Source organism: Brevundimonas sp. SH203 (genome assembly GCF_002157625.1).
GTDB lineage: Bacteria > Pseudomonadota > Alphaproteobacteria > Caulobacterales > Caulobacteraceae > Brevundimonas.
In genome coordinates, this window is sequence record NZ_BDMM01000003.1 from 343,560 (window position 1) to 453,801 (window position 110,242).

The 110,242-nt window shown below is 69.0% G+C and carries 117 protein-coding genes, 2 tRNA genes, 1 pseudogene, 1 riboswitch and 1 other annotated feature (2 of these 122 only partly in view); of the genes and pseudogenes, 66 read left to right on the forward strand and 54 right to left on the reverse strand.

Going from position 1 to position 110,242, the window contains the following annotated elements; all coding sequences use genetic code 11:
* Positions 1-665 carry the 5' portion of a TonB-dependent receptor gene (locus SH203_RS08585; protein WP_087120459.1) on the reverse strand. The gene continues 1,978 nt to the left of window position 1, outside the view, so only the first 665 of its 2,643 coding nucleotides appear in the window; the start codon lies at positions 663-665; the stop codon falls past the left edge of the window.
* Between the two features lie 204 nt (positions 666-869).
* Complete coding sequence (gene nhaA, locus SH203_RS08590; RefSeq protein ID WP_087120671.1) at positions 870-2,114, reverse strand: Na+/H+ antiporter NhaA; 1,245 nt, start codon at positions 2,112-2,114, stop codon at positions 870-872.
* A 331-nt stretch (positions 2,115-2,445) separates the two neighbouring features.
* On the opposite strand from nhaA, the gene SH203_RS08595 reads away from it, so the two are divergent.
* From SH203_RS08595 to SH203_RS08685, 19 genes are all read left to right on the forward strand, one after another.
* Positions 2,446-3,903 (forward strand): protein adenylyltransferase SelO family protein, encoded by a 1,458-nt coding sequence (locus SH203_RS08595; RefSeq protein ID WP_087120460.1) that lies wholly within the window; start codon positions 2,446-2,448, stop codon positions 3,901-3,903.
* 123 nt (positions 3,904-4,026) lie between these two features.
* On the forward strand, positions 4,027-4,554 hold the full coding sequence (locus SH203_RS08600; protein ID WP_087120461.1) for a DUF2975 domain-containing protein: 528 nt from the start codon (positions 4,027-4,029) through the stop codon (positions 4,552-4,554).
* Between the two features lie 9 nt (positions 4,555-4,563).
* Positions 4,564-4,782, forward strand: coding sequence for a helix-turn-helix transcriptional regulator (locus SH203_RS08605; protein ID WP_087120462.1), 219 nt, complete (start codon positions 4,564-4,566; stop codon positions 4,780-4,782).
* 99 nt (positions 4,783-4,881) lie between these two features.
* Complete coding sequence (locus SH203_RS08610) at positions 4,882-5,331, forward strand: hypothetical protein (RefSeq protein WP_087120463.1); 450 nt, start codon at positions 4,882-4,884, stop codon at positions 5,329-5,331.
* Positions 5,328-5,525, forward strand: a complete 198-nt coding sequence (locus SH203_RS08615) for a helix-turn-helix transcriptional regulator (protein WP_087120464.1) — start codon at positions 5,328-5,330, stop codon at positions 5,523-5,525. Before SH203_RS08610 ends, SH203_RS08615 begins: the two co-directional genes overlap by 4 nt.
* Positions 5,526-5,579: 54 nt before the next feature.
* Positions 5,580-6,539, forward strand: coding sequence for a TraB/GumN family protein (locus tag SH203_RS08620; protein WP_087120465.1), 960 nt, complete (start codon positions 5,580-5,582; stop codon positions 6,537-6,539).
* 181 nt (positions 6,540-6,720) lie between these two features.
* A complete protein-coding gene (locus SH203_RS08625) occupies positions 6,721-7,137 on the forward strand; it encodes a DoxX family protein (RefSeq protein ID WP_087120672.1) in 417 nt (138 codons plus the stop codon).
* 321 nt (positions 7,138-7,458) lie between these two features.
* A complete protein-coding gene (locus SH203_RS08630; protein WP_087120466.1) occupies positions 7,459-7,938 on the forward strand; it encodes a MerR family DNA-binding transcriptional regulator in 480 nt (159 codons plus the stop codon).
* 3 nt (positions 7,939-7,941) lie between these two features.
* Positions 7,942-9,726, forward strand: a complete 1,785-nt coding sequence (locus SH203_RS08635) for an acyl-CoA dehydrogenase C-terminal domain-containing protein (RefSeq protein ID WP_087120467.1) — start codon at positions 7,942-7,944, stop codon at positions 9,724-9,726.
* Positions 9,727-9,904: 178 nt separating this feature from the next.
* The gene (locus tag SH203_RS08640; protein WP_087120468.1) at positions 9,905-11,068 is read left to right on the forward strand and encodes an acyl-CoA dehydrogenase family protein; all 1,164 of its coding nucleotides are present in this window, start codon (positions 9,905-9,907) and stop codon (positions 11,066-11,068) included.
* Between the two features lie 114 nt (positions 11,069-11,182).
* On the forward strand, positions 11,183-11,515 hold the full coding sequence (locus SH203_RS08645) for a GIY-YIG nuclease family protein (RefSeq protein ID WP_087120469.1): 333 nt from the start codon (positions 11,183-11,185) through the stop codon (positions 11,513-11,515).
* Between the two features lie 80 nt (positions 11,516-11,595).
* Positions 11,596-12,327 carry a 16S rRNA (uracil(1498)-N(3))-methyltransferase gene (locus tag SH203_RS08650; protein ID WP_087120470.1) on the forward strand — a complete coding sequence of 244 codons (732 nt, stop codon included), beginning with the start codon at positions 11,596-11,598 and terminating at the stop codon, positions 12,325-12,327.
* A 68-nt stretch (positions 12,328-12,395) separates the two neighbouring features.
* Complete coding sequence (locus tag SH203_RS08655) at positions 12,396-13,757, forward strand: glutamate--cysteine ligase (protein ID WP_087120471.1); 1,362 nt, start codon at positions 12,396-12,398, stop codon at positions 13,755-13,757.
* A 54-nt stretch (positions 13,758-13,811) separates the two neighbouring features.
* Complete coding sequence (locus tag SH203_RS08660; RefSeq protein WP_087120472.1) at positions 13,812-14,072, forward strand: type II toxin-antitoxin system ParD family antitoxin; 261 nt, start codon at positions 13,812-13,814, stop codon at positions 14,070-14,072.
* Between the two features lies 1 nt (position 14,073).
* Positions 14,074-14,331, forward strand: a complete 258-nt coding sequence (locus tag SH203_RS08665; RefSeq protein ID WP_087120473.1) for a type II toxin-antitoxin system RelE/ParE family toxin — start codon at positions 14,074-14,076, stop codon at positions 14,329-14,331.
* Between the two features lie 59 nt (positions 14,332-14,390).
* The gene (locus SH203_RS08670; protein WP_087120474.1) at positions 14,391-15,140 is read left to right on the forward strand and encodes a DUF72 domain-containing protein; all 750 of its coding nucleotides are present in this window, start codon (positions 14,391-14,393) and stop codon (positions 15,138-15,140) included.
* Between the two features lie 76 nt (positions 15,141-15,216).
* Positions 15,217-16,278, forward strand: a complete 1,062-nt coding sequence (locus SH203_RS08675; protein ID WP_087120475.1) for an NAD(P)-dependent alcohol dehydrogenase — start codon at positions 15,217-15,219, stop codon at positions 16,276-16,278.
* A 128-nt stretch (positions 16,279-16,406) separates the two neighbouring features.
* Positions 16,407-17,132: an acetoacetyl-CoA reductase gene (gene phbB, locus SH203_RS08680; protein WP_087120476.1), complete on the forward strand. Its 726-nt coding sequence runs from the start codon at positions 16,407-16,409 to the stop codon at positions 17,130-17,132.
* Between the two features lie 91 nt (positions 17,133-17,223).
* On the forward strand, positions 17,224-17,949 hold the full coding sequence (locus tag SH203_RS08685) for a DUF4908 domain-containing protein (protein ID WP_234989438.1): 726 nt from the start codon (positions 17,224-17,226) through the stop codon (positions 17,947-17,949).
* A gap of 269 nt (positions 17,950-18,218) precedes the next feature.
* Here the strand turns inward: SH203_RS08685 and gloB are convergent, their stop codons facing one another.
* A complete protein-coding gene (gloB, locus tag SH203_RS08690; RefSeq protein ID WP_087120478.1) occupies positions 18,219-18,941 on the reverse strand; it encodes a hydroxyacylglutathione hydrolase in 723 nt (240 codons plus the stop codon).
* Between the two features lie 46 nt (positions 18,942-18,987).
* Between gloB and SH203_RS08695 the strand changes: the two genes are divergently transcribed.
* From SH203_RS08695 to SH203_RS08715, 5 genes are all read left to right on the forward strand, one after another.
* The gene (locus SH203_RS08695) at positions 18,988-19,752 is read left to right on the forward strand and encodes a class I SAM-dependent methyltransferase (protein ID WP_087120479.1); all 765 of its coding nucleotides are present in this window, start codon (positions 18,988-18,990) and stop codon (positions 19,750-19,752) included.
* Positions 19,753-19,801: 49 nt separating this feature from the next.
* Entirely contained in the window at positions 19,802-20,314 is a 513-nt protein-coding gene (locus SH203_RS08700) for a histidine phosphatase family protein (protein ID WP_087120673.1), read from the forward strand.
* Positions 20,311-20,655: a DUF952 domain-containing protein gene (locus SH203_RS08705; RefSeq protein WP_087120480.1), complete on the forward strand. Its 345-nt coding sequence runs from the start codon at positions 20,311-20,313 to the stop codon at positions 20,653-20,655. Before SH203_RS08700 ends, SH203_RS08705 begins: the two co-directional genes overlap by 4 nt.
* Positions 20,652-21,698, forward strand: coding sequence for a quinone-dependent dihydroorotate dehydrogenase (locus SH203_RS08710; protein WP_087120481.1), 1,047 nt, complete (start codon positions 20,652-20,654; stop codon positions 21,696-21,698). The genes SH203_RS08705 and SH203_RS08710 overlap by 4 nt, the downstream gene beginning before the upstream one ends.
* A 66-nt stretch (positions 21,699-21,764) precedes the next feature.
* A complete protein-coding gene (locus tag SH203_RS08715; RefSeq protein WP_087120674.1) occupies positions 21,765-23,642 on the forward strand; it encodes an ATP-binding protein in 1,878 nt (625 codons plus the stop codon).
* Here SH203_RS08715 and SH203_RS08720 read toward each other — a convergent pair.
* Both SH203_RS08720 and SH203_RS08725 read right to left on the reverse strand, forming a co-directional pair.
* The gene (locus SH203_RS08720; RefSeq protein ID WP_087120482.1) at positions 23,618-24,049 is read right to left on the reverse strand and encodes a very short patch repair endonuclease; all 432 of its coding nucleotides are present in this window, start codon (positions 24,047-24,049) and stop codon (positions 23,618-23,620) included. The two genes, SH203_RS08715 and SH203_RS08720, sit on opposite strands and share 25 nt — an antisense overlap.
* 52 nt (positions 24,050-24,101) lie before the next feature.
* Positions 24,102-24,587, reverse strand: coding sequence for a peroxiredoxin (locus SH203_RS08725; RefSeq protein ID WP_087120483.1), 486 nt, complete (start codon positions 24,585-24,587; stop codon positions 24,102-24,104).
* Between the two features lie 151 nt (positions 24,588-24,738).
* Between SH203_RS08725 and SH203_RS08730 the strand changes: the two genes are divergently transcribed.
* The gene (locus SH203_RS08730) at positions 24,739-25,308 is read left to right on the forward strand and encodes a YqgE/AlgH family protein (protein WP_087120484.1); all 570 of its coding nucleotides are present in this window, start codon (positions 24,739-24,741) and stop codon (positions 25,306-25,308) included.
* 7 nt (positions 25,309-25,315) lie between these two features.
* Here the strand turns inward: SH203_RS08730 and SH203_RS08735 are convergent, their stop codons facing one another.
* Positions 25,316-27,016 carry a bifunctional protein-serine/threonine kinase/phosphatase gene (locus SH203_RS08735; protein ID WP_087120485.1) on the reverse strand — a complete coding sequence of 567 codons (1,701 nt, stop codon included), beginning with the start codon at positions 27,014-27,016 and terminating at the stop codon, positions 25,316-25,318.
* Positions 27,017-27,116: 100 nt separating this feature from the next.
* Between SH203_RS08735 and SH203_RS08740 the strand changes: the two genes are divergently transcribed.
* Positions 27,117-27,695 (forward strand): PH domain-containing protein, encoded by a 579-nt coding sequence (locus SH203_RS08740; RefSeq protein WP_143275703.1) that lies wholly within the window; start codon positions 27,117-27,119, stop codon positions 27,693-27,695.
* A gap of 224 nt (positions 27,696-27,919) precedes the next feature.
* Here SH203_RS08740 and SH203_RS08745 read toward each other — a convergent pair whose 3' ends face one another.
* Genes SH203_RS08745 through SH203_RS08755 form a run of 3 tightly spaced genes read right to left on the reverse strand, consistent with a single transcriptional unit; the run spans position 27,920 to position 29,581 of the window.
* Positions 27,920-28,702: a sulfite exporter TauE/SafE family protein gene (locus SH203_RS08745; protein ID WP_087120487.1), complete on the reverse strand. Its 783-nt coding sequence runs from the start codon at positions 28,700-28,702 to the stop codon at positions 27,920-27,922.
* Between the two features lie 4 nt (positions 28,703-28,706).
* Positions 28,707-29,249 carry a rhodanese family protein gene (locus SH203_RS08750; RefSeq protein ID WP_375600721.1) on the reverse strand — a complete coding sequence of 181 codons (543 nt, stop codon included), beginning with the start codon at positions 29,247-29,249 and terminating at the stop codon, positions 28,707-28,709.
* Positions 29,249-29,581, reverse strand: coding sequence for a helix-turn-helix transcriptional regulator (locus SH203_RS08755; RefSeq protein ID WP_087120676.1), 333 nt, complete (start codon positions 29,579-29,581; stop codon positions 29,249-29,251). The genes SH203_RS08750 and SH203_RS08755 overlap by 1 nt, the downstream gene beginning before the upstream one ends.
* Positions 29,582-29,652: 71 nt before the next feature.
* Here SH203_RS08755 and SH203_RS08760 point away from each other — a divergent pair, with 71 nt between their 5' ends.
* The gene (locus SH203_RS08760; protein WP_087120488.1) at positions 29,653-30,519 is read left to right on the forward strand and encodes an MBL fold metallo-hydrolase; all 867 of its coding nucleotides are present in this window, start codon (positions 29,653-29,655) and stop codon (positions 30,517-30,519) included.
* A 9-nt stretch (positions 30,520-30,528) separates the two neighbouring features.
* Here SH203_RS08760 and SH203_RS08765 read toward each other — a convergent pair whose 3' ends face one another.
* The 3 genes from SH203_RS08765 to SH203_RS08775 are packed head-to-tail and all read right to left on the reverse strand — an operon-like array spanning position 30,529 to position 33,436.
* Positions 30,529-32,196, reverse strand: coding sequence for a bifunctional diguanylate cyclase/phosphodiesterase (locus SH203_RS08765; protein WP_087120489.1), 1,668 nt, complete (start codon positions 32,194-32,196; stop codon positions 30,529-30,531).
* A 31-nt stretch (positions 32,197-32,227) separates the two neighbouring features.
* Entirely contained in the window at positions 32,228-32,806 is a 579-nt protein-coding gene (locus SH203_RS08770; RefSeq protein ID WP_087120490.1) for a GNAT family N-acetyltransferase, read from the reverse strand.
* 36 nt (positions 32,807-32,842) lie between these two features.
* Entirely contained in the window at positions 32,843-33,436 is a 594-nt protein-coding gene (locus tag SH203_RS08775) for a TetR family transcriptional regulator (RefSeq protein WP_087120491.1), read from the reverse strand.
* A gap of 61 nt (positions 33,437-33,497) precedes the next feature.
* Here SH203_RS08775 and SH203_RS08780 point away from each other — a divergent pair, with 61 nt between their 5' ends.
* The 4 genes from SH203_RS08780 (at position 33,498) to SH203_RS08795 (ending at position 38,899) form a co-directional block, all read left to right on the forward strand.
* Positions 33,498-34,334 (forward strand): metal-dependent hydrolase, encoded by an 837-nt coding sequence (locus tag SH203_RS08780; RefSeq protein WP_087120492.1) that lies wholly within the window; start codon positions 33,498-33,500, stop codon positions 34,332-34,334.
* Positions 34,335-34,617: 283 nt separating this feature from the next.
* Complete coding sequence (locus SH203_RS08785) at positions 34,618-36,060, forward strand: DUF1800 family protein (protein WP_087120493.1); 1,443 nt, start codon at positions 34,618-34,620, stop codon at positions 36,058-36,060.
* Positions 36,057-37,235 (forward strand): DUF1501 domain-containing protein, encoded by a 1,179-nt coding sequence (locus tag SH203_RS08790; protein WP_087120494.1) that lies wholly within the window; start codon positions 36,057-36,059, stop codon positions 37,233-37,235. The genes SH203_RS08785 and SH203_RS08790 overlap by 4 nt, the downstream gene beginning before the upstream one ends.
* Positions 37,236-37,296: 61 nt before the next feature.
* Positions 37,297-37,360: a sequence feature (sul1 is cis-regulatory element that is thought to sense ions involved in sulfur or methionine metabolism; They are found in Alphaproteobacteria), on the forward strand.
* A gap of 60 nt (positions 37,361-37,420) precedes the next feature.
* Positions 37,421-38,899, forward strand: coding sequence for a SulP family inorganic anion transporter (locus SH203_RS08795; protein ID WP_234989452.1), 1,479 nt, complete (start codon positions 37,421-37,423; stop codon positions 38,897-38,899).
* 4 nt (positions 38,900-38,903) lie between these two features.
* Here the strand turns inward: SH203_RS08795 and SH203_RS08800 are convergent, their stop codons facing one another.
* Positions 38,904-39,095: a hypothetical protein gene (locus SH203_RS08800; RefSeq protein ID WP_087120495.1), complete on the reverse strand. Its 192-nt coding sequence runs from the start codon at positions 39,093-39,095 to the stop codon at positions 38,904-38,906.
* A 239-nt stretch (positions 39,096-39,334) separates the two neighbouring features.
* Here SH203_RS08800 and SH203_RS08805 point away from each other — a divergent pair, with 239 nt between their 5' ends.
* Complete coding sequence (locus tag SH203_RS08805; protein ID WP_087120496.1) at positions 39,335-39,544, forward strand: cold-shock protein; 210 nt, start codon at positions 39,335-39,337, stop codon at positions 39,542-39,544.
* 206 nt (positions 39,545-39,750) lie between these two features.
* On the opposite strand, the gene SH203_RS08810 is transcribed toward SH203_RS08805, so the two are convergent.
* The 11 genes from SH203_RS08810 to coxB form a co-directional block, all read right to left on the reverse strand.
* Positions 39,751-40,305 carry an NADPH-dependent FMN reductase gene (locus tag SH203_RS08810; RefSeq protein ID WP_087120497.1) on the reverse strand — a complete coding sequence of 185 codons (555 nt, stop codon included), beginning with the start codon at positions 40,303-40,305 and terminating at the stop codon, positions 39,751-39,753.
* A 78-nt stretch (positions 40,306-40,383) separates the two neighbouring features.
* Positions 40,384-41,598, reverse strand: a complete 1,215-nt coding sequence (locus tag SH203_RS08815; protein ID WP_087120498.1) for a pitrilysin family protein — start codon at positions 41,596-41,598, stop codon at positions 40,384-40,386.
* A 50-nt stretch (positions 41,599-41,648) separates the two neighbouring features.
* Positions 41,649-42,350 (reverse strand): SURF1 family protein, encoded by a 702-nt coding sequence (locus SH203_RS08820; RefSeq protein WP_087120499.1) that lies wholly within the window; start codon positions 42,348-42,350, stop codon positions 41,649-41,651.
* Positions 42,347-42,748, reverse strand: coding sequence for a DUF983 domain-containing protein (locus SH203_RS08825; protein WP_087120500.1), 402 nt, complete (start codon positions 42,746-42,748; stop codon positions 42,347-42,349). Before SH203_RS08825 ends, SH203_RS08820 begins: the two co-directional genes overlap by 4 nt.
* The gene (locus SH203_RS08830) at positions 42,745-43,653 is read right to left on the reverse strand and encodes a cytochrome c oxidase subunit 3 (protein WP_087120501.1); all 909 of its coding nucleotides are present in this window, start codon (positions 43,651-43,653) and stop codon (positions 42,745-42,747) included. The genes SH203_RS08825 and SH203_RS08830 overlap by 4 nt, the downstream gene beginning before the upstream one ends.
* A gap of 123 nt (positions 43,654-43,776) precedes the next feature.
* Complete coding sequence (locus tag SH203_RS08835; RefSeq protein ID WP_087120502.1) at positions 43,777-44,196, reverse strand: NUDIX domain-containing protein; 420 nt, start codon at positions 44,194-44,196, stop codon at positions 43,777-43,779.
* 4 nt (positions 44,197-44,200) lie between these two features.
* Complete coding sequence (locus SH203_RS08840) at positions 44,201-44,737, reverse strand: cytochrome c oxidase assembly protein (RefSeq protein ID WP_087120503.1); 537 nt, start codon at positions 44,735-44,737, stop codon at positions 44,201-44,203.
* Positions 44,734-44,904 carry a hypothetical protein gene (locus tag SH203_RS15640; protein WP_200808868.1) on the reverse strand — a complete coding sequence of 57 codons (171 nt, stop codon included), beginning with the start codon at positions 44,902-44,904 and terminating at the stop codon, positions 44,734-44,736. The genes SH203_RS08840 and SH203_RS15640 overlap by 4 nt, the downstream gene beginning before the upstream one ends.
* Positions 44,905-44,907: 3 nt before the next feature.
* Complete coding sequence (gene cyoE, locus SH203_RS08845; protein ID WP_087120504.1) at positions 44,908-45,885, reverse strand: heme o synthase; 978 nt, start codon at positions 45,883-45,885, stop codon at positions 44,908-44,910.
* Positions 45,886-46,062: 177 nt separating this feature from the next.
* Positions 46,063-47,745, reverse strand: coding sequence for a cytochrome c oxidase subunit I (ctaD, locus tag SH203_RS08850; RefSeq protein WP_087120505.1), 1,683 nt, complete (start codon positions 47,743-47,745; stop codon positions 46,063-46,065).
* A 15-nt stretch (positions 47,746-47,760) separates the two neighbouring features.
* Positions 47,761-48,738, reverse strand: a complete 978-nt coding sequence (coxB, locus tag SH203_RS08855) for a cytochrome c oxidase subunit II (protein ID WP_200808886.1) — start codon at positions 48,736-48,738, stop codon at positions 47,761-47,763.
* A gap of 266 nt (positions 48,739-49,004) precedes the next feature.
* Here coxB and SH203_RS08860 point away from each other — a divergent pair, with 266 nt between their 5' ends.
* The 5 genes from SH203_RS08860 (at position 49,005) to SH203_RS08880 (ending at position 52,791) form a co-directional block, all read left to right on the forward strand.
* Entirely contained in the window at positions 49,005-49,349 is a 345-nt protein-coding gene (locus SH203_RS08860) for a PadR family transcriptional regulator (RefSeq protein WP_087120506.1), read from the forward strand.
* The gene (locus SH203_RS08865) at positions 49,346-49,942 is read left to right on the forward strand and encodes a DUF1700 domain-containing protein (protein ID WP_087120507.1); all 597 of its coding nucleotides are present in this window, start codon (positions 49,346-49,348) and stop codon (positions 49,940-49,942) included. Before SH203_RS08860 ends, SH203_RS08865 begins: the two co-directional genes overlap by 4 nt.
* On the forward strand, positions 49,939-50,721 hold the full coding sequence (locus SH203_RS08870) for a GIN domain-containing protein (protein ID WP_087120508.1): 783 nt from the start codon (positions 49,939-49,941) through the stop codon (positions 50,719-50,721). The genes SH203_RS08865 and SH203_RS08870 overlap by 4 nt, the downstream gene beginning before the upstream one ends.
* A 253-nt stretch (positions 50,722-50,974) precedes the next feature.
* Positions 50,975-51,955 (forward strand): 4-hydroxybenzoate octaprenyltransferase, encoded by a 981-nt coding sequence (ubiA, locus tag SH203_RS08875; RefSeq protein ID WP_087120679.1) that lies wholly within the window; start codon positions 50,975-50,977, stop codon positions 51,953-51,955.
* A gap of 11 nt (positions 51,956-51,966) precedes the next feature.
* Positions 51,967-52,791, forward strand: a complete 825-nt coding sequence (locus SH203_RS08880; protein WP_087120509.1) for a DUF3298 domain-containing protein — start codon at positions 51,967-51,969, stop codon at positions 52,789-52,791.
* 135 nt (positions 52,792-52,926) lie between these two features.
* On the opposite strand, the gene SH203_RS08885 is transcribed toward SH203_RS08880, so the two are convergent.
* The 3 genes from SH203_RS08885 to SH203_RS08895 are packed head-to-tail and all read right to left on the reverse strand — an operon-like array spanning position 52,927 to position 54,500.
* Positions 52,927-53,856: an alpha/beta fold hydrolase gene (locus SH203_RS08885; RefSeq protein WP_234989439.1), complete on the reverse strand. Its 930-nt coding sequence runs from the start codon at positions 53,854-53,856 to the stop codon at positions 52,927-52,929.
* 39 nt (positions 53,857-53,895) lie between these two features.
* Complete coding sequence (locus tag SH203_RS08890) at positions 53,896-54,096, reverse strand: helix-turn-helix transcriptional regulator (RefSeq protein WP_087120510.1); 201 nt, start codon at positions 54,094-54,096, stop codon at positions 53,896-53,898.
* Positions 54,093-54,500 (reverse strand): hypothetical protein, encoded by a 408-nt coding sequence (locus SH203_RS08895; RefSeq protein ID WP_087120511.1) that lies wholly within the window; start codon positions 54,498-54,500, stop codon positions 54,093-54,095. The genes SH203_RS08890 and SH203_RS08895 overlap by 4 nt, the downstream gene beginning before the upstream one ends.
* A 125-nt stretch (positions 54,501-54,625) precedes the next feature.
* On the opposite strand from SH203_RS08895, the gene SH203_RS08900 reads away from it, so the two are divergent.
* Positions 54,626-55,570, forward strand: coding sequence for a fatty acid desaturase family protein (locus SH203_RS08900; RefSeq protein ID WP_087120512.1), 945 nt, complete (start codon positions 54,626-54,628; stop codon positions 55,568-55,570).
* Positions 55,567-56,217 (forward strand): methyltransferase, encoded by a 651-nt coding sequence (locus SH203_RS08905; RefSeq protein WP_087120513.1) that lies wholly within the window; start codon positions 55,567-55,569, stop codon positions 56,215-56,217. Before SH203_RS08900 ends, SH203_RS08905 begins: the two co-directional genes overlap by 4 nt.
* Before the next feature lie 158 nt (positions 56,218-56,375).
* On the opposite strand, the gene SH203_RS08910 is transcribed toward SH203_RS08905, so the two are convergent.
* The gene (locus SH203_RS08910) at positions 56,376-56,939 is read right to left on the reverse strand and encodes a type 1 glutamine amidotransferase domain-containing protein (RefSeq protein WP_087120514.1); all 564 of its coding nucleotides are present in this window, start codon (positions 56,937-56,939) and stop codon (positions 56,376-56,378) included.
* A 112-nt stretch (positions 56,940-57,051) separates the two neighbouring features.
* Between SH203_RS08910 and SH203_RS08915 the strand changes: the two genes are divergently transcribed.
* From SH203_RS08915 to pgm, 3 genes are all read left to right on the forward strand, one after another.
* Complete coding sequence (locus SH203_RS08915; RefSeq protein ID WP_234989440.1) at positions 57,052-57,450, forward strand: hypothetical protein; 399 nt, start codon at positions 57,052-57,054, stop codon at positions 57,448-57,450.
* 67 nt (positions 57,451-57,517) lie between these two features.
* Entirely contained in the window at positions 57,518-58,369 is an 852-nt protein-coding gene (locus SH203_RS08920; protein ID WP_087120516.1) for a neutral zinc metallopeptidase, read from the forward strand.
* 40 nt (positions 58,370-58,409) lie between these two features.
* Positions 58,410-60,047: a phosphoglucomutase (alpha-D-glucose-1,6-bisphosphate-dependent) gene (pgm, locus tag SH203_RS08925; protein WP_087120517.1), complete on the forward strand. Its 1,638-nt coding sequence runs from the start codon at positions 58,410-58,412 to the stop codon at positions 60,045-60,047.
* A gap of 9 nt (positions 60,048-60,056) precedes the next feature.
* Here the strand turns inward: pgm and SH203_RS08930 are convergent, their stop codons facing one another.
* A complete protein-coding gene (locus SH203_RS08930) occupies positions 60,057-61,010 on the reverse strand; it encodes a retropepsin-like aspartic protease (RefSeq protein WP_087120518.1) in 954 nt (317 codons plus the stop codon).
* 212 nt (positions 61,011-61,222) lie between these two features.
* On the opposite strand from SH203_RS08930, the gene thrC reads away from it, so the two are divergent.
* The gene (gene thrC / locus SH203_RS08935) at positions 61,223-62,617 is read left to right on the forward strand and encodes a threonine synthase (RefSeq protein WP_087120519.1); all 1,395 of its coding nucleotides are present in this window, start codon (positions 61,223-61,225) and stop codon (positions 62,615-62,617) included.
* A gap of 8 nt (positions 62,618-62,625) precedes the next feature.
* Here thrC and SH203_RS08940 read toward each other — a convergent pair whose 3' ends face one another.
* The 3 genes from SH203_RS08940 to SH203_RS08950 form a co-directional block, all read right to left on the reverse strand.
* The gene (locus SH203_RS08940) at positions 62,626-62,940 is read right to left on the reverse strand and encodes a CsbD family protein (protein WP_087120520.1); all 315 of its coding nucleotides are present in this window, start codon (positions 62,938-62,940) and stop codon (positions 62,626-62,628) included.
* Positions 62,941-63,417: 477 nt separating this feature from the next.
* Positions 63,418-64,383, reverse strand: a complete 966-nt coding sequence (thrB, locus tag SH203_RS08945; RefSeq protein ID WP_087120521.1) for a homoserine kinase — start codon at positions 64,381-64,383, stop codon at positions 63,418-63,420.
* A 4-nt stretch (positions 64,384-64,387) separates the two neighbouring features.
* Positions 64,388-66,136, reverse strand: a complete 1,749-nt coding sequence (locus SH203_RS08950; RefSeq protein WP_087120522.1) for a homoserine dehydrogenase — start codon at positions 66,134-66,136, stop codon at positions 64,388-64,390.
* 335 nt (positions 66,137-66,471) lie between these two features.
* On the opposite strand from SH203_RS08950, the gene SH203_RS15890 reads away from it, so the two are divergent.
* The 6 genes and pseudogenes from SH203_RS15890 to galE all read left to right on the forward strand — a co-directional run.
* Positions 66,472-66,594 (forward strand): hypothetical protein, encoded by a 123-nt coding sequence (locus tag SH203_RS15890; RefSeq protein WP_255376562.1) that lies wholly within the window; start codon positions 66,472-66,474, stop codon positions 66,592-66,594.
* Positions 66,575-66,688: riboswitch (SAM riboswitch) on the forward strand. It overlaps the preceding gene by 20 nt.
* Before the next feature lie 80 nt (positions 66,689-66,768).
* Complete coding sequence (locus SH203_RS08955; RefSeq protein ID WP_087120523.1) at positions 66,769-67,821, forward strand: homoserine O-succinyltransferase; 1,053 nt, start codon at positions 66,769-66,771, stop codon at positions 67,819-67,821.
* Positions 67,818-68,999, forward strand: coding sequence for a cystathionine gamma-synthase (metB, locus tag SH203_RS08960; protein ID WP_087120524.1), 1,182 nt, complete (start codon positions 67,818-67,820; stop codon positions 68,997-68,999). Before SH203_RS08955 ends, metB begins: the two co-directional genes overlap by 4 nt.
* Positions 69,000-69,051: 52 nt before the next feature.
* Positions 69,052-69,126, forward strand: a tRNA-Glu gene (locus SH203_RS08965).
* A gap of 219 nt (positions 69,127-69,345) precedes the next feature.
* Positions 69,346-69,612: a hypothetical protein gene (locus SH203_RS08970; protein ID WP_087120525.1), complete on the forward strand. Its 267-nt coding sequence runs from the start codon at positions 69,346-69,348 to the stop codon at positions 69,610-69,612.
* 78 nt (positions 69,613-69,690) lie between these two features.
* Positions 69,691-70,674 (forward strand): annotated as a pseudogene (gene galE / locus SH203_RS08975) (UDP-glucose 4-epimerase GalE); the annotation flags it as partial.
* Between the two features lie 10 nt (positions 70,675-70,684).
* Here the strand turns inward: galE and SH203_RS15760 are convergent.
* The 4 genes from SH203_RS15760 to SH203_RS08990 form a co-directional block, all read right to left on the reverse strand.
* On the reverse strand, positions 70,685-71,629 hold the full coding sequence (locus tag SH203_RS15760; RefSeq protein ID WP_234989441.1) for a hypothetical protein: 945 nt from the start codon (positions 71,627-71,629) through the stop codon (positions 70,685-70,687).
* 4 nt (positions 71,630-71,633) lie between these two features.
* Positions 71,634-72,794 carry a glutamine-hydrolyzing carbamoyl-phosphate synthase small subunit gene (carA, locus tag SH203_RS08980; RefSeq protein WP_087120526.1) on the reverse strand — a complete coding sequence of 387 codons (1,161 nt, stop codon included), beginning with the start codon at positions 72,792-72,794 and terminating at the stop codon, positions 71,634-71,636.
* Positions 72,795-72,887: 93 nt separating this feature from the next.
* Complete coding sequence (locus SH203_RS08985) at positions 72,888-75,125, reverse strand: glycoside hydrolase family 3 N-terminal domain-containing protein (RefSeq protein WP_087120682.1); 2,238 nt, start codon at positions 75,123-75,125, stop codon at positions 72,888-72,890.
* Positions 75,126-75,358: 233 nt separating this feature from the next.
* Positions 75,359-76,162 (reverse strand): ZIP family metal transporter, encoded by an 804-nt coding sequence (locus tag SH203_RS08990; protein ID WP_234989442.1) that lies wholly within the window; start codon positions 76,160-76,162, stop codon positions 75,359-75,361.
* A 94-nt stretch (positions 76,163-76,256) separates the two neighbouring features.
* Here SH203_RS08990 and proB point away from each other — a divergent pair, with 94 nt between their 5' ends.
* Genes proB through SH203_RS09010 form a run of 4 tightly spaced genes read left to right on the forward strand, consistent with a single transcriptional unit; the run spans position 76,257 to position 79,230 of the window.
* On the forward strand, positions 76,257-77,390 hold the full coding sequence (gene proB / locus SH203_RS08995) for a glutamate 5-kinase (protein ID WP_375600723.1): 1,134 nt from the start codon (positions 76,257-76,259) through the stop codon (positions 77,388-77,390).
* A complete protein-coding gene (locus tag SH203_RS09000; protein ID WP_087120528.1) occupies positions 77,387-78,649 on the forward strand; it encodes a glutamate-5-semialdehyde dehydrogenase in 1,263 nt (420 codons plus the stop codon). Before proB ends, SH203_RS09000 begins: the two co-directional genes overlap by 4 nt.
* A gap of 43 nt (positions 78,650-78,692) precedes the next feature.
* Positions 78,693-78,908: an AbrB/MazE/SpoVT family DNA-binding domain-containing protein gene (locus SH203_RS09005; RefSeq protein WP_087120529.1), complete on the forward strand. Its 216-nt coding sequence runs from the start codon at positions 78,693-78,695 to the stop codon at positions 78,906-78,908.
* Positions 78,895-79,230 (forward strand): type II toxin-antitoxin system PemK/MazF family toxin, encoded by a 336-nt coding sequence (locus tag SH203_RS09010; protein WP_087120530.1) that lies wholly within the window; start codon positions 78,895-78,897, stop codon positions 79,228-79,230. The genes SH203_RS09005 and SH203_RS09010 overlap by 14 nt, the downstream gene beginning before the upstream one ends.
* Positions 79,231-79,285: 55 nt before the next feature.
* Here the strand turns inward: SH203_RS09010 and SH203_RS09015 are convergent, their stop codons facing one another.
* Positions 79,286-81,721, reverse strand: a complete 2,436-nt coding sequence (locus SH203_RS09015; RefSeq protein WP_087120531.1) for a membrane-bound PQQ-dependent dehydrogenase, glucose/quinate/shikimate family — start codon at positions 81,719-81,721, stop codon at positions 79,286-79,288.
* Between the two features lie 227 nt (positions 81,722-81,948).
* On the opposite strand from SH203_RS09015, the gene SH203_RS09020 reads away from it, so the two are divergent.
* From SH203_RS09020 to SH203_RS09040, 5 genes are all read left to right on the forward strand, one after another.
* Positions 81,949-83,376: an NAD(P)-dependent oxidoreductase gene (locus SH203_RS09020; protein ID WP_087120532.1), complete on the forward strand. Its 1,428-nt coding sequence runs from the start codon at positions 81,949-81,951 to the stop codon at positions 83,374-83,376.
* Between the two features lie 162 nt (positions 83,377-83,538).
* Complete coding sequence (gltB, locus tag SH203_RS09025) at positions 83,539-88,050, forward strand: glutamate synthase large subunit (protein WP_087120533.1); 4,512 nt, start codon at positions 83,539-83,541, stop codon at positions 88,048-88,050.
* Positions 88,051-88,084: 34 nt separating this feature from the next.
* Positions 88,085-89,398 carry an ammonium transporter gene (locus SH203_RS09030; protein ID WP_087120535.1) on the forward strand — a complete coding sequence of 438 codons (1,314 nt, stop codon included), beginning with the start codon at positions 88,085-88,087 and terminating at the stop codon, positions 89,396-89,398.
* A gap of 352 nt (positions 89,399-89,750) precedes the next feature.
* Complete coding sequence (locus SH203_RS09035) at positions 89,751-90,185, forward strand: Hsp20 family protein (RefSeq protein WP_087120536.1); 435 nt, start codon at positions 89,751-89,753, stop codon at positions 90,183-90,185.
* Positions 90,186-90,249: 64 nt separating this feature from the next.
* On the forward strand, positions 90,250-90,501 hold the full coding sequence (locus SH203_RS09040; protein ID WP_087120537.1) for a DUF1150 domain-containing protein: 252 nt from the start codon (positions 90,250-90,252) through the stop codon (positions 90,499-90,501).
* A gap of 20 nt (positions 90,502-90,521) precedes the next feature.
* On the opposite strand, the gene SH203_RS09045 is transcribed toward SH203_RS09040, so the two are convergent.
* From SH203_RS09045 to SH203_RS09080, 8 genes are all read right to left on the reverse strand, one after another.
* Positions 90,522-90,986 carry a PTS sugar transporter subunit IIA gene (locus tag SH203_RS09045; RefSeq protein ID WP_087120539.1) on the reverse strand — a complete coding sequence of 155 codons (465 nt, stop codon included), beginning with the start codon at positions 90,984-90,986 and terminating at the stop codon, positions 90,522-90,524.
* 78 nt (positions 90,987-91,064) lie between these two features.
* Positions 91,065-91,766: a ribosome hibernation-promoting factor, HPF/YfiA family gene (gene hpf, locus SH203_RS09050; protein WP_087120684.1), complete on the reverse strand. Its 702-nt coding sequence runs from the start codon at positions 91,764-91,766 to the stop codon at positions 91,065-91,067.
* Positions 91,767-91,841: 75 nt separating this feature from the next.
* Complete coding sequence (rpoN, locus tag SH203_RS09055; RefSeq protein ID WP_087120541.1) at positions 91,842-93,338, reverse strand: RNA polymerase factor sigma-54; 1,497 nt, start codon at positions 93,336-93,338, stop codon at positions 91,842-91,844.
* Positions 93,339-93,583: 245 nt separating this feature from the next.
* On the reverse strand, positions 93,584-94,378 hold the full coding sequence (gene lptB, locus SH203_RS09060; RefSeq protein WP_200808870.1) for an LPS export ABC transporter ATP-binding protein: 795 nt from the start codon (positions 94,376-94,378) through the stop codon (positions 93,584-93,586).
* 26 nt (positions 94,379-94,404) lie between these two features.
* On the reverse strand, positions 94,405-94,908 hold the full coding sequence (locus tag SH203_RS09065; protein WP_200808871.1) for an LptA/OstA family protein: 504 nt from the start codon (positions 94,906-94,908) through the stop codon (positions 94,405-94,407).
* A gap of 5 nt (positions 94,909-94,913) precedes the next feature.
* The gene (gene lptC, locus SH203_RS09070) at positions 94,914-95,573 is read right to left on the reverse strand and encodes an LPS export ABC transporter periplasmic protein LptC (protein WP_087120543.1); all 660 of its coding nucleotides are present in this window, start codon (positions 95,571-95,573) and stop codon (positions 94,914-94,916) included.
* A gap of 7 nt (positions 95,574-95,580) precedes the next feature.
* Positions 95,581-96,195: a ribonuclease D gene (locus tag SH203_RS09075; RefSeq protein ID WP_087120545.1), complete on the reverse strand. Its 615-nt coding sequence runs from the start codon at positions 96,193-96,195 to the stop codon at positions 95,581-95,583.
* Between the two features lie 202 nt (positions 96,196-96,397).
* A tRNA-Leu gene (locus tag SH203_RS09080) sits at positions 96,398-96,484 on the reverse strand.
* 213 nt (positions 96,485-96,697) lie between these two features.
* Between SH203_RS09080 and SH203_RS09085 the strand changes: the two genes are divergently transcribed.
* The 3 genes from SH203_RS09085 to SH203_RS09095 all read left to right on the forward strand — a co-directional run bounded on the left by SH203_RS09085 (position 96,698) and on the right by SH203_RS09095 (position 99,724).
* Entirely contained in the window at positions 96,698-97,540 is an 843-nt protein-coding gene (locus SH203_RS09085; protein ID WP_087120547.1) for a WecB/TagA/CpsF family glycosyltransferase, read from the forward strand.
* A 98-nt stretch (positions 97,541-97,638) separates the two neighbouring features.
* Positions 97,639-98,967 carry an FAD/NAD(P)-binding protein gene (locus tag SH203_RS09090; RefSeq protein WP_087120548.1) on the forward strand — a complete coding sequence of 443 codons (1,329 nt, stop codon included), beginning with the start codon at positions 97,639-97,641 and terminating at the stop codon, positions 98,965-98,967.
* A gap of 226 nt (positions 98,968-99,193) precedes the next feature.
* Entirely contained in the window at positions 99,194-99,724 is a 531-nt protein-coding gene (locus tag SH203_RS09095; RefSeq protein WP_087120549.1) for a polysaccharide biosynthesis/export family protein, read from the forward strand.
* A 13-nt stretch (positions 99,725-99,737) separates the two neighbouring features.
* On the opposite strand, the gene SH203_RS09100 is transcribed toward SH203_RS09095, so the two are convergent.
* The 3 genes from SH203_RS09100 to flgB are packed head-to-tail and all read right to left on the reverse strand — an operon-like array spanning position 99,738 to position 100,903.
* Entirely contained in the window at positions 99,738-100,052 is a 315-nt protein-coding gene (locus SH203_RS09100) for a flagellar hook-basal body complex protein FliE (RefSeq protein WP_087120551.1), read from the reverse strand.
* Positions 100,053-100,063: 11 nt separating this feature from the next.
* Positions 100,064-100,483, reverse strand: a complete 420-nt coding sequence (flgC, locus tag SH203_RS09105) for a flagellar basal body rod protein FlgC (protein WP_234989443.1) — start codon at positions 100,481-100,483, stop codon at positions 100,064-100,066.
* 15 nt (positions 100,484-100,498) lie between these two features.
* Positions 100,499-100,903: a flagellar basal body rod protein FlgB gene (flgB, locus tag SH203_RS09110; RefSeq protein ID WP_087120552.1), complete on the reverse strand. Its 405-nt coding sequence runs from the start codon at positions 100,901-100,903 to the stop codon at positions 100,499-100,501.
* A 142-nt stretch (positions 100,904-101,045) separates the two neighbouring features.
* Between flgB and SH203_RS09115 the strand changes: the two genes are divergently transcribed.
* The 3 genes from SH203_RS09115 to SH203_RS09125 all read left to right on the forward strand — a co-directional run bounded on the left by SH203_RS09115 (position 101,046) and on the right by SH203_RS09125 (position 102,694).
* Positions 101,046-101,321 carry a flagellar biosynthetic protein FliO gene (locus SH203_RS09115; RefSeq protein WP_087120553.1) on the forward strand — a complete coding sequence of 92 codons (276 nt, stop codon included), beginning with the start codon at positions 101,046-101,048 and terminating at the stop codon, positions 101,319-101,321.
* A 179-nt stretch (positions 101,322-101,500) separates the two neighbouring features.
* Complete coding sequence (gene fliP / locus SH203_RS09120) at positions 101,501-102,301, forward strand: flagellar type III secretion system pore protein FliP (RefSeq protein WP_087120687.1); 801 nt, start codon at positions 101,501-101,503, stop codon at positions 102,299-102,301.
* Positions 102,302-102,415: 114 nt separating this feature from the next.
* The gene (locus SH203_RS09125; protein ID WP_087120554.1) at positions 102,416-102,694 is read left to right on the forward strand and encodes an HU family DNA-binding protein; all 279 of its coding nucleotides are present in this window, start codon (positions 102,416-102,418) and stop codon (positions 102,692-102,694) included.
* A 238-nt stretch (positions 102,695-102,932) separates the two neighbouring features.
* Here SH203_RS09125 and SH203_RS09130 read toward each other — a convergent pair whose 3' ends face one another.
* The gene (locus SH203_RS09130) at positions 102,933-105,788 is read right to left on the reverse strand and encodes a hypothetical protein (RefSeq protein ID WP_087120556.1); all 2,856 of its coding nucleotides are present in this window, start codon (positions 105,786-105,788) and stop codon (positions 102,933-102,935) included.
* 123 nt (positions 105,789-105,911) lie between these two features.
* Here SH203_RS09130 and SH203_RS09135 point away from each other — a divergent pair, with 123 nt between their 5' ends.
* Positions 105,912-106,301 (forward strand): DUF983 domain-containing protein, encoded by a 390-nt coding sequence (locus SH203_RS09135; protein ID WP_087120557.1) that lies wholly within the window; start codon positions 105,912-105,914, stop codon positions 106,299-106,301.
* A gap of 255 nt (positions 106,302-106,556) precedes the next feature.
* On the opposite strand, the gene SH203_RS09140 is transcribed toward SH203_RS09135, so the two are convergent.
* The 5 genes from SH203_RS09140 to folP form a co-directional block, all read right to left on the reverse strand.
* A complete protein-coding gene (locus tag SH203_RS09140; protein WP_087120559.1) occupies positions 106,557-107,135 on the reverse strand; it encodes a nucleotidyltransferase family protein in 579 nt (192 codons plus the stop codon).
* A 222-nt stretch (positions 107,136-107,357) separates the two neighbouring features.
* Positions 107,358-108,143, reverse strand: a complete 786-nt coding sequence (thiD, locus tag SH203_RS09145; protein WP_087120561.1) for a bifunctional hydroxymethylpyrimidine kinase/phosphomethylpyrimidine kinase — start codon at positions 108,141-108,143, stop codon at positions 107,358-107,360.
* Between the two features lie 50 nt (positions 108,144-108,193).
* Positions 108,194-108,538 (reverse strand): multidrug efflux SMR transporter, encoded by a 345-nt coding sequence (locus tag SH203_RS09150; RefSeq protein WP_087120562.1) that lies wholly within the window; start codon positions 108,536-108,538, stop codon positions 108,194-108,196.
* A 40-nt stretch (positions 108,539-108,578) separates the two neighbouring features.
* Positions 108,579-108,935, reverse strand: coding sequence for a DMT family protein (locus SH203_RS09155; RefSeq protein ID WP_087120564.1), 357 nt, complete (start codon positions 108,933-108,935; stop codon positions 108,579-108,581).
* 35 nt (positions 108,936-108,970) lie between these two features.
* Entirely contained in the window at positions 108,971-109,825 is an 855-nt protein-coding gene (folP, locus tag SH203_RS09160) for a dihydropteroate synthase (protein ID WP_087120565.1), read from the reverse strand.
* A gap of 201 nt (positions 109,826-110,026) precedes the next feature.
* Between folP and SH203_RS09165 the strand changes: the two genes are divergently transcribed.
* On the forward strand, positions 110,027-110,242 hold the 5' portion of the coding sequence (locus tag SH203_RS09165) for a GreA/GreB family elongation factor (RefSeq protein ID WP_087120688.1). It continues 195 nt past the right edge of the window; only the first 216 of its 411 coding nucleotides appear in the window; the start codon lies at positions 110,027-110,029; its stop codon lies beyond the right edge, outside the window.

Below are 110,242 nucleotides of genomic sequence, written 5' to 3' on the forward strand. Positions count from 1 at the left end.
GGGCCGTCGCCGTTGTTGACGTCGTAGAAGCCGTCACGCTCGCGGTGGGCGACGAACAGGCGGCCGGCGACCTGATCGGTCAGCGGCCCCGTGACCGAGACCGAACCGCCCCAGGCGCCGTAGTTGCCGCCGGTCAGCTCCGCCGAGATCGACGGATCGAACGACGGGCGCTCGGTGATGATGTTGATGACGCCGGCCGAGGTGTTCTTGCCGAACAGGGTGCCCTGCGGTCCCTTCAGAACCTCGATGCGGCTCAGTTCGCCCAGGTCGCCGAAGCCGACCGAGTTGCGCGAGCGATAGACGCCGTCGATCACCACGCCGACCGAGCTTTCCAGACCGGGGTTGTCGCCGACGGTGCCGGCGCCGCGGATGCGGACGGTGGTGGAGGCTTCGGACTGGGTCGAGGTGACGGTCATGCCCGGCGTCAGGATCTGCAGATCCTTGATGTCCTGGACGCCCGCGCCCTGCAGCAGTTCCTGCGACAGGGTCGTGACCACGATCGGCACGTCCTGCAGGCTCTGTTCGCGCTTCTGGGCGGTGACGATGATGTCGTCGACCGAGGCGGGCGCTTCCTGGGCGGCGGCGGCCCCGGCGAAACCGAAGGCGACGGCGCCGATCACGGCGGCGGCGGACACGGTGGTCCTGAGTTGAAGATTGCGGCGCATTGGCGTCCTCCCGGCTGAAGCCGCGACGCCTGGAGCGATCACGGCGTTTCCTGTTCCCATCGACGTCCCCTTCTTGGGGGATCGTTCGTTATCGCTAGGCTAAGCGCGCTTCGCCGCCACCGACAAGCGAGCGTTGTCCGCCGCGACGATTTTTCGCCTCACATCCGCCTTTGTGTGTCGAGGAAGCGACAGAAAACCCTGACGTTAGGTCATGTTTTGCCCGGTTTTCGGCCCCGGAGGCTCCACTCCGGGCTTCAGGACCGCAGGATCGGGCCGCCGCGCACGCCCCGCCAGGCCCAGCACCCCGGCCGCCGCGATCGCCGACAGAATCGAGCCGCCGATGACGCCCAGCTTGACCTCGACCTGTTCGGGGCTGTCGACCGCGCCGGGAAAGGCCAGGACGCCGATGAACAGGCTCATGGTGAAGCCGACGCCGCACAGCAGCGACACCCCATAGACCTGCAGCCAGCCGGCCCCCGACGGCCGCGCTCCGATCTTCAGCGCCGAGGCCAGCCAGGCGGCGCCGAACACGCCGACCTGTTTGCCGAGGAACAGACCCAGGGCGATGGCGACGACCAGAGGCGCGAACGCCTGCTCCAGCGTCAGGCCCGCGAAGGAGACGCCCGCCTTGGCGAAGGCGAACAGCGGCAGGACCAGAAAGGCGGTCCACGGATGCAGGGCGTGGATCGCCGCCTTCAGGGGGCTGTGGCCGCCCTCGACGCGCGGCGGGATCGGCACGATCAGGGCGAAGGCCACGGCCGTCAAGGAGGTGCTGAGGCCCGACCGGATCGTCAGATACCAGACGACAGCGAACCCCAGAATCCAGACGGGCGCGGGGATGCGGACGCGGCGCGCGACGACGGCGCCCGCGATCAGGACCGCCGCGGCCCCCAGCAATGGAAGCCAGTGCGTCCCCTCGCTGAACAGCAGCGCGATCAGGACGATGGCCCCCAGATCGTCGACGATGGCCAGGGTCAGAAGAAAGACCCGCAGCGACGGCGGCAGCCCCCGCCCCACCAGGCCGAACACGGCCAGGGCGAAGGCGATGTCGGTGGCCAGCGGAACGGGCCAGCCGGCGTGGGGCGCGCCGATCAGGCCGGACAGCGCCAGATAGACCGCCGCCGGCCCCGCCATCCCGCCCAGCGCCGCCAGGACCGGCGTCGCCAGCCGCCGGGGATCACTCAGTTCGCCGCGCACGATCTCGTATTTGATTTCCAGCCCCACCCCGAGGAAGAAGACCGCCATCAGCCCTTCCTTGATCCAGTCGGAGATCGTCTCCTCCAGCCGGATCGGGCCGATCTGGATGATGTGAGAGGACTTCAGCCAGCCGAAATAGTCCGCCGCCCAGGGCGAGTTGGCCACGATCAGGGCGGCGACGGCCGCCAGCGCCAGGGCCGCGCCGGATGCGGCCTCGGTCCTGAGGAAATCGAGAGTCAGTCTGCGCGCCACGTCGGCCTCCAAAAGGAAGTTTCGTCGTGACGCCAGGTTATCGACGGGCGTCGGACCGGATTCGCAGCCCATAGGAGCGCGCCGGCCTGGCCGCGCGGGGCGACCTGATGGCTGAGGCCAGAATAGCGAACTCGGCCCGGCCTCGCCACCCTTTCAGGCGTCCTTCCGGGGCGTCCGCAGGACGAACCCGGAACCCAGGAGAGCGTCTGCGGCGCTTGACGCGGCCGGCGTTCGCCTCGTCCCCCTGGGTTCCGGGTTCTTCGCGATGCTCAGCCCCGGAATGACGCGGTAAAGGTTGCACTCCTCCCCTCGGACACGCACCTAGCCGGTCATGCCCGTCTCCCCCGCCTATCGCCCCGAACCGCGCTTCTTCGATCTGGGCGCCGACTACGCCGATGCGGTTCAGGCCGCCGACTTTCCGCAGACGATCCTGCGGTTCCGCAACGACCGCGCCGCCGCCGAGGTGGGGCTGGAGGGACTGAGCGACACCGAATGGGTCGCCGCCTTCGGACGGTTCGAGCCCCTGCCCGGCCAGCCCGGCCCGGTCGCCATGCGCTATCACGGGCATCAGTTCCGCCATTACAATCCCGATCTGGGCGACGGACGCGGCTTTCTGGCGGCGCAGATGCGGGAGACGCCTCGCGCTCAGGCAGCGAGCGACCCCGTCGCGAGCGATAGCGCCCAAGGACGACTGCTCGACCTGGGCACCAAGGGCTCGGGCCGCACCCCCTGGTCGCGCGACGGCGACGGGCGGCTGACGCTGAAGGGCGGGGTGCGCGAGGTGCTGGCGGCGGCCATGCTGGAGGCGCAAGGCGTTCCCACCAGCCGCGCCCTGTCCCTGATCGAAACCGGCGAGGCGCTGGAGCGGGGGGACGAGCCGTCGCCGACGCGCTCCGCCGTCCTGGTGCGGCTGTCGCACAGCCATGTGCGGTTCGGGACGTTCCAGCGCGCCGCCTATCTGAACCGCCCCGACCAGATCGAGACCCTGATCGAACACGTCCGCAGCCTGTATCACCCCGACATCGCGCCCGGCGACGTTCCCGGACTGATGCAGGCGATCACCGCCGCCTCGGCCCGGCTGACCGCGCGCTGGATCGCGGCGGGGTTCGTGCATGGGGTGCTGAACACCGACAATCTGAACGTCACGGGCGAGAGCTTCGACTATGGGCCGTGGCGGTTCCTGCCCGCCTATCAGCCCGGCTTCACCGCCGCCTATTTCGACCACGGCGGCCTCTACGCCTTCGCGCGTCAGCCCGAGGCGGTGTTCTGGAACCTGACCCAGTTGGCCAGCTGTCTCGCCGTGGTGTCGGAGCCCAAGCGGTTGGCCGACGCCCTGAACGGCTTTGGTCCCGCCTATATCCGCGAACTGCGCGCCGCCTTCCTGATGCGGCTGGGCGTCCACAGCCTGGGCGAGGCGGCGGATCAGCGGCTGGTCGATGCGACCCTGGCCCTGCTGCGCGAAGGCGGCGAGGCGATGCGGTGGGAGCCGCTGTTCTTCGACTGGTTCGGCGGCTTCGCCTCCTCGGCCCGCGCCCTGTCGGGGCCGCGCGCCAAACTGTATCAGGGCGAGGCCTTCGACGCCTTCCGCTTCGCCCTGATGGAGCATGAGCCGGATCGGATCGAGCGGCTGGAGCATCCGATGTTCGCCGCCCGCGAGCCGGAGGAGATGCTGATCGACGAAGTCGAGACGATCTGGGCCGCCATCGCCGACGCCGACGACTGGGCGCCCTTCCAAGCCAAGCTGGATCGGTTGGAGGCGGCGCGTCTGGCCTGGGGCTTCACGGCCTGACGCCGAACCTTACGAAAGCTTCATCTCGTTTATCGATAATGTTCTTGCCCGTTTATCGATAAATCCATATCGATAGTCACCAAGGCGGTCGCGGAGGGCGACCCGAATGGAAGGGCTTTCGAGATGAAACTGATCGGCAAATATTCCGTCGCCAGCGCGCTGCGCTGGCTGCTGGGCTTGGTCAATGTGTTCGTGATGATCGGCGCCGTCGCCACCATCCTCGTCTTCCTGTTCACCCTGATCGTGCCCAGCTTCGGCGCAGGCCTGATCGACGGGCTGAAGGGCGCGAGCGCCGATCCGAGCAACACCTTGCAATGGACAGGTCGTCTGACCCTGCTGGGCGCGGCGATGGCCTGCGGCTTCACCTGGTGGATCATCAACCGGCTGCGGCGCATCCTGCTGTCGGTCAATCAGGGCGACGCCTTCGAGTTCGCCAACGTCAAACGCCTGCAGGGCGTCGGGTTCGGCCTGATCGGCATCCAGGCCACCGCCCTGTTGCTGGCCTTCGTCGCGCCCCGGGCCATCGGCCAGTCACCGTCCGACTATGACTTCGACCTGGGGTCCTGGCTGGGCATTCTGGTGGTCTTCATCCTGGCCGAGGTGTTCCGGCAGGGCTCGGCCATGCGCGACGAACAGCTGACCACGGTCTGAGGGCGCGTCATGATCCTGATCCAACTGGACCGTCTGCTGCTGGAACGGCGGATGTCCCTGACCGAACTGTCCGACCGCGTCGGCGTGACCCTGGCCAATCTGTCGATCCTGAAGACCGGCAAGGCTCGCGCCGTCCGCTTCTCCACCCTGGACGCCCTGTGCCGCGAACTGGACTGCCAGCCCGGCGATCTGATCGTCCAGACGGCGGGGCCGCAGCCGGAGGATTGAGCCGAAAGGAAAGCGTCATTGCCTCAATGTAAATGATACTTGACTCCCCATCTTTGCTTGTCGTAAAGCTCCCTTGTCACAACGACAGGGGAGCTTGTCATGAATATCTCTATCGAACCGACCCGCAAGACCGCCGGCGACAGCGCCGCCGTCGTGACCAGCCTTCTGGCGCTGGTCGTCGTGGGCGCGACCGTAAAAGCGCCCATGCCCTTCTGGCCCCAGGGTCTGGGCCAGCCGCCCGCCCTGGGCCAGGTCGTCCTGATCGCCGGCATACTGACGGGGGTGGTCGCCCATTCCGTCTTCTGGTGGCGCGATCTGGACGAGGCCGCACGTCAGGCCCATCGACGCGCCTGGTGGAGGGGCGGAAACCTGGGCATCCTGCTCGGCGCGGCCGCCCTGGCCGTCGCCTTGGCCCTGAACCTGCCGGTCGCGCCGGGGCCGATGGCGGGACGGCAGGAAGGCTGGGCCGTCTTCGGCTTCCTGTGCCTGCTGTTCGGTCAGGCCGCCGGCTATGGCGCGGCCTGGGTCGTCGAAAGACTGCGCGGATGAGCCGAACCTCCAATCGGGTTCGCGCCCTTCGCACCCTGCGGCGCCAGAGCCTGGCCCAGCTGGCCGAGCGCGCGGGGGTCTCGCGTCTGACCCTGCGCGCGGTGGAGGCCGGCCTCTATATGCCCTCGCTGACGCTGGCGGTTCGTCTGGCCCGCGTCCTGAACCATCCGGTCGAAGACCTCTTCGCCGTCTGATCCCCGGCGGCCTGTCGCCGCCCGAAACACCCTCAAACATCAAGGACCAAGACCATGACTCTCCAGATCGCTCTGGGGCGCGCCGCCTCGCGCCTGCAATCCATCGGCTTCGGCCTCGCCGTGGGCCTGGCCGCCAGCGCCGCCTTCCTGGCCGTGGACGCCCACGCCGCCGAAACGCCCGCCGCCCCCGCCCCCATCGCCCGCGCGCCCGGCGACGGCCCGGCCCTGTGGGCCATCCGCGACGCGGACTCGACCGTCTATCTGTACGGCACGGTCCATATGCTGAAGACCGGCGCGGCCTGGGGCTCGGACAAGGTGGACGCCGCCTTCGACAGCGCCTCGGACGTCTGGTTCGAAGTGACCGACCCCGACGACCAGTCCGCGCTCGGCCCCCTGTTCCAGCACTACGCCATGTCGCCGGACAAACCCCTGTCCAGCTGGCTGACCCCGCAGGAGCAGGCGACCCTGGACACGGCGGTTCGCGCCGTGGGCCTGAGCCCGCAGCAGATCGACCCCGCCCGCCCCTGGTTCGCCGCCCTGATGATCGCCACCGGCCCGTTGAAGGCCGCCGGCTTCCTGCCGGAAAACGGGGTCGAGCTGAACCTGCGCGCCCGGGCGCTGGCGGCGGGCAAGCCCATCCACGGGCTGGAGACGCTGGACCAGCAGATCGGCGGCCTGGCGCGGATGAGCGACGAGGGCCAGATCACCTATCTGCGCAACTATCTGGCGACCTATTCCACCGCCGCCGACCAGATGGAGCGCACCGTCAAGGGATGGAGCGCGGGGGATGTCGCGGCGATGGACCGCTTCGCCTTCGAGAACGGGCGCGGCATTTCCGAAGAGGTCCACCAGATTTTCCTGGCCCGGCGCAACGCCGACTGGGCGGACCAGATCGAGACCCTGCTGAAGGGTTCGGGCGTCAGCTTCATCGCCGTCGGCGCCGCCCATCTGGCGGGCGACGACAGCCTGCAACAGCTCTTGGCGGCCAAGGGGATCGTCGCCGTCCGGCAATAGATACAGAGGCGGGGCGGCCGGAACTTCGGGCCGCCCCGTCAGGCTGTAACACAAAGTCATCAACTGATGTCATCAATTGATGTCATCGATGGATGACAAACATCGGAAGCGCCGCTATATCCCCTCCTGCGAACGGCGACATCCTTCCGATTTCGCGGCTGTCACGAACCAGGCCCGCCCGATGACCACGACCACCCTTCCCGCCACCCAGGCCCGCAGCCGCGCCGCCTATCGCAACATCGCCCTGTGGACGCTGCAGGGCTGGATCGCGATGTTCTTCATCGCCGCCGGCTACGCCAAGCTGACCGAGCCGATGACCAATCTGATCAATCTGATGGGCTGGCCCGCCGTCGCGCCCGAGAACATGGTGCGCGGCCTGGGCATGGTCGAGGTGGTGCTGGCGCTGGGCGTGCTGAGCCCGCTGATCTCCTGGCGCGTCGGCCGCCCGCTGCTGCTGACCGCCACCGCCGGCCTGATCGTCATGGAGACGGCCATGCTGGCCATCCACGCCGTCAATCACGACATCGCCCTGGCGGCGGTCAACGCCGTCCTTCTGGCCTTCACGGTTCCGGTGCTGCTGGGTCGCCGCCGGGCCTGACAGGCCGACACGTTCGAGCGCCGGACGTTCTCCCCCCTCCATCCGGCGTTTCGCGCCCGGAACCGTCCCCCCGGTTCCGGGCATTTTCTTTGCCGCCCGTGAGAGCGGGACTTGGGCGAGAGGGTTCGTCACGACGATCACAACGAGTTCACGGCGCGCACGACGAGATCGCACGGGCGTCGTCGTGCGCGTTGTAATGAACGCCTTTCCATAAGGCTCGCTGGCGCGGGCGGAGCCGTTCCCGATGCCCCGCCGAAAAAGCTTACCCTTACGTGCGCGTAAACTCTTCCCTTTACGTGCGGGTAAAGTTATGGTCGGCCCATGGCCACAGCCGACGATCACAGAACCTATTCCATTCGCCAGCTGTGCCGCGAGTTCGGCGCCACGGCCCGCGCGCTTCGTTTCTATGAGGACAAGGGGCTGCTGACCCCCGCGCGCAAGGGCCAGACGCGGGTCTATGACGCCCGCGACCGCGCCCGGCTGAAGCTGATCCTGAGGGGCCGCCGCATCGGCTTCACCCTTCAGGAGATCCAGGACATGATGGATCTCTACGATCAGAAGGACCACAACGTCCACCAGATGGCCGTGGCCTTGGTCCGCCACCGCGCCCAGATCGCGGCGCTGAAACAGCAGCTCGAAGACATCGAAGGCGCCATCGAGACGGCGGAAACCGCCTGCGCCTGGATGGAGTCCAAACTGTCCGAACACCGCCCCGACCTGCTTCCGGGCGCGGAAGACTATGAGCGGCTGTTGAAGTCGCGCCTCAATCACGACCATCACCCCTTCAAAGCAAGAGCGTAATCCATGGCCTACAAGGCGCCTGTCCGCGACTTCACCTTCATCCTGAACGAAGTGCTGGAGATCGACCGCTACACCAACCAGCCGGGCTTCCAGGACGTCTCTTCGGATCTGGTCGACCAGATCCTGGAAGAGGGCGCAAAGTTCGCCGACGAGGTGATCGCCCCGATCAACAATCCGGGCGACAAGGAAGGCTGTCACTGGGCCGAGGGCGGGGTCGTGACCGGACCCAAGGGCTGGAAGGAAGCCTATAAGGCCATGTCGGAAGCCGGCTGGATGGCGCTGGCCGCCGACCCGGCCTATGGCGGTCAGGGGATGCCCAGCGTGGTGGCCTCGGCCTTCGGTCAGATGACGGCGGGCGCCTCGGCCGCGTTTTCGATGTATCCGGGCCTGACGGCGGGCGCCTATGCGGGCATCCACGCCAACGCCTCGGAAGAGCTGAAGCAGAAATACCTGCCCAAGATGGCGACCGGCGAATGGTCGGGCACCATGAACCTGACGGAGCCTCAGTGCGGCACCGACCTGGGCATGGTCCGCACCAAGGCCGTGCCCAACGGCGACGGCTCCTATTCGATCACCGGCCAGAAGATCTGGATCTCGGCGGGCGAACACGACTTCTCGGACAACATCATCCACACGGTGCTGGCGCGCGTCGAGGGCGCGGCGCCGGGCATCAAGGGCCTGTCCCTGTTCGTCGTGCCCAAGTTTTTGGTCAATGAGGACGGGTCGCTGGGCGAGCGCAACAGGCTGGAATGCGCCGGGCTCGAACACAAGATGGGCATCCACGGCAACGCCACCGCCGTCATGCAGTACGACGGCGCCAAGGGCTGGCTGATCGGCGAAGAAGGCCGCGGCATGAACAATATGTTCGTGGTGATGAACGAGGCCCGCCTGGGCACTGGCCTGCAGGGCCTGGCCATCGGCACCGCCGCCTATCAGGCCGCCGTGGAATTCGCCAGGGACCGCCTGCAAGGCCGTTCGCTGACCGGGCCGAAGAACCCGGACGGCCCGGCGGATTCGATCATGGTCCACCCCGACGTGCGCCGGATGCTGCTGGAATCCCGCGCCTTCGTGGAAGGCGGCCAGGCCTTCATCCTGTGGACCGCGCTTCACGCTGATCTGGAGAAGTCCGAGGACGCGGCCGTGGCGACCAAGGCCAAGGATTATATGGGCCTGCTGACGCCGGTGCTGAAGGCCTATCTGACCGACAAGGGCTTCCACGTCGCCTCGCTGGGGATGCAGGTCCACGGCGGCTCGGGCTACACCGAACACTTCCCCGCCTCGCAGTATCTGCGCGATGCGCGGATCACCATGATCTACGAGGGCACCAACGGCATTCAGGCGCTGGACCTGGTGGGCCGCAAACTGCCCGCCAACGGCGGTCGGGCCATCATGACCTGGTTCGGCGAGATCGACGCCTTCGTCGCCGAGAACGGCGGCAACGAGGCCATCAAACCCTTCGTCGACGGCCTGGCCGACGCCAAGGCCAAGCTGCAGGACGGCACCATGTGGCTGATGCAGAACGGCATGGCCAACCCGGACAACGCCGCCGCCGCCTCGACCGATTATCTGAACGTCTTCGGCCTGACGGCGCTGGCCTATATGTGGGCTCAGATGGCCAAGGTGGCGCAGGCCAAGGTCGAGGCCGGTTCGACCGATCCCTATTATGCGACCAAGCTTCAGACCGGCCGCTACTTCGTCGAGCGCATCCTGCCCGACACGGAGGCCCATCTGAAGAAGATGAAGACCGGCGCCGACGTCCTGATGGCCATGCCGGCCGAGGCGTTCTGAGGACGCCGCACGAACATCTCCCTCCCCCTGCGGGGGAGGGTGGTCGAAGCGAAGCGGACACCGGGTGGGGGCGGCCATGCAATCCGCCCTCATCCTGCGACGCTTCGCCTTGCCGCCCCCACCCGGCCGCTGCGCGGCCACCCTCCCCGGACGGGGAGGGAGAAAGCCGGATCACCCGATGAACGTCCTCAACAGCCCCGACCCCGACTTCATGCGTGAAGAAGAGATCACCCTCTTCTCCGACAGCGTCGGCAAGTGGATCGACGAACACGCGCCGCTGGACAAGGTGCAGAAGTGGATCGCGGACTCGTCAGTCCCGCGCCAGCTGTGGAACGACGCGGGCGACGCAGGGCTCTTGGGCCTTTCCTTGCCCGAGGAAGACGGCGGGTTCGGCGGCGACTATCGCCACGAGGTCGTGCTGATGCGCCAGCTGGGCTGGAAGGGCGCGGACCACTTCGGCATCTCGCTGCACAATGCGATCGTCATGCCCTACATCTGGCATTACGGCACCGAGGAGCAGAAGCAGCGCTGGCTGCCGCGCCTGCAGTCGGGCGAACTGGTCGGCGCCATCGCCATGACCGAGCCGGGCGCCGGGTCCGACCTGCAAGGGATCAAGACCAGCGCCATCAAGTCCGGCAACGGCTATGTGGTCAACGGCTCCAAGACCTTCATCACCAACGGCCAGCTGGCCAATCTGATCATCGTGGTGGCCAAGACCGACCCCTCGCAGGGTTCGAAGGGCACGTCGCTGATCGTGGTCGAGACGGACGGGGCGGAAGGCTTCGAGCGCGGCCGCAACCTGCACAAGATCGGCATGGAGGCCAACGACACCTCCGAACTGTTCTTCAACGAGGTCAAGGTTCCCGGCGACAACATCATCGGCGGCGTCGAGGGCCAGGGCTTCGTCCAGCTGATGCAGCAGCTGCCCCAGGAACGGCTGAACATCGCGGTCCAGGGCGTCGCCGCCGCCGAGCGCGGGCTGGAAGCCACTCTCGCCTACGTCAAGGAGCGCAAGGCCTTCGGCAAGTCGATCCTGGACTTCCAGAACACCCAGTTCAAACTGGCCGAGGTCAAGACCAAGCTGACCGTCGCCAAGGTCTTCGTCGACCACTGCATTTCTCTGCACCTGAAGGGTCAGCTCGACGCCGCGACCGCCTCCATGGCCAAATACTGGGTGACGGACATCCAGGGCGAGACCATCGACGAGATGCTCCAGCTGTTCGGCGGCTATGGCTATATGAACGAATACCCCATCGCCCAACTGTACAAGGACGCCCGCGTCCAGCGCATCTACGGCGGCACCAACGAGATCATGAAACTGCTGATTGCGCGGACGCTGTAAACCCCCTTTCCTTGTCATCCCCGACGAAGCGCAGCGAAGATCGGGGACGGGGACACAGCACACCACTTGACCACTCCCGGACAACCCGCAAGGGTTGAGCCGGGAGACGGCGTCATGACGAACTGCTTCTATGTCTATCTGCTCGCCAGTGGCCCGTGCGGCTATCTTTATGTCGGTGTGACGAACGACATCGTGCGACGGGTGGCCGAGCATAAATCGGGACTGATCCCCGGCTACACCGCCGAACGCGGCATCGACCGATTGGTCTGGTACGAAACCCATCAATACATCGACCAGGCGATCCTGCGGGAAAAGCGGATCAAACGCTGGTTGCGAGACTGGAAGTTCGCTCTGGTCGAGAAGGATAATCCGCAGTGGCTCGATCTTTATGGGGCGTTGCAGGCCAGGGCTGAGCCCGGTTCGGCGGGGCCGACCGGGCTGGGATAAGTGACAGCGGCGTTCCGTCCCGGCTCTTCGCTTCGCTACGGCCGGGATGACAAGTGCTGGCGTGCAAGTCATGTAGGGGCATGATCCGCCTTCACGTCACCTCCCCCCTCGCCGCCGCTGCGCCCGTCGCCCCGACGCTGGACCAGTCGCGCTATCTGACGCAGGTGATGCGGTTGAAGGCGGGCGATGACCTGTTGGCGTTCAACGGGCGCGACGGCGAGTGGCGCTGCACCATAGCCGAGGTGCTGAAGAAGGGCGTCATCCTGCGGGCCGAGGAACAGGTGCGGCCCCAGAGCTTCGGCCCTGATCTGGAGCTGATCGTGGCGGTGGTGAAGAAGGCCCGCGTCGAGACCATCGTGGAAAAGGCCGCCGAACTGGGGGCGCGGCGGGTGCGGCTTGTCCTGACCAAACGCACCAACGCCGACCGCATCCGCCTGGACCGGCTGGACGCCATCGCCGAGGAGGCCGCCGAACAGACCGGGCGTCTGGACGTGCCCGCCGTGGACGATCCGATCCGGCTGGACGCCCTGCTGGACGGCTGGGAGGCCGGAAGACGGCTGATGTTCTGCGACGAAACGGGCGGGGCGCCGGCGGTGGCGGCCCTGACGGCGGCCGGCCAAGGCGCCCAGGATCGAAAATGGTCCATCCTGATCGGGCCGGAGGGCGGATTCTCGCCGGAAGAGGGCGAACGGCTGCGATCCCTGCCCTTCACCACCGCCCTCTCGCTGGGCCCGCGCATCCTGCGCGCGGACACCGCCGCCATCGCCGCCATGACCCTGTGGCAGGCGGCGGTCGGCGATTGGGACCGTTAAATACTCCGCGCATCCTCTTGAGGAACGCCGCATTAGCCGCCATCTAGCCGCGACAGCAGGGGTTACAGATGGCCGAGAACGCGCCGCTTTCCAGAGACGCTCTGATCGAGGCCATGTCCAATGGCATCAAGCCCAAGGACCAGTGGCGGATCGGCGCCGAGCACGAGAAGTTCGGCTTCGACAAGAACACCCTGGCGCGCCCCGCCTATGAGGGGCCCGGCGGCATCAAGGCCATGCTGGAAGGGCTGGAGCGGTTCGGCTGGTCCCGCGTCGAGGAGAACGGCGTCCTGATCGGGCTGGAGCGTCGTAACGCGGAGGGCTTCATCGCCTCGGTCAGCCTGGAGCCGGGCGGCCAGCTGGAACTGTCGGGCGCGCCGCTCCTGACCATCCACGACATCTGCAACGAGACCGGCCAGCACCTGATGGAGGTCAAGCAGGTCGCCGACCAGATCGGCGTCGGCTTCCTGGGCGCCGGTTTCGACCCGCTGTGGCGGCGCGAGGACGTGCCGGTCATGCCCAAGGGCCGTTACGACATCATGCGCGCCTATATGCCCAAGGTCGGATCGCTGGGTCTGGACATGATGCTGCGCACCTGCACCATCCAGGCGAACCTCGACTTCGACAGCGAAGCCGACATGGTGATGAAGTTCCGCACCTCCCTGGCGCTGCAACCCATCGCCACCGCCCTGTTCGCCTGTTCGCCCTTCACCGAGGGGCGGCCCAACGGCTTCCTGTCGGCCCGCGCCAACGTCTGGACCGACACCGACGCCGACCGCACGGGGATGCTGGGCTTCGTGTTCGAGGACGGTTTCGGCTTCGAACGCTATGCCGACTATGCGCTGGACACGCCGATGTATTTCGCCAAGCGCGGCGGCCGTTACATCGACGCCTCGGGCCAGTCGTTCCGCGACTTCCAGGCCGGGAAACTGCCCGCCCTGCCCGGCGAATATCCGACGATCAAGGACTGGAACGACCATCTGACCACCCTCTTCCCCGAGGTGCGGCTGAAAGCCTATCTGGAGATGCGCGGCGCCGACGGCGGGCCGTGGAGCCGCATCTGCGCCCTGCCCGCCCTGTGGGCCGGGGTCCTGTACGACGCCCCGTCGTTGGCCGCCGCCTGGGATCTGGTCAAGGACTGGGACATCGCCGACCATGAGCGCCTGCGCCGCGACGTGACCCGCCTGGGCCTGAAGGCCGAGGTCGCGGGGCGCAGCGTGCGCGACATCGCCGTCGACCTGGTCGCCATCGCCAAACAGGGGCTGAAGAACCGCGCCCGATTCTCGGGCGGCATGGTGGACGAGCGCGGCTATCTGTCGGAACTGGAAGACATCGCCGACAGCGGGATCACCCCGGCCGAACGCCTGCTGGACCTGTATCACGGCGCCTGGCAGGGCGATGTGAAGCGCATCTACGCCGACTTCGCCTACTGAACCTTCTTGACAAGGTTTGCCAAAGATCGCCTGATCCCTGCACAGGAGGCGACCATGGCGACGATGAACATTTCCCTGCCCGACCCGATGAAGGCCTGGGTCGAGGAACAGGCGAAATCCGGCCGCTACGCCAACACCTCCGACGTGGTGCGCGACCTGATCCGTCGCGAGCAGATCAAGGCCGAGAAGATCGCCCATATGCAGAGGCTGATCGACGAAGCCTATGCCTCAGGCGTCAGCGATCAAACGCCACGAGAAATTTTCGAAGAGGTTCGCGCCGAGTATCTGACTGAAACGACACGCAAGGCAGGCTGAATTGGCCAAGCTGCGGGTATCCAGAGCCGCGCGCGCCGACATGCGTGGGCTGTTTCGTCAGAGCGTCGAGATGTTTGGATTGCGGCAGGCTGACGCCTACGTCGCCTCTCTTCAAGATACGCTCGATCTCATCGCGACCTACCCCAAATCAAATCGGGAAAGAGACGACACCGCTCCGCCTGTGCGCGTTCATCCTCACAGGGCGCATGTCATTGTCTACGCCCTCAATGATCAAGGTGTTTTGGTTCTCCGCATTTGACATATGCGAGAAGACTGGATGTCTGATCCATTGGGAGACCGTGAAATCGGAGACGAACCATGACCCACCCCATCCATGTCGGCATCGGCGGCTGGACGTTCGAGCCGTGGCGCGGGGTCTTCTATCCCGAGGGTCTGGTTCAGAAACGCGAGCTGGAATATGCGGCGTCGAAACTGACCTCCATCGAGATCAACGGCACCTATTATTCGACCTTCAAGCCCGACAGCTGGAGGAAATGGCGCGACGAGACGCCGGACGGCTTCGTGTTTTCGGTCAAGGCCAGCCGCTACTGCACCAATCGAAAGGTGTTGTCGGACGGCGCCGAAAGCTTCGACAAGTTCCTGTCCCAGGGCCTGACCGAACTGGGCGACAAGCTGGGGCCGATCAACTGGCAGTTCATGGGCACGAAAAAATTCGACGCCGAGGATTTCGAGGGCTTTCTGAAGCTGTTGCCGCCCGAGAAGGACGGGGTGCGGCTGCGTCACGCGCTGGAGGTCAGGAACCCCACCTTCGCCACCGAACAATTCCATGATCTGGCGCGCAAATACGGGGCGGCCATCGTCTATGCGGTGGACGACGAGGAGCCGACCTGGCCCCAGATCGACGAGGCGACCGCCGACTTCTCATATGCCCGCCTGATGTCCAGCCGCGAGGACGAACCGACCGGCATGACCGCGACCGAACTGGACGCCGTGGCGGACCAGGCCCGGACTTGGGCGAAGCGCGGCGAGGTCTTCGCCTATTTCATCTCGGGGGCCAAGGTGCGGAACCCGGCGGCGGCCCAGGCGCTGATCGCCAAGCTGAAATAGGCCGAACCGCCTTGCGACCGTTCGGCCGGGGCCGCATCCAGACCCAGCCGCCCGCCCAACTCTGAAGGACTTCCTCATGCCGATCGCCACACGCGCCTTCGCCGCGACCGCCGCCGACAAGCCGTTGACGCCCTATAGTTTCGAGCGTCGCGATCCGGGCCCGGACGATGTGCTGATCGACATCAAATATTGCGGCGTCTGCCATTCCGACCTGCACGCGGCGCGCAGCGAGACCGGCCGATCCACCTATCCGCTGGTGCCGGGCCACGAGATCGCCGGCGTGGTCAAGGCGGTGGGATCGAACGTCACCCGCTTCAAGGTAGGCGACCGGGTCGGCGTCGGCTGCATGGTCGACAGCTGCCGCGAATGCGCCTCCTGCCAGGAAGGCGTCGAGCAATATTGCGTCCCCGGCTTCACCGGCACCTATGGCGGCAAGGACAGGAAGGGCGGCACGGATCAGACCATCACCCAGGGCGGCTATTCCGACCACATCACGGTGGACCAGCATTTCGTGCTGTCGATCCCCGACAGCCTGCCGCTGGACGCGGCGGCGCCCCTGCTGTGCGCGGGGATCACCACCTATTCGCCGCTGAAGGAATGGGGCGTCGGGCCGGGGTCCAGGGTGGCGGTGATCGGCCTGGGCGGCCTGGGCCATATGGCGGTCAAGCTGGCGACGGCCATGGGCGCCGAGGTCACGGTCCTATCGACGTCCGACCGCAAGAAGGCGGACGCCGAACGGATGGGCGCCCAACACTTCCTGATCAACTCCGACAAGGATGCGATGAAGGCGGCGGCGGAAAAGTTCGACCTGATCATCAACACCGTCTCCGCCACGCACGAGATCGCCAGCCACATCCAGCTTCTGGCCCGCGACGGGACCATGATCATGCTGGGCCTGACGACCGAGGGACTGCCGGTCTTCGCCCTGCCGCTGCTGTGGCGTCGCCGCCGCATCGCCGGCTCTCTGATCGGCGGCATCCGCGAGACGCAGGAGATGCTGGACTTCTGCGCCCGGCACGGCATCGCCTGCGACATCGAGACCATCGCCCCGGACCAGATCAACGAGGCCTATGAGCGGATGGAGAAGTCGGACGTGCGCTATCGCTTCGTCATCGACATGGCCAGTCTGGCGGCCTGACGCATGGAACGCGACGGAAGCGTGAAACTTCCGTCGCGTCAGATTCTCGCCTTGCGCGCACGGCCTCGCGCGTTAATCCTGAGCATCGACAAGGCCGGCCCAACGGCCGGCAAGGGACAGGAGACGACATGGCGCGCGTGGCTTTCGTAACGGGCGGAACCCGGGGCATCGGCAAGGCGATCGTTCAGCGCCTGCACGAGGACGGCTATCAGGTCGCGGCCGGCTATTCCGGCAATGACGAAGCGGCCCAGGCCACGGCCAGGGAGCTGGGCGTCATGGTCGTGAAGGGTAATGTCGGCAGCTTCGACGACTGCGCCCGCGCGGTGAAGGCGGTCGAGGATCAGCTCGGCCCCATCGACATCCTGATCAACAACGCCGGCATCACCCGCGACGGCTTCTTCCACAAGATGAGCCACGACCAATGGTCCGACGTGATCCGCGTCAATATGGACAGCGTGTTCAACATGACGCGCCAGGTCATCAACGGCATGCGCGACCGGGGCCACGGCCGCATCGTCAACATCTCCTCGATCAACGGCCAGAAGGGCCAGATCGGCCAGACCAACTATTCCGCCGCCAAGGCCGGGATGATCGGCTTCACCAAGGCGCTGGCGCTGGAGAATGCGCGCAAGGGCGTCACCGTGAACTGCATCGCGCCCGGCTATATCGACACCGAAATGGTCGGCGCCATGGACCCCAAGGTTCTGGAAGGCATCATCAGCCACATCCCCGTCGGACGTCTGGGCAAGGGCGAGGAGATCGCCGACATGGTGTCCTGGCTGTGCGGCGAGCGTGCCGGATATGTCACAGGCTGCACCCTGTCGCTGAACGGCGGTCAATACCTGGTCGGTTGAGGCGGCCTTCGCCCAAAATCCGCCGCGCGTCCCTTTCATCAAGTCTGTCATGAAGTTGACGGGAACGGTCAGGGCGAAAAAATCGCCGCCCATGACCGCGATGGCGGTCGTCGCCCTCGCGGTCATGGGCGTGAGCCTCGCCGCGCCCGCCGTCCTGCCCGCCGACTGCCACGCCCAGACGCGGCGCTCCGTGCCGCCCACCGCCCGCTATGTCAGCGGAAACGGCCAGGCCTTCATCCTGGACACCTCGGGTTCGCGCGCCCTGATGCGGTTCGAGCGGTCCACCGAGGTCTGGGTTCTGCGCCCCACGCCCGCCCCGCGCGGCGACATCATCTATCGCAACGACAACGGCGATCAGGTGCTGCGCGTGACGCCGGACGGCGGCGTGACCCTGTATACCACCGCCACGCCGCAGGGGTCGCCCGTGTCGCGCGTGGGCGAGGCGCAAGGCTTGGCGAGCGCCACCCTGACCGGCGCCCAGCTGGTCGACTATTTCATGCGCCAGAGCTATCGCGCCAGCACGGCCATGGGCCGGCTGATCGTGATCGACGTGGACATTCAGCCCGGCTCCGAACAGGTCGCGGCCGAAACCGTCTCGGCCGCCAGCGACGCCATCGTGCGCATGGCCCGCGCCTCGAACCTGCGCAGCCAGGTCGAGCGGGTGCGCCGCGTGGTGGTGTCCGACCAGGGCCGACCGGGCGTCACCCTGGTTCAGGGCACGCTGCGCATCGTCATCGACGCCGACGCCGGCATGGCGGGACGTCCCTCGTCCGCGCGAATCGTGCGCGTCGTCGGCGGCGAGGCCCTGAACCGCTAGCCCCCTCCGGGACCATTAGGCGGCTGAGTAGGGCTGGCTGCTTTGCCGACCTCGTTCGAGACAGGGTTCGTCACAGCGATCACAACGAGGTCACGGCGAACACGACGGCGCCTTGCCGGTTCGGAACGTCCTGATGGCCTGCGGCGGCGAAGCCGCGGATCGATCAATGGCCCGAACAGGGCGACGAAAGCCGACGCGCGTTCGGTCCCGTCGTGTTCGCCGTGACCTCGCCGTGCCCGTTGTGACGAACCTTCCAGACCACCTCCGCCTTAGAAGGCGTCCTTCGCCGCCCGACGCGCGGCGAACTGGTCGGCGTCCGTCGCGGTCAGGAAGGGGTTGAACCGCTTCTCCACGCCCATCGTCGTCGGCACGGTCGGTTCGCCCCGCTCGTGCGCCGCGAAGATCGCCTCGGCGTGGGCGGCCGTCTCGGGCCGGTCGTCCAGGCTCAGGGCGAAGCGGGCGTTCGAGGCCGTATATTCATGGGCGCACCAGATCGCCGTCCGGTCGGGCCAGGTCTTCAGGATTTGCAGACTGGCGAACATCTGCTCCGGCGTGCCCTCGAACAGCCGTCCGCAGCCCAGGGCGAACAGGGTGTCGCCGACGAAGGCCAGGTCGTCCGCGACCGAGCGGAACACCACATGGCCCAGCGTATGGCCCGGCGTCGCCGTGACCTCGAACCGCGTCTCGCCTACCTGCACGACATCGCCGTCCGCGACCACGCGATCCAGCGGGGCGACGCGGCGCACCTCCTCCGGCCCCACGATCTCGCAATCCCATTCGGCCTTCAGCCGGGCGTTGCCCTCGGTGTGATCGGGGTGCCAGTGGGTGTTCAGGATCAGGTCCAGCCGGCCCCAGCCCAGTCGCTCCAGCTCTTCCAGGATGCGCGCCGCATCGGGCGTATCGACCGTCGCTACAACGCCGGTCGCCGCATCGCGGATCAGGAAACCGTAGTTGTCGCTGCGGCAGGGAAACAGATGAACGTCCAGGGTCATGCGGCCATCCTAGCAGCCGGGCGGTCGCCGGGCCTATAGTGACCCCATGCGGCGCAGCATCGACGAACTTCGAACCTTCTACGGCGAGCCGACCGGCGCCCTGGCGCGGCGGCTGGTGGCGCGGCGGCTGGACGACGCCTGGGGCGAGGCGGCCGATTGCGACGTGCTGGGCGTCGGCTACGCCACCCCCTGGCTGGACGCCTTCGTCGGCGCGCGGCGGGTGGTCGCGGCCATGCCGGGCGGCCAGGGGGTCGAGCATTGGCCGGCGGTCGGGCGCAACCGCACCCTTCTGGTCGACGACCGCCGCCTGCCCTTCGCCGCCGGATCGTTCGACCGCATCCTGCTGGTCCATGCGCTGGAAGAGGCGGACGACCCCGCCGCCCTGTTGCTGGAGGCGGTGCGGGCGCTGGCGCCGACGGGAAGGATCATCCTGGCGGCGGCGGCGCGCGGCGGCCTGTGGGCGCGGGCGGACAACACCCCCTTCGGCCACGGACGCCCCTTCACCCGTCGCCAGCTGGAGCGGCTGGTGCGCGACGTGGGACTGGAGCCGACGGCCTGGTCCCAGACCCTGTATGTCCCGCCGTGGGGCCCCATGCTGCCGCTGGCCGAAGGGTTCGAACAGGTGGGGCGTCGCGTCTTTCCCGGCGCCGCCGGCCTGATCCTTCTGGAGGCGACGCGCCAGACCTACGCCCGCATCCGCCCCAGCGGCCATGCCCAGCGGATCGCCGCCCCCGTCCTGACGCCCCAGCCGGCCGCCTCGGTGTCGTCGCGGCGAAACCCCGCGCCCGATCGGGGACTGACGGGGAGTTGACCGGCGCGGCGTCTGGTCGGACGACGCAAACCGCCTTATGGCGAAGATCATGCACCGACTGATCCTGATGCGCCACGCCCAGGCCGAAAGCTCCGCCCCGTCGGGCGGCGGGGACGAGGCCCGCCCCCTGTCCGCCGCCGGCCGCGTCGAGGCGACCCTGATGGGCCGCGCCCTGGCCGAACGGGGGCTGAAGCCCGACCTGGCCCTGGTCTCGACCGCCGTGCGGACCCGCCAGACCTGGGAGCAGATTCACGACGCCCTGGGCGACGTCGAGGTGCGCGACGAGGCCAGTCTGTACAACGCCCCCGCCGACGTCATCCGCCGCTTCGTCGAGGCCAGCGAGGACGAGGCCGGCTGCCTGCTGATCCTGGCGCACAATCCGGGCGTCCATGTGCTGGCGGCGGAATATCTGGTCGAAAGCGCCGCCTCGCCGGCGGTGACGGATCGGCTGGCGGGGGGCTTCCCGACCGGGGCCGCCGCCCTGTTCACCGTCGACGCGGCGGGCCGCTGCGCCTACGAGGGCTTTCTGACGCCCCGGTCGCTGGGCGCGCCGTCCCTGTGACCGACATCGCCTACAAGATCGTGGACGCGGCCGAATGGCGCGCGGCCGTCGCCGAGGGCCGCTACGACGGGGCGCCCGTCGATCTCGCCGACGGCTACATCCATATGTCCGCCGAACCGCAACTGGCCGAGACGGCGCGCAAACATTTCGCCGGGCGATCCGACCTGTTGCTGCTGACCGTGGACCTGGACCGTCTGGGCGAGGATCTGATCTGGGAGCCGTCGCGCGGCGGCGATCTGTTCCCCCACCTCTACGCCCCCCTGCCCGTCGCCGCCGTCGTCGCTTCGCGCGCTTTCCGGGTCACGGCCGAGGGCGAGATGGCGTTCGAGGACGCGAAATGAGCCTGACCGATCTCGGCGCCGCCCTGCTGCGACGGCTGGACCCGGAACAGGCGCACCGGCTGGCGATCAGGGGGCTGGCGCTCGCCCCCCTGCCCCGCCCGCCCGCCGACGATCCGATCCTGAGGACCGACCTGGCCGGGCTGGACCTGCCCAATCCGGTCGGCCTGGCCGCTGGTCTGGACAAGAACGGCGAGGCTCTACGCGGCCTGTCGCGGCTGGGCTTCGGCTTCGTCGAATGCGGCTCGGTCACGCCGCGCCCGCAGCCCGGAAACCCGCAGCCGCGCCTGTTCCGCCTCGGCGAAGACCGCGCCGTCATCAACCGGATGGGGTTCAACAACGCCGGGCTGGACGCCTTCGCCGCGCGGCTGGATCGGCGTCCGGCGGGCGTGGTGGTCGGCGCCAATCTGGGGGCCAACAAGGACACAGAGGACAAGGCGGCGGACTATGTGGCGGGTCTGGAACGGCTGGCCGGGCGCGCCTCCTATTTCACCGTCAACATCTCCTCGCCCAATACGCCGGGCCTGCGCGCGCTTCAGGGCCGCGAGCAGCTGGACGACCTTCTGGGCCGCATCGACGCCGCCCGCCCCGCCTCAGGCCCCGCTCGCGTACCCGTCTTCCTGAAGATCGCCCCCGACCTGATCGCCGACGAGATCGGCATGATCGTCGAGGCGTCGCTGGCCCACCGGATCGACGGTCTGATCGTGTCCAACACCACGCTGGAACGGCCCGAGACCCTGCGTTCGCCCCAGGCGCACGAGACCGGCGGCCTGTCCGGCGCCCCCATCCGCCCCTTCGCCGAAAAGGCGCTGCGCGCGGCGGCCGAGGCGGCGAACGGGTGTCTGCCCCTGATCGCGGTCGGCGGGATCGACAGCGGCGCCGAGGCCTATGCCCGCATCCGCCTGGGCGCCTCGGCGGTCCAGCTCTATTCCGCCCTGATCTACGAAGGCCCCGGCCTGGTCGCCCGGATCAAGCGCGACCTGGCCGCCCGCCTGCGCGCCGACGGTTTTTCCACCCTGTCCCAGGCGATCGGCGCCGGCCGTTGACGGAGCGTTAGGCTCAAGCAGGGCATGGTCGCCTCGAAGCGCCTGATGGCGCCAACGGGGAAACGCATGCCGCACACCACGGGCGCCGATACGGTCAGCGGCTGGACCTTCGCGGTTCGGCAACGCCGTGGCGCGATGCCGCAGCGCGTCGCCGTGGGTCTGGCCAGCAGCCTGGCGGCGACGCCCCTGGTCGGCTGGCGCATCGCCCTGGGCTGGTGCATGGCCTATGTCGCCATCCAGCTGTGGGAGGCGTTCGTCTTCTCCCCGCTGAACGCCCCGACGCCGCGCCCGATGTCCAGGGCGCGCAACATCCTCGGCGGGGCGACCATGTTCGCCAACACCGGCCTGTACGGCGCCCTGTCGCTGTTGTTGTGGCTGTATGGCGGCGTGGCGGGCGGCGTGTCGGCGGCGGTGATGCTGCCGGCGGCCATGGTCTATTCGATGGTCAATGCGCCCCGTTCGCTGACCGTCCTGGCCTGCACCACCGCGCCCCAGGCCCTCTATATGGCCGCCTTCCCCTTCCTGCTGATCCGTCTGGGCGCGCCGGTGGGGGCGGCGATCACGGCGGCGGCGGCGGTGACGATCTTCACCATCTACTGCCTGAACGTCTGGCGTAACCTGGCCGAGCGGGTGAAGACCGAACAGAAGGACCGGCTGCTGGCCGAGGCCCACGTCGCGCGGATGAGCCAGGAACTGCGCGAGCAGCGCGCCTTCCTCGCCGCCATCGGCCACGACCTGCGGACCCCCATCGGCGCGATCCTGAGCGGGGCGGCGGACCTGCGCGGCGGCGACGCCGGCATGCGTCAGAACGCCGAACTGATCACCGACGCCGGCCTGATGATGAAGTCCCTGCTGGACGACCTGCTGGACCATTCCCGCATCGAGGCCGGGCGGATGAGCATCGAGGTCAAGGATTTCGACCTGCGCCAGATGCTGGCCCATACGCTGCAGCTGTGGCGCGCCCAGGCCGACGCCAAGGGGCTGAGACTGCGGATCGAGGGCGCCGCCCTGACGCCGCGCATGGTCAAGGGCGACGTCATCCGCATTCGCCAGGTGCTGAACAACCTGTTGTCCAACGCCATGAAGTTCACCGAGACCGGGTCGATCACCCTGCGGGTCCAGGCCTGGCCAGAGGAACCCTCGAACTACGCCCTGACGTTCGAGATCGCCGACACCGGCCCCGGCATGACGCACGATCAGCTGGCGCGCCTGTTCACCCCGTTCGACCAGACGGCCGAGGGCGTCACCGCCCGTTACGGCGGGTCCGGGCTGGGGCTGGCCATCAGCCGCAATCTGGCGGACCTGATGGGCGGACGGCTGACGGTGCGCAGCACGCCGGGCCAGGGCTCGCGCTTCACCGTCTCACTGGTGTTGCCGCGCGGCGAGACGACCGGACAGGCCGTCGAGACGGTCGACGAAAGCCGGCTGGAGATCGCCCGCGCCTTGATCCCGGCCGCACCCCTGCCGGAGCCGCTGCCGGAGCCTCCTCCGGTCATCGAGGCGGCCGAACCCGAAGCGGAGCCCGAACAGGACGACGACGCCGACCGGCCGCTGCGCCTGCTGGTGGTGGACGACCACGACATCAATCGCCGCGCGGTCCAGCTGATCCTTCAGCCGCTGGGGTGCGAGATCACCACCGCCGCCGACGGCCTGATCGCGCTGGAACGCTGCGAGGAGACGGTGTTCGACGTCATCTTCATGGATGTGCGGATGCCCGAGCTGGACGGGCGCGAGACGACCCGTCGCCTGCGGGCCGGCCAGGGTCCGAACGCCCTGACGCCCGTGGTCGCCGTCACCGCCGACACGGCGCCCGAGGACGTCGCCGCCTGCCAGGCGGCCGGCATGGCCTATTTCGTCTCCAAGCCCCTGACGCCTCCGGCCCTGATCGGCGCCCTGCAGCACGTGTTGGAAGAAACGGCTCAGGCCCGCTCCGAGGCCGCCTGACCCGTCACCTCGGCGACCAGAGACGCGGCGAAGTCGGGCCGACGCATCTCGCATTCCCACACCACGACAACGCGCCATCCGTCCGCCAGCAGGGCCTGAACGGCGGCGGCGTCGCGGGCGCGGTTGCGGGCGATCTTGGCGATCCAGTAGTCGGCGTTGCTCTTGGGCCGGCGCGCGCCGCGCGGGCAGTCGTGGCCGTGCCAGAAGCAGCCGTGGACGAACAGGGCGACGCGCCGGCCCTTCATCACCACGTCCGGCCGACCGGGCAGGCCGCCGCCGCCCAGCCGATAGCCGATCCCGGCCGCGCGCAGAACCTTGCGCACGGCCAGTTCCGGCGACGTGTCCCGCCCCTTCACGCGACGCATCACGGCGCTGCGCTTTTCCGGGCTGAACACATCGGTCGTCATCCTTCTTCGGTCCAGACTACCGCTTCGCGACTTGAGCCTGGACCGAAGGCCCTCAAAGCTGCGCCAGCAGATGCTCGGCCGAGGACACCTTGAACTCGCCGCCCTGTTCGATGTTCAGCTGGGTCACGACGCCGTCCTTGACCAGCATGGAATAGCGCTGCGAACGCTCGCCCAGGCCGAAACCCGAACCGTCCAACACAAGGCCCAGGGCCTTGGTCAGGTCGCCGTTGCCGTCGGCCAGCATGACGATGCTGTCGTCCGCGACGCCCTGGCTGTCGGCCCAGGCCTTCATGACGAAGGCGTCGTTGACCGAGATACAGGCCACCGTGTCGACGCCCTTGCCCTGGATGTCCGACAGATGATCCTTGAAGCCCGGCAGGTGGCGGGCCGAGCAGGTCGGGGTGAAGGCGCCGGGCACGGCGAACAGGGCCACGGTCTTGCCGGCGAAGATGTCGGCCGTGTTGACGGGCTTGGGCCCTTCGGCCGTGGCCTGGGCCAGGGTCGCGTCAGGGATGCGATCGCCGATCTGGATGGTCATGGGGGTCTCCGCGGACAGGGAAGGGATGAAGGGGAAAGGCGGGGCGTCGCACGGATATGAAACGCCGCCTGCGACACATAGAGGCCGCCGGCCCAACCGCAAGCGTCCGTGTCTTGCGCCCGCCGCTTTCGCGACGGATGATGACCGGATCATGAGCGAAGCCTCCACCCTGACCGGCCGCCTGCTGGTGGCCATGCCCGGCATCGACGATCCCCGGTTCGAACACGCCGTCATCCTGATCTGCGCCCACGGGCCGGATCATGCGATGGGGCTCAGGCTGGACCGGCCCGCGCCGGGCGTGGATCTGAAGACGGTGCTGGACAAGCTGGACGCCCCCGCCCCGGACCAGTCGATCGGCCGGGTCGTGCTGATGGGCGGGCCGGTGGAGCGCGAGCGCGGCTTCGTCCTGCATACCGACGACTGGATGATCGGCGAGGACAGCCTGCCCTTCGGCGACGGCCTGGCCATGACCGGCACGCGCGAGGCCCTGACGGCCATGACCGACGACGTGGGCGGCCCGCGCCGCTCGGCCCTGCTGCTGGGCTACGCCGGCTGGGGCGAGGGTCAGCTGGAGGAGGAGCTGGCCGACAATGTCTGGCTGACCGCCGAGGCGGACATGGATCTGATCTTCGACGGCGAACACACGTCGAAATGGACGCGCGCCCTGGCCCAGCTGGGCGTGGACGCGGCCATGCTGTCCACCCAGGGCGGCCGGGCCTGACCGAACCCTATCGCGTCGCCATCGAGATCAGGAAGGCCAGCAGCAGGATCAGGCTGACGCCCTGCCAGAACCGCACCGGATCGCGTTCGATCAGCGACAGCTGACGCGGCGGCGGGGCGGCGACGGCGCTGCCCGTCTCCAGCACATGGATCAGCTCCTCGACATCCTGGAACCGCTCGTTCGGATCGACGGCCGTAGCGCGCAATATGGCCGCCTCCAGCCAGGCGGGCATGTCGGGGCGGTGACGGGTCGGGGGCGCCGGGGCGCGGTCGAAACGCGGCGCGTCCGCCGGATCGACCTCGCCCCACGGATAGGTGCGGGTGAACAGGCGATACAGGGTGACGCCCAGCGCGAACTGGTCGGTCAGGGCGTTGCCCGCCTCGCCCGCATACATCTCCGGCGCCTTGAAGCCGGCGGTGCCCGGCGCCTCGGCCTCGGCGAACTCCTCGGCCAGCCTGAGCCGCGCCACGCCCAGATCGACCAGCTTCAGCCCCCCGCCCGGCTCCAGGATCACATTGTCCGGCTTGATGTCGCGGTGCGTCACCCCCGCCCGGTGCAGGGCCGAGACGGCGCGCGCCAGCGGCAGGGCGACGGCGATCCCCTCGGCGATCGGATAGGGCCCCTCCTCGGCCAGATGCGCGTGCAGGGTGCGACCGGCGTGGAAGGGTTGGGCGATGTAGAGGCGGCTCTGGCGGCCCACGTCCAGCGTCAGAACCTTGCCGACATGGGGGCTGTCGATGCGCCGGCCGATGAAGGCTTCGCGCAGAAAGGCGGTGCGGGCGCCGCGTTCGGACACCACGGCGGGCTTGGGGAATTTCAGCACCACCACGCCCGCGTCGCCCAGCGTGTCCCTGGCCAGGAACAGGCGGGTGTAGCGGCCGTCCGCGATCAGCCGTTGCAGCACGAAGCCGTCCACCGTCTCGCCCACGACCGGCGGCGGCGCGATGGCCAGCCCCTCCGCCTCAGCGGTGATCGCCTCCCAGTCCGGCGCGCCGGTGCGGACCACGTCGATGACGATGACGGTGGCGTTGTCGCGCGCGCCCGCCGCCTCGACCTCGGCCAGGATGGCGCGGGCGTCCGCGTCCGGCGATCCCCGACGCGCCAGCAGACCCGCCAGCGCCGCCTCGCCCAGCACCCCATGCACCCCGTCGGTGGTCAGCAGCAGCCGGTCGTGCGGTTCCAGCCGCACCTGGCGCACGTCCAGCTTGACGTCCGCCTCTATGCCCACGGCGCGATACAGGACGTGGCTCATCCCCTGCTGGGCGCGGGTGTGATCCTCGGTCAACCGGGTCAGGGCGCCGTCGCGGAAATGCCAGGCGCGGCTGTCGCCGACATGCAGGGCCACCGCCTCGCGCCCGCGCATGACCAGGGCGGTGAAGGTGGTCGCCGCCCCCTCCATCGCCGGATCGACGCGCCCCTTGGCGTGAAGCCAGCGGTTGAAGCCCCTCAGCGCCTTGATCCCGTTGGCGGCGATGCCGTTCAGCGGATTCTGGTCCAGATAGCCGTCGATGAAGCTGCGCGTCGTCAGCTCGGCCGCCATCCGCCCGGCCTTGGAGCCGGACACCCCGTCGGCGATCACGGCCACCACCCCATGCTCGCGCTGTTCAGCCGTCGTGCCGATGTGGACGCCGCCGAAATCCTGATTGTCGGCCTTCGGACCCTGCGCGGTCGCGAAGCCGGCGGCGATCTCCAGTCGGGCGTCGGTCATGGGCGTACTGTGTGGGATCGCAGCGGCGATGGCTAGGCTGAAGCGCAGCTGTATGGATCGACCATATAGCGCCGCTTTCTGAAGTCGGTTAGGAGCGTTTATGACCTCTAGATACGCGACCGACCGTTTCCGATCCTATCTCGCCTCAGACGAAAATGTTTTGTGGGCGGGGCAGCCGAAACAGGGCCTGACAGTCAGCGGAAAGGACATTTTCCTCATTCCATTCAGCCTGCTTTGGGGCGGCTTTGCGATCCTCTGGAATGCAATGGTGTGGATTATGCCGGGCGGCGATCAAGGGGACCTGTGGTTCTTTCGCCTATTTGGACTGCCATTCCTTATCGTCGGCCTTTACCTGATCGTCGGCCGGTTCATTCACGATGCGATGATCAGAAAAACCCAGTTCTACGCCGTGACGAACCAGCGCGTTCTGATGTTGCTTGATCGCAAACAGCCCAAGCTCACATCCTTGGAAATTCGCCGCTTACCGAAGCTGGAGCTGTCCGAACACAGCGACGGAACAGGCAGCATCGTGTTCGAAGGCAACTGGATGACCTCGGCTATCGCCATGAATGGATTTGGGCTCTGGGCCCCGTCGCTTGGCGGCTCCTCGCAGTTCCAGCAGATCAGCAATCCGAGACAAGTCTACGATCTCATCAGGGCGCAGGATCGTCTCGGCTAGGTTCAATCGACATTCGTGAAGGCAGGTGTCTCGGCTCGTCATCCCGGGGCTGAGCGGAGCGAGGAACCCGGAACCCAGGGGGCCGGTCCCGTTGTTGAACGCATCCAACGCCTGATGCCCGCTCCTGGGTTCCGGGTTCGTCCTTCGGACGCCCCGGAATGACAGTCATGGGCTGAATGTCGATTGAACCTAGATGCCGACGGCGGCCAAGGCATGAAGGCTGATCATAGCGCGAGGATCGCGCGCACCGCCACATAGACGGCGACGATCAGGATCAGCCCGGCGAACAGCCGGCGCCCCATGACGACATTGGCGCCCAGCCGTTTCGACAGTGGCAGACCCATCGCCGTGCCCGCGACCCCGCCCACCGCCATGGCGGCGACCAGGGCGGGATCGACCCAGCCCGACAGGGCGTAGTTGCCGGCCGTCGTCGCGCCGAACGCCGCGACGCTGAGCAGAGAGGCGGCCTGCGCCGTGGCCAGGCTCATCCCCGTCGAGGCCATCAGGCCCGGCACGATCAAAAAGCCGCCGCCGATGCCGAAGAAGCCCGCCGCCGATCCCACCCCCGCCCCCGTCAGGCCGACGCCCGGCGACATGGACCAGTTCAGCCGGGGTTCGGGACGGGCGACCGCCGGTCTGGAGCGCAGCATCGACAGGCCCACGGCCGCCATGGCGACGGCGAAGATCAGCAAAAGCCGATGGCCGTCGATCATCTTGGCCAGGGACGACCCCAGCCAAGCCCCGGCCGCCCCGGTGACGGCGAACAGGATGGCGCAGGGCCAGCGCACCCGCCCGGCCCGGGCGTGGCCGGCCAGAGCCGTCAGGGCGTTCAGCGCCACCCCCGCCGCTGACACGCCGATGGCGATGTGCGGATCGCTGACCCCGACCAGATAGAGCAGCAGCGGCGCCGCCAGCACCGACCCGCCGCCGCCGAACAGCGTCAGCAACAGGCCCACGACGCCGCCGCTGAACACGGCCAGGCCCAAAGGCAGCAGATCGGTCGTCATGGCGTCAGGCGGCCTTCGGCGCGGTTCTGTTCCAGGGCATGACGGCCAGCACGCGCGCCATGCCGCAGAAGCCCGTGGCGCCCGCGACGAACAGGCCCGCCCCGACGAAGGCCGACAGCCCCCAGAAGGCGGGATGGACCAACAGGCCCAGCGCCGCCCCGATCAGGATCAGGCCGCCCGCCGCCATCTGGACCTGCCGCATCAGTTCGATGGGCTTGGACCGATCCGCGCGCACGTCCAGCCCGTGCGCCTTCCACGCCTCCAGCCCGCCTTCGAGAACGAAGGCCTGGCCCGACACGCACGCCGCCAGACGGTCGCGATTGACCTCGGTGCGGTTGCCGGTGCGGCAGGTGAAGATCACCGCGCGCCCGTTCGCCTGGCTCTGGGAGAACCGATCCAGGGACGACAGCGGCGCATGGACGGCGCCGACGACGTGTTCCCGGGCGAACTCGTCGGGTTCGCGAATGTCGATCAGAACCGCCTCGCCCGCCTTCAGGCGGCGCGAAACCTCGGCGGGGGACAGGGGGGTCAGGACGCTCATGGACATCAGGCCTTTTCGGAAGAGGCGGGGGGACAATAGATTTCGGCCAGCACGGCGATGACCTTCAGGACCGCCGGGTCGGCGATGCGGTAGAAGATGGCCGTGCCGTCACGCCGCGTGGCGACCAGCGCCTCGTCGCGCAGCCTGGCCAGATGTTGGGACAGGGCCGACTGCGACAGGCCGACCATCGGCAGAAGCTGGCCCACCGACAGTTCGCCCTCGCCCAGTTGGCACAGGATCATCAGACGCTTCTCGTTGGACAGGGCGCGCAGCAGCGCCGCCGCCTCGCCCGCGCTGGCCTGGAATTGTTCGATGCCGATGGTCTGAAGGTCGATCATGGCGACCATAATATGAGCAGTTGCTAAATAAGCAATACCTAATATGTTGGGCGTCGAAAGGCGTTCTTCCCATGATCCAACACCCCCAGGTTCGCGGCTTCTTCGACCCCGCCACCCACACCGTGACCTATCTGGTCAGCGATCCGGCCAGCGGCAGGGCGGCCATCATCGACCCCGTTCTGGACTACGACGCCGCCAGCGCCCGCACATCGACCCGTTCGATCGAGGCGGTGACGGCGGCGCTGAAGGCGTCGGGCCTGACTCTGGCCCTGGTTCTGGAAACCCACGCCCACGCCGACCACCTGACGGCCGCCGCCCATCTTCGCCACACGACGGGGGCGGGGGTCGGCATCGGGGCGCGCATCACCCAGGTCCAGTCGACCTTCGCCCCCCTTTTCGGCGCGGGCGACGTGCGGAGCGACGGCCGCGTCTTCGATCACCTCTATTCGGATGGCGACCGCTTCGCGCTGGGGGAGCTGACGGTTGAGGTGATCCACACCCCCGGCCACACCCCCGCCTGCGTCAGCTACCGCATCGGCGACGCCGTCTTCACCGGCGACACCCTGTTCATGCCCGACTACGGCACGGCGCGAACGGACTTCCCCGGCGGCGACGCCCGGACCCTGTATCGCTCGATCCAGCGCCTGCTCGCCCTGCCCGACGACACCCGCGTCTTCGTCGGCCACGACTATCTGCCCCAGGGCCGCGCCGACCATCGGTTCGAGACCACCGTGGCGCAACAACGCAACGAGAACATCCACGTGGGCGGCGGCGTATCCGAGGACGACTTCGTCGCCATGCGCGAGGCCCGCGACGCGACCCTGAGCGCACCGCAACTGATCCTGCCCTCGCTTCAGGTCAACATCCGCGCGGGCGACCTGCCCCCGCTCGAAAACGACGGCCGACGCTATCTCCGCCTGCCCCTAAATGCGATCTGATCGCCGCCGTCAGGCCGACCGCTGCTTGATGGGGGCGGAGCCGTCGGCCAGGCTTTCGGCCAGATAGACCTCGGCCTCCTGCGCCGGCAGGGCGGGGGCGTAGCCGAAGCCCTGGCCGTAGTGGCATTGGGCGTCCAGCAGCAGGCGGGCCAGTTCGGCGTTCTCGACCCCCTCGGCGACGACCTCCAGCGACAGGTCGCGGCCCAGGTTGACCACCGACTTGACGATCTTGGCCGAGCCTTCGTCCTTGTTCATCGTCAGCACGAAATAGCGGTCGATCTTCAGCGTATCGAACGGCAGGCGCGCCAGATAGGACAGGGACGAGAAGCCGGTGCCGAAGTCGTCCAGCGCCAGCGACGCGCCCACGTCCTTCAGCGACTGCAGCACCTCGGCGGCGCGCGCGGTGTCGCGCATGATGTCGCCCTCGGTCACTTCCAGCTTCAGCGCGCCCTTGGGCAGGCCGCTTTCCTTGATGACGCGGGCCACGTCCTCGCACAGGTGCGGGCGCTCGATCTCGCCGACCGACAGATTGACGCTGCAGAACAGCTTGCTGGCCTGCGGATGGCGCGCGATCCATTCGGCCAGCTGCCGCGCCGACTGGGTCATCATCAGCAGACCCAGTTCGTTCATCATGCCCAGGTCGGCGGTCAGGCCCAGGAATTCGTCCGGCGGCACCAGGCCCCGACGCGGATGGCGCCAGCGGGCCAGGGCCTCGAACCCCGCCACCGCCCCGGTGTTCAGGTTCACGATGGGCTGGAAGAAGGGCACGATCTCGCCGCGCACGAAGGCGTTTCTCAAATCCGCCTCAAGCGCCAGACGGCTGAGAGAATCGCTTTCCAGCGCCCGGCCATAGGCGGCCGATCCGCCGCGACCGGCGCTCTTGGCCGATTCCACCGCCAGTTCGACGCGGCGCAGCAGTTCGGCGGCGTCCGGCGCGTCCGGCCCGCCCTCCACCATCACCGCCCCGATGGAGACGGTCGGATAGATGTCGAATCCGGCGACGCGCAGCGGCTGCTCCAGCGCGTCGCGGACGCGATAGCTGGTGTGCGAGGCGCTCTTGGGCACGATGATGGCGAACTCGTCCTCGCCGATGCGGGCGGGCGAGGCGTCCTTGGGGAAGGCGGCCGCCAGACGCGATCCCAGGGCCGACAGCACCAGGTCCGTCCGCTCGTGGCCCAGGGCCTCGTTAAGGCGCCGCAGCCGGTCGACGTCGCCGACCACCATCTCGTATTCGCCCGCCTGGGTCAGAACCTCGGTGACGCGCGCCAGGAAGGCCCGGCGGTCCAGCAGCCCCGTCAGCGTGTCGCGATCCGACCCGGCGAACTTGGTCTCCAGCGCCACGACCCCGGCGGCGCGCAGCCCGTCCTCCAGCCAGACGCCGCGCCACAGACAGGTTTCCGATCCGCGCATCCGCAGGCGCACGGCCACCTCGGTCCCCTCCTCCTGGGGCTTCAGCATCCGTTCGGCCAGGCTGCGGTCCTGCGGCAGGGCCAGGGCGACGAAGCCGGCGGCGGTGCATTCCGGCGCCAGCGGCCCCAGGCCCAGGGCGCGGGTGGCGCCGGTGAAGCGCAGTTCGTTCTCGGCCGGCGTCCAGATCCACAGGGCGGTGTCGGCGGCGGCCAACGCCTCGATGGCGGTCGTGGCGTCCCAGGCCAGCGATCGGGATCGTGTCGTCACGCTATCCGCCCTTCCAGACGGCCCGCGACCGTCAACGCTCGTCCTCGACCAGGCCGAACAGAAGATGGTCTGCCCACCCGCCGTTAATTTTCAAATAAGCCCGCGCCCGGCCCTCCTGGCTGAAACCGGATTTCTCCAGCACCCGGCGCGACCCGTGGTTGGTCGGCAGGCAGGCCGCCTCCAGCCGGTGCAGTTTCAGCGTGTCGAACGCATAGCCGACCACCGCCCTGACCGCCGCCGTCGCCACGCCCTGACCGGAATAGGGCTGGCCGATCCAGTAGCCCAGCGTCCCGGTTTCGGCGACGCCGCGCCGCACGTTCGACAGGGTCACGGCGCCGGCCAGCGTCCTGCCCCGGTCGACCAGGACGAAAAAGGGCCAGGCGTGGCCCAGCTCCATCTCGCGCGCATAGATCGACAGCCGCCGACGGAAGGCCGCCTTGGTCAGGTCGTCCTCGGGCCAGGCCGGCTCCCACGGCTGCAGATAGTCGCGCGACCCGTCCCTCAGCGTGGACCAGGCGGCGTAATCGCCCGCGCGCGGCGGGCGCAGGGTCACGCCCTCGCCCCGGATCACGGGACCGCCGACATCGCTCATCCAGTCCAACAAGGCCATCGCGGGGACTATAGCACCAAGATCTTGGCTTGAACCTTACGCTTCGGCCAAAAGCGTCGCCGTCAGTTTCAGCGCCAGATCGCGGCCCAGACCGTCGGGCGCGCCCAGCATCGGCGTCAGTATGTCGCCGATCAGCCCCTCGGCGAAGGCCATATAGGCCGCGGTCATGACCAGCGACCGCGCCCGCTCGGCCGCGCGCGGATCGTCGGGCGCCATCGCCGCCAGCCGGTCGGCCAGATCGCGCACCACCCCGGCGAAGCTTTCGGCCCGCGCCTGTTCGCGCGCCAGCGCCAGCCAGGCCGCCAGCTGCGAGGCCCCGCCCCGGCCGAAGGCGTCGAACACCGCCGTCATCAGCCGCTCCGGCTCCACGTCGTCGCGCGCCTCGCCCAGCCCCGCCTCGATCCGGTCGGCCAGGTCGCGCACCATACGGTCCATCAGCGCGCCCTGAAGCCCGGCGGCCGAGCCGAAATGATGGATCAGATTGGCGTGACCCACCCCCATCCGCTGGCCCACCGCCTTCAGCGTCACCGCCGCCGGCCCCCCGGACAGCAGCAGGTCGCGCGCCGCCTCCAGCGCCTCTTCGCGCGCGACCGCCCCGCGTCGCCGCCTTGCCGGACCATTAGTTGACATAGATGTCAGTTATCTCCATATTCGTCTCGCAATCGAGGGGCCGATCCCAAGGAGCTTCACCATGGCGAAATCCGCCACCCCCGCCGACCTCCAGATCACGCCGCGCGACCTGCATATCGACCGCGAGGCCGCCACGCCACGCTGGTGGTTAAACGGCGACCCTTTCGGCACCGCCGTCATGAACGCGCTCAGCCTGACCTTCCCCGACGGAGAGCGGTTCTTCATCCAGTCGGTCAAGCGGTTCGCCAAGGACGCCCCGCCGCGTCTGGCCGCCGACATCCGCGCCTTCACGGTGCAGGAGGGGGCCCACACGCGCGAACACATGGCCTTCAACGCCATCACCGAACGCGCCGGCTACCAGACCGCCGAGATCGAGGCCTATGTCACCGCACGGCTGGGCATCGCCCGCGCCCGTCCGCCGCTGGCCCAGCTGGCGGCGACCATGGCGCTGGAGCATTTCACCGCCGCCTTCGCCCACCGGCTGCTGGCCGATCCCGACCTCTTGAAGGGATCGCCGCACGATCTGGCCCGCCTGTGGCGCTGGCATTCGATCGAGGAGATCGAACACAAGGGCGTGGCCTATGATGTCTTCCTGCACGCGACCCGCGCGATGTCGCCGCTTCAGCGCTGGCGGCTGCGGCGCTGGGCCATGCTGCTGACCACCCTGCTGTTCACAAAGACGGTGCGCGAGACCAGTCTGATGCTGTTGAAACAGGACGGCATCGTGGGCTGGCGCGCCCGGTTCGGCCTGTTCCGCTGGCTGTGGCTGAAGCCGGGCCTGTATCGGCGGATGATCGGCGACTATTTCGCCTTCTACAAACCCGACTTCCACCCGTGGCAGGTCGATGACCGCGACCTGATCGCCCAGGCCGAGGCGGGCCTGGCCCAACCGGCCTGACCTCACCGGATCGACGCCCCCTGTTCGTCATTCCGGGGCGTCCGCAGGACGAACCCGGAACCCAGGGGGCTCGCATCCGGCGTCGATGCATCAGGCGAACCGCGTGCGGTCCTGGGTTCCGGGTTCTTCACTTCGCTCAACCCCGGAATGACGGCGGGCCGCGTCTCGATTGAACCTGTCCCGCTTGTCGTTCTCGCCTCGTCGCTTTTCCGTCGCCGCGTCGCGACGGAAAGCCGCATCCTCCTGCGTTACAGGCTTCGGGGGATGAACGAGGACACAGGTCATGGCTTCATCACCCATCGACGCCGCCGTCGCCCTGACCCGGCTGGGTCTGGGCGCCCGCCCCGGCGAGATCGCGCGCGTGGCCGCCGATCCGCGCGGCTGGGCCATGGCCCAAATCCGGCGTCAGGGCGCGCCCCGGCCGCCGGGCGATCTGCCCGACACGACCGAACGGCTGGGCCAGTATTTCGACTATCAGTCCGCCGCTCGCGCGCCTGCGCCCGGCGCCGGCGCCGTCGATCCCGCCGCCGAGGCCCGGCGCGAGGCGCGTCAGGCCGCGCGACGCGACATCGTTCAGGACACGGCCCAGGCCTTCCTCTCCCGCGCCCAGCTGGGCGCCGCGACCGAGGACGGGTTCGCCGAGCGCTGGGCCCTGTTCTGGTCGAACGCCCTGACCGTCTCGGCCGCCAAGTTCGACAGCGGCGCCTTCATCGCCCAGTACGAGTGCGATGCCGTCCGCCCCCACGTCTTCGGCCGGTTCGAGGATCTGGTCATGGCCTGCGAACAGCATCCGGCCATGCTGCTCTATCTGGACCAGGCCCGCTCGACCGGCCCCGACAGTCCGGTGGGCGCCCGGCGCAGGGCGGGGCTGAACGAGAACCTGGCCCGCGAGATGATGGAGCTGCACACCGTCGGCGCCGATGCGGGCTACACCCAGGCGGACGTGACCGAACTGGCCCGCGCCCTGACCGGCTGGTCCATTCCCACCGCGCGCGAGGCCGAGAGCGCGGGCGCCGACGCCGCCCGTCCGCGTCGCGCCCGCATGGCCGCCCAGGTTCAGCCCGGTCCCAACGGCTTCGTCTTCCGCGCCAACGTCCACGAACCCGGCGCCCGCACGGTGATGGGCAAGACCTATCCCCCCGGCGGCCTGGATCAGGGGCAGGCGGTGCTGCGCGACCTGGCCCGCCATCCGGCGACCGCCAGACGCCTGTCGCGGCGTCTCGCCGCACACTTCGTCGCCGACAGCCCGCCCGACGCCCTGGTCGCCCGGCTGGAGGCCGCCTGGACCCGTTCGGGCGGCGATCTGGCCCAGGTGGCCCGCGCCCTGATCGCCGCGCCCGAGACCTGGACGCCCCGGCCCGCCAAGATCAAGACGCCCTACGACCTGATCGTCTCGACCCACCGCGCCCTGGGAACCCGGCCCCAGCGCCTGCCGCCCCTGCGTCAGGCCCTGGCCGACATGGGCCAGCCGCTCTACGCCCCGCCCTCGCCCGAGGGGTGGCCCGATACGGCGGCCGACTGGGCCGGCCCCGACGCCCTGGTCAAACGGCTGAACTGGGCCGCTGCCGCCGCCGCGACCGTTCAGGTCTCCGACACCGATGCGGTCGCCGCCGACGCCCTGGGCGCCCGGCTCGGCGAACGCACGCGCCTGGCCGTCGCCCGCGCCGAAAGCCGTCCCGAAGCCCTGACCCTGCTGTTCATGTCGCCGGAGTTTCAACGCCGATGAACGCCCTCTCCCTGAACCGTCGTCACCTGCTGGCCGCCGCGACCGCCGGCATGGGCCTGGCCTTCGCGGGCCGGGTCGCCGCCGGGACGCGCGGCCCCGCCAACAAGCTGGTGGTCGTCATCGCGCGCGGCGCCATGGACGGCCTGTCCGTCACCGTCCCCTATGGCGACGCCAACTATCTTCCCTTGCGGGGCGGTCTGGCCATCGGCGCGCCGGGCGAGGCGAACGGCGCGCTGGCGATGGGCGAGGGCTTCGGCCTGCATCCGACGCTGGCGGGCCTGCACGATCTGTATGGTCAGGGCCAGATGCGGTTCGCCCCGGCGGTGGCCCTGCCCGTTCGCATCCGCTCGCACTTCGAGGCCCAGGACGTGCTGGAGAACGGCGGCGAGGCCCTGCGTCAACAGACCGACGGCTGGCTGAACCGCGCCCTGGCCGCGGCCGGCGGAACCACGGTGAAGGGCCTGTCCATCGGCGCCCAGACGCCCCTGATCCTGCGCGGCGGCGCCCCCGTGTCCAGCTGGGCGCCGGGCGGGCTGGTGCGCGGCGGCGACCGCATCGCCGCCCTGCTTCAGGACCTCTATGTCGACGATTCGCTGCTGGGCCAGAATCTGGCGCGCGGCCTGGCGACCGAGGAGCGGGTCGAGAGGGTCGGCGGCCAGCCGGTGCGTCGCAACGACGTCCAGGCCCTGGGTCAGGCCGTCGCCCGACTGATGAGCGGGCCGGATGGCGCCGACGGGGTCGCCGTCTCGCTGGACGGCTGGGACACCCATGCGGGTCAGAAGGCGCAGCTTCAGAACCGGCTGATCGGGCTGGATCAGCTGGTCATGGGGCTGAAGGCGGGTCTGGGCGACGCCTGGTCGCGCACCGCCCTTGTGGTCGCCACCGAGTTCGGCCGCACCGCCCGCGCCAACGGCACGCAAGGCACCGATCACGGCACCGGCTCGTCCCTGTTGCTGGCGGGCGGGGCGATCAGGCGCGGCGGCCCCATCGGCGACTGGCCGACCCTGGCCGAGAACCGCCTGTTCGAGAACCGCGACCTGGCCCCGACCCTGGACATCCGTTCGGTGTTCAAGGGGCTGTTGCGCGATCACATGGGTCTGGATCGCGCCGCCCTGGACAACCGCGTCTTCCCCGGCAGCGCGGCCGAGGCCCCGGCGATGACCGGCCTGGTCTGACGGCCGGCCGTCCGCCGCCGGCTTGCTTTCCGCGCCCGTCTGACGCATCAGGACGCATCACCTTGGACCCGGCCCTGTTCGCAGGCGACGGGTGGCTATCCCCGCCGCCGATCCGCTGGGAAACCGAACCGCCGCAAGCCGAACAGTCGGGCGCGGTTCATTCCAGATGTAGTCCCCCCATGACCCTGATCGCCTCCGCGCGCCGGCAATGGCTCGCCAATCCGCGCCGCGACCTGCTGGCCGGCACCGTCGTCGCCCTGGCCCTGATCCCCGAGGCCATCGCCTTCTCCCTGATCGCCGGGGTCGATCCGGCGGTGGGCCTGTACGCCAGCGTCGTCATCGCCGTCACCATCGCCTTCGTCGGCGGGCGCCCGGCCATGATCTCGGCCGCGACCGGGGCCATGGCCCTGCTGATGGTCACGCTGGTTCGCGACCACGGCCTCGAATATCTGTTCGCCGCCTCCATCCTGTGCGGGGTGTTCCAGATCGCCATCGGCCTGCTGAAACTGGGCCGCTACATCAAGTTCGTCAGCCGCAGCGTGATGACCGGCTTCGTCAATTCGCTGGCCATCCTGATCTTCCTGGCCCAGATGCCCGAGTTGATCGGCGCGGGCCCGACCACCTACGTCCTGGTCGCGGCGGCCCTGGCCATCATCTATGGGGCGCCGCGCCTGACCCAGGCCGTCCCCTCGCCCCTGATCGCCATCGTGGTCATCAGCGCCGTGGTCATGGTGATGAAGCTGGACGTCCGCACCGTCGGCGACATGGGCCAGATGCCCACGACCCTGCCGATGTTCCACCTGCCGGCAGTGCCCCTGACGTGGGAGACGCTGGTCATCATCGCGCCCATCTCGGCGACCCTGGCCTTCGTCGGTTTGCTGGAAAGCCTGCTGACCGCCAATCTGATCGACGACGTCACCGACACCCCGTCCGACAAGGATCGCGAGACGCGCGGCCAGGGGATCGCCAACATCCTGTCGCCGCTGTTCGGCGGCATGGCGGGCTGCGCCATGATCGGCCAGTCGATGATCAATGTCGGGTCGGGCGCGCGCGGGCGGTTGTCGACCCTGTGGGCCGGTCTGTTCCTGCTGTTCCTGATGCTGGCGCTTCAGGACTGGGTGGCGCGCATTCCGATGGCGGCCCTGGTCGCGGTCATGATCATGGTGTCGGTCGGCACCTTCGACTGGAACTCGGTGCTGAAGCTGCGGACCCTGCCGCTTCAGTCGTCGATCGTCATGATCGCCACCACCGTCACCGTCGTCGCCACCCATGACCTGTCCAAGGGCGTGGTGCTGGGCGTCGTTCTGTCCGCCGTCTTCTTCATGCGGAAACTGGGCAAGACGCTTGTGGTGACCGAAATCGAGACGCCCGAGCCCGGAGCCCTGCGCTACCGCGTGTTCGGCCAGCTGTTCTTCGGCTCGGCCGATCTGTTCGCCGCCAGTTTCGAACACCACGGCCAGCCGACCCATGTCCAGATCGACATGAGCGACGCCCATCTGTGGGATCTGACCGGCGTCGCCGCCGTGGACAAGGTGGTGTTCCGCTATCGCCGCCAGGGCGCCCAGGTTCAGGTCGTCGGCATGAACGAGGCCGCCCGCACCCTGGTCGCGCGGGTGGGGCGGTTCGAGAAGATGCATCTGCCGGCCGAAGCCGGCGCGCATTAGGCGGTCAGGCCGCCTCGGGCTTGGGCATCTTGCAGATGCGGTTCAGGTCCGCGCGGATCGAACTGCCCTGGAAATGCGAGATTTCGGCGCCCGAATATCCCTCGCCGGACAGGGCCTTGACCACGTCCCCCGTGTTCAGACAGTTCTGGGTGCGGGCCAGCTGATAGGCGCGCTCCACGACGTGGGTGCGGTTCATTGGGAATGCCTTTCGTTCGCCGCATCAACGCCTTGCAAGCTAAACCGTTCCATCCGTTGAATTTTGTCGCCCCACGGCCCGCGCTTGCATTTGTCACAAAGACCTGCGCACATAAGCCTCGTCGATCTCTCTGCGTAACGCCCACTCTCTCTGCGAACGCACGAGTCCAGGCCGCTCCCATTCAGACCCGACAGGCCGCAGGGGCGTTCCCTCGGTCAATCTCTAACGGAGGTCTCATCATGGCTACCGGCACTGTCAAATGGTTCAACGCCACCAAGGGCTACGGCTTCATCCAACCCGACGACGGCGGCAAGGACGTCTTCGTCCACATCTCGGCCGTTGAAGCCGCCGGCCTGCGCGGCCTGGACGAAAACCAGAAGGTTTCCTACGAGCTGGAACGCGACAAGCGTTCGGGCAAGGAATCGGCTGGCCAGCTCCAGACCGCCTGAGTTCGGTCCAATCCGATACGGAAACGGCGGCCCCGCAACGGGCCGCCGTTTTCAATTGGGGCGCCGCTCTGCCCGCGACAGCGGAACCCGATCAAGGTCGGTTCATCACAACGGACACGGCGACCCCACCACGAACACGACGGCGCGGTCTCGTCGTGGTCGTCGTGAACTCGCTGTGATCGCTGTGACGAACCCGCCCCCGGCGACTATGCCTTCGTCTTGTCGATCCAGGCGGCGAACGCATCCATGAAGTCCTTGAGGAACTTGCGGGTGTCGTCCTTTGTCAGCTTGCCGTCGTCGTCCAGCAGGTCGGCGACGTTGCCGATATAGGCTTCCGGCTGCTGCATCGTGGGCATCCCCAGGAAGACCAGGGGCTGGCGCAGGTGGTGGTTGGCGCCGAAGGCGGCCAAGGCGCCGGGCGAGACGCTGACGATGGCGGCGGGCTTCTTGGCCCAGATGCTGTGGCCATAGGGGCGCGAGCCGACGTCCAGCGCATTCTTCAGCGCGCCGGGGATGGAGCGGTTGTATTCCGGCGTCACGAACAGCACGGCCTCGGTCGTCGCCACCTCTTCGCGGAACCGCGTCCAGGCGGGCGGCGGCGCGTCGGTCTCCAGATCGGGGTCGTAGAGCGGCAGGTCGCCGATCTCGACCAGCTCCAGCTCAAGCGCCGGCGCGGCCATCGCCTTCAATTCCAGACCGATGGCGCGCGAATAGGAGCCTTTGCGAAGGCTGCCGACGATCAGGGCGACGCGGACGGTCATGGGGGTCTCCGGGCTGGACGGGTTCAAGCGCCAGCATAACCGATGCGTCGGGCCGATGTTCCCTTGAAACCTGCGGGATCAGCCCCCGAACAGCGCCTTGGCGAACGCCTCGCCCGCCGGGGCGGCGGCCTTTGGCCCCAGCACGGCGCTGGCCGCCTGGCCCGAGGCCAGCAGCCGCCCGCCGACCGCCCGCACGTCCTCGGCCGACTGGGCCTCCAGCTGTTCGGTCATCGCCAGGCTGGAGCGGGGGGCGCCGAAAATCAGGGTTTGGGCGGCGTTGCGGCCCGCCCGGCTCATCGGGTTTTCGTCCGACATCCACAGACCGGCCTTCATCACCGCCTTGGCGCGCGCCAGTTCCTTGTCGGTCGGCCCGGTTTCGGCCAGCGCCCGCACCTCGGCCGCCGAAACCTCGGCCAGCTCCCTGGCCCGATCCGCCGCCGCCCCGGCGTAGATGCCCAGGACGCCCGCATCCTCATACGGCTCCTGATAGGCGTCGATGGCGTAGGCCAGCCCACGCTCCTCGCGCGCGCTCTGGAACAGGCGCGACGCCATGCCCCCGCCCAGGATTTCGCCGAACAGCCGCATGGCCGACAGGGCCGGATCGGTCGCCGACAGGGCAGGCAGCTGGAACACCAGATTGGCCTGTTCGATCTTGCGCGTCAGTTTCGCATGGCCGCCGACGAAGACGGCCGGGGCCGGGGCCTCGACCGGGGTCGCCACCGCATCCCCGAACCAGCGCTCGGCCAGGGCCAGCAGTTCGCCCTCCTCCACCGCGCCGGACACGGACACCACCATCCGGTCGGGCGAATACAGCCGCGCGCGCCAGGCCTCGACCGAGGACTTGTCGGCGGGCTTCAGGCTGGCGATGGAGCCCAGGATCGGCCGCCCCATCGGCTGGCCCTCGAAGGCGCGGGTCTGGACCATTTCGAACACATGGTCGTCGGGCGTGTCGAAGGCCTCGGCGATCTCCTGGGCCACCACGTCCTTTTCGCGCACGATCTCGGCCGGATCGAGCGTGGGGCGGAACACCAGATCCGACAGAACCTGCATGGCCAGCGGCAAGGAACCGTCCAGCCCCCGCACCTCGAAACTGGTCCGCTCGTATCCGGTGGAGGCGTTGATCGTGCCGCCCTCGGCCTCGATCCGCTCGACGATCTCGCGCGCGGCCATGTCGCCCGCGCCCTTGAACACCAGATGCTCCAGCAGGTGCGACCAGCCCGAGCGGTCCTCGGCCTCCCAGCGCGCCCCGCCCTTGACGGTGACGACGACGGCCAGGGTCTTCAGGCCGGGCATGGGATCGCAGACGACGCGGACGCCGTTGGACAGGGTGTGAAGGGAAGCGGTCAGGAAAGGACTTTCTTGGTTCGACGACGAAGCAGCGCCACATAGAAGCCGACGAGCGCGATCGCCAGTCCGAACCACGTCAGGGCGTAGCCGAAATGGTTGTTGGAGAAGGCGGCCGGCGGGGCCGAGGGGCGCAGGGCCGGGAACTCGGGATTGGTCGCGCTCAGGGCGAAGACCACCTCGGGCCGCACGGGGCCGGCGACCTTCAGCGCCCGGGCCATGGCCGCCGTGTCGCGGGCGTAGAAGCGAGCGCCGGTCGGCGCGGGGGCCATGCCGCCCGGCTTGGGCGCAGTGCGGAACTCGCCCATCAGCACCAGCGGCAGGGTGGTCTCGATCACGCGCGGCCGCGTCGCCACGCCCTCGCCGACGAAGCCCCGGTCAACCAGCAGGGTGAAGTCCCGACCGGCGGGACGACAGGCCGAGATCAGCCGCACCCCCGCCTCGCCGTCATGGATCGACTGCAACTCCACGAAGGGGGCGGTGGCCAGTCCGGGACAGACGATCAGGGTCTTGCGGAACTCCAGATCGCCTTCAGCCAGCACCTGATCCAGCGGCGCGGCCGGTTTCGCCGCCGCCGCATCCGCCGCCGCGATCAGCCCTTGCTTCCACTTCAGCCGCTCGACCTGCCAGACGCCCAGACCGACCAGCAGGACCACGGCGAGCGCCGTCAGCACGGTCAGCCCCCACGGGAAACGCCTCATCGCTGGTTCCTGTACTGCAACCCGATCATCAGCCCCCGCCCCGGCCGCATCAGCGCCAGCGACAGGCCCGCCACCATCGGCAGCCAGACGATCAGATGCAGCCACATCGGCGGGTGGAATTTGATCTCCACGAAGAGGGCCGAGAACACCACGATGAAGCCGGCGATCTGCATGATGAAGGTCGCCGGGCCGTCGCCGGTCTGGATGGTCGAAAAGTCCAGCCCGCACGCCTCGCACGCCGGCCGAACCTTCAGGAAGCCGTCGAACAGCCGCCCCTGGCCGCACCGCGGACAGCGCCCCCTTACCGCCGCGCGAACCGGGTGATCGCAAACGACGACGGCGCGGGACGATGGCTCGTCCCGCGCCGTTTCGCTGGTTTCAGGGCCGTCCTGGATCAACCGAAGACGACATAGACGAAGGCGAACAGGAACAGCCAGACCACGTCCACGAAGTGCCAGTACCAGGCCGCCGCCTCGAAGCCGAAATGCTTCTGCGGGGTGAAGTCGCCGGCCAGCAGACGGATCAGGCAGACCGTCAGGAAGATGGTCCCGACCAGGACGTGGAAGCCGTGGAAGCCCGTGGCCATGAAGAAGATGGAGCCATACAGGCCCGAGTTCACGGCCTCTTCGTTGAAGAACAGCTTTTCGTGCAGGATGTGGTGGTATTCATAGGCCTGGACGCAGGTGAACAGCACGCCCAGCGCCACGGTGATGGCCAGGGCGATCTTGGCGCCCTTGCGGTCCCCGACCTGGATGGCGTGGTGCGCCCAGGTGACGGTGCAGCCCGACAGCAGCAGGGTCACGGTGTTCAGCAGCGGCAGCTGCCACGGCGACAGCACCTCGACCCCCTTGGGCGGCCAGGTCGACCAGGCCTTGGCCGTGTCGGCCCAGGTGCCCACTTCCGGCGTCAGCGCCCGGGATTCGTGGAACAGGGCCATGTCGAAGAACATCCAGAAGAAGGCGACGAAGAACATCACCTCCGACGCGATGAACAGGATCATGCCGTAGCGCAGGCCGATGGAGACGACCGGCGTATGGTCGCCCGCCTTGGACTCCTTGATCACGTCCGACCACCAGCCGAACATGGAGATCAGCACCCCCGCCAGACCGGCGAAGAAGACGCCGGGCTTGCCCTGGGCCAGGAAGTTGGCGGCGATCGGGCCGCCGTCCGCCGGGGCCAGTCCCTTCATCCAGATCACCGCCCCGATGAACATGATGGTGGCGGCCATGGACGACACCAGCGGCCACGGGCTGGGCGGAACCAGGTGATAGTCGTGCTGCGGAGCGGCGTGCGCGTCGGCCATGCGGTCTCTTCCCCTCAAATCCATCCTCGGTCGGGCCTTTTGTCAGGCCTCGATCCTGCGATGAAGTCACCGTTTCTTCCGACATAACGCCGTCGAGCGCAACAGGCCAGACGCCGGACGGCCTTAATCCCGCCCCGCCAGAGCCGCGAAGGCGCGGGTCGCGAAGACCGACAGCGGCTGCGGCAGGTCGTCGAGGTCGAACCAGCCCATGTCCGACAGCTTGTCCGGCTCGGTCAGGCGCGGTTCGCCCCGGACCTCGCGCGCCAGATAGATCATCGACAGCCAGTGCTGGCCGTCGGCGGGCAGGATTTCCTCGGTCAGGCACAGGAAGTCGACGCCGCCGATGGTCAGGCCCGTCTCCTCCTCGGCCTCTCGCCGCGCGGCCTCGGCCGAGGGCTCCATCGCATCGACCTTGCCGCCGACGATGTTCCAGGCCCCGGCCTCGGGCGCCCCGACCCGCCGATACAGCAGCACCCGGCCGTCGTCGCGCCGGATCACCAGGCCGCACCCCACGCCGGGGAAATCCACGCCGGGCCGGGCCAAGGCGTCAGGCCGCCGGCGCGTCGACGGACGGATAGAAGGTGTAGCTGAGGGTGATCTCGCGCGCGCCCCGCGCATCGCGATCGGTGGCCAGTTCGGGCGCGATGAAATACTGCATCGGGAACTGGCGCGTCTCGCCTGCCGCCAGCGTCTGGTCGGTGAAGCAGAAGCATTGCAGCTTCTGGAAATACGGCCCCGTATATTCCGGCACGACATTATAACCGGCCCGCACCTGGATCGGCCGATCCGAGGTGTTGGTCACGTCGAAATAGGCCAGTCCCGTCTCGCCGATCCGCACCCGCTGCGTCGCCTGTTCCGCCTTGAAGGTCATGGGCAGGCCCCGGACATTGGTGTCGAACCGCACCAGCACGGTCTGGTCCAGCACCTGGTCCGGCGCCTTTTGCGCCCGCCGCACCGTGCCGTCGAAGCCCGTGACCTGGCAGAACATCCGATAAAGCGGCACCGCCGCGAAGGCCGCGCCCGTCATCCCCATGACGCCCAGCACGCAGACGATGGCGATCAGGTTCTTGCGGTCCGTCCTCATGGTTGGGACGTCGCGACGGCGCGCTCCAGCTCACGTTCCGCCGCCTGGTTCTGCTGCAGCCGCAGGACGGTGGTGGCGAAGACCAGGACGATGAAGGCGATCAGGGCGCTGGCGATCCAGACGTTGCGACGCTTGCGTGCGCGCAGCTCTTCGGGGGTCAGACGCATGGCTTATGCTCCCAGACCGGCCAGGGCCTCGACCAACAGGGCCGAGAACAGGGCCATCAGATACAGGATGGAAAAGGCGAACAGGTCCCGCGCCGGTTTGGCCTGGACCTTGACGTCATACAATGCGGCCTCGCGTCCCACAGTGTCGGCCTTGTCCGGCTCGTCGCCCGCGCGCGAGCGGAACAGCCGCCAGGCCAGGCCCAGAAAGCCCAGTCCGCCTGCGACCGACACCACCAGATAGATGACGCCGCCCAGACCGACCAGGGACGGCGCGATGGCCGTCGGCACGAAGATCAGGCTGTAGATCAGGATCTGCAACCGCGTGGACCGGGCGCCGCGCGCCACCGGCATCATCGGAATGCCCGCCTTGGCGTAGTCGCCGGTCGAATACAGCGCCAGCGCCCAGCTGTGCGGCGGGGTCCACAGGAAGATGATGGCGAACAGAAGCCAGGCTTGCCACGGCGCATGGCCCGTCGCCGCCGCCCAGCCGATCACCGGGGGAAAGGCGCCCGCCGCCCCGCCGATGACGATGTTCTGGGGCGTCCGACGCTTCAGCAGCAGGGTGTAGAAACCGGCGTAATAGACGATGGTCAGGGCCAGCAGCCCCGCCGCCAGCCAGTTGGCGTTCATGCCCAGCAGCATGACCGAGAACAGGCTCAGGATCACGCCGAACGCCATGGCGTCGTTCTTCCTGACCCGCCCCGCCGCCACCGGCCGGCCGCGCGTGCGCCGCATCAGGGCGTCGGTCTCGCCCTCCAGCGCCATGTTCAGCGCCCCCGCCGCGCCCGCGCCCACGGCGATGCACAGGATGGCGATGGCGGCGACCAGCGGATTGACCGATCCCGGCGCGACGATCAGTCCGGTCGCGGCGGTGAACACCACCAGCGACATCACGCGCGGCTTCAACAGCTGGAAGAAGTCCTCCGGCTGGGCGGTCGAGATCGGGGCTTGATCGAGGTCGGTCGGGGTCACGATGGTCATCTTCTACACCGTCATCCTCGGGCTTGTCCCGAGGGTCGCCGGGTCCGCGAAACAAAATGTCCGCGAAACAAAAAAGAAGGGCCCCGAACCGTTCGTCCGAGGCCCATCCCAGTCTTTACCTCGCCGCCTCGGCCGACCCTTCGGGGCAGGCCCGAAGGACGGCGCCGAGACCGGGCGTCAGTGCTCGTCGCCCTTGACCACCGGCAGTTCGTTGAACTGGTGCGTCGGCGGCGGAGAAGACAGGGTCCACTCCAGGGTCGTGGCGCCCTCGCCCCACGGATTGGCCACGCCCGGACGACGACGGATCGCCGCCTCGGCCAGCATGATCAGGAAGACCACCACGCCGACGGCCGTGATCGCATAGCCGATGGACGAGACGTGGTTCCACAGGGTGAAGGCCTCGGGATAGTCGATGTAGCGACGCGGCATCCCCTGCAGGCCCAGGAAGTGCTGCGGGAAGAAGACCAGGTTCACGCCCACGAACATGATCCAGAAGTGCAGCGCGCCCAGGAACTCGTTGTACTTCACCCCGAACATCTTCTCGAACCAGTAGTAGAAGCCCGCGAAGATGGCGAAGACGGCGCCCAGCGACAGAACGTAGTGGAAGTGGGCCACCACGTAATAGGTGTCGTGCAGGCTGTAATCGATGCCGGCGTTGGACAGGACCACGCCGGTCACGCCGCCGACGGTGAACAGGAAGATGAAGCCGATCGCCCACAACATGGGCGTCTTGAAGCTGATGGACCCGCCCCACATGGTGGCGATCCAGCTGAAGATCTTCACGCCCGTCGGCACCGCGATGATCATGGTGGCGGCGATGAAATAGGCGCGCAGATTGATGCTCATGCCGACCGTGTACATGTGGTGCGCCCACACGATGAAGCCGACGAAGCCGATGGCCACCATGGCGTAGGCCATGGCCAGATAACCGAACACCGGCTTGCGGCTGAAGGTCGAGACGATGTGGCTGATGATGCCGAAGCCCGGCAGGATCAGGATGTACACTTCCGGGTGGCCGAAGAACCAGAACAGGTGCTGGTACATGATCGGGTCGCCGCCGCCCGCCGGATCGAAGAAGTGGGTGTGGAAGTTGCGGTCGGTCAGCAGCATGGTGATGGCGCCGGCCAGGACGGGCAGCGACAGCAAGAGCAGGAAGGCGGTGATCAGCACCGACCAGGCGAACAACGGCATCCGGTGCAGGGTCATGCCCGGCGCGCGCATGTTCAGGATGGTGGTGATGAAGTTGATCGCGCCCAGGATGGAGCTGGCGCCCGCGACGTGCAGGGCGAAGATGGCTAGGTCGAAGGCGGGGCCGACGTGGCCCGTGGTCGACAGCGGCGGATAGGCCGTCCAGCCCCCGCCGAAGCCCTTGCCCGGCCCGCCGTCGACGAACATCGACAGGATCAGCAGGCACCAGGCGGCGACCAGCAGCCAGAAGGAGATGTTGTTCATGCGGGGGAAGGCCATGTCCGGCGCGCCGATCATGATCGGCACGAACCAGTTGCCGAAACCGCCGATCATGGCGGGCATGACCATGAAGAAGATCATGATCAGGGCGTGGGCCGTGACGACGGCGTTATAGCCGTGCTTGGACTGCTCGACGAGGCCCAGCAGTTGGATCGACGAACCTTCCTTGAAGATCTGGATGCCCGGTTCGGCCAGTTCCCAGCGGATCAGGCCCGACAGGGCGCCGCCGACAATGCCCGCCATGATGGCGAACATCAGATACAGGGTGCCGATGTCCTTGTGGTTGGTGGACAGGAACCAGCGGGTGAAGAAGCCCACCTTGTGGTCGTCGTGATGATGGTCGTGCGCGTGACCGATGTGGGTCGCGTCGCGGGTTGCGGTAGCGTCAGCCATGGATCTGTTCGCCTCTTACTGGGCGGCCGGCGCGGCGGGCGCCGCGGCGGGAACGGGTTGGGCGCCGGGAGCGGCGGCGGCCGGCGCAGCGGCGGCGGCTTCGCCCTCGGCCGGAGCGGCGGGAGCGGCGGCAGGGGCCGTGGCGGCGGGCGCGGCGACCTTGGGCTTCATCGAACCGCCCTTGGAGGCCAGCCACTGTTCGAACTGCGCCTGGGTCACGACCCGGATCTCGATGGGCATGAAGGCGTGATCGACGCCGCACAGTTCCGAGCATTGGCCGTAGAAGACGCCGGTGCGCTCGGCCTTGAACCAGGTGGTGTTGATCCGGCCGGGCACGGCGTCGGTCTTCAGGCCGAAGGCCGGCAGGGCCACGGCGTGGATCACGTCCGAGGCGGTGATGACCAGCTGGACCGTCTTGCCGACCGGCACGACCATCGGCTCGGTCGCCGCCAGGCGATAGGGCACGCCCCGCGCCTTGGCCTCGTCCTCGGGCAGCATGTTGGAGACGTATTCGGCCACGCCCTGATCGGGATATTCATAGGCCCAGTTCCACTGGTTGCCCGTCACCTTCACCGTCAGGTCCGGCGTGGGCATGTCGTGATAGGCGAACAGCAGCCGGAACGAGAACAGCGAGATGCCCGCCAGGATCAGGACCGGCATGACCGTCCAGATGATCTCGATGGTGGTGTTGTGGCTCCAGCGCGCGGGCGTCGGATTGGCCTTCTTGTTGTAGCGGAACACGATCCACGCCAGCAGGCCCAGCACCAGGAGGGTGATGGCGGTGATCACCACCAGCAGCCCGTTGTGGAAGGCGATGGCGTCATGCTTCAGCGGCGAGGCCGCGGGTTGCAGATCGATGCCCCCCGGCGTCGGCTGTCCCATCAGATCCTGCGCCCAGGTCGGCGCGGCGGCGAAGACCGCCAGTCCGGTCCCCAGCACGATGGAGGCCGCAGTCCCCCCCAGCGTCCTCCGGGCTCGCTTGCCCATCCCCATAGGAGTCTTCCCCATAAAACCGTTCTACAGCAGACACTTGCGAATGGCTCGCAAGTAATCACACTGGCGCGATTCCCACGCCCGGCGATGGATTTGACCTATCGGATCGCTTTCGGCTTGCCAAGCGAACAACGCAGGCGCCGCCGTAAAGCCGCCAAAGATCGGCCATGCGACGCCCGCGATTAAATCGCTGTCATGTTTCGACAGCTACCTTGCGTCGCCAGATACCTTGCCGTAGTCAATCTCCACACACAGGAGAGATCGCGGTGCCTGAAACCATCGAGATACAGTTGAAGAAGGGGGTGCTGGGCCTTTGCGTCCTGGCGCTTCTGAGCCGGGCGGACAGCTACGCCTACGAGATCGCCAGCCGCCTGTCGGACGCGATCGACATGGGCGAAGGCACCATCTACCCCTTGATGCGGCGGATGCAGTCGGAGGGCCAGGTCGAGACCTATCTGGTCGAATCCTCCGCCGGCCCCTCGCGCAAATACTATCGCCTGACCGAGGCGGGTCGTGCGGCCCTCGCCGCCCAGACCGCCGAATGGTCCGCCTTCACCAAGGCCGTCGACGCCATCGTGGCGAACGACGCCGATCAGGGAGCCGCCCAATGACGCGCGCCGATTTCATCAACCGCCTCAAGGACGGGCTGGTCGGTCTGCCGACCACCACGGCCAACGACATCGTCGCCGACTACCAGACCCATTTCGACGACGGGATCGCCGCCGGCCGCAGCGAGGCCGAGGTCGCCGAGGCCCTGGGCGACCCCGTGCGCCTGGCCCGCGAGCTGAAGGCCGAGGCCGGCATCCAGCGCTGGCATCAGGAAAAGAACCCGTCCGCCGCCGCCGGCGCCGTCTTCGCGGTCCTGGGCCTGGGCGCGCTCGACATCCTGATCCTGCTGCCCATTCTGATGGGGGTGGTGGGGACGGTGTTCGGCTTCTTCATCGCCGCCGTCGCCCTGTTCGTCTGCGGCGGGGTCATCATGGTCGCCGGCCCCTTCGCCGGCTTCCCCGGCGGGCCGATCGCGGCGATCCTGATGGGTCTGGGCCTAATGGCCGGGGCGGTCTTCATCGCCGCGCTTCTGGCCATCTTCACCATCTGGCTGGTCAACGGCGTCGTCTGGTTCGCCCGTCTTCACTATCGCCTGCTCAAGCCCGCGCTTGAGCCCACGCCCGCTCAAACCCCTGTTTCGGAAGCTTCGGCATGATCCGCACCCTGTTCATCATCGCCGGCGCCGCCCTGGTGCTGTGCCTCGTCACCGTGGGCGGCGCCGTCGCCATCGGCGGCAACGACCTGCAGCGCCACGGCTGGGCCTGGACCTTCAAGGACGACGACGGCGAGACCGTCCGCTTCGAGCGGGTCAAGGGCGGCGGGACCGAGGACATGGGCCCCTTCACCACCCGCACCCTGGCCTGGACCGGCGGCGAAACCCTGACCGTGGAGTCCAGCATCGACGTCGAATACGTCCAGGGCGACGCCGGCTCCATCGTCGTCACCGGACCCAAGGCCCTGGCCGACCGCGTGACGGTCGAGAACGGCCGCATCCGCATGGCCGACGGCGACGAACGGGTCGTGTTCGGCTGGAACGACGGCAACTTCTCGGCCCGCTCGCAACGCGACGAGCTGAAGGTGGTCGTCACCGCCCCGAACGTGCGCCGCTTCGTCTCCAGCGGTTCGGGCGACCTGACCATCCGTCAGTACGACCAGCCGTCCCTGGCGCTGGACGTGTCCGGCTCGTCGGACGTCACCGCCTCGGGCCGCGCCGACCGGCTGGACCTGGACATCTCGGGCTCGGGCGACGCCGATCTGGCCGGCCTGACGCTGACGGACGCCAAGGTCGACATCGCCGGCTCGGGCGAGGCCACGGTCGCCGCCAGCGGCACGGTCGACATCGACATCAACGGCTCCGGCGACGTCAACCTGGCCCTGCGCCCCGCCAAGCTGAACAGCAGCGTCTCCGGCTCGGGGCAGGTGTATCAGAACTGATCCCGACGAAGCGTCGAACCGAGAGGGGGCTGGAGCCATCCAGCCCCCTTTTTCTTTCGTCATCCCCCGGCGAGCGCAGCGAGACCGGGGGATGACGAAAACCGAACACGACGACGCGCGGTCTCGTCGTGTTCGTCGTGAGGGCGTTGTGATCGCCGTGATGAACCCTGCCACGACCAAGCCCGCCCCAGAGAATGAGGCAAAGACGAACCCGCGCCTTCACCCCCCGCACCATAACCGCTAAGTCGTGGCCATGACCTCCGCCCCCCTTCCCGACGCCGGCGCCAACTGGGTGGATCGCCATGCGCCGGAGGGGCTGAAGCCCTGGCTGAAGCTGGGGCGGTTCGACCGGCCCATCGGCATATGGCTGCTGCTGCTGCCCGGCTGGCAGGGGATCGCCCTCGCCCTGGCCCAGTATCGGCAGGCGCCCGGCCTCTATGACCTGTGGCTGTTCGTCGGCTTCGCCGTCGGCGCCTGTCTGATGCGGGCGGCGGGCTGCGCCTTCAACGACATCGTGGATCGGGATTTCGACGCCCGGGTCGCCCGCACCGCCCTGCGTCCCATTCCGTCGGGCCGGATCAGCGTCAAACAGGCCTGGGCCTTCGTCGTGGCGTGCAGCCTGATCAGCCTGACGATCCTGCTGACCCTCCCGACCGTCGCCATCCTGCTGGGCGTCGGTTCGCTGGCCCTGGTCGCGGCCTATCCCTTCATGAAGCGGATCACCTGGTGGCCGCAGGCGTGGCTGGGCCTGACCTTCAACTGGGGCGCCCTGATGGGCTATTTTTCTGCGATCGACAGATTCAACGCGCCTGTATCGGGCGACATCACCCCGATCACGATGTGCTTTGGCCCAACGCCTTTGGCGGCCATCCTCCTCTACGTCGGCGGCGTCTTCTGGACCCTGGGCTACGACACGATCTACGCCCTTCAGGACATCGAGGACGACGCCATGATCGGGGTGAAGTCCTCGGCGCGGCGCCTGGCCTCGGCCGTGCGTCCGGGCGTCGCCGTCTTCTACGGTCTCGCCGTCGTTCTGGCCGGCGTGGCGGGCGCCGCCGCCGGTCTGGGCGTCCTGTTCTGGATCGGCCTTGCCGCCTACGCCGCCCATCTGGCGCGCCAGGTCGTCCATCTGGACCGCGGCGACGGCGCGCAGGCGCTGAAACTCTTCAAGTCGAACCGCGAAGCCGGCCTTATACTGCTGGCCGCCATCGCCCTCGGATTCATCACGCTGTGAAGGAAAAGCTCATGACCTCCGCCCCCCGCATCCTGCTGCTGTCCGTCGCCGTCGCCGCGACCCTGGCGGCCTGCCAACGCCGCGAGGACAAGGCCCCCGCCCCCAAGGCCGCCCCGGCCCCGGCCGTCGCCGCCGCCGACAACACCCCGGTCGGCTATGACAGCAAGACCCCCTACGCCACGGTCAAACTGACCCTGCCGCAGACGGTCAAGGCCACCCCCGCCCTGCACGCCGCCCTCTATGCCGACATGGTGCGCGACCTGAAGCAGTTCGAGGAGGGCGCACAGGCCGATCTCAGCGAGGCCGGCGCCGGCCCCAACCCCTATGAGAAGTCCATCGCCTTCGCGCCCGGCGCCGAGACGGCCAAGCTGGTCAGCCTGGCCCGCACCGATTTCGAGTTCACGGGCGGCGCCCACCCCAACACCAGCTTCGCCTCGGTGATCTGGGACAAGACGACCAACAAGCGGCTGGGCTTCGCCGACCTGTTCCGCCCCGGCGCCGATCTGACCGTGCTGGACAAGGCCCTGTGCGCCGCCGCCAACGCCGCCAAACAGGCCCGCTCGCCCGGCTCCGAGGCCGCGACCCTGGACGGCAAGATGTGGACCTGCCCCAAGGCCGTCGCCACCCCCTTCGTCCTGACGCCGGGCACGACGCCGGGCAAGGCGGGCGGCGTCACCTTCCTGATGGGTCCGTATCAGATCGGCCCCTATTCGGACGGCCCCTACTGGGTCGCCCTGCCCCAGAGCGCCTTCCGCGCCCTGCTCAACCCCGCCTACGCCGACCAGTTCGACGGCGCCCCCGCCAAGGCCGGCGACGTGACGCCGAAGAACTCCTAATCAACCCGCTCATCCCGGCGAAAGCCGGGACCCAGTGGTTTGGGCGATTTAACCTGTCCGCTTTTACGGCGACGATGATCCGGGACCCAGCCCACGCGAAAGGACTGGGTCCCGGCTTTCGCCGGGATGCACGGATCAGGGGTGCGCCAAGAACGCCTCCACCAGCGCCGCGAACCGCTCGGGCTGGTCGGCCATGATGAAATGGCGCGATCCGTCCACCCGGATCAGCGTCACGCCCGGCAGGGCCGCATACTCCCGCCCCCACATCGCGTCCGCCCCCGCCGCCGGCGCCCCGCCGTCCGCATCGGCGGCGTAGAGCGCCGTCACCGGCGTCGTCATGGCCGCAAGGCCGGGCCGGGCGTCCGTGGTCATCACATCCTTCATGGCCGAGGCGACGGCGTGGCGGTCGCTGGCCATCGACCAGTCCACGATCCGCGCCTGCTGCTCCGGCGTCCGCGACAGGGCGCGCGCCGTCGCTTCCTGCTGGGTGCGGAACCCGGCCGCGTCGGCGTTCAGGATCATGGCGGCCGCACGGTCGGCGAACGGTCGGGCGCTTTCGGCCGTCGCGGTCGGGCCGAACAGGGCGCTGTAGAAGGGCAGGCTGTCCACCGTCATCAGACGCCCGACCCGGCCCGGCTGCTGCTGCGCCAGCAACAGGCCGCTCAGCCCGCCCATCGAATGGCCGATCACCGCCGGCCGGTTCAGCCCCGCCTGACGGATATAGCGGGCCAGTTCCTCGACCTCGGGCTGGACGAAGGCGCCGTCGCCATGCGTCCACGGCTCGCCCGCGAACCCGGCCAGCTGCACCAGATGCACCCGGTGCGTCGCCTTCAGCCGATCCGCCGTCGCCCGCCACACCTCGCGCGAGGACGCCAGACCGGGGATCAGGATCACGTCCGGCCCCTGCCCCACCACCTCGACCGACAGCCGGTCAGAAACGAAGGGTGCGGCGGCCGAGGTCTCGGCGCGCGCTACGGCGACCGTCACACCGGACGCCAAAGCGACAGCCGAGGCCAGAAACATGACGCGCAGCATCGGGCGCGCGCTCGACAGAGCGAACATCATCGTCATTTCTCCAATTGTAAGGTTATTCTGACATTGGGCTCAGCCCGAATGCGGGTTCTCGAAAATCTCTTCCACCGGCCGCTCGAAGGTGGCGGCGATCCGGTAGGCCAGGTCCAGCGACGGATCGTGCCGTTCGGTCTCCAGCGCGATCACCGCCTGACGCGACACCCCCAGCGCCTGGCCCAACTGCTCCTGCGTCCAGCCGCGCTCGACCCGCAGCAGTTTCAGCCGGTTCTTCATCGGCTGCTCCGAATGAAGGGCGACACCAGGCCGTACATCGCCCAGAACACCGGCACGATCAGCCAGGTCTGCATATGCGGCGCCCTGGCGAAACTCTCGCCGAAGCCCCAGAAGGTCGCGACCGCCAGCGTCAGGCCGGATGCGACGATGAACTGTTTGGCGGTCACGCCGCGCACGAACTCGTCGCTTTCGCGCATCAGCGCCAGCGTCGCCCAGATCTGACCGATCACGGGCGCCGACACCGCCGCCGCCAGCCCCCAGGCCGCCGGCTTGCCCATGACCTGGTCGAAGGCGTCGGTCGTCATCATCACCACGCAGATCGCCACATAGGGCGCGGTGAATGCGATCGTTCGGATCAGATAGCGCCGATGCGCGGCCGTTCCGGTCTTCCAGGCGGTGAACATCTGCGTCTCCCCGTGTAAGGCCAACCTGACATCGACCTCATGTCATGTCAACCTGACTTTTTGTCAGGACATCCCAACATTCACCCGCGGCTTCTCCAGACGCGACGACGGCGTTAGACTGCCCCATGCCCGCCGCTCCGCGCATCGCCCCGTCGGTTCTGTTCACGCCTCAGGAATGGGCGCCGTTCCAGAGGCGCTCGGCCTGGGCCGGGCCGCTGCTGGTCGCGCATTGCTGGGCGGTGATCGCCCTGGCCGTGGCGGCGGGCGTGGTTTTGCCCTGGCTGATCCCCCTGTGCGTCATGATCGTCGGCGCGCGCCAACTGGGCCTGGCCATATTGATGCACGAGGCGGCGCACGGCGGTCTGTCCAGGTCGCCCCGGCTGAACGACTTTCTGGGCCATTGGCTTTGCGCCACGCCCATCGGCGCATCCTTGGCGGCCTATCGCCCTTATCACCTGACCCACCACCGCTTCGTCCAGCAGGCCGAGGACCCCGACCTGATGCTGTCGGCGCCCTTTCCCGTCAGCCCGGCCTCGCTGCGGCGCAAGCTGATCCGCGACCTGACCGGCCAGACCTTTTTCAAACAGCGGGTGCTGCTGCCGCTGGCGCAGCGTCGTTCGACGGTGCCCCGCGAGGCCGCCCACGACTATGAGTCCATCGTGACGGGCCGGTCCGTCCTGCCCTTCCTGATCTTCAACGCCGTCCTGCTGGCGGGCTTCGTCGCCGCCGGGGTCTGGTGGGCCTTCTTCGTCCTTTGGCTGCTGCCGATGGCGACGTGGTTCCCCATGGTGACGCGGCTGAGGAACATCGCCGAACACGCCTGTGTCGAGGGTTCGGCCGTCGATCCGTTCCGCGCCGCCCGCACCACCCGCGCCGCCTGGTGGGAGCGCGCCTTCATCGCCCCCTACTGGGTCAACTTCCACGCCGAGCATCATCTGTTCATGCATGTGCCCTGCTGGAAGCTGCCGCGCCTGCACCGCGCCATCCACGCCCGGCCGCAAGCGGCGGCGATGGCGGTGTCGCCCGGCTATCTGGACGTGATCCGAACCGCGACCCGCCGCCCCGCATGACGATCGCCGACCCCGCCGCCTTCATCCGCGACAATACGCGGCTCCAGGCCGTGCCCCACGCGCCGGAGATTTCCCTGTGGCTGGCCGACGAGATCACCCCGATCTGGCGGCTGACCGAGGAGGAGCTGGGTGAAATGGGCGTGCCGCCGCCCTTCTGGGCCTTCGCCTGGGCGGGCGGTCAGGCGCTGAGCCGCTATCTGCTGGATCACCCGCAAGAGGTCGAGGGAAAGCGGGTGCTGGACTTCGCCGCCGGCTCGGGCCTGGTCGGGGTGGCGGCGATGAAGGCAGGCGCGGCCTCGGTCCTGTGCGCCGACATCGACCCCTTCTGCCAGGCCGCCGTCGCCGCGAACGCCGCCGCCAACGGCGTAACCCTGGCCTTCACCCAGACCGATCTGCTGGACGCCCCGCCGCCGGAGGTCGAGGTCATCTGCGCCGGCGACATCTGCTACGAACGCCCGATGACCGAGGCCGTCCTGGCCTGGCTGGCCCAGGCCCGCGCCAACGGAACGCGCGTCCTGATCGGCGATCCGGGCCGCACCTATTTCCCGCGCACGGGACTGGATTTCCTGGCCGAATACCGCGTCCCCACCTCGCGCGAGCTGGAGGATCAGGAGATCAAACGATCCTCCGTCTGGGCCATGCCCTGAACGCATCAACCGTCATTCCGGGGCGCCGCAGGGCGAACCCGGAACCCAGGGGGACATCGCCGCTGCGAAACGTGGCGCATCATGACCGTAGCCCTGGGTTCCGGGTTCCTCGCCTTGCTCGGCCCCGGAATGACGATGGGGTTTGGCGCCACACCGCCTTAGACGGATTGGCCCTCGTGCCGCCCCTCGCCGAACTCCTTGACCATCTTGGCGTTGAAGGCCGGGATGTCGTCGGGGCAGCGGCTGGTGACGAGGCCCTGATCCACCACCACCTCCTCGTTGACCACATCGGCCCCGGCGTTCTTCAGGTCGGTGCGGATGCTCTCGAAGGCCGTCATCCGACGCCCCTCGACCACCCCCGCCTCGATCAGCAGCCAGGGCGCGTGACAGATAGCGGCGACCGGCTTGCCCGCATCGAAGAAGGCCCGCACGAAGGCCACCGCATCCGCATCGGCGCGCAGCAGATCGGGATTGGCCACCCCGCCCGGCAGCATCAGCGCCGAATAGGCCGAGGCGTCCACCGCCGCCACCGCCTTGTCCGCCGTCACCTTCTCGCCCGGCGTCAGATGGTCGAAGCCCTGAAACTCGCCCGCCTTCAACGACACGATCTCGACCACCGCCCCGGCCTCCTTCAGCGCCTTCATCGGTTCGTTCAGTTCGATCAGTTCGACGCCGTTGGTCGCCAGGATGGCGACGGTCTTGCCGGAAAGGGTCTGGGCCATGGGGAATGCTCCGTTTTGGATGGGGGTTCGGGGCGATGAACCCACGACAAGTCAAAGGGTTGCGGCTCCGCTTGGCGGGAGCGGCCGCCCGCCCCATCTATGCTCCATGCGAATGCTCCTGACCCTGACGGCCCTTGCAGCGGCGACCACAACGCCGGTTCTGGCCCAGATCTACCCGACCCAGACCTATCCGGCGCCCGGCCGCCCCTACGGCGCCTATCCGGGCGGCATGCCCGCCGCCATCGCCGACCAGCACCGCTACGAAAACGACCGCCTGCGCGCCCAGTCGCAGTCCAACGCCGATCAGGCCCGCCAGCAGCAGATCGAGACCCAACTTCGCCTGCGCGCCATCGAGACCGCCCGCGAAACGGCGGCTCCTCCCGCCCTGCCGCCCCGCCCCCTCTACAGCCCCGAACAGGAGCGCGCGCTGCGCCAGTCCGCCTCCGAACGCCGCCGGCAGACCGCGCAGGGCGTCAGCCAGATCGACGCCTGGCTGGATCGGTCGCCTTAGGACCACGCATCCCTTCCCTCGCCCCCGCGTTCCGGCCTAGCTTAGGCGATCATCTGGAGAACGACATATGCGCTGGCGGGGTGGGGAGACGAGTGGTCGGATCGAGGACCGACGGGGCCTGGGCGGCGGCGCCATCGCCGGCGGCGGCATCGGCGTCGGCGTGCTGGCCCTGATCGGCTATTTCGTCTTCGGTATCGATCCCGCGACCACGACCCAGTTGGCCAGTCAGCTGGGCGGGGTCGGCGCGAGCGAGCAGCAGGGGCAGATGGGCACGCCCAAGGACGAGGCCGGTCGGTTCGTCGACGTCATCGGCACAAACATCGACAAGGTCTGGGCGCAGAAGCTGGAAGGCTATCAGCCTCCCCTAGTCAGAATCTACGAACAGGGCACCCAGACCGGCTGCGGCTACGGCCAGTCGGCCATGGGGCCCTTTTATTGCCCCAACGACAAGACCGTCTATCTGGACCTGAACTTCTGGCAGGAGATGGAGACCCAGCTGGGGGCCTCCGGCGCCGATTTCGCCCGCGCCTATGTCATCGCCCATGAGTTCGGCCACCACGTCCAGACCCTGACCGGAACCTCGGATCAGGTGCGTCAGGCCCAGCAACGGGCGCGGGGTCAGGGCGAGGCCAACCGCTATTCCGTCGCCTTGGAGCTTCAGGCCGACTGCTACGCCGGCGTCTGGGCCAGGAACGCCGCCGCCGTCTCCAACGGCCAGGTCGCGCTGGAGCCCGGCGACATCGAGGAGGGCATGAAGACCGCCCAGGCCATCGGCGACGACACTTTGCAACGCCGCGGCGGCGGCCGCGTCTCGCCCGAAAGCTTCACCCACGGCTCCTCGGCCCAGCGGGTCGAATGGCTGCAACGCGGCTATCAATCCGGCGACCCCGCATCCTGCGACACCTTCGGCGGCGCCTGATCGCCGCCCCGCCTTGTCTGAAACGATTGATTGACCAACGATGCATGATCGCGCCGGCCTGACCGCACGCCCCGAAGACCTGATCGATCTGGACGCCCTGCTGGGCGCCTATGAAGCGGTCCAGCCCGATATGACCGAGCCCCAGCAGCGCGTCGTCTTCGGCACCTCGGGCCACCGGGGGTCCAGTCTGGACGGCGCCTTCAACCAGGCCCACATCCTGGCCATCGCCCAGTCCATCGCCGAATACCGCGCGGCCCAGGGCGTGAACGGTCCGCTGTTCCTCGGCCGCGACACCCACGGCCTGTCCGAGCCGGCCTTCCGCACCACGCTGGAGGTGCTGGTCGCCAATGGGGTCGAGGTGCTGATCGACGCCCGCGACGGCTTCACCCCCACCCCCGCCGTGTCCCACGCCATACTGACGCACAACCGCGCGAACAGCCGACAGGCCGACGGCGTCCTGATCACCCCGTCGCACAATCCGCCCCGCGACGGCGGCATCAAATACAATCCCCCCTCCGGCGGCCCGGCCGGGGGCGAGGCCACCGCCGCCATCGCCGCCCGCGCCAACCAACTGATCGAGGGCGGCCTGACCCAGGTGCGCCGCGTCCCCTTCGCCCAGGCCCAGGCGGCGGCGGGCCGGTTCGACTATCTGTCCGCCTATATCGACGACCTGCCCCGCGTCGTGGACCTGGAGGCCATCCGAAACGCCGGGGTCCGCATCGGCGCCGATCCGCTGGGCGGCGCCGCCGTGGCCTATTGGGGCGAGATCGCCGAGCGTCACAGACTGGACCTGACCGTCGTCAACGACGCCGTCGACCCGCGCTGGGCCTTCATGCCGCTCGACGCCGACGGCAAGATCCGCATGGACTGTTCCTCGCCCTCCGCCATGGCCGGTCTGATCGGCATGATGAAGGGCGGCTCGGCCTATGATGTCGCCTTCGGCAACGACGCCGACGCGGATCGCCACGGCATCGTCACCCCCGACGCGGGCCTGATGAACCCCAACCATTTCCTGGCCGCCGCCATCGCCTATCTGTTCGCCAACCGCCCGGGCTGGGGCGCGGAGGTGGCGGTGGGCAAGACCCTGGTGTCGTCGTCCATGATCGACCGGGTCGTTTCCGGCCTGGGCCGCCGCCTGCTGGAGGTCCCCGTCGGCTTCAAACATTTCGTGCCCGGCCTGCAGGACGGAACCGTCGGCTTCGGCGGCGAGGAATCGGCCGGCGCCTCCTTCCTGCGTCAGGACGGAACGGTCTGGACCACCGACAAGGACGGCATCCTGCTGTGCCTGCTGGCCGCCGAGATTCAGGCCCGCACGGGGCGCAGCGCCAGCCGGCTCTATGCCGATCTGACCGATAAATACGGCGCCCCCGCCTACGCCCGCGTCGACGCCCCGGCGACCCGCGCGGAAAAGACCCGCCTCGCCGCCCTCAGCCCCTCGGATGTGACGGCCACCGCCTTGGCGGGCCAGCCGATCACCGACATCCTGACCCAGGCCCCCGGCAATGGCGAGGCCATCGGCGGGCTGAAGGTCACGACCGCCGACGCCTGGTTCGCCGCCCGTCCCTCGGGCACCGAGGACGTCTATAAGATCTACGCCGAATCCTTCCTCGGCCCCGACCATCTGGCCCAGGTTCAGGCCGAGGCCAGGGCGGTGGTGGCGACGGCGCTGGCGGGCTGAAACGCGGGCCTAGCCGACCGTGATCTGCATCGGCCGTTCGACGAACAGGCCGGAGCCGCCCAGGTCCAGCGCCAGACGCCGATCCTGAAACGCCGCCATGCCGATCAGGGCCTTGGGGAAGCCGGGCACGGCCACGTCGTCATAGATGGCCACCGCCGCCTGACGATACAGCTCGTCGCCGATGGTCAGGGTGCGGACGATCACTGTCTCGGCCCCCACCACCCCGCCCAGGACGATGCTCTGGCCCGGCGTCCGCGCCCGTCCGTCCAGCAGGCCCGCCGCCTGGGCCGTGCCTCGCGTGACGGCCAGCACCGCCGAGGCGCCGGTGTCGATCACCGCATCGACCGCCGCCCCTTCCACCGTGATCGCGGCCTGCAGAGCCCGGCCCGACCGCGTCACCGCGACGGACGCCATCCCCGGCGGCGGGGTCCAGCCCGCGCGCGCCGCCAGCCTGATCCGCCGCCGTCGGGTGTCCAGCTCCAGCACCAGTTCGCGCAGCACGTCCTGACCCAGGATCAGGGGCGCGCCCAACCCCTTGTCCCCCGCCAGCGGCCCCAGCCCCAGGATCGCCGTCCGCAGTCCCTCCAGCCGCAGCCCCTCTGGGCCGCCGATCCGCACGTCCAGCGTCGCCCCGCGCCCGACCTGGGCCTGACCGCCGACGCCATAGGCCACCATCGGAATGTCGAACATCCGCGTCAGGCCCAGCGTCTGCACTAGCCCCCGGTCGATGACCGAATATTGCGCGCCCGAATCGATCAGGGCCCGCACCGGCCGTCCGCCCACGGAGACGTCCACCGTCGGCGTCGCGGCGCGCGGCTCGGCATAGGGCAGCCAGCCGGTCGCCCCGCCGGCCGGAAACACCGCCTTCGGCCCCTTCCACAGCACATGGTCGCGCAGCCACCAGGCCCCGCCCACGCCCCCGGCGATCAACCCCAGCCGGATCAGAAGATCGCGTCGTCTCATGCCCCTGACATGGACCGTCCGACGCCGCGACGCCAGCGGGGCCTTGGTCGCAGGGGGCGCCGCCCTGGGACGCAAAACGGCAAGCTTTTGTCCGCCAGACCACCTTGGGGTGCCATAATGCGCGACGCCCTCGCCACATCCCGCCGAAACCCGACAAAATCGTCCAGAAAGCGGGTGACGCCGCGCCCCGGTCTGGTTACGACCAAGCCGCCATGAACATCGCCTCCGACCGTTACGTCTCGACCCGCGGCCTCTCGCCCGAAACCGATTTCTCCGACGCCCTGCTGCGCGGCATCGCGCCCGACGGCGGCCTCTATATGCCGTGCGCCTGGCCGACCCTGTCGCCCGAGGCGTGGTCGGGCGAGGCGGACTACAAGCGCATCGCCCTTCAGGCCATGTCGCCCTTCGTCGGCGACGCCCTGCCGGCCGGCGCCCTGGACCGGGCGCTGGATCGCCTGACCGCCGGCTTCGACCATCCGCTGGTCACGCCCCTGGTCGAGCTGGAGCCCGGCCTGTTCGTGCTGGAGCTGTTCCACGGCCCGACCGCCGCCTTCAAGGACCTGGCCATGCAGTTGGTCGCGGCCCTGACGGACGAGGCTCTGTCGGCCTCGGGCGAGCGGCTGACCATACTGACCGCCACCTCGGGCGACACCGGCGCCGCCGCCGTGCGCGCCTTCGCCGGGGCCAAGTCGGTCGATCTGGTCGTGCTGCACCCGCTGGATCGCGTCTCGCCGATCCAGCGCAAACAGATGACGACCGTTCAGGCGGACAACGTCCTGAACCTGGCCGTGCGCGGCGATTTCGACGACTGCCAGCGTCTGGTCAAAAGCCTGCTGGCCGACGAAGACCTGCGATCACGCGGCCGGCTGTCGTCGGTCAATTCGATCAACTGGGCGCGGCTGGCGGGCCAGATTCCCTACTATGTCTCGGCCACCGCCCAGCTGGGCCGGGCCGCGACCTTCGTGGTGCCGACCGGCAATTTCGGCGACGCCTTCGCCGGCATCGCCGCGACCCGGATGGGCCTGCCCTCCAACGGCTTCGTCGCGGCGGTCAATCAGAACGACGCCCTGGCCCGCGCCATAAACGACGGCCTGTATTCGCGCCGCGCGGCGGTCGAGAGCGGCAGCGTCTCGATGGACGTCCAGGCCCCCTCCAACTTCGAACGTCTGGTGTTCGAGGCGACCGGCCGCGACGCCGAGGCGACCCGCGCGGTATTCGAGACCTTCGCCCGCGACGGCGCCGTCGCCTTCGATCCGGCCCTGCTCGACGCCCTGCGCTCCGAGGTTTCCGCCGTCTCCATCGACGAGGACGAGACCCGCGCCGAGATCGCCCACGCCTATCAGACCTGGGGCCGCGTCGTCTGTCCGCATACGGCCGTCGCCCTGGCCGCCGCGCGTCGCCAGGACCGCGCCAAGGGTCCGGTCGTGGCCCTGTCCACCGCCCACCCGTCCAAGTTCGGCGCCTTCGTTTCCGACGTGCTGGGCTTCGAACCCGAACCCGCAAACGTCATCGCCGCCCTGGGCGATCAGCCCGAGCGGTTGACGGTCGTGGAGGGAACGCTGGAGGCGACGCTGGACGCCGTGGCGGCCTTTTCAGGCCGCCACTAAATCCGACCTCAGCGGCGTTTGCCGCCGGTCAGCATCTTGAGCAGCAGGAGACCGGCGCCGGCGACCGACAGGGTCGTGACCAGCGGGCGCTTGCGCGCCTCGGCCGCGACGGTGCGGGCCTTGTCGCGGTAATCGGCGGGCGCCTTTTCCACCAGGCGGTCGATGGCGTCCATGGCCTTGCCGAAGGTCTCCAGCGAGCGGCCCTTGGCGTCGTTGAAGGCGCCTTCGACCTGCATCTTCTGGTCGCCGACCAGATTGCCGAAAGCCTTCTGCGCCTTGCCCTGCACCTGCGAAGCGGCGCCGTTGATCTGTTCGTCGGTCATGATGTCATCCTCGGGGAGAAGTGCGGCGCTTTTCGCCGTTGCACATCAAAATCCCGGTTACGCTTTCGGTTCCAGCGATGCATCGCCTCTCCCTCCCCCTTCGGGGAGGGTGGTCGCGCAGCGACCGGGCGGGGGCGGCCCGGCCGGGACACGCGCTTAGCGGCTGCAATTCAGATCGGTGAAAGCCTGTTCGGCCGTCCCCACCCGACCTCGCTCCGCTCGGCCACCCTCCCCGAGCGGGGAGGGAGAAAAGCCATCGCTTCCGTCTTAAATTTCCAGGCGAAGCGCTACAACTTCAAATACTTAATGGTCGCCAGCGGCATTCGGCCATACAGGCCCGCAACCGTGCGATACTGCGCCTCTGGTCTTTGACATCGCCGCCCGGCGCAATTGCACTTGGCGCCCTTTTTCCGGGTGCAGTGCAGTCTCCCGGATTTCAGACGAATTGCACAGATTGCACTGTCTTTTTCGTCCGCGTCACGCCGGCTCCACCGCCCGCCAGTGGTCCAGCCGGCGCAAGAAGACGGCCGGGTCCTTGGGCGTCACCAGATTGGCCGGATCGTGGAAGATGCGGTCGTGCAGCCGGGTCGCCGTGAACCGCAGCGCCGCCGCTTCGCCCAGACGCGGCAGGGCCGCCCGCTCGACCGGGCTGAGGGGCCGCACGGCCTCGTAACCGCGCTGGAAGGCGGCTAAAGCCTGCGGCTGCGCCCGCCCCTCGGCGTCGAATCCCCAGGCCGACAGGGCGATGGCCAGGTCATAGGCGAAGGCGCCGTCGCAGCCGAAATAGAAGTCGATGACGGCCGAAACCGCCCCGTCCTCGAACAGCACATTGTCGGGGAAATAGTCGGCGTGGATCGCCCCGCCCGGCAGATCATCCGTGAACGGATCACCCAGCCGCGCCAGCCCCGCCTCCACCTGTTTCAGCAGGCCCCGATCCATGTCGGAGGCGCGCGCCACGCCCTCGGCGCACCGATCCGCCAGCCGCCGCCACGCCGCCGGCCCGACCGGATTGGCCCGACGCAGCGGGAAGTCGGCCGCCGCCAGATGCAGCTGCGCCAGGACCGCGCCCGCCGCCGCCTGATCCGCCTCGCCCGGCGCCCTCAGCCAGGCGCCGGTCTTCCATTCGATCACCGCCGCCGCCCGGCCGTTCAGCCGGCCCAGCCACTGTCCCGTCCGATCCTCTATGGGCATGGGGCAGGAGAAGCCTCGCCCGGCCAGATGCGCCGTCAGCCCCAGGCAGAACGGCAGGGAGGCCGCGTCGGTCCGCCCCTCGAACAGGGTCAGGACGAACCGCCGGGCCACGCCGTCGCGCACCGTGTCCAGCCGATAGTTGGTGTTCTCCACCCCCTCGGCGATGGCGGTCAGGGACACGGGCCGACCGATGTCGTAGCCGAGCAGGAACGCCCTGGCCTGGGCCAGGCTGACGGGGGTGAAGACGGCCATGACCCTAGTTCAGTCCCGCGTCGGCGCGACGCGCACGCACGATTTCGGCCAGGTCCGCCATGATGCTCTCTGTCGTGGCCCAGCGTCCGGCGCCGCGCCCCCGGCACCGCCACACCCGCCCGTCGGCGCCATAGACCTTCAGCGCATTGCCCTCGCCGCGCAGACCCGAGAACAGCGGATCGCCGTGATCGGCCGTCAGTCGCACCAACGGCGTGACCGCCCCGTCCTTCAGATAGGCGGCGCCGATCTGGCGCACCCCGCCGTCGGCCGAGGTCGTCTCGGTCAGGGCGTCGCGCGACACCTCCCCGTCCGGCGAACGACCGAACGCCTCGTGGCACAGCAGCCGCACCTTGGCCGCCGCGTCCAGACCCTCCAGGTCCGACGAGGGGTCTTCCTCGGCGAAGCCCGCCGCACGGGCGTCGGCTAAAGCCTCTGCGAAGGCCGCGCCGTCGCCCAGCCGCTCCAGCATGAAGTTGACCGTGCCGTTCAGCACCGCCTCGAAGCCGACGACCTCGCCCGCCGCGCGGGCGGCGCGCACCGTCTCGATCATGGGCGAGCCGCCGCCGACCGAGGCCGACCAGAAGACCCGCCGACCATGCTGTTTCGCCAACGCCTGCAACCCGCCGGGATCGCGGCTGACCGCCTGTTTGTTGGCGCTGGCCACGTCGCAGCCGGCCTCCAGGGCGGCGCGGATCACCGCATGGCCCGCCTCGCCCTCGGACAGGGCCTCCAGCACGATGTCGGGCTTGCGCGACAACAGATCCTCGGCGCTGGCGGTGAACAGCGAGGCCGGACAGGCCACGTCGCGCGCCTTGTTCGGATTGCGCACCAGCACGCCCACGACGTCATAGCGCGGATCGACCAGCAGCCGCCCCAGCACCCCGCCGCCGACCACGCCGCAACCCGCGACCGCCACCTTCAGCGGCGGCAGGGCCGGGGCCGGGCCGGGGGGCGCCGACTTCTCGCCGATGACCGTGCCGTCGGCCCGGTCCAGCGCCGCGACCTCGATCTCCACGCCCCGGCTTTCGCCCAGGTCGATGGCGTCATGCTGCACCAGGGCGCCGCCCAGCTTGCGCGCCACATCCCAGGACGCCCGGCGATAGCGCAGGGCCGGCGCGCTCTTGTCGTTGGGGTCGTGGTCGTAGAGGCCGTCCACATCCTTGACCAGCCGCACCTTCTTCAGCCCCAATTCGGCCGCCAGGAACACCGCCGTCAGGTCCGATCCGCCGCGTCCCAGAAGGGCCACCTTGCCGTCCGGCCGCACCGCGCCGAAGCCGGGGACCACCACCACCTCATGCCGATCCAGCGCCTGTTTCAGATGATCGGGACGCAGACCGCAGGGGCGCGAATGCTCCGGCTCGCCTTCCGCCACGATGCCCAGTTCCCTGACCGACAGGGCACAGGCGTCCAGGCCGATCCGGTCGCAGGCGATGGCCGTCAGGGCCGCCGACTTCTCCTCGCCCAGGGCCACATAGCCGGGCAGGAGGTCGTTGGAATGGGCCAGGCCCAGCGCCCGCGCCTCGCTCAGCAGCCGATCCGTGGCGCCGCCGAAGGCCGAGACCACCGCCACCACCTTCCGCCCGGCCCGCACATGGCCATAGACGGCCGAGGCGACCAGCGGCGCCTCGGCCGGGCTGCGCAGGATGGACGATCCGAACTTCAGCACCACCACCTCGGCGGCGGGTTCGGGCGCCCGCCGGTGATCGGGATCGAGCGGTTCGGGTTTCTCAACGACTGCGAGGGAGGCGGACATCGGGGTTTCTCGGAGTTCTGGATGGGGAGCGTGGGGTGAAAAGAAAAACCCCGCCTGGCGGACCGGGCGGGGTTCGGGTTCTGCGGTCGCCTGTGTTCGGCGCGCTAAACTCGTCCCGCCCGTCTGGGCATGGTGGTGGTGCCGGTCGTGCCGCCGATAATGGTTCCACCGAGGGTCGCGCCCATGCCGAAGCCCGTCGCGGCGGGGCCGGCGACGGTGGAAACTTCGACGATGAACGAGCGCTGCGGCACGGGACGGGTCCGGTTGAAATCTTGGCCTAGGGTGATTGGCGCACCCCCGGTCTGTCAAGCAGGCTTGGATGATTTTTTCACGACATGACCATTTTCACCCATTTCGCACCCGATGCACCCACGCAACACCGCGATAAAGGTGGAATTTTCCGCTTGACCGGCGCCGCCCGTTTGATCAACGTAAAGTCACTCATCAAGACCGGCTGAGGGATTAGGCCCTTTGACGCCGGGGCAACCATCGGGTTCCGCCCGAAACGGTGCCAACTCCTGCGGGGTTCTTCGGGACCGCGAGAGATGAGTGGAGCATCGGCGAGGCGACGCTCCACGATCTGTCACCGCATCGAGACCTTGCTGAGGCGAGAACGATGCGGACGACGATTGATGACCCTGGCTGAAACATCCCTGCTTGAAGAGCCCTTCTGTCGGCCCCAGCCGCTCGACACGCCCGTCGTCGCGCCGGTTCGCGAACGCGGTGGCGCCCGCGACGTCATCGTCCCCATCCCCGCCGACTTCCGCCTGGCCTCGGGCGAAAAGCTGAGCCAACCCAATATCGTGGGCCGCCTGCACGGCCGGGCCGGCGCGCCGGTCGTCGTCGTCGCGGGCGGCATCTCGGCCGGACGTTTCGTCCACCGCACCGAAACCAACGGCCTGGGCTGGTGGTCCGGCGCCGTGTCGGTGCGCGGCCCCATCGACCTGTCGCGCTATCAGGTTCTGGCCGTCGATTTCGCGCCCGGCGCAGAGTTTTCGGACACGCCCGTCACCATCACCACCCACGACCAGGCCCGCCTGCTGGCCCTGGTGCTGAACCATCTGAAGATCGCGCGGATCGCCGCCTTCGTCGGCTGCTCCTACGGCGGCATGATCGGCCTGGCCTTCGCCGAGCTTTATCCCGACTGGGCCGATCAGCTGATCGTCGTCTCGGCCGCCCACCGCGCCCATCCCCAGGCCACCGCCTGGCGTGGCATCCAGCGCCGCATCCTTCAGTTCGCCGTCGCCGCCGGCCGCCCGGAAGAGGGCGTCGCCCTGGCCCGCGAGCTGGCCATGACCACCTATCGCACGGCCGAGGAGTTCCACGACCGCTTCGACACCACCGCGCCCGCGGCGGTCGGCGGCGCCTATCCCGTCTGCGACTATCTGACGGCGCGAGGCCAGGCGTACCGCACCCACACCACCCCGGCCCGCTGGCTGTCGATGTCCGATTCGCTGGACCGCCACAGCGTGACGCCGGAGAAGATCAGAACCCCCGTCACCCTGATCGGCTTCACCTCCGACCGGCTGGTGCCGATCGACGACATCCGCGAACTGGCCGCGCGGCTGCCGACCCTGTGGCGCTTCGTCGAGGCGCCCTCCCTCTATGGCCACGACGCCTTCCTGAAGGAGGACGCCTTCGTCGGCGACATCCTCCGCGCCGCCTTCAAGGACATCAAAGCATGACCACCCGACCCGCCAATCCGCACACCATCGCCGCCCGGACGGGCGTGGATTCGGACACGGCCCACGGCGCGGTCATGCCGCCGCTCTATTTGTCGTCCAACTATTCGTTCGCCGGTTTCGACCAGAAGCGGAAGTACGACTACAGCCGCTCGGGCAATCCGACCCGCGACGTCCTGGCCGAGACCCTGGCCGAGCTGGAAGGCGGCGCCGGCGCCGTCATCACCGCCACCGGCATGGCCGCCGTCGACCTGCCGCTGAACCTGTTGCAACCGGGCGACCTGCTGATCGCGCCGCACGACTGCTACGGCGGCACCTGTCGCCTGCTGAACGCTCGCGCGCGCCAGGGGCATTTCGAACTGCTGCTGGTCGATCAGGGCGATCCCGAAGCGCTTGAAAAGGCGCTGGCGCTGAAGCCCAAACTGGTGCTGGTCGAGACCCCGTCCAACCCCCTGTTGCGTCTGGTCGACGTCGCCGACATCTGCACCCGCGCCCATGCGGCGGGCGCCAAGGTCGTCTGCGACAACACCTTCCTGTCGCCCGCCCTTCAGAACCCGATCAAGCTGGGCGCCGACTTCGTGGTCCATTCGACCACCAAATTCATCAACGGCCATTCCGACGTGGTCGGCGGGGCGGTCGTCTCGGCCGACGCCGAGGATCACCAGACCCTGGCCTGGTGGGCCAACTGCACCGGCGTCACCGGCTCGCCCTTCGACGCCTATCTGACCCTGCGCGGCGTGCGGACCCTGTTCGCCCGCATCGAGCGCCAGCAGGCGACCGCCGGCCTGATCGCCGAGCGGCTGGCCGCCCACCCCGCCGTCAAGGTCGTCCACTATCCCGGCCTGAAGTCCCACCCCGGCCACGCCCTGGTCGCCGCCCAGCAGGCCGGTCCCGGCGCCATGCTCAGCTTCGAGCTGAACGGCGGCACGGAGGCCGTGCGCGAACTGGTCGAGACGCTGGAGATCTTCACCCTGGCCGAATCGCTGGGCGGGGTCGAAAGCCTGATCGCCCACCCCGCCACCATGACCCACGCCGCCATGACGCCGGAACAGCGCGCCACCGCCGGGATCGGCGACGGCCTGGTCCGCCTGTCGGTCGGGCTGGAGCATGTCGAGGATCTGGTCGCCGACCTGTTCCCGGCGCTGGACGCCCTGGCGCCCGCGACCGCCCAGGCCGCGTAAGTTTTCGCTTGCAGAGGGGACCGAACCGGGGCAAATGCGCCGCCCCGGCCGCGGTCCCTTCGTCTATCGGTTAGGACGTCAGGTTTTCAACCTGAAAAGAGGGGTTCGACTCCCCTAGGGACTGCCACCGGCGCCGCATCGCGGCCTCCCCCCGATCCCGAAGCATCACGCCGCAGCGCGGCCGTCGGATTAACCTTCCGGTAAGACCTATGACCGGATCGCGGCGATAAGCCTTTAGATTCACGGACTTTTTTCGGACGCACTCAGGAACTATCCACAGCAACTGTGGTTAATTCACTCTGAACGGAGCGCAGAAGCGCCCTCCCCCTCCTGCACCGAGACATCCATGTTCATCGCCATCGCCCGCCCGGCGGTGGAGCCCCAAGGCCCCGACGCCGTCGCCGTCCCCGGCTCTCCCGCCATCGCCGAACTGTCGCCGCGCGCCCTGCATGCGCGCCTTCTCCAGAACGCGGCCCTGCGCCGGATGCGCGGACTGGAACGCCGCCGAGAGCGCCGCCTGGACGACGCCGACTACTGGCTGCACGCCGCCCCCATCGCCGTCCAGAAAGCCAGCGCCCTGCGCGAGAACCGCAGCTTCGCCCCCCTGCCCTGACCGGACAAACGCGACCTCAAATAGCAAGCTTGGCTATTTTCGGTTGCTTTACCGACCTCCGGTATCCGACAAGAGCGGATGGGCGGATCGGGGCTGACATCCAGGACGGCGATCCTGGTCACGGGGGGCGCGGGCTATATCGGCGCCCATGTCTGCGAGGCCCTGGCCGCCGCCGGCTATCGTCCTGTCGCCTTCGACAATCTGTCGACCGGGCGGCGTCGGTTCGTCCGCTGGGGACCGCTGGTCGAGGGCGATGTCTGGGACGCGGACAAGGTGCGCCACACCCTGGTCGCCCACGACATCCGCGCCGTCATGCATTTCGCCGGATCGTCCGTCGTGCCGGAATCGGTGCGGGCGCCGCTGGACTATTACCGCAACAATGTCGGCGGCCTGTTCGGCCTGCTGGGCGGGATGCGGGCGGCGGGGGTGGACCGGCTGGTCTTCTCCAGCACCTGCGCCGTCTATGGCGACCCCGGCGACGCCCCGATCACCGAAGCGACGCCCCTGGCCCCCGTCACCCCCTACGGCCGCTCCAAACTGGGGTGCGAACAGATCCTGTCGGACGCCAGCGTCGCGCACGGGCTGAACGTCGTCGCCCTGCGCTATTTCAACGCCGCCGGCGCCTCGGCCTCGGGACGGATCGGCGAGGACCGGCCGGTCGAGACCCATCTGATCCCGCGCGCCATGACGGCCTTGCTGGGCTGGATCGACGACTTCGCCGTTCATGGAACCGACTATCCGACGCCCGACGGCACGGCGATCCGCGACTATGTCCATGTGTCAGACCTGGCCCGGGGGCATCTGTCGGCCCTGAACCAGCTGCTGGCCGACCGACGCGGTTTCGCCGCCTATAATCTGGGCGCCGGCCGGGGCCATTCGGTGCGTCAGGTGCTGGCGGCGATCATGGCGCACAGCGGCGCGCGCCTGCCCCAAGTCTGCGGCGAGCGTCGTGCGGGCGATCCGGCCCATCTGGTCGCGGACATCGACCTGGCGCGGCGGGAACTGGGGTTCCAGCCCCGTCTGTCCGACCTGAAATCCATCGTCGCCAGCGCCTGGGCCTGGCACGGCCGGCTCAGCGCAGTTCGGGCATCCGGCGGCGCAGCGACGCCTTCAGCTTATCCAGCTTCTGGCCTGCGGATTTCGGCCGCACCCGCTTGCGATGCTCCAGCCCCGCGCCCCAGCGGGCATGGACCGGCGCGTCCAGATGCGGATGGCGGTCGTGCTGATGGACGATGGGGCTGATCCCGCCGTCGGGATTGACCACCCGCCCGTCCTCGAACCGCAGCCGCTCGCCGGGCGTCAAGCCCAGCGTCGCCACCCGGCCGTAGTTCTCCCGCACCGTCGCCCCGATCAGTCCCTGATGGATCGCCAGGTTGAAGGCCGCTTGATCGGCGCCGAACGCCCCGCCGATCTCGGAACGCGGCGCCGACGCCAGCGCCAGGATCAGCCGCGACAGACGCGACACCTCCGCGCGCGGCCCGACCAGCGTGCCGACGCACAGACAGGCCTTGTCGGCCAGCTGGTCCGCCTGGCCCTGGCCGAACAGGGCGCGCAGATATTTCATGTTGAAGGCGTGGTCCGCCAGCGGCCCGTCCGCCTCCACGAAGGCCTCCAGCCCTTGCGGCGCGGGCGCGAACGGCGGGGCCTGAAAGATCACGTCCCGCACGTCGCAGGCTAGGGCCGCGCCCGGCCGCTCGCCCAGCATCCCTGAGAAGGCCACGAACCGCTGCATCACCGGATGGGGCGCCCAGCCGCGCCAGACCGGCGCATCAACGGCGATCACCTCATGCCGGGCCAGAAAGGCGCGCAGGTCCGCATCCGGGTCCACCACCAGGGCGACCGACCCGTCGAACACGGCCCGCAGCGAGGTCACTAAGGGGGCGATGTCGGCCGCGTCGTATCCGGTGGCGTAGCCGACCACCGCATCGCCGTCGGGCAGGGGTTCGAACGCTTGCGTCGCCGCCAGCGCCTGGGCCAGCCAGTCCAGATAGTCCGACCGCGCCGCCCCCTGTTTCATGGCCTCAGCGGTCGCCCATCAGTTCGGCGAACCGGTCGAACAGATACAGGCTGTCGGTCGGTCCCGGCGAGGCCTCGGGGTGGTGCTGGACGCTGAAGATCGGCTTGTCCTTGACCGCGATGCCGCAGTTGGTGCCGTCGAACAGGCTGACGTGGGTTTCGGTCACGGCCTCGGGCAGGCTGTCGCGGTCCACGGTGAAGCCGTGGTTCATCGACACGATCTCGACCTTGCCGGTGGTCAGGTCCTTGACCGGATGGTTGGCGCCGTGGTGGCCCTGATCCATCTTCACGGTCTTGGCGCCGAGCGCCAGGGCCAGCATCTGGTGGCCCAGGCAGATGCCCATCAGGGGCTTGCCGCTGGCGACCAGCTTCTGGATCTCGGGCACGGCGTATTCGCCGGTCGCGGCCGGATCGCCCGGCCCGTTCGACAGGACCACGCCGTCGGGATTGCGGGCCAGAACCTCTTCCGCCGTCGTCGTCGCCGGGACGACCGTGATCCGGGCGCCGGTCGAGGCCAGGGCGCGCAGGATGTTGCGCTTCACCCCATAGTCGATGACCACCACGTCCTTGCGGCCGTCGGTCTTGGGATGACCTTCCGGCCATTCCCACAGCCCCTCGTTCCATTCGAACGCCTGCAGCGTCGAGGCGGGCTTGGCCAGGTCCAGGCCGACCAGTCCGGTCCAGGCCTTGGCCTGGGCGACCAGGGCGTCCAGGTCGAAGTTTCCGTCCGGGTCGTGGGCGATCACCGCATGGGGCGCGCCCTTGTCGCGGATGATCTTGGTCAGGGCGCGGGTGTCCACGCCCGCCAGACCCACCACGCCGCGCCGCTTCATCCAGTCGTCGAACGAGGCGTCGGCGCGGTAGTTGGCCGGATCGGTCGGCGCGTCACGGAAGATCGCGCCGCGCGCCGAGGTGTCGGACCCGCCGCCCATCTGTTCGATGTCTTCGACGTTCGTGCCGACATTGCCGACGTGCGGGAAGGTGAAGGCCAGGATCTGGCTCATATAGGACGGGTCGGTCAGGATTTCCTGATAGCCGGTCATGGCGGTGTTGAAGACCACCTCGCCCAGGGCCGAGCCCACGGCCCCGACGCCGATCCCCTGAAGAACAGTGCCGTCGGCCAGCGCCAGAACGCCGGTCGCGCCCGGAAGAATCTTGGTCGTCATGGGCGCGCTCCTAAAACCGAATCCTGCCCGAACCGGGGCGGGACGCAAACGGCGGGGTCGTTAGGCCCTGCCGCCCGCTCCGTCAACTACGGCTCAACGCCCATCGCTGATGGACGCCGGCCCGACCAGCTGGAAGGTCGCCGTCACCCCGCCCTGGGCGTGAGGCGCCAGCCAGAGATCGAACAGGCCCGGCTCGATCCGATAGGTCTCGTCCGCCCCGATGAAGCCCAGCTGGCGGGCGTTCAGGGTGAAGCCGACCTTGCGGCTCTCGCCGGGGCGCAGGGCCACCCGCTTGAAGTCCTTCAGCAGCCGCCCCGGCTGGGTCAGGCTGGCCACCCGGTCGTGGATATACAGCTGCACCAGCTCCTCGGCCGCGTGCCGGCCCGTGTTGGTGATCGTCACCGCCACGTCCAGCGTCCCGGCCCATTGCAACTGGTCCGACTCCATCTCGATCGGCCCATAGGCGATCGCCCCATAGGTCAGGCCATAGCCGAACGGATACAGCGCCGTATTGGGCGTCTCGCGATAGCGGGACTTGTATTCCTCGGTCGCCAGATCGGGATTGGCCGGGCGGCCGGTCGTCTTGCGGTCGTAGGAATAGGGCTGCTGGCCCGACTTGTGCGGGAAGCTGACGGGCAGGCGGGCGGACGGGCCGTGATCGCCGAAGATCACGTCGGCGACCGCATGGCCCATCTGTTCGCCCAGGAACCAGGTGACGACGATGGACTGGGCGTTCCTGACATTGCCTTCCAACGCCAGACCGCGACCGTTGCGCAGCAGGACCACCATCGGCTTGCCCAGGGCGGCCATCGCGTCGACCAGCGCCATCTGCGGGGCCGGGACCACGATCTCCGTGCGCGACTGGGCCTCGCCCGACATATTGGTCGCCTCGCCGATGGCCAGGACGATGACCTCGGCGTCGCGGGCGGCGGCGACGGCCTGTTCGATCCCGCCGGCCAGCGGCGTCTCCACCCCCGAACCGCGCGCGATGGTCAGGTTCTGCGGATCGCGCATCGCCGCGCGGAACCCGGCCTCCAGCGAGACCCGCCGCTCGGGCGCGCCCCAGATGGTCCACGGCCCCCAGACATTGTCCACGTCGTCGGCGAACGGCCCGATCAGGGCGATCTTGCGCCCCTTGTCCAGCGGCAGCAGGTCGCCTTCGTTCTTCAGCAGCACCACCGACTTGCGGCCCGCCTCGCGCGACAGGGCGATATGCTCGCGCGATCCGACCACGGCCTTCTCGCGCGCCGGATCGGTGCCGCGATAGGGGTCGTCGAACAGGCCCAGCGCCGCCTTGGTGGTCAAGACGCGGCGCACCGCCTCGTCCAGCCGCGCCATCGATACCTCGCCCGAGGCCACCAGGCCTGGCAGATGCTGCATATACAGGCCCGACACCATCGACACGTCCACCCCGGCGTTGAACGCCAGGCGCGCGGCGTCGCGGCCGTCCTCGGCGAAGCCGTGGGCCACCAGCTCCTGCTCGGAGGTGTAGTCCGAAACGACGAAGCCCTCGAAGCCCCATTCGCCGCGCAGGATGTCGGTCAGCAGCTTGCGGCTGCCCGAGGCCGGGACGCCGTTCACATCGTTGAAGGCGCTCATGATCGACAGGGCGCCGGCGTCCACCGACGCCTTGAACGGCGGCAGGAACACCCCGCGCAGCGTCTGTTCGCTCATGTCGGTGGTGTTGTATTCGACCCCGCCCACGGCGGCGGAATAGGCGGCCATATGTTTGGCGGTGGCCAGGACGGCGTCGCGGTCGTCCAGCCCCTTTTCGCCCTGGAAGCCGCGCACGCGGGCGGCGGCCAGCAGATTGTTCAGCAGCACGTCCTCGCCCGCGCCCTCGACGTTGCGGCCCCACCGCTGGTCGCGCGCCACGTCCACCATCGGCGCATAGGTCTGGTGAACCGCGGACGCCGCCGTCTCCACCGCCGCCGCACGCGCGGTGCGATAGGCCAGTTCGGTGTCGAACGCCGCCGCCTCGGCCAGAGGCACCGGGAAGATGGTCGACAGGCCGTGGATCACGTCGGCGGCGAACAGCAGCGGAATCTTCAGCCGCGATTCCTCCATCGCCACCCGCTGGATGCGACGGCCCGCCTCGGCGCCGATGCCGTTGAACAGCGACCCGACCTTGCCCTCGCGGATCAGGGCGGTGACGCGCGCCGGGTCGCCCGTGCCGTCCAGCGGGTTCACCGCCGTCGGCATCCAGCGGAACGGATCGGCCAGCAGGTTCAGCTGACCGGCCTTTTCCTCGACCGTCATGGCCGCGATCAGATCCTCGATCCTCTGGCGGTGACGGGCGATGGTGCGGGACGCTTGGGCGGAAACAGGCATGGGGAACACTCCGGCGCCCATCAGGGCCAAAAGCCCCAGGCCAGACAAGAAATTTCTACGGGAAGCCGCAGGCTTGAGAGGTCGCGTCAAAAGCGGCGCTCCTTCAGGGACGAGATCGAGCAGCGAAGCCAGACGCCTAACCTCTCGCGCCCGACCGCTTCAACCCCCGTCCGCCATGTAAATGATGTAACGCCCCCTGGCCCGATCAAGGTCGGTTTCAGCGCGCCGCCCGCCTATCCCAGGGCGATGTCCAGGAACATCATCCCCACCAGGCCGATCATCAGCCCGATCATCGACCCCTCGCCCGTGGACCGTTCGCGCGTCTCGGGAATGATCTCGGCGGTGACGACATAGATCATGGCCCCCGCCGCCAGACCCAGGCCCCACGGCAGGGCGCCGGGAACCAGACCCACCACGCCGGCCCCGATCAGGCCGCCGACCGGCTCGACCAGACCCGACGCCAGCGCCGCCAGAAACGCCGGCCAGCGCCCATAGCCCAGGGTCGCCATCGCCGCCGACACGGCCAGACCCTCCGGCATGTTCTGGATGCCGATGCCGATGGCGGTGGACAAGCCCTGATGCAGGTCGCCGCCGCCGAAGCTGACGCCCACCGCCGCTCCCTCGGGAAAGTTGTGCAGGGTGATGGCGATGATGAACAGCCAGATGCGCCGCGACAGGTCGCGCGATCCCGCCGGCCCGATGGCCAGCATGTCGACCGGCGCGAACCGGTTCATCAGGCCGATCACCGCCGCCCCGATCAGCACCGCCGTCGCCATGACCCCGGCGGCCATGGCCTGTCCCGCGCCGCCCGCCTGAAGCACCTCCACGCCGGGAATGATCAGCGAGAAGAAGGACGCCGCCAGCATGACCCCGGCGGCGAAGCCCAGCAGGGCGCTCTGGGTCTGCACCCCCGCTTTGCGGAAGAACAGCAGCGGAACCGCCCCCACCGCCGTCATCATGCCCGCCGCCAGACTGCCCAGCGTTCCGGCCATGATCGGGGCCAAACCGCCGGAGGCAGGGAAAAGGGATTCCATCATCCGCCTGCATTGCGGCGCGACGCGGCAAGAGACAAGCGCGAAAGCGCGCGTTAGAGACACCGTCATGTCGTCCGCCGCCGCCCAGCCCGTGTCCTTGACCCTCGACGCCGCCTCCGCCCTGGACGGCGCGCGCCGCATCGTGGTCAAGATCGGCTCGTCCCTGCTGATCGACGCCGAGACGCGCCGGCCGACGCGCGACTGGCTGACGGCCATGGCCGCCGATCTGGCCGCGCTGAGGGCCAGGGGGCGCGAGGTCATCGTCGTCTCCTCCGGCTCCATCGCCCTGGGCCGAGGCCGCCTGCCCGACCTAGGCGCGCGGCTGGAGGACAAGCAGGCGGCGGCTTCGGTCGGTCAGTCCCTGCTGATGGCCGCCTGGTCCGCCGCGCTGGAGCCGCACGGCCTGGTCGCCGGCCAGGTGCTGCTGACCCGCGACGACACAGAACGCCGCCGCCGCTGGCTGAACGCCCGCGCCACCGTCCAGGCGCTTCTGGCCCACGGCGTCGTGCCCATCGTCAACGAAAACGACACGGTGGCGACCGAAGAGATCCGCTACGGCGACAACGACCGTCTGGCCGCGCGGGCGGCCCAGCTGGCGCGGGCGGACCTGCTGGTCCTGCTGTCGGACGTGGACGGCCTCTACACCGCCGACCCGCGACGCGACGCGAACGCCGCCCACCTGCCGCTGATCGAGAGCCTGAGCCCCGACATCCTAGCCATGGGCGGGGGCGCCAACGCCGATGCCGGCGTGGGCACGGGCGGCATGGCCACCAAGCTGGCGGCGGCCCAGATCGCGCGTTCGGCCGGATGCGCCACCCTGATCGCCTCGGGCCAGACCCTGTCGCCGCTGAGCGCCATCCGCGACGGCGCCCGCGCCACCCTGATCGCCGCGCCCGACGGACCGATGGCCGCCTACAAACAATGGATCGCCGGCAGTCTGTCGCCGGCGGGAACCCTGACGCTGGACCCCGGCGCCGTCGCCGCCCTGCGCGCCGGAAAGAGCCTGTTGCCCGCCGGGGTCGCCGCCCTGTCGGGCGCCTTCGAAAAGGGCGACTGCGTGCGCCTGATCGACGCCGAGGGCCGGGCCGTCGGCGTGGGGCTGGCCGCCTATGCGGCGGACGAGGCCGCTCGTATCCGGGGCCGCCGCTCCGACGAGATCGAGGCCGTGCTGGGCTATCGCGGCGCCTCTGTTCTGATCCACCGCGACGACATGGTGCTGGACGACCGATGACCGACCTTTCGACCTCGATGCTGGAGATGGGCCGCCGCGCCCGCGCCGCCGCCACGGCCCTGCGCGAAGCCCCGGCCGCCGCCCGCACCCGCGCCCTGACCGCCCTGTCCGAAAAGCTTTCGGCGGCCGAGGCCGAAATCCTGGCCGCCAACGCCCGCGACGTGGCAGCCGCCCGCACAGGCGGCATGAGCGAGGCCCTGATCGACCGGCTGTCTCTGACGCCCGCCCGCATCACCGGCATGGTCCAGGCCGTGGCGACCATCGCCGCCGTGCCCGATCCCCTGGGGGTCGAGACCGAACGCTGGACCCCCGCCAACGGCCTGGACATCGCCCGCGTCCGCACGCCCATCGGCGTGCTGGGCGTGATCTACGAGAGCCGGCCCAACGTCACCGCCGACGCCGCCGCCCTGTGCATCCGCTCGGGCAATGCGGCCATCCTGCGCTGCGGTTCGGACTGTCTGCAGTCGTCCTTGGCCATCGCGGCCGTGATCGCCGAAGCCCTGGCCGAGGCCGGCCTGCCCGCCGATGCGGTGCAACTGGTCGATACGCCGGATCGCGCGGCCGTGGGCCTGATGCTGACCGGACTGGACGGCGCCATAGACGTCATCGTGCCGCGCGGCGGCAAGAGCCTGGTCGCCCGCGTCCAGGCCGAGGCGCGGACGGCGGTTCTCAGCCATCTGGAGGGGCTGAACCACACCTATCTGCACCAGTCCGCCGATCTGGAGACGGCCCGCGCCCTGGTGATGAACGCCAAGATGCGCCGCGTCTCGGTCTGCGGCGCCACCGAGACCCTGCTGGTGGACCGGGCGGCGGCCCGGCGTCTGCTGCCCCCCGTCGCCGCCGACCTGATCGCCGCCGGCTGCGAACTGCGCGGCGACGCGGAGGCGCAAGAACTGGTCCCCGGCATGGTCGCGGCGGAGGAGGCCGACTGGCGGACCGAATATCTGGCCCCCATCCTGGCCGTCCGCGTCGTCGCGGACATGGACGCCGCCGTCGATCACATCGCCCGCTACGGCTCGGGCCACACCGAGGCCATCGTCGCGACCGACGCCGAGGCCGCCGAGCGGTTCGCCGCCCGGATCGACAGCGCCATCGTCCTGATCAACGCCTCGACCCAGTTCGCCGACGGCGGCGAGTTCGGCTTCGGCGGCGAAATCGGCATCTCCACCAACCGCCTGCACGCGCGCGGGCCGGTTGGCGCCGAACAGCTGACCACCTACAAATACGTCGTGCGCGGCCAGGGCCAGATCAGGCCCTGATGTCCGGCTTGCAGCAGGTAAGGAAATTCCTTACCCTCGATGCATGATCAAAAGCCGCCTGACATCCAAGGCCCAGACCACGATTCCCCAGGCCGTGCGCGCCGCGCTCGGCCTGCAGGACGGTGACGAACTGCAGTACGACCTAGACGGTAACAGGGTGATCCTGCGCAAGGCCCGCCGGGCGCCGGCGGAAGACCCGTTCACGGCGTTCGACGAATGGGACAGTGACGCGGACCGCAAGGCCTATGCCGGACTTTGAGCGCGGCGACGTCGTCCGCGTCCCCTTTCCCTATACCGACCCCAGCACTCGCCAGCATCGCCCGGCCTTGGTGGTTTCCGACGGGCCGCTGGGCGACGGCGACAGGCTGTTGTGGGTCGTGATGATCACCAGCGCCGACAACCGGCCGTGGGCGGACGATGTGTCTTTGGGCGACGGCTATGCGGACGCCGGCTTGCCCGCGCCCTCCGTCATCCGTCCCGTCAAGATCGCCACGATCGACACAGCCGTGGCCACACGCCTGGGCCGCATCGACGACGAACGGCTGGCGCGAACGATGGCTGTCATCCGCGCCAACCTCTGAAGTCCACGCTCTCCGGCCTCAAGCAGCGCGAAGCGTGATAGGCCCCCTGGGAAGCCTATGCTCTGCCCTTGGGCAGAGCATAGGCGATCACGTAATCGCCCTCCGGCGTCTCCATGAAGTGATGGCCCGCCGCGACGATCACCAGATACTGGCGGCCGTTCTGCTCATAGATCATCGGATTGGCCTGGCCGCCTGCGGGCAGGACGTCGGACCAGACGGTCTCGCCCGTCTCGATGTCGATGGCGCGGATCAGATCGTCGGTCGCGGCGGCGATGAAGATCAGACCGCCCGCCGTGACCACCGAACCGCCGTTGTTCGGCGTGCCGATCTCCAGCGGCAGCATGGACGGAATGCCGAACGGCCCGTTCTTGCGCGCCGTGCCGAACGGACGGTCCCACAGGGTCTTGCCGCTCTGCACGTCGATGGCGCGGATGCCGCCATAGGGGGGCTCCTTGCACAGCAGGCCGGTGAAGGGCATCCGCCAGCCGGCGTTCACGTCGATGGCGTAGGGCACGCCCTCCTGCGGATCGCCCGCGCCCTCGGCCTTGGACAGGCTGCCGCCCCGGTTGGCCAGTTCCTTCTCGCGGGCGATGTAGCGGGGGTCGTCGCGCGAGAACCAGCCCAGCCTGTCGGCCTCGGCGCGCGGCGCCAGCCGGTTGTAGTTGGGCATGTCGTTATAGTTGGCGACGATCACGCCGCGACGCGGGTCCAGCGCCACGCTTCCCCAGTCCGAACCGCCGTTATAGCCCGGATATTCGATCCAGTGACGGTCGACCGTCGGGGCGGTGAACTGGCCCTGATACGACGCCTTTCTGAACTGGATGCGGCAGATCATCTGGTCGATCGGCGACATCCCCCACATGTCGGCCTCGCGCAGGTCGGGCTTGGCCAGGGTGTTGAACAGCGAATAGGGCTGGGTCGCCGCGCGCTGGGCCGGCTCGACCCCGCCGCCGGGCGCCGGACGATCCTGAACCCCGTGCAGAGGCTGGCCCGTGCGGCGGTCCAGCACGAAGATCTCGCCGCGCTTGGACGGCAGGATGACGGCCGGCGTCACCCCGCCCGCCGTGGGCATGTCCACCAGCGTCACCTGCGAGCCCAGATCATAGTCCCAGACGTCGCGGCGCACCGTCTGATAGCGCCAGCGCGGCTTGCCGGTCGTGACGTCCAGCGCGACCAGGGCGCTGGAATACTCGTCCTCCTGCGGTCGGCGCAGCGACGAATAATAGTCGGCGGCCGAGTTGCCCATCGGCAGATAGACGAGGCCCAGGGCCTCGTCGCCCGTCGGCGTCGTCCACATGTTCGGCGTGCCGGGGGTATAGGTCTGACCAGCCGGCGGAGCGGTGGTGATGTCGGGACGCATCATGTCCCAGGCGAAGCGCATCCGCCCCGTCACCGCGTCATAGCCCTGGATCACGCCCGAGGCGTTCCACCGCTTCTGGCCGTCCAGAACCTGATGGCCCGTGACGATAATCCCGCGCACGATGACGGGGGGCGAGGTGATCGACACCATGCCCGGATAGGGGTTGCCCATCCCCTCCTTGATGCTGACCGCCCCATTGGTCCCGAAGGCGGGGCAAGGAACGCCCGTCCTGGCGTCCACGGCGATGATGCGGCCGTCCAGCGTGCCTTCGATCAGGCGGGCGGCGCAGGGCTGGGCCTGATCCGCGTTCGGCACGGCGTAATAGGTCACGCCCCGGCACGCGGCCGTATAGGGGATCTGGTCGTCCGGCACCTTGGGATCATAGGCCCACTTCTGCCTGCCGCTGTTGGCGTCCAAAGCGAACATCCTGTTGCGCGCCGAGCAGAGATAGATCGTGTCGGCGATCTTCAGCGGGGTGGTTTCGGCGCCGAACCGCTGGCCCGGCAGGTCGCCGGTGCGGAAGGTCCAGGCGCGCTGCAGCTGGCCGACATTGTCCTTGTTGATCTGGTTCAGCGGGGAATAGCGCTGGGCGGCGTCCGATCCGCCATAGGCGGGCCAGTCGGCCCCGGCCTTGATCAGGGCGGGGTCGCCGAAGGGGCCGCGAGGGCCGGGCACGGGGCTATCGACGCCAGGCCTGTTGATCTGACCGACCACCAGGCCGAAGACCACCGTCAGCACCGCCAGGCCCAGGGCCCCGACGCCCGCCGCCCTGCCGCCGCCCCGACCGGGACGCAGCACCGGCAGCGTCGCCAGAACCAGGAACATCAGCACCAGCGGCCCGACCAGACGCGGGATCATGGCCCAGCCGTTCAGCCCCTTCTCCCACAGCGCCCACACCAGCGTCAGAAGGAAGATCGCGCCATAGATCCAGGCGCCGCGCACGTCGCGACAGGCCATAAAGAAGCCCGACACGATCAGCGCCAGGCCCGCCAGCAGATAGTACCAGGAGCCGCCCAGAACGGCGAGCTGAACCCCGCCCACGGTCAGCACCAGGCCGATCAGGGCCAGAAGCAGGCCGAGAAGCAGCGTCAGCCATCCTCCCAGTCCCACGGGGGTCGTCCATCGCGGCATGATCGCGCCTCTCCTGCTGGATTGCAGCCTCGGCAACGATCAGCGGGGCGGCCGGTTCCTATTGTCGCAGGGCGGAACCAAACAGTGTTGCACTGCAACCGCCATCAACCAGCATCATTTGACGACGAAACGTCCGATATTGGACGATTTATTCTTTCTTTCGCGCTGATAATGGCTCGCGGCAATAATATTTGCCTATGCGCCTGCCTTTGCGGCATATGCGAGACATGCATAAGACCCTGAAGCAAGGCGGGACATTCGTCGTCGAACCCCGCCGCCTGTCCAAGGCCTCGGCCGAACTGCGCGCGCGCGGGTTCGGAGAGATCACGATTCCGCCCTCGACCGAGACGGCCGAGAAACAGGCGTCGCGCTGCACCGACTGCGGCGTGCCGTTCTGCCAGAACGCCTGCCCGCTTCAGAACAACATTCCCGACTGGCTTCGTCTGTCGGCCGAGAACGAGGCGCGCGAGGCCTGGCGCGTGTCGTCCCAGACCTCGACCATGCCCGAAATCTGCGGCCGCATCTGCCCGCAGGACCGGCTGTGCGAGGGCGGCTGCACCCTGAACCAGTCCGGCTGGGACGCCGTGACCATCGGCTCGGTCGAGGCCTGGCTGGGCGATCAGGCGTGGGAGAAGGGCTGGGTCGAACCCATCCGCCCCGCCGCCGAACGCGGCGAGACCGTGGGGATCGTCGGCGCGGGTCCGGCCGGTCTGGCCGCCGCCGACCGGCTGCGTTCCGAAGGCTATCAGGTCACGGTCTATGACCGGCACGACCGCGCGGGCGGCCTGCTGATCTACGGCATTCCCGGCTTCAAGCTGGAGAAGCACGTCGTCCAGCGCCGCGTGGATCGTTTAGCCGAGGGCGGCGTCCGCTTCGTGCTGGGCTGCGAGGTCGGCAAGGACGTGACCCTGACCGAATTGCGCGACCGCCACGACGTCGTGCTTCTGGCCATGGGCGTCTATCAGCCCCGCATCCTGTCGGCGCCCGGTCGCGGGCCGGATTCGACGGTCGAGGCCCTGTCCTATCTGACCCATCAGAACCGCCGCGACCTGGGCGACGCCGAACAGGACGGCTGGCACGAGGCGCGCGGCAAGCGGGTGGTCGTGATCGGCGGCGGCGACACCGCCATGGACTGCGTCCGCACCGCCATCCGTCAGGGCGCGGCCTCCGTCACCTGCCTGTATCGCCGCGACCGCGAGAATATGCCCGGCTCGGCGCGCGAGGTCGTCAACGCCGAGGAGGAAGGCGTCGTCTTCGAATGGCTGGGCGCGCCCAAGGCCCTGCTGTCGCAAGGCGACACCGTCACCGGCGTCCGCGCTGCGCGGATGCAGCTGACCGAGGCCGCCCCTGGCCAGCGTCGCGACATCGTGCCCGTCCCCGGCGCCGACTTCGACATTCCCGCCGACATCGTCATCGAGGCCCTGGGCTTCTCGCCCGAGCCGTTCGCGGCGCATGAACCCGATCTTCGCCTGCGCGACGACGGCACGATCAAGGTCGGCGCCGTCAGCTTCGCCACCAGCCTGCCCGGCGTCTTCGCCGCCGGCGACGCGGTGCGCGGCGCCTCCCTGGTCGTCTGGGCCGTCCGTGAAGGCCAGGACGCCGCCGCCGAGATCGACCGCTACTTCAAGACCCGCACTGAGGAGGTCGCGGCATGACCCTCCTCAAACTTCCGCTCATCCCCGCGCAGGCGAGGACCCAGATCTCTGGGCGCTCCGACGGAGCAGACGGATCAACGATTTTTATCCCTGACGCCGGCGTCTCGCGACAGCACTGGCTCCCCGCCTTCGCGGGGATGAGCGGAGGGGTTGGGTAAGCTTATGACCTGGTTAGACACCTACAACGAAACCCGCGACCGGCTGGAAGCCGCCAACGCCTATGACCGCGCCTCAGAGCGCGACGCCTGCGGCGTGGGCCTGGTCTGCTCCATCGACGGCACGCCGCGCCGCGACGTGGTCGACTATGCGATCCGCAGCCTGAAGGCCGTGGCCCACCGGGGGGCGGTCGATCCCGACGGCCTGTCGGGTGACGGCGCGGGCATCATGGCCGAACTGCCGCAGGCCTTCTTCGCCGAACAGGTGGCCTCCATCGGCCAGAGCCTGCGGCCCGGCCCGATCTGCGTCGGCCAGATCTTCCTGCCGCGCACCGACCTGGGCGCCCAGGACCGCGCCCGCGCCATCGTCGAGACCGAGGCCCTGCGCGGCGGTTTCTGGATCTATGGCTGGCGCCAGACGCCCATCGACCTGTCGGTCGTGGGAACCAAGGCCGGCGCGACCCGGCCCGAGATCGAACAGATCATGCTGGCCCCGCCGCTGGACGACGCGGGCCAACCGCTGGACGGCGAGGCGCTGGAACGCGAACTGTATCTGTGCCGCCGCCGCATCGAGAAGACGGTCAAGACCGAGAACCTGCCCGGCGTCTATATCTGCACCCTGTCCGCCCGCTCCATCGCCTACAAGGGCATGGTGCGCGCCGAACTGCTGGGCGACCTGTATCCCGATCTGGAAGACCCGCGCTTCGTCTCGGCCTACGCCGTCTTCCACCAGCGGTATTCGACCAACACCTTCCCCGAATGGAAGCTGGCCCAGCCCTTCCGCATGTTGGCCCACAACGGCGAGATCAACACGCTGAAGGGCAATCTGAACTGGATGAAGTCGCACGAGATCCGCATGGCGGCCGGCGCCTTCGGCGACCGCGACCGCGAGGTCAAGCCGGTGGTCCAGCCGGGCGGATCGGACTCTGCCGCGCTCGACAACGTCATGGAGGTGCTGGTCCACGCCGGTCGCCCCGCGCCGATGGCCAAGGCCCTGCTGATCCCCGAAGCCTGGGCCAAGGACGACGTGGTCATGCCCGCCGAACACCGGGCCTTCTACGCCTATTGCAATGCGGTGATGGAGCCGTGGGACGGCCCGGCCGCCATCTGCGCCGCCGACGGTCGCTGGATCGTGGCGGGCAAGGACAGGAACGGCCTGCGTCCCCTGCGCGCCGTCGAGACCGTCGACGGCCTCTTAATGGCGGGGTCCGAGGCCGGTCTGGTGCCGATCCCCGAAAGCCGGGTGAAGCGTCGCCTGCACATCGGCCCCGGCAAGCTGATCGCCGTCGATCTGAAGCACGGCCGCGTCTATGACGAGCACGAGGCCATCGACGCCCTGGCCGCCGACCATCCCTATACGGAATGGCTGGACAATATGGTCGATCTGGAGCCGATCATCGGCCCCGGACCGGAACCGCGCTCGGTCTCGGGCGAGGCCCTGACCCGCCGTCAGATCGCCGCCGGATACAGCCGCGAGGACCTGGACCTGCTGCTGGACGCCCTGGTGCGCGACGGCAAGGAGGCGGTCGGCTCGATGGGCGACGACGCCCCGCCCGCCGTCCTGTCGGCCCTGCCGCGTCCGCTGAGCCACTATTTCCGCCAGAACTTCAGCCAGGTGACGAACCCGCCCATCGACCCCTTGCGCGAAGCGGGGGCCATGAGCCTGAAGACCCGGTTCAAGAACCTGGGCAATATCCTGGCCGAAGAAGAGGCCCAGACCGACGTCTTCGTTCTGGACAGCCCGGTCCTGACCAACGGCATGTACGAGCGGATGGTCGAGACGGTCGGCGCCGGTTCGACTGTGGTGATCGACTGCAGCTACGACCTGCCGTCCGACGAGGCCCGCTCCGGCGCCGGTCTGCGCGCCGCGCTGGACCGGATCATGGACGAGGCCGAGGCCGCCGCCCGCGACCGCGCGGCCCTGATCGTCCTGACCGACCAGCATGGGTCCGCCGATCGTCTGGCCGCGCCGATGATCCTGGCCACGGCCGGGGTTCACGGCCGCCTGACCAAGGCCGGTCTGCGCTCCTACTGCTCCATCGTGGTCCGCACGGCCGAGACGCTGGACCCGCACGGGTTCGCAGTCCTGGTCGGGGTGGGCGCCACCACCGTCAACGCCTGGCTGGCCCAGGACCTGTTCCAGGAGCGTCTGGACCGGGGCCTGTATCCCGGCCTGACGCTGCGCGACGCCTGCCTGAACTATAAGGCCGGCATCGAGGCGGGCCTGTTGAAGACCCTGGCCCGCAAGGGGATCAGCGTCATCTCCGCCTACCGCGGCGGCTGCGAGTTCGAGGTGCTGGGCCTGTCGCGGGCCCTGACGGCCGAGTTCTTCCCCGGCGCACCGTCGCGCATCTCCGGCATCGGTCTGGCCGGTCTGGAGCAGGCGGCGATGAAGCGGCACAAGGTGGCCTGGGGCGAGGCCGCGCCCTCGCCCGCCATCGGCGGCTTCTTCAAGATCCGCAGCGGAGGCGAGGCCCACGCCCACGAGGCCCGGACGATCCACCTGCTGCAGGACGCCTGCAACCGGGGCGACTATCGCCGCTTCAAGCAGTTTTCCGAGGTCGTCCGCGCCCAGGCCGACCTTTCCCTGCGCGACCTCCTGGACTTCCGCGAAGGCACACCCATTCCGCTGGATCAGGTCGAGAGCGTGTCGGACATCCGTCGCCGCTTCCTGACCCAGGCCATGTCGCTGGGCGCCCTGGGGCCAGAGGCGCACGAGACGCTGAACATCGCCATGAACCGCATCGGCGCCCGCTCGGTGTCCGGCGAGGGCGGCGAAGACCCCGAACGCTACCACCCGCGCCCCAACGGCGACGACGCCAACTCGGCGGTCAAACAGGTGGCGTCCGGCCGGTTCGGCGTCACCGCCGAATATTTGAACCAGTGCCGCGAGATCGAGATCAAGGTGGCACAGGGCGCCAAGCCCGGCGAGGGCGGCCAGCTGCCCGGCTTCAAGGTCACGGAATTCATCGCCCGGATGCGCCACGCCGTGCCCGGCACGACCCTGATTTCGCCGCCGCCGCACCACGACATCTATTCGATCGAGGACCTGGCCCAGCTCATCTACGATCTGAAGGCCATCAACCCCGACGCGCGGGTGACGGTGAAACTGGTGTCCGCGTCGGGCATCGGCGCCATCGCGTCGGGGGTGGCCAAGGCCAACGCCGACGCCATCCTGATCGCCGGCCACAACGGCGGCACCGGCGCCTCGCCCCAGACCTCGATCAAGCACGCGGGCCTGCCGTGGGAGATCGGCTTGGCCGAGGCCCATCAGGTGCTGACGCTGAACAATCTGCGCGGCTCGGTCACGCTGAGGACCGACGGCGGGGTCCGCACGGGCCGCGACGTGGTCATCGCCGCCATGCTGGGGGCCGAGGAATACGGGGTCGGCACCGCCGCCCTGATCGCCATGGGCTGTCTGATGGTGCGCCAGTGCCATTCCAACACCTGCCCCGTCGGCGTCTGCTCCCAGGACGACCGCCTGCGCGAGAAGTTCACCGGCACCCCGGACAAGGTCGTCAATCTGTTCACCTTCATCGCCGAGGAGACGCGCGAGATCCTGGCCTCCATCGGCGCCCGGACGATGGACGAGATCATCGGCCGCACCGACCTGCTGCGTCAGGTGCGTCGCGGCGGCTCGCATCTGGACGACCTGGACCTGAACCCCCTGCTGGTTCAGGTGGACGAGGGCGCGGCGGGCAAATGGGCCGACAAGACGGCGAGGAAGCCCATCGCCGAAAGCCTGGACGCGCGGGTGCTGAAGGACGCCGTCCGCTTCCTGGATCGCGGCCAGACGCTGGAGCTGTCCTATCCGCTGAACAACACCCAGCGCACGGTCGGCGCCGCCCTGTCGTCCGCCATCGTGCGGCGCTTCGGCGCGCAGGGGCCGGCCGGGCGGCTGAAGCTGCATCTGGAAGGCATCGCGGGCCAGAGCTTCGGCGCCTTCGCGGCCAAGGGTCTGGAGCTGCATCTGACGGGCGAGGCCAACGACTATGTCGGCAAGGGCCTGTCGGGCGCCGAGATTTCGGTCCGCACCCCCGAATGGCGCGAGGACCAGCTGATCTGCGGTAACACCACGCTCTACGGCGCGACCTCCGGCCGCCTGTTCGTGGCGGGCGCGGCGGGCGAGCGGTTCGCGGTCAGGAACTCGGGCGCGGAAGCCGTGGTCGAGGGTCTGGGCGCCCACGGCTGCGAATATATGACCGGCGGCCGCGTGGTCGTTCTGGGTCCGGTCGGCTGGAACCTGGCGGCGGGCATGAGCGGCGGCGAGCTGTTCGTGCTGGACCAGCCGGGCGCCGCCGAACGCGCGCTGAACGGCGATCTGGCGGGCATAGCCGATCTGGACGCGGCGGCGGCCGAACGCCTGAAGGGCCTGATCGAGGCCCATCTGGCGGCGACCGCTTCGCCCCTGGCGCGGCGTCTGCTGAGCGATTGGGACGCCAGCCTGCAACGCTTCGTCCGCATCGCGCCCCTGACCGAGATCGTCGCCCGGTCAGAACGGCTCAAGACCTCCGCCTGACCTGGTTTTCCTCTCTCCTGCCCGAGACCGCCGCATGAACCGAACCGCCGCCCTCGCCGCCTCTCTCGCCGCGGGGGCGGCGTTCGCGGCCTCGCCCGCCCTGGCGGCGCCCGCCCTTCTGCCCCATCAGGCGCCGCTGGTGCTGGACGCGGCGGCGACGGCCTGGATTCTGACCTCCACGGCCCTGGTCCTCTTGATGACCCTGCCGGGGCTGGCGCTGTTCTACGGCGGCATGGTCAGGAAGAAGAACATCATCAGCGTCATCGCCCAGTCGGCGGCGGCCTTCGCCATCGTCTCGGTGCTGTGGTTCCTGATCGGCTACGCCCTGTCGTTCGGTCGGGGACCGGGCGTCCTCGACGGCGTCGTCGGCGGGGTCCAGGCGGCCTTCCTGAACGGGGTGACGATGCAGACGGCCAACGCCCTCTTGCCCGGCCTGCCCGAACTGCTGTTCGTCAGCTTCCAGATGACCTTCGCCATCATCGCCCCGGCCCTGGTCGCCGGCGCCTTCGCCGAGCGGATGAAGTTCTCGGCCAGCCTGCTGTTCTTCGGCCTGTGGCACCTGATCGTCTATGCGCCGATCTGTCACCAGGTCTGGGGCGGCGGCTATCTGGGCCATCTCGGCGTGCTGGATTTCGCGGGCGGCGCGGTGGTCCACGTCAATGCGGGCGTCGCCGGCCTGGTCTGCGCCCTGGTGCTGGGGCCGCGTCACGGCTTCGGTCGCGACAACATGGCCCCCGCCAACCTGGCCTATAGCGCCATCGGGACCGGCCTTCTGCTGGTCGGCTGGCTGGGCTTCAACGCCGGATCGGCCGGGGCCGCCGATGCGCTGGCCGCCGTCGCCGCCTTCAATACCATTCTCGCCGCCGGGGCCGCCGCCCTGGGCTGGATGACGATCGAATGGTTCGACCGCAAGCGTCCGACCCTGCTGGGCCTGCTGTCCGGCGTCGTCGGCGGTCTGGTCGCCATCACCCCCGCCGCCGGCTTCGTCGATCCCAAGGGCGCCTTCTTCATCGGCCTGATCGCCGGCCCGGCCTGCTATGCGGGCGCGGTCTGGCTGAAGCACGCGCTGAAATACGACGACAGTCTGGACGCCTTCGGCGTGCATGGCGTCGGCGGCATCGTCGGCGCCCTCTTGACCGGCCTGTTCGCCACCACCAGCGTCAACGCCCTGGCCGAGGGCGCCGCCGTCTGGAAACAGGCCGTGGGCCTGCTGGGCGCCATCGCCTGGAGCGCGGCCGGCACCTTCGTCGTCCTGATGATCTGCAAGTTCACCACGGGCCTGCGCGTCAGCAAGGATCAGGAGGTCGAGGGGCTGGACTACACCCAGCACGGCGAGGCCATCCACTAGGGGCGCTCGACATTCAGCCCACCACCGTCATTCCGGGGCGTCCGCAGGACGAACCCGGAACCCAGGAGGCGGACATCCGGCGTTGGATGCGTTCAACAGCGCGACTGTGGCCCTGGATTCCGGGTTCTTCGCTCCGCTCAGCCCCGGAATGACGCGCCGGGACGCCTGTTTTCACGACTGTCCATTGAACCTGGGCCGTCAGCCTCGGGTCGAGCCCGAGGATGACGGGATTGGGGACGACGGGCGCCGAAGAGTTGATCCCGCCCCGGCCAGCCCCCATCTTCATCTGTGACGGACGGTCCTGCCGATTGCGGGGGACCGGCCGCCGGTCGCTTTCTCGCAAGGACCCCAGATGACGACGACGCGCACCATCCTGTTCGACAGCCCCTTCCTGCTGGGCTTTGACCACACCCGCGCCCTGATCGACCGCGCCGCCAAGGCCGCGGCCGAAAGCTATCCCCCCTATAACGTCGAACAGATCGGCGATGCGGGCGTGCGGATCAGCCTGGCCGTCGCGGGTTTCTCGCCCGAGGAGCTGGCCATCACCCTGGACGGCCGCCAACTGACCATCGCCGGCAAGCGCGACGACGCCGGCAAATCGGGATCGGGGGCCGACCAGACCTTCCTGCACCGGGGCATCGCCGCGCGCGGCTTCGTCCGCAACTTCGTCCTGGCCGACGGGCTGGAGGTGTCAGGCGCCCGGCTGGAGCATGGTCTGCTGCACGTCGATCTGATCCGGCCCGAGGCCGAGCGTCAGGTGCGGCGCATTCCCATCACGGCCGGCTGAAACCTGCGGCCGTTCCGAACCGCCCGGCGATCCGGGCGTTGTCAAATCGAAGGAGGCGGTCCTAATGACGCCGATGACCATGACCAAGGAAGATTTCGCCGGCCTGGGCGCCCCCGACCTCGTCTATGTGCGCGAGATCAAGGCGTCCGACCTGCTGGACGAAGCGGTGCAGATGAAGGACGTGGAGATCGATCCCGGCCAGTCGCTGTACGCCGTCCATAGCGCGGACGGCGAGCGTCTGGCGGTCATGATCGACCGCGACACCGCCTTCGCCGCCGCCGTGGCGCACGAGCTGGAGCCCGTCTCGGTCCACTGACCGGCGACGGGACCGCCCCGTCAGGCGGCGGTCGCTGTATTCTCTTTCACGAACAGGGCCCGCACCGCATCGGTCGTATGGGCCTGTCTCAACTGCTCGCGCAGTTCGGGCGAACGCATTGCGCGCGACACCGCCGCCAAGGCCCGCAGATGCTCGGCCCCCGCCTTGGGCGGCGCGAACAGGCCGAAGATCAGGTCGACCGGCCGATCGTCCACCGCATTATAGGCGACCGGCGTATCCAGCCGCATGAACACCGCCGTCACCCGGTCGATCTCGGACAGACGCGCGTGCGGCACCGCCACGCCAGACCCCAGCCCCGTCGATCCCAGGGCCTCGCGTTCCATCAATGCGTCGAACACCTTGGCGTCCTCGACGCCCAGCGCATGGCCCGCCGCCTCGGACAGGGCGTGCAGGGCCTGGCGTTTGGACGACGCCCCCCCGCGCAGCACCACGCCCTTGGGCGCGAGCAGATCACCGATGTCCATCAGACAACCCTCGATTACGCAAACGAACGGCGCGGGCGCCCGTTTAGAGGCTCCCGCGCCGAAGTCAAACTCAGCCGTTCAGTTCATGGCGGCGTCGGTCGTGGCCCCGTTGGCCTTATCGTTGTTCACATGACCGCCGTTGGTCTTGCCGTTAGTCGCCGAGGTCCGTTCCGGGTCGATCCAGCCCACGTTTCCGTCGGGGCGGCGATAGACCACCGCTAGGCCGCCGTGGGCCGCATTGCGGAACAGCACGACCGGATAGCCGGTCATGTCCAGTTCCAGCACCGCACGTCCGACCGTGATGGTGCGGATTTCGTGTTCCGTCTCGGCGATCACCATGCCCAGCGGCGGCGGGCCGTCGTTCTGGCTCGCGTCGCCGAAGACGTCGTCCTCCACGCTGTCGGGGTCCCGCAGCACGATGCTGCGGGCGACTTCGCGGGCGGCGTTCTCGGTCTTCTCGGGCGAAAGGCCCTTGGGGCCGATATGGTGATCCTTCAGGCGGCGCTTGTAGCGACGCACCCGGGTTTCCAGGCGATCCAGCGCCTCGGTGAAGGCCGAATGGGCGTCGCCGCCGAATCCGGTCGTCACCAGCGTCTGGCCCGACGCGAGGCGGACCCAACAGTCCACCTTGAAGCCATGGCCGTCCTTGGACACCACGACCTCGGCGTCGTCACCGCCGCGGGCGAAGTATTTTCCGACCCCGTCTTCGAGTTCCTGGGAGATGCGCGAGCCTAACGCTTCGCCGACATCCACTTGCTTGCCGCTGACTTGGACTTGCATGCCGATAGAACGCGCCCGCCCCGATTTGGTGTCAATCCAGATCACCATTTTGTGGTGAAGCTTGCACGATTATTTTCAGGCGGTCTTCAGCATCCGCCGACGTTGCACCGAGGACGGAATCCTCAAGGCTTCCCGATATTTGGCCACCGTCCGGCGGGCGATGTCGATGCCGGTTTCCTTCAGGATTTCGACGATCCGGTCGTCGGACAAAACGTCGCCCTCCAGCCCCTCGCCGTCGATCATCGTCTTGATCTTGTGACGGACGGCTTCGGCCGAATGGCTGGCCGCCCCGTCTACCGACTGGATGGCGGCGGTGAAGAAGAATTTCAGCTCGAACACACCGCGCGGCGTCGAGACATATTTGTTCGAGGTGACGCGGCTGACGGTCGATTCGTGCATGCCGATGGCGTCCGCCACCGTCTTCAGATTCAGCGGCCGCAGGAACTCCACCCCGAAGGCGAAGAAGGCGTCCTGCTGGCGCACGATCTCGGACGACACCTTCAATATGGTCTTGGCCCGCTGATCCAACGACTTGACCAGCCAGTTGGCCTGGGCCGCGCAGTCCGCGACAAAGGTCTTTTCCGTATCCGACCGCGCGCCCGCCTGGACCAGGCCGTGATAGCGTTTGTCCACCAGCAGGCGCGGCAGGGTGTCGGCGTTCAACTCCACCCGCCAGCCGCCCGCCGGATCGGGCCGCACATGGACGTCGGGCACGACCGTCTGGGCCGGCTCCCCGCCGAAGCCCGCGCCCGGACGCGGCGTCAGCGCCTTCAGCTCGGCGATCATCTCGGCGAGGTCTTCGCCGTCCACGTCGCACGCCCGGCGCAGGGCCGTCAGGTCGCGCCGCGCCAATAGGTCCAGATTGTCCAGCAGCGCCGCCATGGCCGGGTCGAACCGATTGCGCTCGATCAGCTGCAGCTTCAGGCATTCCGGCACCGACCGCGCCATGATCCCCGTCGGCTCGAACCCCTGACAGACGCCCAGCACCGCCTCGATCCGCGCCAGCGGCACGCCCAGCCGATCCGCGAACTCGGCCAGTTCGCCGCGCAGATAGCCGCCCTCGTCCGTGGCGTCGATCAGGGTCAGGGCGATGCCGTGGTCCGCCGCCGTGAACCCGGCCGAGGACGCCTGGGCCTGAAGATGCTCCCACAGCGTCGGCTCGTGGGTGTCGGGCCGTTCGCCCTCGCCCTCGAACACCGAGCCGCCCTTGCCGGCGCTGGACCAGTCCGACAGCCCCGGCTGGGCCTCGTCGGTCATCCGGTCGCTGGTGCGCTCGCCCGGCGCGGCGTCGCCATAGACGTCGTCCGATCCGGCGTCCATCGCCGCGACCGAGCCCTCGCCCACCCCGTCGCCGAAGGTCATTTCGACATCGCCGGTCTCGGCCCGCTCGACCGCCTCGGGCGTCTCGCCCTCCGGCTCCTCGCGCTGCAGCAGCGGATTGCGTTCCAGTTCCTGCTCGACGAAGTCGTCCAGCTCCAGGTTCGACAGTTGCAGCAGCTTGATCGCCTGCTGCAGCTGGGGCGTGATGACCAGCCCCTGCCCCTGCCTGACCTCTAACCTCTGCCCGATCACGTCCGCATCCCGCCGCCTGGGCCGAAGTGGCCCGGAACTTGCTGGGGCAGAATGTCGCCTAATCCGTTAACGTCCGACGAACGCGCTTTTCGTCTCCTCCCCATTTCATGGGGAGGTGGCGCGGCGCGCCTTCGCGCCGTGACGGAGGGGCTGTCCCCCGCATCGTAGGTGCCGGTGGGACGTTGAGAACCCCTCCACCGCTTCGCGGTCCCCCTCCCCGCTTCGCAGGGAGGAGACGCTAATCGTCAGACGTAGTTTTCGCCCAGATACACCCGGCGCACCTCGGCGTCGTGGATCGCCTCGTCCGACGTGCCTTCGAACAGGACCGCGCCGTTGGAGATGATCGAGACCCGGTCGGTGATGTCCAGCGTCTCGCGCACATTGTGGTCGGTGATCAGCACCCCGATCCCCTGGCTGGCCAGATAGCGGATCACGGTGCGGATGTCGGCGATGGCCAGGGGGTCGATGCCGGCGAAGGGTTCGTCCAGCAGCATGAAGGACGGCCGCCCGGCCAGGGCGCGCGCGATCTCGACCCGCCGCCGCTCGCCGCCCGACAGGGCCGTCGCCGCCGCATGGCGCAGGTGGTCGATATGCAGTTCGTGCAGCAGCCGCTCGGTCTCGGCCTTGATCTGGTCGGGGGGGTAGTTCAGCTCGACCACCGCGCGGACGTTCTTCTCGACCGTCATGCCGCGAAAGATCGAAGCTTCCTGCGCCAGATAGCCCAGGCCCATCCGCGCCCGCTGATACATGGGCTGGCCGGTGATGTCCTCGCCGTCCAGCCAGATCGAGCCCGAGTCCGGCGGGATCAGGCCGGTGATCATGTAGAAACAGGTGGTCTTGCCCGCCCCGTTCGGCCCCAAGAGGCCCGCGACCTCGCCCCGCTGAACGGTCAGGGACACGTCGCGCACCACCTGCCGCGCCCCGAACGAGCGGGCGATGCTGACGACCCGCAGGCCCTTTTCGGCCGGCGCGACGACGGGCGGCGACGCGGCCGCCGGCCGGTCGTCCAGGTTCAGGGCGGAGAGTTCCTTGCGCGCCAAATCAGTGATCCCGAGGCCGCGCGGCCTCAGTTCCCGCTGGGATAGAAGACGCCCTGCACGCGGCTGCCGGCGGCGCCGCGCGGCGCGCCGTCCATGCGGGCGGTCTCGGTGTTGATGTTATAGACCAGACGCGATCCGGTCAGCACGTTCTGGCCCTGGGTCAGGATGACGTTGCCCGTCACCACGATCTCGCCATTGCCCAGATTATAGACCGCACGGTCGCCGCGCATCGACTGGTCCGGGGTGACGAAATAGACGGTCCCGGCGGCTTCCGCCCGCTCCAGGCTGCCGCCGTCGCTGCTGACCAGCGTCAGGGTGTCGGCGCGGAAGCGGTTGCCGCCCTGGGTCGCCTCGGCCCGGCCGCGCAGGATCACCCGGTTGGGCGCGTACTCGACCGAGTCGGCGCCATAGGCCACCGGCTGGTTCGACGCCTGGGCCCGCGTCTGGCTCTGGCTCTGGGCGTCGCCCACGGCGGGCGCGGCGACGACCGCGACCAGCGCGACGGCCGCCAGGGCCCGGGAAATCTTCATCGTCATCATCGGCCTGCACCCGCGGGCGTCAGCACGCCCTTCACCTTGTTGTCGCCCGCGCCATCGAACACCACGCGCTGACCCTGGTCATAGATGGCATAGGACGATGCGTTGATGGTTCCAATAGGGCCTGAACCCTGAACGCCCTTTGAACCCGTCACCACTCCGGTCGCGGTGTTCACAACCGCCTCTGGCGTGGTCAGGATGAAGCCCGTGCCGCCGTCGGAAATCCGCACGTTCGGGCCGATCGTCACCGTCCTGGCCTGTTCGTCGTATGTGCCGCCGTCGGCGGTCAGCTCCGTCACCTTGCGCCCGCCCAGGTTCAGCTTCAGCGCCGGACCGATCAGGCGGAACTTGCCGGTGTTGGGATCGCGCACAGCCCCTTGCGCGCCCACGGTGAAGGCGCGGCCTTGCGAATCCTGGCCGTGGAACAGCGGGCTGTCCAGCCGCACCTCCTGGCTCTGGCTGGCCTTGCGCTCCACCCCCGACATGACGGTGCGGAACACCGTCCAGGTCAGGACGCCGCCCGCCAGCACCAGGATGACGATGGGCAGCACACGGCGATACAGCTTCACCCGCCGCGAACGCGCGCGCCAGCGGGCGCCGGCCAGGGCGACCCGGGCCTCGTCGGCCTCGATGCGGGACGGATCGACGGGGTCGGTCAAGCGCGCCTCAGCTGTGGGCGAAGATGTCGACCTCGTCCCATCCGGCGAGGTCGAGCGCCGAACGGGTCGGCAGGAAGTCGAAACATTTCGCGGCCAGTTCCGCGCGCCCCTCGCGCGCCAGCATCTGGTCCAGCCTGGCCTTGGCCGCATGCAGATAAAGGACGTCCGACGCCGCATAGTCCAGCTGCGCCTGGGTCAGGGTCTCGGCCCCCCAGTCCGAGGACTGCTGGGCCTTGGACAAATCCACGCCCACCGTCTCGCGCACCACGTCCTTCAGACCGTGCCGGTCGGTATAGGTGCGCGCCAGCTTGGACGCGATCTTGGTGCAATAGACCGGCCGCGTCTCGACGCCGAGGTGCAGCAGGAACATGCCGATGTCGAACCGGCCGAAGTGAAATATCTTGGTCACGGCCGGATCGGTCAGAACCCGCTTCAGGTTCGGACAGTCGTAGGCGGGCCGGTTCAGCCGCACGACATGGGCGTTCCCGTCCCCGGACGACAGCTGCACCACGCACAGCGGATCGCGGCGGAACCGCAGGCCCATGGTCTCGGAATCGATGGCGACCTCGGCCCCCAGGTCCAGATCGTCGGGCAGGTCGCCCTCGTGCAGGTAAACGGTCATGCCGAGGCTCTTACACGGCGAATGCGCTGGACGGAACGGGCTACAGCAATGCTGAACGCCGTGCGTCGCATTCACGAAACGGCCTCAAGCAGGAATGCGCCGCGCGCATTCCGGTAGGCCACAAAACAATGCAGCCGCGCGCGAGGCGGCAGGCCAAAACAAAGAAAGCGCCGCACCGTTCGGCGCGACGCTTTCTGAAAGATGGTGCCCAGAAGAGGACTCGAACCTCCACGGCCGTTAAGCCACTGGCACCTGAAGCCAGCGCGTCTACCAATTCCGCCATCTGGGCCCCGTCGGCAGCGCCTTGCGGCGTTTCCATCGGGAAGGCGCGGACCTCTAAGGGAGGCTCCGGGCGGGGTCAACAGGGATTTTCCGCCTTTGCGAGATTTCTTCCGAGAACGGCGTTTGAAGCGTGGCCGCAAGACGGGCTTCGCGGCCGTTTAACGCCCGCTAAGCCTGTTTTCTAACCGCGTCTTGAGGGGCGGCGGTCTAGAGGGAAACCATGACGGAGCTGTCCCCGCCCCTGCCGACGACCGAGCGCCGCGCCCGGCCCCGCGCGCCCTTCCGCACGCGCCGCCGCGCCAGCGAGCGGGTGCGGCTGATGGGCCAGTGGGTCGATCTGGTCCGCCCCGAAGAGGTCCAGCACCATATCCAGCAGGCTGTGGCCGAGGGCCGCAAGAGCCTGATCGCCAACCACAATCTGCACAGCCTGTATCTGATGCAGCGGACGCCGGGCCTGTCCGCCTTCTACGACCGGGCCGATATGGTGGAGGTCGATTCCACCCCCCTGATCGCCTTTTCGCGGCTGGCGGGCCTGAACAGCCGGGGCTTTCACCGCTGCACCTATCTGGACTGGCGCGACCATTTCTGGAGCGTGGCCGACCGCAAGGGCTGGCGCGTCCTGTCCATCGGCGGCGCGCCGGGCGTGGGCGAGACGGCGGCGGCCCGGCTGCGCGCCCTCTATCCCCGCGCGGACATCGCGGTTCACCACGGCTTCTTCGACGCCCGCCCCGATTCGCCCGAAAACGCCGCCGTCCTGGACCGCATCGCCGAATTCCAGCCCCACGTCCTGTTCGTCGGCATGGGCATGCCGCGTCAGGAGCTGTGGATCGCCGACAACTACGACCGTCTGCCCGACTGCGTCGTCCTGTCGGTCGGCGCCGCCTTCGACTATGAGGCCGGCGTCCAGAGCGCGGCGCCCCGCTGGATGGGGCGGGCCGGAATCGAATGGGCCTATCGCCTGTTCCGCGATCCCCGGCGGCTGTTCGTCCGCTACTGCATCGAGCCGTGGAGCCTGATCCCCCTGGCGCTGGCCGACCTCCGCGCCGGGCGGCGGCGTCGCTAGGCGACCATATTCCTACTGGTCAGATAGATATTTATCGCCATGATCCCTCCCTCCCGCCGTGTGCTATCGACACGGCGTCGAACCCGGACGGAGCGCGCATGTCACAGCGGGACGAACTGCGGATCGCCATCGTGGGCGCGGGGTTCAGCGGCCTGCTGACGGCCGTGAACCTGCTTCAGGCCTCGCCCGCCGTGCGGGTGACGCTGATCGAGCGGCGGGGCGTCTTCGGCCCCGGCACGGCCTATGACACCGGCAATCCCCAGCATCTGCTGAACGTGCGCCTGGACAATATGAGCGCCTTTCCCGACCGGCCGAGGCATCTGTCCGACTGGCTGGCGGAACAGCCGTCGTGGCGCGCCCAGGACGGTTTCATCACGCGCGGCGTCTATGGCGACTACCTGCAATCCCTGCTGGACGCGGCGCTGGACGACGCGCCCGAGCGCCTGACCCTGATCGGCGCCGAGGCCCGCACCCTGGACCGGCTGGACGACGGCTGGCGCATCGGGACCTCGGACGGCGAGATCGTCGTGGATCAGGTGGTGCTGGCCCTGGGCAATCTGGAGCCGGCCTCGCCGCCGGGCGTGGACGACGCCGTGCGCGCCTCGCCCGCCTATGTCGAGAATCCCTGGCGGCTGGACGCGGCCTCGGTCGAGGGCGCGCGCAACGTGCTGCTGATCGGGTCGGGCCTGACCATGGTGGACGCGGCCCTGACGCTGCGGCGGCCGGGGCGGCGCTTCACCGCCCTGTCGCGCCACGGCCTTCTGCCCCGCGCCCACGCCGTCGCGCCGCCCGCCCCGTTCGTGGGCGCGTTCGCGGGCGGCCCGGCCGAGGTGCTGCGTCAGGTCCGCGCCGCGACCGATCAGGCCGACTGGCGCGCCGTGTTCGACCGGCTGCGCCAGTCGGCCCAGGCCCTGTGGCGCGGCTGGTCGCCGGTCGAGCGGCGGCGGTTCCTGCGTCACCTTCGTCCCCTGTGGGACGTGCATCGCCACCGGCTCTCGCCCGGCGCGGCGCGCGACATCCATTCCATGCTGGCGGGCGGAGAGCTGACGGTGCTGGCGGGCAAGCTGACCGAACTGAAGGCCGCCGACGTCATTGAGGTCGCCTGGCGACCGCGCGGACGGCGCCGCCCCATCCGCGACCGTTTCGACCTGGTGGTCAACTGCACCGGCCCGCTGGGTTCCATCGGCCAGAGCGTCGAGCCGATGATCCGCGACCTGCTGCAAAAGGGCCACGGCCGTCCCGATCCCCTCGGCCTGGGGCTTCAGGTCGACGACGAGGGCCGCCTGTTGGACGCCGCCGGCCATTCCGCCCAGGGCCTTCACGCCATCGGCCCCCTGACGCGCGGCGCCTTCTGGGAGATGACCGCCGTCCCCGACCTGCGCGGCCAGGCCCGCGATCTGGCGAGGCGGATACTGGCGCAAGGCTAGCGTTCGTCGCTCGTCGTCATTCCGGGGCTGAGCGGAGCGAAGAACCCGGAACCCAGGGCCACATGCGCGCTGCCGACCCCATTCGACGCCCGATGCCCGCCTCCTGGCTTCCGGGTTCGTCCTGCGGACGCCCCGGAATGACGATCAAGCCAACGATGCGCTCTAGACCCGAACAATCATCGAGCATAGCCTGTACAGCTTCAACGTGCGTCCGGGAGGGACGACCATGCCGCGCCCCGTCCTCGCCGCCGTCGTCGGACTGGCTCTGGCGTTCGGCCTGACCGCCTTTTCAGACCCGACTCTAGGCGACTATCGCCTGGCCCCGGCCGACAGGGTGCGGATCGAGGTCTTCGGGGAACCGGCGCTGGGCGGCGATTTCACCCTGGACGGGCGGGGCCGCATCACCCTGCCGCTGATCGGCGAAATCCAGGCCTCGGGCCTCAGCGCGCCCCGGCTTCAGGCCGCCGTCGCCGACGCCCTCGCCAAGGGCTATCTGAACCAGCCGCGCGTCGCCGCCCAGGTCCTGACCTACCGGCCCTTCTACATCCTGGGCGAGGTCAACCGGCCGGGCGAATATCCCTATGCGGCCGACCTCACCGCGCTTCAGGCGGTCGCCACGGCCCAGGGCTTCACCTATCGCGCCAACAGCCGCCGCCTGTTCGTCCGCCGCGCCGGCGTCGCGGTGGAACAGCCCCTGTCCCCCGACGCCCGCATCCTGCCCGGCGACACCGTCCGCATCGCCGAACGCTATTTCTGAAGGGCCGACGCCCTCAGATCGGCATGGCCATGATTTCCTTGTAGGCGGAAATCACCTGGTCGCGCACCGAGATCACCGTCTCCAGCGACGCCTCGGCCGAGCTCAGCGCCGTCACCACGTCGATCAGATTGCCCTGCCCCTGGACCGAGCGGGTCATCTGGGTCTCGGCGGCGCGCGACTGCTGGGTCATGTCGGTCATGGCGGACTTGACCAGATCGGCGAAGCCCCCGTCGCCGGCGGCCGGGGCCGAGGCGGCGCCCGACAGGCCCGTCGGCATGGCGCCGCCTTGAACGGCGGCATAGGCCCTGGCGGCCATCATCGGATTCATGACCTAGCCCCTCAGCGTTTGATGATGTCGAGGGTGCGGCTGTCCATCGACCGCGCCGTCTCGATGACGTTCAGATTGGCCTCGTAGGCGCGCTGCGCCTCGCGCATGTCCATGGCCTCGACCAGGGTGTCGACATTGGGCCGCCGCACATAGCCCTGCGCGTTCGCCGCCGGGTGCGACGGGTCGTAGTCCATCTTGAAGTCGCTCTGGTCGGGCCGCACCTCGGCCAGAGTCACCCCCGTCGCCCCGTCGACCTCGCGCGCCTGAAACACGGGGATCTGGCGGCGATAGGGTTCGCCGCCAGGCGTGCGGGCGGTGGACTGGGCGTTGGCGATGTTCTCGGCGATGACGCGCATCCGCGACTGCTGCGCCTTCAGCGCCGAGGCGGCCACCGCCATGGCGCTGTTCGAGGGGGAGACGGAATCGGGCATGGCTTACTCTCCGCCTCAGCCGCCGGGCCGTTTGGCCGCCAGGCGGATCATGGACATGGATTTCTGGTAGAAGCCGATGGCGGCGTCATAGGCCATGCGGCTCTCGGCCATCTTCAGCATCTGCTCCTCGACCACGACCGAGTTGCCGTCCAGCGTGGTTTCCGAATCGGGCGATTTGGTCGGATCGAACCGCACCGGCGTTCCCGGCGGGGCGATGTGGGCGGCATTGGTCCGCGTCATCTGCAGCCCCCCGCCCCGCGCCATGGCGGCGGCGAAGTCGGTCGGCTGCTTCAGGTCGCGGCCGACGTAGCCGGGCGTGTCGGCGTTGGCCACGTTCTCGGCGATCACCCGCTGGCGCGCGTCCAGCCAGCCCAGCCGGCCCTTGATCTGCCCCAGCAGCGGTATGTCGGCGACGCCCATGGCGATCTCCCGTGCGACGCGGATGCGCGCGATGGGCAGAAAATGCCGCCTGCATGGTTAATAGGGGGTTATCTCAACGGGTCGTTAACCGTGGTGATTAACACTCGTCCGACAGCGCCGACTGCGCGGGGCCTTGCAGCGTATGAATTTCCTCGACCTCGTCCGGGCCGTCTTCGGCCTGGCCTTCACCCTCGGCCTGATCGGGCTGGCGGCCTGGGCCGCGCGCCGCTATGCGCCGCAGCTGCTGGCCAGGCTCAGCGCCGAACGCGGCGCGCGCCGGATGCAGGTGGTCGAAACCCTGGTCCTGGACCCCGCCCGCCGCCTCGTTCTGGTCCGCATCGACGAGGAGGAGCGGCTGATCCTGCTGGGCGAAGGTCGCGAATTGATCGAGCCGCGCCAGCCGGGGGGCGTGCAATGAAGCCGTCGCAAGCCCTTCTCCCTCCCCCCGCGGGGGAGGGTGGCCGAGCGCAGCGAGGTCGGGTGGGGACGGCCGGGCGGTTCCTCGCACGCCTGTTCCGCATCGCACCCCGCACTTGCGCCCCGCCGCCCCCACCCGGTCGCTCCGCGACCACCCTCCCCCGCGGGGGGAGGGAGAGCATTTTCAACACCCCCACCGGCGCCGAGTTAAAGCGCGCGGCCCTGCTGTCCCTCTTCACCACCCTGGTCTGCCTGGCCTGGCCCGTGGCCGCCCTGGCGCAGCAGGCGGCCCAGTCCGGTTCGGCCCTGAACATCGACCTGGGGTCGGGCGCCGGCCTGACCCAGCGGGTGGTGCAGCTGGTCGGGCTGATGACCGTCCTGTCGCTGGCGCCGTCCATCGTCATCATGACCACCAGCTTCGTGCGGATCATCGTGGTCCTGTCGCTGCTGCGAACCGCCCTGGGCCTGCAACAGTCGCCGCCGAACGCCGTCCTGGTGTCCCTGTCGCTGTTCCTTTCCGCCATCGTCATGGCCCCGACCTGGCAGGACGCCTATGATTCGGGCATCCGTCCGCTGATGGATCAGCAGATCGAACTGCCCCAGGCCTTCGATCAGGCGTCCGAGCCTGTGAAAACCTTCATGCTGGCCCAGGTGGACCGCGGCGACCTGGCCCTGTTCACCCGTCTGTCGAAGATCGAGCCCCCCAGGAACGTCCAGGAATTGCCCCTGCGCGTCGTCACTCCGGCCTTCATGATCAGCGAGCTGAAGAAGGCCTTTGAAATCGGATTTCTCCTTTTCGTTCCGTTCCTTGTGATCGATCTGGTGGTGGCCAGCGTGCTGATGTCCATGGGCATGATGATGCTGCCTCCGGTGGTGGTGTCCCTGCCGTTCAAGTTGATCTTCTTCGTGCTGGTGGACGGCTGGCGACTGGTCGCCGGAAGCCTGGTCGAGAGCTTCCAGCGGGCCTCCGGCGCCGGATAATCCCCCGTCCCATATGGCTTTGCCCGTCATCGGCGCTTGCAATGCCGGTGGAAATCCGTGTTGATCCCCCGGTCCTCGCCCTGAATCGGGCGATTAACACTGGAAACGCTTCTTATGACCACTCAAGCCGAACTGATCGCCGCCGTCGCCAAGGACGCCGGTGTCTCGCAGGCCGACGCCGGCAAGGTGCTGACCGCGATCGTCGAAAACATCCACTCGACCCTGAAGTCGGGCGGCGACATCCGCATCTCGAACCTGGGCGTCTTCGACACCGCCGCCCGCGCCGAGCGCGAAGGCCGCAACCCGGCCACCGGCGCGACCATCAAGATCGCCGCCTCCAAGGCCGTGCGCTTCCGCGTCTCCAAGCCGCTGAAGGACGCCGTCAACGGCTAAGCCTTTTCGGTCCCGTCTGACGGGATCGGCAATGCTCGACGGGCGGGGATCGCGACGCGATCTCCGCCCGTTTTCGTTTCCGGCGACTCGATGACGCCGTCCTTCCGGGGCGTCCGAAGGGCGAACCCGGAACCCAAGGGGGCCATCCCCGATGTCGGATGGATCGGCGGCGTCGCTGTGGTCCTGGGTTCCGGGTTCTTCGCTACGCTCAGCCCCGGAATGACGACCATGTGCTCGATCAGGCGGCGCTCTTGGCGTCCGCTTCCTTCCTGAACGCCTGTTTGGCGCTGTTGACCCAGCCGACGAAGGTGTCCGCCTGGCTGGACAGATTGGCGAAATCGCCCGCGCCCGCCACGCCCGACAGGGTGTCGTCCAGCGCCACCCGGATCGCCGCCGCCGACCGCGCGCCCGCCACGAACGGCCCGTAACGGCCGCTCAGCCGTTGCAGCGCGGCCAGGTCGCCGGCCAGCGAATAGCCCACGCCCGCCCGGATCAGCCAGCTTTCCTCGGCCGGCGTCAGGGCCGTTCCGGTCGTCTTGTAGCGGTCGCCCAGCCGCGCCTCATAGACCGGCGCCGCCTCGGCCCATTTCTGCTGCTTCCAGAAGATGTCGGCCCGCACCTCGCGCGCCGGGTTGGACTGATCCTTGTCCAGCACCTCCAGCGCATGGTCGAACCGGCCCAGGTCCATCAGGGCGCGGGCCTCCAGCGCGCGACGCTCGCTGTTCATCGCCGCCGGCAACAGGGTGGTGCGCGACCCCCAGATGGCCTGCAACGCCTTCTCGGGCTGGCGATCCATCAGATAGACGGTGGCCAGGTTGGTGGCGACCTGGGCCTTGGCCACCCCGTCCAGCCGTTCGTTGACCTGGTGCTGCAGCAGTTCGGCGGCCTGGCCCAGCAGGTCGACGTCGATCAGGCGGCGCGACAGGCGGCGCACCATCTCGTCCCCGTCCGCCCCGATGGGCGTCAGTTCGCGGAAGTCGTAGAACAGGGCCAGGGCCTGCACCGGCTGCAAGCCGTCGGCCGCCCCTTCCAGGAACAGGGCGCGGAAGGCGTTGGACTGATCCGCCTGGATCTCGGCCGCGCCCGGAATGCCGACCAGCCGCTTGCCCGCCCCGCGCAGGGCGTCCAGCGCCTCGCGGTATCGCCCCTGTTTCAGATAGATGTCGGCCAGTTTTCGGATCACCGCCAGTTCGGTCCCGTCGCCGCGCCAGCGCCATTTCAGCAGTTCCAGCTGCTGGGCCGCCTGGTCGGGGCTCAGCGTCCCCTTGTCCATCTCCAGTCCGATGGCGCCCAGTTTGGCGGGGGTGGCGATCCCGTCCAGCGGCGCGCGCGCCACGGCCTTGTAAACCGCCAGCGCCCGGTCCTTGTCGCCCTGCAGGTCGAACAGCCGCGCCTGCACCAGCCGCGCGGTCAGCTGGTCCGTCGCCGGCGCCTTCTGGCTGAAACTGTAGGCCAGCAGCTGCTGGGCGGCGGCCAAATCCCCCGTCTCGATGGCCGCCAGCGCATGGGCGGCGCCGAACCGCGCGCGCCAGGCGGGGGGGAAGTCGTCGATCACCGAGGCCCCTGCGGCGAAGTTGCGCCTGGCCCCTTCCCAGTCGCCCTGTTCGGAGGCGACATAGCCCTGCCACACCTTGGTCGCCGGATCATTGGCCAGGGCCGCGCCCGCGAAATCGACCTGGGCTTCCGCCAGCCGCCCCACCCCGACGCGGGCGACGCCGCGCAGGCCCCGAACCTCGGGCTCGCCCTGCATGTTCGGCGCCTTGGCGATCAGGGCGTTCAGCACGCCGATGGCCTCGTAGTTCAGTCCCGATCCGACCAGGAACCGCGCCAGCGCCAGCCGCGCCTCGATGGGCGCGCGCGCGTCGTCGCCCGCCGCGATGGTTTCCTGCCCCGCCGCGTCCTGCAGCCGGCGATAGCGATCCGAGAAGCCCGCCTCGCCCGTCGCGGCCCAGGTCTCGTCGATCATGGCCGGATAGGCGGCGCGTCTGGGCGCATCGGCCGCGCGGTCGCCGGCCTCCAGCCCCGCCGACGGCGCCGACAGCGTCAGCCCCCTGGGTCGGCTCAACGTCACCAGATCGCCCGCCGCCTCGATCCTCAGGTCGTCGGCTCCGGTCTCGACCGCCATCCCCTGCGCCGTGGGGATCAGGGTCAGGTCGACCGTGCGCCGGCCGCCGCCATAGCCCTTGCCGGGCGCCAGGGCCGTCACCGCCGCGAAACGGTCGCCCATCAAGGGGTCGGTCAGCCAGATCGCCTTGGTCGCCCCGGCCATCCGCGCCACCAGGGTCGCCGAACCGTCGTCGGACCGATCCACCTCGACCCCCGTGGCGGCCGGCGCGGTTCCGCCCAGGGTCACGGTCCAGGTTCCGCCCTGCCCCTGGGCCGCCACGCTCATGCCCTCGGGCGCGGCGATCCGCATGGCGGTGTATCCCGGCCCCGCCGCCCAACGCGCGTCCTTGGCCGGCCCCAGCTGCTTGGCGCCGGTCATGTCCATCCGCGCGGCGGTGTCGAACACGATCCACACCGCGTCGCCGCGCCGGAACACGGCCGCCCCGACCGGCGCGCCCCACTGGAAGGTCAGGACGGTCTTGTCCGCGCTGCTCTCGGCCTTGACCGGCACCACGGCGTTGGTCGTCTGCGGCTTGGCGGCGTCCTCGCCCTGCGGCGCCTTGCCCGGCGCATAGAGGTTCAGCCAGACCGCCCCGTCCGCCACGCCCGAGCGCGCGTCCGCGCCCTCCTCCAGCGTGATGATCAGGTCCGTGCCGCCGGCCCGCCCGCCGCCGGACTGGCGCGTCTCGACCGACTTGACCCCGGCGGGCGGATCGACCTTCAGGCGCGACACATCGGGCGCCGCCGTGGTCCCCAGATGCACCACCACCTTGTCGCCCTGGCGGCTGACGCGCGTCCGCACCCCGATGACGCCGCCGAATTCGACGCGGGTGAACTCGGCGTTCTGGCCGATGTCGATGGACAGCGGATCGCGCGACCGCCCCGCCTCCTGCGCCAGCGGCGCCATCGGAGACAGCACGACGGCGCCGGCCGCGGCGGCCGCCACGGTCGTCTTCAGAATACGCTTGGTCGGCGCGGCCCCGGACATATCCCCCGACCCATGCCGCAAAAGCCCTTTAATCGCGGTTAACCGCCGTTCACCGTGAAGACGGGGGCGATAGGACAACCCGTCCACGCGACAGCGCCGCTTTCAGCGCGCATAATCGGCCCCATGACGGACTATCCGCGCCTCAGCACGATCAAGACCGGCCTGGCCTGCCGCTGCCCCCGCTGCGGCAAGGGCCCGCTGTTCAAGGGCTACCTCAGCCTGCGCGAAGGCTGCACGGACTGCGGCCTCAGCTACGGTTTCGCCGATCCGGCGGACGGCCCGGCCTTCTTCGTCATGACGGCGGTGGGGGTGGTGGGCATGATCCTGCTGATGATCTTCGACTTCACCGTCCACCCGCCGATCTGGGTTCACGGCGTCGTCACCCTGCCCATACTGATCGGCCTGTGCCTGGGCTGCCTTCGCCCCTTCAAGGCCTGGCTGGTCGCCGAACAATACATCCACAAGGCCGCCCCGCCCGAGTTCTCCTCCAACGGCAAGCACGGGCCGTTCTAGGGCGTTCGGCGGTTGGGTTGAACCTGACCGCATCAGGGTTCGTCACGACGGACACCGCGAGGCCACAGCGAACACGACGGAGACGGGCTCCGGTCGAAAAGTCTTGAAGGCCCGCGGCGAAGCCGCAGACTTGTCGACAGCTTGCAGAAAACCACAACTCAACGCGCCTTCGGTCCCGTCGTGGTCTTCGTGACTTCGCTGTGTCCGTTGTGATGAACGCCTTTCAGGCCCGCATCCCCGAAAGCGCCGATTGCGCTAGGGCTCCACCACCGTCAGTTCCGGCCATCGCGCCCGCGCGTTCTCGATCACCTTGGGCCAGCTGCTGGCCACCGGCCGGTTCGGATTGGGTCGGATGGTCATGGAGAAGACGTCCTTCAGCCCGAACGGCGCGGCGACGGTGAGCCGATCGTCCGTCTCCAGCCGCACCCCGACCGCGAAGGTCGGCGCCACGAACCGCCCCAACGCCTCGTCCGTCGAGGCCAGCGGCGGATAGGGTTCGCCGAACCGATCCTGAAACCACAGATGCACCCGCGCCTGGTTCCGCACCTCGACCCGGCTGCGGAACGGTTCGTCGAAGGCGGCGGCGACCTGTTTGATGACGATGTCCTCGGCCGCGTAGGACAGGTCCGCCCCGTCGAAATAGGCCAGATCGTAGTCCTTGACCCCATAGCCCGCCGGTCGTCCGGTCTGGACGTTCCACACCGCCTGATAGACCGCCCCGGACACCAGCCGCCAGTCCGGCAGCCCCAGCGCCCGCACCGTCGTCAGCACATGCATCAGGCCGGGGTCGGCCCGGATGATGTCGGTCAGCTTCTGGGTCAGGGCGTCGGTCATGCCCATCCCTTAGCGGTCCCGCCGGGCGCGGGGGAGTGGGGGCGAACCACCATCCACAGTCGGCGCGAACAGGGCGTCATTCCGGGGCGTCCGCAGGACGAACCCGGAACCCAGGACCACGCCTCGAATGTCCGAAACGGCCTGCGCAGACGCCGTCCCCCTGGCTTCCGGGTTCTTCGCTGCGCTCAGCCCCGGAATGACGACAAGAGACCGTCTCGAAACCTACCCCCGCACCGGCCAACCGTGGTCCAGCGGCCCGTGCCCGCCGCCCAGGCCCGGCGCGCGGCGGATCGCCTCGCCGACATAGGCCCAGGCCTCCGCCACAGCGACCTCCAGCGGCCGCCCCAGCGCCAGTCCCGCCGCGCAGGCGCTGGCCAGGGTGCAGCCGGTGCCGTGGGTGTGGCGGGTGTCGATCCGGTCGGCCTCCAGCGCCGTCTCGCCCTGCGGCGTCAGCAGAAGGTCGATCACCGTGGCCCCCGGCACATGGCCGCCCTTCATCAGCACCGCCCGCGCGCCCAGCGCCAGCAGCGCCTCGCCCGCCCGCCGCTGGCCGTCCAGATCCTGCACCGCGATCCCGGTCAGGGCCTCGGCCTCGGGCGCATTGGGCGTCAGCAGCGCCGCGCGCGGGATCATCAGCCGTTTCACCGCCTCGACCGCCGCATCGGGCAACAGGGGATGTCCGCCCTTGGCCACCATGACCGGATCGACCACGGCGGGAGCGTCGGCGCCGTCCAGCAGGGCCGCGACCGTCTCCACCACCTCTACCGAGCCCAGCATTCCGGTCTTGAAGGCGTCGGTCCCGATGTCGTCCAGCACCGCCCGCCCCTGCGCCGCGATCAGGTCCAGCGGCAGCGGATGGACCCCGTGAACCCCCAGGGTATTCTGCACGGTGATGGCCGTGATGGCCGTCGCCGCATAGCCGCCCATCATCGTCACCGCCTTGATGTCGGCCTGGATTCCGGCCCCGCCGCCCGAGTCCGAGCCCGCCAGGATCAGCACCCTGCCCATTTTTCTGGCGCTATCGCCGCCCGCCCGGCGGGCGTCTGTTTGAGCGCTGCTCATGCCGTCGCCCCCGAAAACAGCTTCAACCCGACGATGCCCGCCACGATCAGCAGGATGCACACGGCTCGCACCGCCGTCGCCGGCTCGTTGAAGACCAGGACCCCGACCACCGCGGCGCCCACCGCGCCGATCCCGGTCCACACCGCATAGGCCGTGCCGATGGGCAGTTTCTGCGTCGCGACCCACAACAGGATCATGCTGCCCGCCAGCGCGACGCCGACGCCCAGCGAGGTCAGCGGCCGGTTCAGGCCGACGTGCTTCAGGCCCGAGGCCCACAGGACCTCCAGCAGACCGGCGACCACCAGCGTCGCCCACGGATTGATCGACAGAACCCAGGACATGAAGGGTCAGATGGCGCAGCCCGCCATTCAGGGCAAGCGATCAGGCGCCCAGCGGCCCCTTGAAGATGAAGAAGGCCCCCAGGCCGATGAAGGCGAAACCGACCAGATGGTTCACCGTCAGCTTCTCGCCCAGATACAGCACCGAGAAGCCCGCAAAGACCAACAGGGTGATCACCTCCTGCATCGTCTTCAGCTCGGCGGGCGAATAGACCTTGATGCCGATGCGGTTGGCCGGCACCGCCAGCCAGTATTCGAAGAAGGCGATGCTCCAGCTGGCGATCACCAGCAGCCACAACGGCTTATGCTCGAACTTCAGATGCCCGTACCAGGCGAAGGTCATGAAGACGTTGGACAGGGCCAACATGACGATGGGGGCGATATAGGCGGTCAGGGGCATGGGCGACGCTGCGGCGGTTGATGCCCGTCCTTAGCTCAACCGCGACCGAACGTCGCGTCCGTTCGACCGGCCTCGCGAACCGCCGCCTGCACCTTCAGCGCCTGAACCGTCTCGCGCACGTCGTGGACCCGCACCATCCGCGCCCCGCGCGCCGCCGCCGCCAGCGCCAGCGCCAGCGAGCCGCCCAGCCGGTCGGTCGCCTCGACCGCCGTGGGGTCGATCCCCTGGATCATGCGCTTGCGGCTGGCGGCGTACAGCACCGGAAACCCCAGATCGACCAGCGCCCCCAGCCCGGCCGTCAGCGTCAGATTGTGCGCCGGCGCCTTGCCGAACCCGATGCCGGGGTCCAGCCATATCCGCTCGCGCGCCACCCCCGCCGCCATCGCCGCCTCGGCCCGCGCGGCCAGATAGTCCCGCACCTCGCCCGTCACGTCGTCATAGGTCGGGTCCGCCTGCATGGTGCGCGGCCGGCCCTTCATATGCATCAGCACCACGTCGCACCCCAGTTCGGCGGCGACCGCCGCACTGTCCGGCGCGTGGGTCAGGGCGGTCACGTCGTTCCACATCGTCGCCCCGGCGGCGACGGCGGCGCGGGCCGCCTCGGGCTTCATCGTGTCGATGCTGATCGCCCCGCCCCAGCGCGCGCGGACAGCCGCGATTACGGGAACGACGCGCGCGATCTCCTCGGCCGCCCCGACCGGATCGGCGCCGGGCCGGGTGCTTTCGCCGCCGATGTCCAGCATGTCCGCCCCGTCCGCGGCCAGCCGCATCGCCCGATCCGTCGCCGCCTCGACCGAGACCCACCGCCCCCCGTCCGAGAAGCTGTCGGGCGTGACGTTGACGATCCCCATGACCTGGGGCCGTCCCGGCGTTTGACTTTCATCGGTCATGGGACCAGCCTCTAGCCGTGATCGCTCGTTTCGTCAGCCAGGCTCGACGCCTTTCCCACGCGGGACGCCTCGTCGCAGGCTCCTGACCCGGAACGGCCGCGCGCCCTTCGCCCCGTTCCGGGCGCCATCCGAAACCCCTTCCTTCCCCCGACGCACGACGCCAGGCGCGTGCGCCGCCCCCTGCCGTTCGCGAGCCATTCCATGCCCCAATCCGCCCTGCCCGTCCGCCCCGACATCTTCCTCAGCACCCACGACCACGACGCCCTGTCGCGCCTGGTCGGCGACATGCCCGGCGAGGGCGTGGCGGGCATGCTTCAGGAGGAGCTGGAGCGCGCCATCATCTGCGAACCCGGCGACCTGCCCCGGGGCGCCGTGCCGCTGGACCGCTGGCTGCACTATGTCGACGGCCGCAACGCC

Bases quoted from the DNA above. Each gene is read 5' to 3' on its own strand.
- SH203_RS08655 (WP_087120471.1), top strand. From the start codon at position 12,396: ATGGCCGAGAACGCGCCGCTTTCCAGAGACGCTCTGATCGAGGCCATG.
- SH203_RS08715 (WP_087120674.1), top strand. From the start codon at position 21,765: ATGCCGCACACCACGGGCGCCGATACGGTCAGCGGCTGGACCTTCGCG.
- SH203_RS08710 (WP_087120481.1), top strand. From the start codon at position 20,652: ATGAGCCTGACCGATCTCGGCGCCGCCCTGCTGCGACGGCTGGACCCG.
- SH203_RS08675 (WP_087120475.1), top strand. From the start codon at position 15,217: ATGCCGATCGCCACACGCGCCTTCGCCGCGACCGCCGCCGACAAGCCG.
- SH203_RS08905 (WP_087120513.1), top strand. From the start codon at position 55,567: ATGACGATCGCCGACCCCGCCGCCTTCATCCGCGACAATACGCGGCTC.
- SH203_RS08615 (WP_087120464.1), top strand. From the start codon at position 5,328: ATGAGCCGAACCTCCAATCGGGTTCGCGCCCTTCGCACCCTGCGGCGC.
- SH203_RS09095 (WP_087120549.1), top strand. From the start codon at position 99,194: ATGCCGCGCCCCGTCCTCGCCGCCGTCGTCGGACTGGCTCTGGCGTTC.
- SH203_RS08620 (WP_087120465.1), top strand. From the start codon at position 5,580: ATGACTCTCCAGATCGCTCTGGGGCGCGCCGCCTCGCGCCTGCAATCC.
- SH203_RS08750 (WP_375600721.1), bottom strand. From the start codon at position 29,249: ATGTCCATGAGCGTCCTGACCCCCCTGTCCCCCGCCGAGGTTTCGCGC.
- SH203_RS08970 (WP_087120525.1), top strand. From the start codon at position 69,346: ATGTTCATCGCCATCGCCCGCCCGGCGGTGGAGCCCCAAGGCCCCGAC.
- metB (WP_087120524.1), top strand. From the start codon at position 67,818: ATGACCACCCGACCCGCCAATCCGCACACCATCGCCGCCCGGACGGGC.
- SH203_RS08920 (WP_087120516.1), top strand. From the start codon at position 57,518: ATGCGCTGGCGGGGTGGGGAGACGAGTGGTCGGATCGAGGACCGACGG.
- ubiA (WP_087120679.1), top strand. From the start codon at position 50,975: ATGACCTCCGCCCCCCTTCCCGACGCCGGCGCCAACTGGGTGGATCGC.
- SH203_RS08625 (WP_087120672.1), top strand. From the start codon at position 6,721: ATGACCACGACCACCCTTCCCGCCACCCAGGCCCGCAGCCGCGCCGCC.
- SH203_RS08810 (WP_087120497.1), bottom strand. From the start codon at position 40,305: ATGACCGTCCGCGTCGCCCTGATCGTCGGCAGCCTTCGCAAAGGCTCC.
- SH203_RS08770 (WP_087120490.1), bottom strand. From the start codon at position 32,806: ATGGCCTTGTTGGACTGGATGAGCGATGTCGGCGGTCCCGTGATCCGG.
- SH203_RS08685 (WP_234989438.1), top strand. From the start codon at position 17,224: ATGACCGCGATGGCGGTCGTCGCCCTCGCGGTCATGGGCGTGAGCCTC.
- SH203_RS08790 (WP_087120494.1), top strand. From the start codon at position 36,057: ATGAACGCCCTCTCCCTGAACCGTCGTCACCTGCTGGCCGCCGCGACC.
- SH203_RS08605 (WP_087120462.1), top strand. From the start codon at position 4,564: ATGATCCTGATCCAACTGGACCGTCTGCTGCTGGAACGGCGGATGTCC.
- SH203_RS08880 (WP_087120509.1), top strand. From the start codon at position 51,967: ATGACCTCCGCCCCCCGCATCCTGCTGCTGTCCGTCGCCGTCGCCGCG.
- SH203_RS09045 (WP_087120539.1), bottom strand. From the start codon at position 90,986: ATGGACATCGGTGATCTGCTCGCGCCCAAGGGCGTGGTGCTGCGCGGG.
- SH203_RS15640 (WP_200808868.1), bottom strand. From the start codon at position 44,904: ATGCGTCTGACCCCCGAAGAGCTGCGCGCACGCAAGCGTCGCAACGTC.
- SH203_RS09135 (WP_087120557.1), top strand. From the start codon at position 105,912: ATGACGGACTATCCGCGCCTCAGCACGATCAAGACCGGCCTGGCCTGC.
- SH203_RS08700 (WP_087120673.1), top strand. From the start codon at position 19,802: ATGCACCGACTGATCCTGATGCGCCACGCCCAGGCCGAAAGCTCCGCC.
- SH203_RS09040 (WP_087120537.1), top strand. From the start codon at position 90,250: ATGACGCCGATGACCATGACCAAGGAAGATTTCGCCGGCCTGGGCGCC.
- SH203_RS08865 (WP_087120507.1), top strand. From the start codon at position 49,346: ATGACGCGCGCCGATTTCATCAACCGCCTCAAGGACGGGCTGGTCGGT.
- SH203_RS08595 (WP_087120460.1), top strand. From the start codon at position 2,446: ATGCCCGTCTCCCCCGCCTATCGCCCCGAACCGCGCTTCTTCGATCTG.
- SH203_RS08950 (WP_087120522.1), bottom strand. From the start codon at position 66,136: ATGTCCGCCTCCCTCGCAGTCGTTGAGAAACCCGAACCGCTCGATCCC.
- SH203_RS09075 (WP_087120545.1), bottom strand. From the start codon at position 96,195: ATGACCGTTTACCTGCACGAGGGCGACCTGCCCGACGATCTGGACCTG.
- SH203_RS08780 (WP_087120492.1), top strand. From the start codon at position 33,498: ATGGCGAAATCCGCCACCCCCGCCGACCTCCAGATCACGCCGCGCGAC.
- coxB (WP_200808886.1), bottom strand. From the start codon at position 48,738: ATGGGGATGGGCAAGCGAGCCCGGAGGACGCTGGGGGGGACTGCGGCC.
- SH203_RS08635 (WP_087120467.1), top strand. From the start codon at position 7,942: ATGGCCTACAAGGCGCCTGTCCGCGACTTCACCTTCATCCTGAACGAA.
- SH203_RS09020 (WP_087120532.1), top strand. From the start codon at position 81,949: ATGCATAAGACCCTGAAGCAAGGCGGGACATTCGTCGTCGAACCCCGC.
- carA (WP_087120526.1), bottom strand. From the start codon at position 72,794: ATGACGACCAAGATTCTTCCGGGCGCGACCGGCGTTCTGGCGCTGGCC.
- gloB (WP_087120478.1), bottom strand. From the start codon at position 18,941: ATGACCCTGGACGTTCATCTGTTTCCCTGCCGCAGCGACAACTACGGT.
- SH203_RS08660 (WP_087120472.1), top strand. From the start codon at position 13,812: ATGGCGACGATGAACATTTCCCTGCCCGACCCGATGAAGGCCTGGGTC.
- SH203_RS08830 (WP_087120501.1), bottom strand. From the start codon at position 43,653: ATGGCCGACGCGCACGCCGCTCCGCAGCACGACTATCACCTGGTTCCG.
- SH203_RS08930 (WP_087120518.1), bottom strand. From the start codon at position 61,010: ATGAGACGACGCGATCTTCTGATCCGGCTGGGGTTGATCGCCGGGGGC.
- SH203_RS08840 (WP_087120503.1), bottom strand. From the start codon at position 44,737: ATGAGGACGGACCGCAAGAACCTGATCGCCATCGTCTGCGTGCTGGGC.
- SH203_RS08755 (WP_087120676.1), bottom strand. From the start codon at position 29,581: ATGATCGACCTTCAGACCATCGGCATCGAACAATTCCAGGCCAGCGCG.
- SH203_RS08820 (WP_087120499.1), bottom strand. From the start codon at position 42,350: ATGAGGCGTTTCCCGTGGGGGCTGACCGTGCTGACGGCGCTCGCCGTG.
- SH203_RS08815 (WP_087120498.1), bottom strand. From the start codon at position 41,598: ATGCCCGGCCTGAAGACCCTGGCCGTCGTCGTCACCGTCAAGGGCGGG.
- SH203_RS08720 (WP_087120482.1), bottom strand. From the start codon at position 24,049: ATGACGACCGATGTGTTCAGCCCGGAAAAGCGCAGCGCCGTGATGCGT.
- SH203_RS08645 (WP_087120469.1), top strand. From the start codon at position 11,183: ATGACGAACTGCTTCTATGTCTATCTGCTCGCCAGTGGCCCGTGCGGC.
- SH203_RS08650 (WP_087120470.1), top strand. From the start codon at position 11,596: ATGATCCGCCTTCACGTCACCTCCCCCCTCGCCGCCGCTGCGCCCGTC.
- SH203_RS08740 (WP_143275703.1), top strand. From the start codon at position 27,117: ATGACCTCTAGATACGCGACCGACCGTTTCCGATCCTATCTCGCCTCA.
- SH203_RS08630 (WP_087120466.1), top strand. From the start codon at position 7,459: ATGGCCACAGCCGACGATCACAGAACCTATTCCATTCGCCAGCTGTGC.
- SH203_RS08885 (WP_234989439.1), bottom strand. From the start codon at position 53,856: ATGATGTTCGCTCTGTCGAGCGCGCGCCCGATGCTGCGCGTCATGTTT.
- cyoE (WP_087120504.1), bottom strand. From the start codon at position 45,885: ATGACCATCGTGACCCCGACCGACCTCGATCAAGCCCCGATCTCGACC.
- thrB (WP_087120521.1), bottom strand. From the start codon at position 64,383: ATGGCCGTCTTCACCCCCGTCAGCCTGGCCCAGGCCAGGGCGTTCCTG.
- SH203_RS08910 (WP_087120514.1), bottom strand. From the start codon at position 56,939: ATGGCCCAGACCCTTTCCGGCAAGACCGTCGCCATCCTGGCGACCAAC.
- SH203_RS09005 (WP_087120529.1), top strand. From the start codon at position 78,693: ATGATCAAAAGCCGCCTGACATCCAAGGCCCAGACCACGATTCCCCAG.
- flgB (WP_087120552.1), bottom strand. From the start codon at position 100,903: ATGGGCGTCGCCGACATACCGCTGCTGGGGCAGATCAAGGGCCGGCTG.
- SH203_RS08760 (WP_087120488.1), top strand. From the start codon at position 29,653: ATGATCCAACACCCCCAGGTTCGCGGCTTCTTCGACCCCGCCACCCAC.
- SH203_RS08785 (WP_087120493.1), top strand. From the start codon at position 34,618: ATGGCTTCATCACCCATCGACGCCGCCGTCGCCCTGACCCGGCTGGGT.
- SH203_RS08895 (WP_087120511.1), bottom strand. From the start codon at position 54,500: ATGTTCACCGCCTGGAAGACCGGAACGGCCGCGCATCGGCGCTATCTG.
- SH203_RS08745 (WP_087120487.1), bottom strand. From the start codon at position 28,702: ATGACGACCGATCTGCTGCCTTTGGGCCTGGCCGTGTTCAGCGGCGGC.
- gltB (WP_087120533.1), top strand. From the start codon at position 83,539: ATGACCTGGTTAGACACCTACAACGAAACCCGCGACCGGCTGGAAGCC.
- SH203_RS09010 (WP_087120530.1), top strand. From the start codon at position 78,895: ATGCCGGACTTTGAGCGCGGCGACGTCGTCCGCGTCCCCTTTCCCTAT.
- pgm (WP_087120517.1), top strand. From the start codon at position 58,410: ATGCATGATCGCGCCGGCCTGACCGCACGCCCCGAAGACCTGATCGAT.
- SH203_RS09155 (WP_087120564.1), bottom strand. From the start codon at position 108,935: ATGCCCCTGACCGCCTATATCGCCCCCATCGTCATGTTGGCCCTGTCC.
- SH203_RS08695 (WP_087120479.1), top strand. From the start codon at position 18,988: ATGCGGCGCAGCATCGACGAACTTCGAACCTTCTACGGCGAGCCGACC.
- SH203_RS15890 (WP_255376562.1), top strand. From the start codon at position 66,472: ATGACCATTTTCACCCATTTCGCACCCGATGCACCCACGCAACACCGC.
- SH203_RS08900 (WP_087120512.1), top strand. From the start codon at position 54,626: ATGCCCGCCGCTCCGCGCATCGCCCCGTCGGTTCTGTTCACGCCTCAG.
- SH203_RS09130 (WP_087120556.1), bottom strand. From the start codon at position 105,788: ATGTCCGGGGCCGCGCCGACCAAGCGTATTCTGAAGACGACCGTGGCG.
- SH203_RS08800 (WP_087120495.1), bottom strand. From the start codon at position 39,095: ATGAACCGCACCCACGTCGTGGAGCGCGCCTATCAGCTGGCCCGCACC.
- SH203_RS09000 (WP_087120528.1), top strand. From the start codon at position 77,387: ATGACCGACCTTTCGACCTCGATGCTGGAGATGGGCCGCCGCGCCCGC.
- SH203_RS08940 (WP_087120520.1), bottom strand. From the start codon at position 62,940: ATGACCGACGAACAGATCAACGGCGCCGCTTCGCAGGTGCAGGGCAAG.
- SH203_RS08985 (WP_087120682.1), bottom strand. From the start codon at position 75,125: ATGCCTGTTTCCGCCCAAGCGTCCCGCACCATCGCCCGTCACCGCCAG.
- hpf (WP_087120684.1), bottom strand. From the start codon at position 91,766: ATGCAAGTCCAAGTCAGCGGCAAGCAAGTGGATGTCGGCGAAGCGTTA.
- SH203_RS09140 (WP_087120559.1), bottom strand. From the start codon at position 107,135: ATGACCGACGCCCTGACCCAGAAGCTGACCGACATCATCCGGGCCGAC.
- SH203_RS09150 (WP_087120562.1), bottom strand. From the start codon at position 108,538: ATGTCCTGGGTTCTGTCGATCAATCCGTGGGCGACGCTGGTGGTCGCC.
- thiD (WP_087120561.1), bottom strand. From the start codon at position 108,143: ATGGGCAGGGTGCTGATCCTGGCGGGCTCGGACTCGGGCGGCGGGGCC.
- SH203_RS09115 (WP_087120553.1), top strand. From the start codon at position 101,046: ATGAATTTCCTCGACCTCGTCCGGGCCGTCTTCGGCCTGGCCTTCACC.
- SH203_RS08915 (WP_234989440.1), top strand. From the start codon at position 57,052: ATGCTCCTGACCCTGACGGCCCTTGCAGCGGCGACCACAACGCCGGTT.
- SH203_RS08610 (WP_087120463.1), top strand. From the start codon at position 4,882: ATGAATATCTCTATCGAACCGACCCGCAAGACCGCCGGCGACAGCGCC.
- SH203_RS08990 (WP_234989442.1), bottom strand. From the start codon at position 76,162: ATGATGGAATCCCTTTTCCCTGCCTCCGGCGGTTTGGCCCCGATCATG.
- SH203_RS08730 (WP_087120484.1), top strand. From the start codon at position 24,739: ATGAGCGAAGCCTCCACCCTGACCGGCCGCCTGCTGGTGGCCATGCCC.
- SH203_RS08640 (WP_087120468.1), top strand. From the start codon at position 9,905: ATGAACGTCCTCAACAGCCCCGACCCCGACTTCATGCGTGAAGAAGAG.
- SH203_RS09030 (WP_087120535.1), top strand. From the start codon at position 88,085: ATGAACCGAACCGCCGCCCTCGCCGCCTCTCTCGCCGCGGGGGCGGCG.
- flgC (WP_234989443.1), bottom strand. From the start codon at position 100,483: ATGCCCGATTCCGTCTCCCCCTCGAACAGCGCCATGGCGGTGGCCGCC.
- phbB (WP_087120476.1), top strand. From the start codon at position 16,407: ATGGCGCGCGTGGCTTTCGTAACGGGCGGAACCCGGGGCATCGGCAAG.
- SH203_RS09035 (WP_087120536.1), top strand. From the start codon at position 89,751: ATGACGACGACGCGCACCATCCTGTTCGACAGCCCCTTCCTGCTGGGC.
- ctaD (WP_087120505.1), bottom strand. From the start codon at position 47,745: ATGGCTGACGCTACCGCAACCCGCGACGCGACCCACATCGGTCACGCG.
- SH203_RS08670 (WP_087120474.1), top strand. From the start codon at position 14,391: ATGACCCACCCCATCCATGTCGGCATCGGCGGCTGGACGTTCGAGCCG.
- SH203_RS08775 (WP_087120491.1), bottom strand. From the start codon at position 33,436: ATGTCAACTAATGGTCCGGCAAGGCGGCGACGCGGGGCGGTCGCGCGC.
- SH203_RS09090 (WP_087120548.1), top strand. From the start codon at position 97,639: ATGTCACAGCGGGACGAACTGCGGATCGCCATCGTGGGCGCGGGGTTC.
- SH203_RS09085 (WP_087120547.1), top strand. From the start codon at position 96,698: ATGACGGAGCTGTCCCCGCCCCTGCCGACGACCGAGCGCCGCGCCCGG.
- SH203_RS09125 (WP_087120554.1), top strand. From the start codon at position 102,416: ATGACCACTCAAGCCGAACTGATCGCCGCCGTCGCCAAGGACGCCGGT.
- SH203_RS15760 (WP_234989441.1), bottom strand. From the start codon at position 71,629: ATGAAACAGGGGGCGGCGCGGTCGGACTATCTGGACTGGCTGGCCCAG.
- SH203_RS08890 (WP_087120510.1), bottom strand. From the start codon at position 54,096: ATGAAGAACCGGCTGAAACTGCTGCGGGTCGAGCGCGGCTGGACGCAG.
- SH203_RS08805 (WP_087120496.1), top strand. From the start codon at position 39,335: ATGGCTACCGGCACTGTCAAATGGTTCAACGCCACCAAGGGCTACGGC.
- SH203_RS08735 (WP_087120485.1), bottom strand. From the start codon at position 27,016: ATGACCGACGCCCGACTGGAGATCGCCGCCGGCTTCGCGACCGCGCAG.
- folP (WP_087120565.1), bottom strand. From the start codon at position 109,825: ATGACCGATGAAAGTCAAACGCCGGGACGGCCCCAGGTCATGGGGATC.
- thrC (WP_087120519.1), top strand. From the start codon at position 61,223: ATGAACATCGCCTCCGACCGTTACGTCTCGACCCGCGGCCTCTCGCCC.
- SH203_RS09015 (WP_087120531.1), bottom strand. From the start codon at position 81,721: ATGCCGCGATGGACGACCCCCGTGGGACTGGGAGGATGGCTGACGCTG.
- SH203_RS08725 (WP_087120483.1), bottom strand. From the start codon at position 24,587: ATGACCATCCAGATCGGCGATCGCATCCCTGACGCGACCCTGGCCCAG.
- SH203_RS08955 (WP_087120523.1), top strand. From the start codon at position 66,769: ATGACCCTGGCTGAAACATCCCTGCTTGAAGAGCCCTTCTGTCGGCCC.
- SH203_RS09065 (WP_200808871.1), bottom strand. From the start codon at position 94,908: ATGAAGATTTCCCGGGCCCTGGCGGCCGTCGCGCTGGTCGCGGTCGTC.
- SH203_RS08600 (WP_087120461.1), top strand. From the start codon at position 4,027: ATGAAACTGATCGGCAAATATTCCGTCGCCAGCGCGCTGCGCTGGCTG.
- SH203_RS08870 (WP_087120508.1), top strand. From the start codon at position 49,939: ATGATCCGCACCCTGTTCATCATCGCCGGCGCCGCCCTGGTGCTGTGC.
- SH203_RS09100 (WP_087120551.1), bottom strand. From the start codon at position 100,052: ATGAATCCGATGATGGCCGCCAGGGCCTATGCCGCCGTTCAAGGCGGC.